This is a genomic window from Solirubrobacter ginsenosidimutans, assembly GCF_027587205.1.
The window spans coordinates 1-111447 of record NZ_JAPDOD010000024.1; the positions used below are offsets into that span (position 1 = coordinate 1).

Here is a 111447-nt window from a genome sequence, read left to right on the forward strand (position 1 = left end):
CCCGCCGGGACGGCCGCCCCGGCAGCCGCCGCTCCCACGCAGCCGTCCGGCTCGCCCACGCAGCCGTCCGGCCCGCCCGCCCAGCCCGCACACGCATCCGCCGCGCCCACGCAGCCGTCCGGCTCGCCCACCCACGCTGCCGGCTCGCCCGCCCACGCCGGCGCCGCGCCCACCCAGCGCGCCACGCCGCCCGCCCTCACATACGACGAGTACGGCGTCCCGCATCACACCGATTCCGACGCCCCGGCCTTCGTCGAGTCCGGCGCACCTTCCAACGGTGGCTCCGCTCGCGCCCACGGGCGCACCGACGTCCACATCCACGCCGAGGTCGACGGGCAGCCGATCGACGTCTCCGCGACCCTTCCCGGCGCCGGGCACGCGACCGCGCAGGAGGCGCAGCGCGCCGCCGAGACGATGGCCGGCGTGGTCTCGCACGAGCTCGCGACCGCGACCGATCCCGCGCCCGCCGTCACCGCGACCGCGACCGTGGACCACGACGCGCCCGCTCCCGCGCCGAGCTTGGCGCTCTCGCTCGACTCGCTCGGCCAGTCGTGGCCGGCGATCCTCGCGGAGCTGCGGGAGGGCACGCCGATGCTGGCCGCCGCGCTCGATGACTGCGCGCCCGCGGCGCTCACCGGCGACGGGCTGACGCTCGCGTGGCCGGAGACCTCGTCGTTCCTCAAGCGCAAGGCGGAGGATCCGGCGAATAAGGAGCTGCTCGTCAAGGCGATCCGGTCGGTTACCGGGTCCTCGCTCCGGCTCGCGTACGAGCTGCGCTCCGAGAGCGACCCGATGCCCACGCTCACCGCCACGGCGCCGAGCGCACCGAAGCTGACCGAGGACGATCTCGTGCAGCGATTCATGGAGGAGTTCGACGCGGAGGAGCTTCCTCCCGACCCCGAGGAGCAGACCTGATGCCCCAGCCGCCCAATCTTCAGAAGATGCTCGCCGAGGCGCAGGCGATGCTCGCGCAGCAGCAGGAGGCGCAGGAGAAACTCAAGGAGCAGAAGGTCGAAGCGTCAGCCGGCGGCGGGATGGTCAAGGTCGCGATGACGGGCGACATGCGCCTCGAGAGCCTCGTGATCGACCCCGACGCGGTCGACCCCGAGGACGTCGAGATGCTGCAGGACATGCTCACCGCGGCGATCAACGAGGCGCTGCGGATGGCCGAGGAGCTCCAGCAGAGCCAGCTCGGCGGCGCCGAGCAGGGCGGCTTCGACCCGATGAGCGCGCTCGAGTCACTGGGCCTCGGCGGCATGGGCGGCCTCGGCGGTGGCGGCGGGCCGGCCGGCCTCCCCGGCGGGATGCCCCCGGGCGGCGGCAATCGCGCCGCACGGCGCGCCAACAAGAAGCGGTAGCGCTTGCTCGCCCCGCCCCTCCAACGGCTCGTCACCGAGCTGTCGAAGCTGCCGGGGATCGGCAACCGCACGGCGCAGCGCCTCGCCTTCCACGTGCTGCGCGCCTCCGACGGCGACGCGCGGGCTCTCGCGCAGGCGATCATCGACGTCAAGGAGAAGATCACGCTCTGCGAGATCTGCTTCAACCTGGCCGAGGGGCCGAAGTGCGCGATCTGCCTCGACGAGCGCCGTGACCTGAGCGTGCTCTGCGTGGTCGAGGAGCCCAACGACGTGATCCCGATCGAGCGCACCCACGAGTTCCGCGGCCGCTACCACGTGCTCGGCGGCGCGCTCTCCCCGATTGACGGCGTCGAGCCCGAGGACCTGCGCCTCGCGCAGCTCTACCGGCGGGTGACCGACGGAGTCGGCGAGGTCGTCCTCGCCACGAACCCGACGACCACGGGCGAGGCGACCGCGCTCCACATCGCGGGCGAATTGCACCGCGTCGCGCCCCAGGTGACCGTCACCCGCCTCGCCAGCGGGCTCCCGGTGGGCGGCGACCTCGAGTACGCCGACGAAGTGACGCTCGGCCGGGCGTTCTCCGGCCGCCGCACGCTGTAGGAGTCTGTTGATGAATGGTCGGACCGACCATTCATCAACAGACTCCTAGGCATCCCGGACCCCCGCGGCCCGCAGGCGGGCAAGCACCCGGCGGGGCTGCTTCATGTCCGCGCTGGAGACACGCAGCACTCGCTCCCCCGCGGCCTCCAGCTCGGCTTGGCGATCGGCGTCGTCGCGACGTGCGAGCGGGTCGTCGTGCCATTCGACGCTGTCGACCTCGACGACCAACCGATGCTGGGGCCAGTACAGGTCGGGGAACACCGTGCGCCCCGGCAGCCGGTAGACCGGGTTGGCCAGCGGTCGCTCCAGGCCGGCCGCGACGACGAAGTCGTGGACCCGGTCCTCCAGCGGGCTGCGGGTCGGCTGCGCGCCCAGGTCGAGGATCGACTTCGGGAGTCGCTCGAGCTCCGCCGCGCTCAACTTCGCCGCTCGCAACGCCCGCTTGACCACCCGCTCCTCCTCCACCCGCGCGAGGTCGATCACGGTCCGCAGCTTCGGCGTCACCGGAATCCCCTTGACCACGATCCGCTCGATGTACTCGCTGCGGTGCGCCTTGATCCGCGGCTGTCGGTGCTTGGACGGCGCGGTGATCTCAAACGGTCGCCCGTCCCACGTCACCAGCGCGTGCAGGGCCGCGGCGGAGTAGTGCGAGAGCACCGCACTCGGCCCGCACGCGAGCACCGCGGCCAGGAAGCGCCCTTCGGTGGCGATGTTGTGGTGCCCCCAGGCGAACACGGCCCGGTAGAGGCGATTGAGAATCCCCCGTCGCGTGCGAACTTCGACCTCTCGGGGAGTCAGCCCGCACTCATAGAGCTGAGACGTCGTCACGACGCCCCATTGGCCAGCGGCGATTCTCGCCACCTGCGCGTCCGGACTGGTCACGAGTCCACCTGTGAGGTGGATTCGTGACCACTCGCTCGACATGGCCGAAGCATCGCGCCCCGGCCTGCGACGGATCTACACGCGAATGTGACTTAAGCGTGCCAAACCGCTACGTCATCGCGACGAGCGTCTTGAGCTGCTTCTCGGCCTTCGTCACCGCCACTCGCGCCCGCTTCCACCCGCGCTTGGACTTGTGCCCGGCCGCGGTATTGAGCTTCCGGTAGGCGCGCGCGGTGTTGCGCAGCGCGACGACGACCTCCTCCGACGCCTCACCCTTCGGCGCGAGCGGCCCGAGCTCGTCGGCCGCGGACGCGTAGGCGAGCCAGAGCGTCTTCGCCGCCCGCGCCTGCCCGACCGGGCCCTTGGCGCGGCGCAGCGCGACGCGCTCGCGCACGCGGACGTCGTCGAGCGACTTGATCGTCTGCGGCGCTCGCATCCGGTAGGCGGTGCCGGCGTTCAATGTGATCGGCCGCGCGCCTTCGACCGTGATCTGGTCCAGGCCCTCCAGACACCAGGTCGGCGCTTCCTCAGCTCCGCTGCGGGCGGTGCACACGAGGGTGAGCACGCCGCGCGTCGTCGGGATCGCGTAGACGTCCAGGACCGAGTCACCGGTGCGCACGCCGCGATAGGCGCGCGCCTGCAGGCCGACGACGCGGGCGGTCTCGGCCTTGGGCAGGCCGCCCTCGGCCTTCGTCTCCAGAGCGGCCGGGACCAGTGACGCAGAGTCCGCGGGGACGAGCGCGACCGAGACGGTGGTCGTCAGGCCGGCGTAGGGCATGTAGGCGGGCGCCTTCTCCAGCCCCGGCAACGCGGGAGCGCGGACGGCGCGATGCCAGCCGGCGGAGACCTTCAAGCGCGCCGGGCCGGCGGAGAGCACCTGGGGCGCGGCCGCGGTCGGGGCCACCGGGTCGCGCGCGATCCGGTCCGCCACCGCCCACCCACCGAGACCGGCGGCGAGCGCTACGGCGAGGCCGGCGGCCATCCACCGCAGGCTCGGCCGCGGACGGCCGTCCTGGAGTCCCCTGATCATCCGGAGGTGTCGAAGGTCTTGCTGGACGACGACTTGCGCTGCGGCGGCGTGTAGGTCCGCGCCGGGGGCGTGTACGACGGGGTCGCCGTGGGGACCGGCGTGAACCGCGGCGCGACGCTGACCTTGGGCGAGGACTTGGCCACCTTGTGCTTGCGCTTGGCCGGCTTGCGATGCACAGGCAGGTGCAGCGCCGGCAGCGCGGCGACGCGCGACAGCGAGGGCGCCGCGATCGTCGCCGGCTTCAGCTCCTGCGTCGCGGCGGCGGGGGACGCGTTGGTGGTGTCGTCCGCCACGGCGGCCGTGTCGGGCCGGAGCACGGCGGCGGCGGAGAACGCGGCGAGGAACACCGCGGCGGCCACGGCGGCGAGGATGGCGGCGATCGGACGGTCGGTCATGTTCCCGCCGGGCACTTCGTGACGCGGCCCTTGGACGACAGGCACCGGTCGATGCGCGACGGGGCGGCGCCGCGGCGGATCACGAACGTGGTGCGTTTCCCGAGATAGCCGCTGCGCGTGACCGAGACCGTGATGACGACGCCGGCGCGCAGTCCGCGCTCGAAGCGGCCCATCCGCGTCAGCGTGCTCTTGCGCTGGGTGTGGGTGCGTGACCAGCGGCTCGCCGGGCAGCTGCGGCCCTTGCAGCGCACCGTGATCTTGGCCGTGCGCGGCGCGCGGACCGTGAAGAGCGTGATCTTGGCGCCGACGCTGGTCAACGTCCCGCGCATGCGGACGACCGGGAACGGCTTGATGATGCGGCGGTGACGGGACGTCTCCTGCAGGACCTCGCCGCTGGTCGGCACGGGCGTGGCCGGGACCTCGAACGCGGGATCAGGCGTCGGCACCGGAGTGGGCGCGACCGTCGGGATCGGGGTCGGCGTCGGCGTCGGGGTCGGGGTCGGCCGCGGTGTCGGGACGGGGGTCGGCGTCGGCGTCGCCACAGGCGCGACGGTGCTGGACGTGATCGTGAACCGCTCGGCGCGGCCGCTCGTTCCAGGATTCTGTGGTTGGCCGCGGTACGCGTAGAGGTTCAAGGCGATGTAGCGACCCACGTCGCCGGATTGGATCGTGTAGTTGTTCTGGTACAGCGACCGGGTGAAGCACTCGGTCCAGGAGCGGGCGTTGGCGGGGCAGGCGAACCACTCCCAGCGCGCCGTCGTGCCACTCGGGCCGCTCCAGGCGCCGCCGGAGGCGGTCAATCGCGTGCCGACCCGGATCGGGCTGCCGTTGATGGTGCCCGCCTGCGTGACCTGGGGCGTGCTCTGCGCGTCCGCCGACCCGCCCAGCGAAAGGGCGAACATCACTGCAACGGCCAGTCCGGCCGCCGCCGCACACCACGCCCTCCTGCTGCTCACTCGCGCCACCTACCGCCTCCTGCGGCTGTACCCGTGCACAGCACATAGTGCTGCGATCCGTCGGCCCAGCAAGTCGTCCAATCGTCCAGGTTGAGGCTTAACCCATGGATGGGTCGAAAGTTTCACGGGTTCCACGCGCAGCGTACTCCTTCGAACTCCTATCCTCACATGCGTGTCCGGCACTGTCGTGATGAAGTTCGGAGGCACGTCCGTGGCCGACGCTGAGCGCATCAAGCGCGCAGCGCGGCGGATCGTGTCCGCCCGCGAGCAAGGGCACCGCGTCGTCGCGGTGCTCTCGGCACGGGGCAAGACCACCGACGAGCTGATCTCGGCGGCGGAGGAGGTGTCCGCCTCGCCCGACCCGCGCGAGATGGACATGCTCCTCTCGACCGGCGAGCGGATCTCGTGCGCCCTGTGCGCGATGGCGATCAATGACCTCGGCCACCGGGCGATCAGCCTCACGGGGTCCCAAGCCGGCATCGTGACGGACACGTCGCATACGAAGGCCCGGATTCTGGACGTACGCGCGGACCGAATCCGCGAGGCGCTCGACCAGGACCTGATCGTGCTCGTGGCGGGCTTCCAGGGGGTGTCGACCGCGCGCGACGTGACGACGCTCGGGCGCGGCGGCTCGGACACCACGGCGGTGGCGCTCGCCGCCGCGATGGAAGCCGAGGTGTGCGAGATCTACACCGACGTGGCCGGCGTCTTCAGCGCCGACCCGCGGATCGTGCCGGACGCGCGCAAGCTCCCCGTCGTCTCCTTCGAGGAGATGCTCGAGATGTCGGCGTCAGGCGCCGGGGTGCTGCAACTGCGGTCTGTGGAATATGCCCGCAACCATGGCGTCCGGATTCATTGCCGGTCCTCGTTCACGGAAGCGCCGGGTACCTTCGTGGTTGGAGAAGATGAGACGATGGAACGCCCCCTGATCACCGCCGTCACGCATTCGCGCGACGAGGCCCGCCTCACGCTGCTCGGCGTGCCCGATCACCCGGGCGTGTCCGGCCGCATCTTCACGGCGCTCGCCGACGCGAACATCAACGTCGACATGATCATCCAGGACGAGCCCGACGACGAGGGCGCCGAGGCGCACATGTCGTTCACGGTGCCGCGCACGGACCTGCGCGACGCCCGCGCGGCGCTCGATCCGATCATCGCCGAGGTCGGCATCCGCTCGATCTCCGAGGACGCCGAGATGGGCAAGGTCTCGGTCGTCGGCGCCGGCATGAAGTCCCACCCCGGCGTCGCCGCGCGCGTCTTCACGACGCTCGGCGAGCAGGGCATCAACATCGAGATGATCTCGACGTCCCCGATCAAGATCTCGTGCGTCGTCACCGCCGACTCGGTGGATCGCGCCGTGCGCGCGCTGCACGAGGCGTTCGAGCTCGGCGCCGACCAGATCGAGGCCGAGCACCCGTTTGGAGCACCAGCGTGAGTCAATATCGAGTCGCAGTCGTGGGCGCCACCGGCGCCGTCGGAACCGTCATGCGGGCGAAGCTGAAGGAACGCGGCTTCCCGGCCGAGACGATCGTCCCGTTCGCTTCTGAGCGCTCGGAAGGGCGTGAGCTGGACGGTGTGCCCTGCCGCGTCCTCAGCGACGAGTCGATCCAGGGCTTCGACATCGCCCTCTTCTCGGCGGGAGCAACGACCTCGCGCGCGTGGGCGCAGAAGTTCGTCGACGCCGGCGCGGTCGTCGTCGACAACTCGAGCGCCTTCCGCAAGGACCCCGAGATCCCGCTCGTCGTCTCCGAGGTCAACCCGGACGCGCTGGAGGGCCACAAGGGCCTGATCGCGAACCCGAACTGCTCGACGATGCAGCTGATGGTCGCGCTGAAGCCGATCTACGAGGCCGCCGGCATCGATCGCCTGATCGTCTCGACCTACCAGTCGGTCTCCGGCACGGGCGTCAAGGCGGTCAAGGAGCTCGAGGACCAGACGCGCGCCGCCCTGGCCGGCGAGCCGCTCCCGGACGCGACGATCTACCCGCACCACATCGCGTTCAACGTGCTCGGCGGCGCCGGCAACTTCGTCGACGGCGACGACCACACCGACGAAGAGCGCAAGATGATGCACGAGACGCGCAAGATCCTCGGAGACCAGTCGATCAAGATCGCGGTCACCTGCGCCCGCGTGCCGGTCCGCAACTCGCACTCGGAGTCGGTCTCGCTCGAGACCCGCGAGGCCCTCAGCGTCGAGGACGCCCGCAAGCTGCTCGAGAACCAGCCCGGGCTGATCATGGTCGACGACCCGCGGACCCACGCGTACCCGACGGCGCTGGCCAGCGCGGGGCACGACGAGGTCTTCGTCGGCCGCCTGCGGCGCGATCCCACCCACGAGCGCGGCCTGCAGATGTGGGTCGTCAGCGACAACCTGCTCAAGGGCGCCGCCACCAACGCGGTGCAGATCGCCGAAGTCCTGCACGAACGTGGGCTGGTAAAGGTTCCAGCTGCCGCATAAGCGGGTACCACACCTGTCAAGCGGGAACTGAACTTCACCACAGGACGGTCGGGGTACGACTGTGAACAGGGCGGGCCTTCGGGCCCGCCCTTTCCTTTGGGGCGCTGTCGGATTCCCGCCAATTTGTTGGCGGAGAACGCGGTGGGAGCGAGATGAGCCGATCGGCAGCCTGATCGGCATGAACTCACGCATCCTCCTCGGCGCCCTCGTCGGCGCCACCGCGCTCGTCGCCATCCCGTCCGCCGCCGACGCGGCCGCGACCTGCAGCTACTCGCCGTCCACTCGGACGATGACCGCCACCTACAGCGCGGGCGACTCCGCGTTGACGGTCCGCAACGGCCAGTTCCTGCAGATCAGCGAGAACGGCGTCAGCTTCCGCAACTGCGGCGCGGCGACGGCCGCCAACACCGACTCGGTCGTCGTGCGCGGCCCGTCGGGCCAGGGCGCAGCGCAGCAGACCACCACGATCGACGAGCGCAGCGGCGGCGACTTCGCCGAGAGCAACCCCAAGCTGCACTTCACCGTGTTCACGGGGACCAATGACCGCCTGGTCATCCGTGAGGGCGGCTTCCTCGACGCGATGCACCTGATGGACCAGAGCGGACTCGCGCTCGGCCCGGCGATCGACCTCGACTACGACGGCGACATCGACATCCGCATGACGACCGGCTCGGACTCGATCGTCCAGGTCAACGGCGGCGGCGGCGCCGACTTCATCGACGCCACCAGCGTCCGCACGTATCACACGGTCCAGGTCGGGGAGGCCGGCAACGACGCGCTGCTCGGTGGGCACCTCTCCGACAGCTTCGACGGTGGCCCGGACCAGGACACGATCCGCGCCAAGGACGGCATCGCCGAGTCCGTCAAGGGCGGCACCCAGGTTGACGACGGCACGTTCGACTTCAACCTCGACCAGCTCAACAGCATCGAGCGCCCCGGCTTCTAGACGGAACCGTTTATTCCTTGAGCTAACCCGCCAATTCAGACGTGGACGCGCCCATCGCGGACCTGCCAGCGCGATGGGCGCGGCCCTAGGCCGCTGAGAGCCTGAATGGCATGAAACGCATCCTCCTCAGCGCCCTGATCGGCGCCTCCGCCATCGCCGCCATCCCCTCGGCCGCGAACGCCTCGACGACGTGCACCTTCGACTCGGCCAAGCGAAAGCTGGAAGTGCGCTACGGCGCCGGCGACACCCGCGTGACCGTGCGCAACGGGTTCGGGCTCGAGTTCCGCGCCGGCACCACCGGCGCGTTCCAGAACTGCTTCTCGGCCACGGGCGTCATGTCCAGCGCCGCCAACACCGACAAGGTCACGATCGCCGCCGCCAATTCGACGGCCGCGGCGCTGCCGCAGACCACGACCATCGACGAGAGCCAGGGCGACTTCTCCTCCAGCAACCCGAAGCTGCAGTTCTTCGTCCTCACCGGTACCGGCGGCGACCGGCTGGTCGTCAACGAGACGTCGTCGCTGGATCAGGTCGGCGTGCAGAACCAGACCGGCGGGCTCGCGATCGGCCCGGCCGTCGACCTCGACATGGACGGCGACATCGACATCCGCATGACCACCGGGTTCGACAGCGTCGTGCAGGTCAACGGCAACGGCTTCTCCGACTTGCTCGACGCCAGCAAGCTCACCGTCGCCCAAGCCGTGCTGATCGGCGGCGACGGCAACGACACGCTGAAGGGCGGCAGCAAGCAGGACAACCTCGACGGCGGCATCGGCAACGACCGGTTCTTCGCCAAGGACGGCGCGATCGACATCGTCACCGGCGGTACCGGCACCGATCACGCCACGATGGACTTCAACCTCGACCGCCCGTCGAGCGTCGAGCAGCAGGACTTCTAGGCCGCGGCCCCGATCACCGACGTCGTCCAGTCGATCACCGACGACGGCTTGACGACGTGCTTGTTCATGCCCAGCTCCTTGGGCGAGAGGCCCAGGGCCAGCCCGAGGAGCTGCGGCAGGTGCAGGACCGGCATGTTGAGCGGACGCCCGACGACGCCGGCGGCCAGCGGCTGCTGCAGGTCCAGGTTCAGGTGGCAGAGCGGGCACGGCGTGACCAGCGTGTCCGCCTCGGCGTCCATCGCGTCGCCGAGGTGGCGACCCGCCTGGCGCAGCGAGTTCTGCTTGTTCATCGTGATGATCGGGAACCCGCAGCACTTGTACTGGCCGGCGTAGTCGACGACGTCGCCGCCCAGCGCCTCGATCAGCAATTGCAGGTAGGTGTCCCGCGGGTGGTCGGCGTCGATGCCCAGCCGGTCGGTCGGGCGCACGATGTAGCACCCGTAGAACGGCCCCACGCGCAGGTTGGTCAGGGGCCGCACGACCTTGGACTTCACGACGTCCAGGCCGATCTCCTCGACCAGCATCCACAGGAAGTGCTTGTTGGTGATGCCCTTCTCGTACGTGAGCCCCTCGGCCGACAGCGTCTCGTTGACGTGGTCGCGGTACGGGGTGTTCGCGTCCAGGCGCTCCTGGCACTCGCCCTGCGCGCCCTGGCAGGTCGAGCAGATGTTCATCATCATCGACGCGCCCTTGGAGATCTCCTCCTGGGCGAGCGCGAAGGTGCGGGCGTTGAGGGTGTCGGCCAGCTCCTGGTTGTGCTCGGCGATCACGCCGGCGCCGCAGCAGGATGCGCGGTCGAGCGTGACGAGCTCGATGTCCAGCAGCGGCGCGACCCGCTCCATCGAGCCGTGCAGCTCAGGCGTGAACCCGCGGCTCACACAGCCGGGCCAGTACGCAACCTTCATTCGCCCTCCTCCTCTTCGCCCACCACGTAGAGGTTGAGCTCAAAACGCTCTTCGCGATCGTGGACGTCGCGGAAGATCCGCTTGACCTCCTTCGACGCCTTGTGCTTGTGCAGCAGCGCCCCCGCGGGCGTGACCTTGCCGCGTTGCACCGCGCGCAGGATCGCCGGGAGCGAACTCAACAGCTCCGGCACCGCCCGCGGGTGGAACTTGCCGCCGTAGGAATCGGGCAGCAGGTCCGCCTCGTGCAACAGGCCGTTGCGCTCGATGTTGTTGACGAACGCCATCTCGTGCCGGTGGCCGTTGTTGCGATCGTCGATCCCGTAATCGCCGCCGGCGATCCGCCGCAAGCGCATGATCTGGCTCATCGGCGCGACGCCCTTCGGGCACGCCTCGATGCAGTTGAAGCAGTGCGTGCAGTCGTAGATGCCGTGCTCGTCCTCGGCGAGGTCGCGCAGGCGCTCCGCGGTCTGGCCATCGCGCGGGTCACCGACGAAGCGGTAGGCCTTGGCCAGCGCGGCCGGGCCGATGAAGAGCGGGTCGACCTCCATCGACAGGCAATCCGAGACGCAGGCGCCGCACTGGATGCAGGCCATCGTCTGGGTGATGTCGATCATCGAGTCCGGCTCCACGATGTACTCGCGCTCCGGCGGGTCGCCCTCGGGGAGCAGCCACGGCGTGACGCGGCGCATCTTCTTCCAGTGGACCGCGTCCATGTCGACGATCAGGTCCTTGAGCACGGGCATGTTGCCCATCGGCTCGACGGTGATGACGCCGTCGGCCGCGTTCTCGAAGGCCTTGTCGAGGTGGGTGTGGCAGGCCAGCGTCGGCTTGCCGTTGACTCGCACGCCGCACGAGCCGCAGATCGCGGCCCGACAGGAACAGCGGATGCCGATCGACCCGTCCTGGCGATCCTTGGCCTGCAGGATGCCGTCGAGCACCGAGCGATGCCCGTCGAGGTCGATGTCGTAGTCCTGCCAGTGGGCGGCCTCGCCGGTCTCTGGCGAATAGCGTCGGATTCGGAGCGTGTACTCGGGCATTAGTCCTCTTTCGAAACCCTAGTAGGTCCGCTCTTGGGGCTGCCACTTGGTGATCGTCACCGGCGAGTACGAGACCTTCGGGACGTCAGAGCCATTCAACGAGAGGTCGATGTGCTTGAGCCACTCGTCGTCGTTGCGCTTCGGGTAGTCGGTGCGGAACTGGGCGCCGCGCGACTCCTTGCGCTCGAGCGCGCCGACCACGATGCACTCGGCGCAGTCGAGCATGTAGGAGAGCTCGATCGCGCCCAGGACGTCCTGGTTGAAGACCGAGCCGCGGTCGTCGATCGTCGCGTTCTTGGCCTCCTCCTTGAGGCGGCGCACGATCTCGTGCGCCTCCAGGAGACCCTTCTCGTCGCGGAAGACGGCGACCTTCTCGTTCATCATCGTGCCGAGCTCGTCGCGGATCTCGGACACCCGGCGACCGCCCTGGCGCTTGAAGATCTCGTCGATCTCGGCCGAGGCGTCGCGCAATGCGGTGCGGCTCGGAGCCGGCATCGACATGTGCTTGGCCCGCTCGGCAGCGTGCTCACCGGAGCGGCGGCCGAAGATCAGCGTGTCCAGCAGCGAGTTCGCGCCCAGGCGGTTGCCGCCGTGGACGGAGACGCAGGCCACCTCGCCCGCCGCGTACAGGCCGGGGATCGACGTCGCGCCGTGGATGTCGGACTTGACGCCACCCATGATGTAGTGGCAGCCGGGGCGGATGTGGATCGGCTGGCGCGTGATGTCGACGCCGGCGAAGTCGCGCCCGATGTTGACGATCTCACGCAGCGCCTCGAGGGTGCGCTTGCGCGGGACCTTCGTGATGTCCAGCGCGACCGTGCCGTCGGGGAAGCCGCGACCCTCGTTGATCTCGGTCTGCTCGGCGCGGGAGACGACGTCGCGCGACGCGAGCTCCATCTTGTTGGGCGCGTACTTCTCCATGAAGCGCTCGCCCTCGGCGTTGTAGAGATGCGCACCCTCGCCGCGGGCGCCCTCGGTGATGAGGATGCCGTTGCCCTGCAGCGTCGTCGGGTGGTACTGGATCATCTCCATGTCCATCAGCGGCGCGCCGATGCGGAAGGCCTGGGCGATCCCGTCGCCCGTGCAGATGATCGCGTTGGTGGTCGGCTTGAAGGCCTGGCCGGCGCCGCCGGAGGCGAGGATCGTCGACTTGGCGGCGAAGAGCTCCATCGAGCCGTCGCGGATGTTGCGCGCGACCGCTCCGACGCAGTTGCCCGCCTCGTCCTGCGCGAGGCCGGTGATGAACCATTCCTCGTAGCGGTCGATCTGCTCGTGGTGCTTCATCAGCTGCTCGTAGAGCACGTGCAGCAGCGCTTGGCCGGTGATGTCGGCGATGTAGTAGGTGCGGGCGGCGGAGGCGCCGCCGAAGGCGCGGGTGCCGAGCTTGCCCTCGGCGTTGCGATGGAAGGTGACGCCCGCGTGCTCGAGCCAGAGCACTTCGTTCGGGGCCTCACGGCACATGATCTCGATCGCGTCCTGGTCACCCAGGTAGTCGGAGCCCTTGACCGTGTCAAAGGCATGAGATTCCCAGGAGTCGTCAGGGTTCAGCGCGGCGTTGATGCCGCCGGCGGCCGCGTTGGAGTGCGACCGGACCGGATGGACCTTGCTCATGATCGCCACCGTCGCCCCAGCGCGCGCCGCCGCCAGGGCGGCCCGCTGACCGGCAAGGCCGGCGCCGATGATCAACACGTCGTGTGCGGGCATGCCCGCACAATAGCTTTAGGCGGGTCCGGAACTACGCGAGGCGTGCCTGGAGCGCCCGCGAGACCTGCTCGACGGTGACGACGCCGCGCAGCCGTCCTTCCGCGTCGACCGCCATCAGGGCGCCGAGCGTGCGCAGCGGTTCGTTGCCGATCAGCGACTCGAGCGGCGTGTCGGTGCGGACCTGCTCGGAGTCCGCGGTGACGATGCGGATCGGCTGCGCCGGGTCCTCGTGCAACGCGGCGTGCTCGACGGCGGCGCGGTGGGCGATGCCGGCGAAGTGCCCGTCGTCCTCGACGACCGCGAACCACGGCCAGCCCTGGTAGCGCAGGAAGAACTCGTCGTAGGCCCGCTCGACCGTCAGGCCGGCGGGGATCGTGACGGGCTCGGAATCCATGATGTCGCCGGCGGTGACGCCGTCCAGGCGGTCCGCGAAGCGACTCTGGGCGACCGCGGCGCGGGCGGCGCCGCCGAGCATCCAGCCCAGGACGATCCACCACAGGCCGCCGCCCTGATCGCTCTCGCCGAGGAAGACGTAGACGCCGTAGCCCATCATCAGGACCGCGAAGCCCTGGCCGAGGTACGCGGCGAAGCGGGTCGCCTTGTGGCGGTCGCCGCTCAGCTGCCAGGCGACCGCGCGGGTGATGCGCCCGCCGTCGAGCGGGAACGCGGGGACCATGTTCAACACGAACAGCCCGGCGTTGGCGAGTGCGGTGAAGGCGACCACGACCTCGACGAGCGTGCCGGAGGCGTAGTCGAACGTCGCGGCGTGGATCAGCTGGTCGCCGAGCAACGCGTAGCCGACGCCGCCGAAGACGAGCGTCAGAATCAGCGTGACGGCCGGGCCCGCCGCGGCGACGCGGAACTCCTCGCCCGGGGTCTCGGAATCGCGCATCGCCCGCATGAAGCCGCCGAAGAAGAAGAGGTCGATGCCACCGACCCCGATCCCCTCACGGCGCGCCGCGAAGGCGTGCCCGAGCTCGTGCAGGACGATCGAGCCGAAGAACAGGAACGCGGCGATGACGGCGGCGTAGAACCCCTGGTTGGGCTCCGCGATCGCGTTGGCGAACGAGTCGTTCGTCCACCAGATGAACAGGAACAGGATCAGGAACCACGTGGGATGGACGCCGACGCGGATCCCACGGACCCGGAAGAGCTGCAGTGAATTGCCGCCGCCGAACACGCTCATGAAGGTTGACATAGCCTTGACGCATGTCCACCAACGTCACAGTCACCGGCGCCGCCGGGCAGATCGGTTACGCCCTTCTCTTCCGAATCGCCTCCGGGCAGCTGCTCGGCCCCGACACCAAGGTCCGCCTCAAGCTCCTCGAGATCCCGCAAGCCGTCAAGGCCGCCGAGGGCACCGCATTGGAGCTGTTCGACTCGGCGTTTGAGCTGCTGGAGGACATCGACATCTACGACGACCCCACCAAGGCGTTCGAGGGCACGAACATCGCGCTGCTCGTCGGCGCCCGCCCGCGCACCAAGGGAATGGAGCGCGCCGATCTGCTCGAGGCCAACGGCGGCATCTTCAAGCCCCAAGGTGAAGCGATCGCCGCCGGCGCCGCCAATGACATCAAGGTCCTCGTCGTCGGCAACCCGGCCAACACCAACGCGCTGATCGCCCAGTCCAACGCCGACGGCGTGCCGGCTGCGCGTTTCACCGCCATGACCCGCCTGGATCACAACCGCGCGATCGCCCAGCTCGCACAGAAGACCGGCGCGGCCGTGTCGGACATCACCAACATGGCCATCTGGGGCAACCACTCACCCTCGATGTACCCCGACCTGTTCAACGCCAAGGTGAAGGGCGAGCGGGCCTGGGACGCCGTCGGCGACGAGAACTGGGTCGCCAACGAGTACATCCCGCGCGTCGGCAAGCGCGGCGCGGAGATCATCGAGGCCCGCGGCGCCTCGAGCGCGGCGTCCGCCGCCTCCGCCGCCGTCGACCACGTGTATGACTGGGTGAACGGGACCGCGGAGGGTGACTGGGTCTCCATGGCGGTCCCGTCCGACGGGTCCTACGACGTTCCCGAGGGGATCATCACCTCGTTCCCCGTCACCACCTCCGGCGGTGAGTGGAAGATCGTCCAGGGCCTCGACGTGCCCGAGTTCTCCCGCGAGCGCATCAACAACACGGTCAACGAGCTCCAGGAGGAGCGCGCGGCCGTGGCCAAGCTCGGCCTCGTCAGTTAACTCAGGCGCCTTCTCGAAGGTGCCAGCCGCGCCCGGACTTCGTCACTTTGCCCTCTTCGGCGAGTCCGGGCATCACGCGGTAGAGGTAGTTCTGCTGGATCCCCATCGCCTCGGCGAGCTCGGGGATGGTGATGCCGGGGCGGTCGGTGACCAGTTGCAGCGCCTCGGCGGCGCGGGTGCCGCCACCCTTGGGGCGGCCGCGCTTGGCGCCGGTGCTGGGCCGGCCCGGACCGCGACGCCCGCGGCGAGCGGGAGCGGCAGCCACGGTGGCAACCGCCGCGGACGCGCCGTTGCCGATCCCGCCGAGCGCCTGGTCGGCGGCCAGGAGCTTGTTGTACTCCTCCACTGCCGGCTTGAGCTCCTTCAGGCGAGCCTGGATCTCCTTGCGCTTCTCGTCGAGAAAATCGGCCATCTGAGTGTGACTCCGTGGAAGAGAGAGTGAACTGTCGGCGCAGACGGTATCTGACTATCGACTGACTCGGCGCATGGGCGGTTGCCGGTCAGTGTTCGAGGAGCGCTTTGAGTTGTTGCAGTGAACGCCGCGCCTCACGTTCGGGCACGCCGCCCACCACCACCTTGCTGGCTGCCATGCCCAGCAGGCCGCCCGGCGCGCGAAACTCGTTCTCGTACTCGAAATGGGTGCCGTCGCCGCTCGGTGTCAGGCGGTAACTGGTGCGCGCGTATGACCCGGCGGGCCCACGGCCCTCCCAGGTTGCACGGTGGGGGCGCTGCGCCTCCGTGAGTGTCCAGTGCACTTTGAAGTTGGCATGGCGCAGGCTCAGTGTCTGATCCATTTTATACCCCTTGCGCGGTTCGCCGGAATCCGTCCGGTTGACCTTGCGATGGATCGTCACCCACTCGTGCAGCCGTTCGGGGTCGAGCATCAGGTCATAGACCGCCTCGGGCGGTGCGGCGATGTCGATCTGCGCGCGAACTTCACTCATGTGGTGCTCTCCATATCACGCAGCGCACGTTCGACCGCCGCTTGCAGGCGGTGCGGACGGACGCCGAACGCCGCCGCCGCGGCATTGTCGCGGGGAAGCAGGTCATGTTCGAGCGATTCCATCAGCGGCTCGATCAGCCCCGGGTCCTCCTGCGCGACCGCGGCCGCGACGACCGAGGCGACCGGGGTGAGGTTGAACGGCAGCGAGATCGCGGGGCGCGGGAGCAGCATGACCCTCGAGATCGCCTCGAGCAGTTCCTGGTAGCTGACGACGTCGGGGCCGCCGATGTCCCACGCGCGGCCGGTGTGGCGCGTCCCGACGGTCGCCGCGGCGGCGAGGTACTCGAGCACGTCGCGGCCGTCGATCGGCTGCGTGCGGTTCGAGCGCCAGGCAGGCAGGGCGAGGACCGGCAGGCGTTCGATCAGCCGGACCAGGAAGCGGAAGGAGCGCGAGCGCCCCGCGACGACGATCGAGGCGCGCAGCGCGACCGAGTGCGGCGCGGCGTCCAGCAGGGCCTGCTCGACGGTCAGCCGCGACGCGAGATGGCGCGAGAGCGCGCCGTCAGACGGCAGCAGGCCGCCGAGATAGACGATCCGCCGCACGCCCGCCTCGGAGGCGGCCCGCGCGAACGCCTCCGCCTGACGGCGCTCGAGGTCCACGAAGCCGCCGCCGACCCCCTCCATCGAGTGGATCAGGTAGTACGCGACGTCGACCCCGTCCAGCGCCCGGTCCAGCCCCGCTCCGGTCGTCGCATCCCCGAGCACGAGGTCGTCGAGCTGCGCCCCGGCGGCCTCCACCCGCTCGCGCGAGCGCGCGAAGCCACGAACGGCATGCCCATCACGAGCCAGGCGCGGGACGAGCGCGGCGCCCACGTACCCGGACACGCCGGTGACGAGGGTCTGCAACGGGGCCTGCAAGCGGGACATGCTCCCCAGGCTGACAGGGATCCAAAACCCCGGAGGATGCGGGAACGCCATGTCGCAAACGGGGAGGATTTCGCCCCAACAGGGGCTATTTGCGGGAAGAACAGAGAAAGCCTGCGTTTTGCGGATCCGGGTGCTCGGCAGCCCTTGCACGCCTCGCCTTCAGGCGCTTTGATCGCCCCGGTCGTTGTGACGGAGTCGTGAACGAAGGGGCTATCGAAGTCGTGTCTGCAGTTGCTGCGCCGCCGCGCGCCAAGCGGTCGAAGAAGGTCACGTGCGAGGAGTGCTTCTTCGCTCGTAACGGCCTGTGTGCGCTCGAACTGGATGAACCCTGCGCGACGTTCCGTCCGGATCATCCGGACGGGCTACGCCCGCCCACCCAGATGCGCTTCGTCTTCCGCCAGGAGCGCCGGCGCCAGTCCGCGTGGGCGTTCCCTACGGCGCAGGAGCAGGCTCGCCTGCACGGTTAGCCACCCAGTTCGATCCTGGCGTGTCGGTGAGACCGTGCGCCAGGATCGACGTGAAGACGCACAGCGCGGCGAGGTTGAAGATCTCCTCCGCCGCGGGGAAACCGTCTCCCAGGACGAGCAGCGAGAACGCCATCGTGGCGACGCCCTTGGGGCCGAACCACGCCATGAACGCCTGCAGGTAGAAGGGCAACCGGGTGCCCAGGAGCGCGACGGCGATCGCCGCCGGCCGGGCGATCAGGAGCGTGACGGCGACGACGCCGACCGCCGCCCAGCCGTCGCCGAAGAGCCCGTCGAGCGTCAGCAGCGAGCCGAAGACGACGAAGACGCCCAGCTTGACGATCTCGACGATGTCGTCCGCGCGCTCCTCGAACGTGTGCCGCAGATCCTGGCGGCGGATGCCGAGCGTGATCGCGAAGACGAACACCGCGATCAGCCCGTTGCCCGCAGGTGGCAGGACGGTCACGCCGTACGTCACGAACGCGCAGCCCAGCGCGTAGAGCGAGCGCTGGTGGGCCGGGATGTCGCTGTCACGCGGGATCGCGGCGGCGGCGAGCAGGCCGAGCGCGATCCCGAACGCGAAGCCGAGCGTCACGTCCTGCAGCACGAAGTGCCACCACACGAAGCCCTCGTCGCCGCTCAGCACCGCGGCGAAGGCGAGCACGGCCGGGAGCGCCAGACCGTCGTTGAGCCCCGACTCGAGGTTCAGCGAGTGGCGCACCACCCGCGGGACGCGCGGGTTGGTGACCACGCTCGAGGACAGGACCGGGTCGGTGGGCGAGAGCAGGGCGCCGACGAGGAAGCTCTCGGTCCAGCCGAGGTCGGTCAGCCAATGCGTCGCCACCGCGACGATCACGCAGGTCAGCGGCATGGCGATGACGAGCTTGCGCACCGGCAGCCGCCACGCCTTCTGGAGCATCTCGGCCTCGACCTCGAGGCCGTCGCGGAACAGGATCACGATCAGCGCCACCAGCGCGAGGTCGTGCACGAAGCCTGAGCGCGGATCGATCTCGAGCACGCCGAACCCGCCATCGCCCAGCAGGAAGCCGGCGAGCACGAAGACCGCGGTCAGCGAGAGGAAGGAACGGTGCGCGAGCCCCGACGCCAGCGCACCGATCACCAGCAACCCGCCGAAGATGAGCGCCGCGACGTCGAAGTCGGCCACGGCGACGACGATCACGAACGGTTAGGGTGCCACACCGAGGAGGCCCTGGAGAGCTTGCGCATCACCGTCCTTGGGAAATCGCCGGCGTGGCAGGACGCCGACGGCGCCTGCTCGGGCTACCTCGTCGAGACCGGGCCCGCCCACCCGGCCGTGCTGCTCGATTGCGGTCCGGGCGTGTTCGCCAAGCTGCGCACCCGCGTCGACTACGCCGCGGTCGGCGCCGTGGTGATCACGCACCTGCACGCGGACCACATCCTCGATCTCGTCCCGTACGCGTCCGCGTTGCGCTATGGCCCGCGGTCGGCGCGGCCCAAGCTCTATGCGCCGCCGGGCGGCCTCGAGGCGTTCGCGGGGATGTCCAGCGCGACCGCGATGTCGGCCGAGCACGTCGCGCTCGCGTTCGACGTGACCGTCTACGACCCGGCCGACACGCTGACGATCGGCGAGGCGACCGTCCGCTTTCAGCCCGTCCCGCACTTCATCCCGGCCAACGCCGTCGAGTTCGCCGCAGGCGGCGCGCGGTTCACGTTCTCGGCGGACTGCGCGCCCAATCAGGAGCTGTGCGACTTCGCCGCCGGAACGGACCTGCTGCTGATCGAGGCGACGATCCCCGAACCCGAGCGCGACGGGGATCGTGGGCACATGACGCCGTTCGAGGCGGGTGAGCACGGCGCGCGGGCTCAAGCGAAACGCGTGGTATTGACCCACTTCTCCGACGAGCTCGACGTCGCGTGGGCACGCGCCGAGGGCGAGCGCGGCTTCGGCGCGGCGGTGGACACCGCCCACGAAGGTGCCACGTACGAACTCGGTCGGTAAAGAAATGTGGCACCCGCGCCGATCTCTAGGGTCGTGACCCTAGCCACCGCCGCAATGGACGGGGTACGACTGCTTTCGCACCGGCCGTCAGTGCTCTACAAGATCGAGCATCTCGCCTCCGAGCCTGCCTCGGGCGATATCTCCGTGCATGGACTCCTGCTGGCCGGCCCCGGCTGGGACGAGCGACTCAAGGCAGTCATCAAGGCGCTGTCGATCTCCGAGCGCGCGTGCCTGTTCGCCGTGCGCCTGGCCGACGAGCAGTCGCTGCCGGTGCCGGCCGAGACGCTGCTGGACCGGACGCTCTCCGACTGGTTTCCCGAGTTCCTCTCGCACGGGCAGATGCGGCCGCACTTCCAGCCGATCGTCGACCTGCATGACGGGCTCGCCTACGGCCGCGAGGCGCTGATGCGCGGGATGCTCGGCGCGGTCGAGCTGCGCGGAGCGGAGCTGATCGCCGCCGCCGAGGCCCACGACGCGCTCTTCTCCTTCGACTACCGCGCCCGCACCGCGGCGCTCGAGATCGGCCTGCCGCTGCTGCCCGAGGGCGAGACGCTGTTCGTCAACCTCGACCCGCGCGCGGTGCTGGACGTCGAGAGCTCGATGCGCACCACGTGGCCGATCGTCGGCCGCCTCGGCGCCGACCCGTCGCGGATCTGCCTCGAGGTCATCAAGCCCGAGCGCTGCCCGGACCGCGAGCTGCTGCGCGACATGGTCGCCGAGCACCGCAAGCGCGGCGCGCGCGTCGCCCTGGACGATCTCTCCGGAGGCCCCGACTCGCTCGCCTGCCTCGAGCTGCTGCGCCCCGACATCGCGAAGATCGACATGGCGCTCACGTCCGGCATCCACCACTCGCCGGCGCGTCGCGCGCTGGTCAAGGCGCTGGTCGACTGCGCCCACGAGCTCGGCGCCAAGGTCGTGGCCGAGGGTGTGGAGCGCGTCGACGAGTTCCGCGCGATGGCCGACCTCGGCGTCGACCTCGGCCAGGGCTTCTACTTCGGGCAGCCGACCGAGCGTCCGATGGCGGTCGACACCCGCCTCGTCCGCCCGCATTCGTACTAGCGGATCAGTTTCACCTTCACCGGCTTCGCTCCCGCCAGCGTCAGCTGCGCCGTGAGCGAGTGCCGCTTCGTCAGCGCCCTGCGTGCGGTCAAGGAGAGCTTGAGCTTGAGCTTCGCCTTCGCGCCCGGCTTCACGGTCCCGCGCGCGCTGGCGATCGTCACCGCCTTCTTCGCTCCCGGGAGGGTCGCCGTCAGCTTCAGGCTGACGCGGCAGCTCGAGCGCGCGAGCGCGGGGCAACTCGCCTCCGCGGCGAGTGAGCCCGCCTTGGAGACCGTGTAGCGCTTGGCCGCCTTCAGCGTCCCGGCGGTTCCGGCGGGGCCGGGGCTCGCCGTCGGGGTTGCGGTCGGCGTGGGGCTAGGGGTGGGGATGCGCGTCGGGACCGGCGTCGGCGTGACGGTCACCGGGGGATGGTTGACCACCTTCAGGTCGTAACTGCGCACCGACGCGTTGCCCGCCCCGTCGGTCACCGTCACCTCGAGCTTGTGGGTGCCGTCGGGCACCAGCGTGCTGTCCAGCGGCAGCGTGATGCGCTTGGCCGTCGGGCAGTCGTCGTTGAGCGGCAGGTCGATCGTCGTGTCGCCCGGCGAGAGCTCGCTGCAGAACGCCTGCCCGAATCCGACCGACGCCATCGGGACGCCGCCCAGCGTCGCGGTCGCGGTCGCGAGGCCGATCCCGCCGTCGCGCGCGTCGATGAGGATGTTGACCACGCCGGCCGCGTAGCTCGGGATCTGCGCGACGTCGAAGACCGGCCGGAGGTCGTCGCGTACCTGCAGCGCGAGGAAGCGGAACTCCACCGCGGAGCCGGTCATGTCGCAGCCGGCGGTCGCGCAGCGCACGCCGAGCTCGACCCACGACCCTCCGACCGTCTTGTTGAAGACGCCGTCGAGCGTGCCGGCACCGTCGAGCGACTCGAGGTCGCTGTTCGACGTACGCGCGAAGTATCCGGGCCCGGTCACGCGGCGCCCGATCCACACGCCCTCGATCGCCGTGCTGCCCACGGGCGGGGTGAAGCGCAGCGACGCGTAGCTCCCCTCAGGCGGGCTGGTGTTCTGGAAACCGAGGCGGATCGTGTCGGCGGCCGTCTGGCACGGCTGGCTCGACGTGAGCGTCACGGACGCGCCCGCCGATTGGGACGCGTCATAGCTCACCGGCAGCGGCCGCCCGTCCGGGCCGTGACAGGCCCACAGCATCACGTCGCTCGCGCGTGCCGAAGCCGGTGCTGCGGCCAGCACGGCGAAAACGGCGAGCGCGAGCAACCGACGCATCAAGCGAAGGTACTCGGGCCGTGACGCCGCTGGAACCCCTTACCCGCGCAAACGGACAGTCGTTGGAGCCGCACCGCTCAGGGTCAGCGTCGCCGTCAGCGTGCCCTTGCGCGCGAGCGTGCGGCGGGCCGCGCTCGAGAGCTTCAGGACGATCGTCGCCCGCTTCCCGGGCTTGGAGCTGCCGCGGCCGGTGGCGATCGTCTTGCCGCCGGCCTTGAGCGTCAGGCGGTGCGCGCACGCCTTCGCGGCGGTCGCCGGGCACAGGACCGAGACGCTGTAGGCGCCCCTGCGCGAGACGCGCTTCGGGAGCCGGACGAGGGCGGCCGTCGTCGGCTTGGGCGGGGCTGCGGCGGGCGTGGGGGACGCCGTCGGGACCGGCGCGGGAAGCGTGATCGGGGTGGCGGTCGGCGACGCGGTCGGCTCGGCGGTTGCCGTCGCCGTGGCGGTGACGGTCGGGTCGGGTGTCGCGGTCGGCGGCGACGAGACGGTGGCCGTCGCGGTGACGGTCGCGGTGGCCGTCGCCGTCGCGGTGGGCGTTGCGGTCGCGGTCGACGTGGGCGTCGCCGTCGGCGTCGCGACGTGGTTGACGACCTCGAACTGCTGCGACTGCGTGACCGCGTTGCCGGCGACGTCGGTCGCGGTCACGCCGAGCGTGTGGACGCCGTCGGCGACCGCGGTCGTGTCGACCACCAGGGCGACCTGCCCGACGTGGACGCACTCGGCGTCCAGCGCGACGTCCCCGGTCGTGTCGGCCGGCGACAGCTCGGCGCAGCCGCCGAAGCTCGCGAGCGCCATGCCGGTGCCATCGATCGACGCGGCGGCGGAACGGAGCCCCACGCCGGCGTCGTTTGCGTGCACGTCGAGGTTCAGGACGCCCGCCGCCGGGCTGTGGGTCCCGCCGACGGCCATCTGTGGGGCGGCCGTATCCAGCACCGTCAACGCGAGCCGGCGCAGCTGGAAGCCGGCGCCGGCGAGGCCTACGCAGCGCGCCACGAGGCTCGCGTCGCAGCGCAGGCTCAGCGCCACCGAGTCGCCGGAGGCGGGGTAGGTGACGACACCGTCGAGCAGTGCGCCGGCCGACTCGCTCTCGAGCGCGCCGGCGGTGTACCCCGGCCCGCGGGCCTGGCGATCCAGGGTGACGGCGGTCAACGTGACGTTGGGCGGAATCCGTGCGATCAGCTTGGCCTCGGACTGGCCGTTCGGGTCAGCGCGCGTGAAGCCCGCGGTCAGCGCCGAGCCGGGCAGCGTGCAGCCACCCCCGAACTCGACGTCGAAGACCTGCGCGCGCAGGAACGCGCCGGAGCCCAGCGGCTCCCCGGCGGGGCCGTGACAGGCCCACAGCCGCACTTCTCCCGCGTGCGCGGGGGTGGCGAGCAGGAGGAACGCGAGGAGCACCAGTCCGGAAATCCGTTTCACCGGCGCAACGTAGCGGAGAGCGTGTTGGTTAGCATCGGGCGGCAATGCCTCAAGAGCGGGACCTCTTCGCCAACTTCGAGCGGATGCGGCGAGAGATGGACGAGCTGTTCGGCGACGTGCTCGATCGCGGACTCGCGCCGCGCCGCCGCGGCGGTTTCTCGCCCGCCGTCGACGTCTTCTACGCCAGCGACCCGCCACGGACGCCGACGCCACCTACGAGGACGGGATCCTGACCGTGGAATTGCCCCTCAGCCGGCCCGCGCGGCCGCGCACCGTCCCGATTCGCGCGACGGACAGATGAGCGCCGTCCTCGATGACGACGTGCCGGTCGCGCTCCCCGAGCACATTCCGGTGCTGCCGCTGCGCGACACCGTCACCTACCCGGACACGCTGACGCCGCTCGCGGTCGGCCAGGACCGCTCGATCCAGCTCGTCAACGACGTCCTCAGCGGCGACCGGATGCTGGTGATGCTGGGCTCCAAGGACCCGGACCTCGACACCCCCGGGCCTGACCAGCTGCACACCGTCGGCGTCGCGGGCGTCGTCGCGCGGATGCTCAAGGTCCCGGACGGCTCGCTGCGGATCCTCGTCCAGGCGGGCCAGCGGGTGCGGATCGACGAGTGGGTGGGCGAGGAGCCCTACCTGATGGCCAAGGTCTCCGAGCTGCCGGACGAGGTCGAGGAAGGCCCGGAGCTGACCGCGCTGATGCGCAACGTTCAGCAGACCTTCACGCACATCATCGAGGAGGTCCCCTACCTCCCCGAAGAGCTGCAGATGGCGGTCGCCAACCTCGAGGATCCGTCCGCGCTCGCGCACCTGATCGCCGGCGCGCTGCGGATCAAGGTCGAGGAGAAGCAGGCGCTGCTGGAGGAGACCGACGTCAGCAAGCGCCTGCGGCGGCTGAGCGAGGTGCTCGCGCGCGAGCTGGACATCGTCGCCATCGGCTCGAAGATCCAGTCGCAGGTCATGTCGGAGATGGAGTCCTCGCAGCGCGAATACGTCCTGCGCCAACAGCTGAAGGCGATCCAGGAGGAGCTCGGCGAGAAGGACCCGGCCGAGGCCGAGATGGACGACCTGCGCTCCCAACTGGCGGAGCTCGCCCTGCCCGAGGACGTGCGCAAGCAGACCGACCGCGAGCTCTCGCGGCTGGAGAAGCTCCCGCAGGCCGCGGCCGAGCACGGCGTCATCCGCACCTACCTGGAGTGGATCGCGTCGCTCCCGTGGGGCAAGCGCACGGAGGACAACCTCGACCTCGCCCACGCCCGCGAGGTGCTCGACGAGGACCACTACGACATCACCAAGGTCAAGGACCGGATCCTCGAGTTCCTGGCCGTGCGCAAGCTCATGGGTGGGCGGGGGCGGGATCCATCGGGCTCGTCGATCATGTGCTTCGTCGGCCCGCCCGGCGTGGGCAAGACGTCGCTCGGCAAGTCGATCGCGCGGGCGATGGGCCGCAAGTTCGAGCGGATCTCCGCCGGCGGCGTGCGCGACGAGGCCGAGATCCGCGGCCACCGGCGGACCTACATCGGGGCGATGCCGGGCACGATCATCCGCGCGCTGCGCGACGCCGGCGCCCAGAACCCGCTGTTCATGATCGACGAGATCGACAAGATGGGCGCCGACTACCGCGGCGATCCCGCCAGCGCGATGCTCGAGGTGCTCGACCCGGAGCAGAACTCGTCGTTCCGCGACCACTACCTCGACGTGCCGTTCGATCTCAGCGGCGTGCTCTTCATCACCACGGCCAACACGCTGGACACGATCCCGCCGCCGCTGCGCGACCGGATGGAGATCATCCAGCTCGCGGGCTACACCGAGGAGGAGAAGCTCCAGATCGCCAAGCGCTATCTGGTGCCGCGCCAGATCGAGCGTTCGGGGCTCAAGCGCTCGCAGGTCGCGTTCACGGACGCGGGGCTGAAGGCGATCATCTCCTCCTACACGCGTGAGGCGGGCGTGCGCAGCCTGGAGCGCGAGATCGCGTCCGCGTGCCGGAAGGTCGCGCTGTCGGTGGCTCTGGGGACGCACGAGCGCAAGGTGTCGGTGACCGCGCCGAAGGTCCGCGAGCTGCTCGGCCGCGCGCGGTTCCACTCCGACATGAAGCGGCGCACCGCCGAGCCGGGCGTGGCCACGGGGCTCGCGTGGACGCCGGTCGGCGGCGACGTGCTCTTCATCGAGGCGACCGCGATGCCCGGCAAGGGCAAGCTGACGATCACGGGTCAGCTCGGAGACGTTATGAAGGAGTCGGCGCAGGCAGCGCTCTCCTACGTCCGCGGGCATGCCGACCTGCCGGACGACTGGTTCGCGACCCATGACCTGCACGTCCACGTGCCGGCGGGTGCGATCCCCAAGGACGGGCCGAGCGCGGGGATCACGATGGCGACCGCGCTGATGTCGCTGGTGACGGGCCAGCCGGTGCGCGACGACGTCGCGATGACCGGCGAGCTCACGCTGACCGGGCAGGTGCTGCCGATCGGCGGCCTGAAGGAGAAGGCGCTGGCGGCGCAACGCGCGGGTGTCCGGCGCATCCTGGCGCCCTCGCGCAACGAGGCGGACCTCGACGACATCCCCGAGGCACTGCGCAAGAACCTCGAGTTCGTATGGGTCGAGGAGATCGGTGACGTGTTCGATGCCGCACTCGTCAACGGCCGACCTGGGTATGCTCGGCCGAGACCACGCATTTGAAAGCGAGTTGAGCGAGGGAGCGATGGCGAACAAGAAGGTGCAGAAGGCCGGGAAGGCGGCTCAATCAGCCCGCTCCAACCCGTACGTCCAGAAGCTGATCGAGGACGAAGAGCTTCGACAGAACATCGTCCAGGCGTACGAGTCGGCTCGCGACGCGTATGGGCGGCTGAACACCGGGAAGAGCCCCGCCAAGCAGATCTTCGATGACAAGAAGCTGCAGAAGCACGTCAAGGACGTTGCCGGCAGCGTTCGCGATGTCAGCGTCGGCCTCTACGAGGCGCCGGCGAAGCAGAAGAAGCGCGGCGGCGGCCTCGGCCGTCTGATCCTGCTCGGCGTCGTCGGCGGCGCTGTCGCCCTCGTTGTCTCCGAGGGTCTGCGCAAGAAGGTGCTCGACGCGCTGTTCGGCGCCGAGGAGGAGTTCGAGTACACCTCGACCACCTCTACGCCGACTCCCGCCGGCACCGCAGCCTGATGAAGCCGGCCTTAATTCTCTAGGTCTTGGAGGGCGCCCACCGGGCGCCCTCTTTCGTTTCGTAGGGTGTCGGGCATGGACCTCGACGTGTACGGCCTCTGCCTCGGCGGCAACGTCTTCGGCTGGACCGCGGACCGCGAAGCGTCGTTCGCCGTCCTCGACGCCTACGTCGAAGCGGGCGGGAACTTCATCGACACCGCCGACACCTACATGCGCCCGAACATGGGCATCTCGGAGACGATCATCGGCGAGTGGATGACGGCGCGGTCCAATCGCGACTCGCTCGTCATCGCCACCAAGGTCGGCTCCGACGGCGGGCTCGGCGCGGCCAACATCGCTTCGCATGCGGTCCAGTCGCTGGAGCGCCTGCAGACCGACCGCATCGACCTCTACTACGCCCACAAGGACGACGGGGACGTGCCGGTCGAGGAGACCGTCCGCGCGTTCGACGCGCTGGTCCGCGAGGGCCGCGTGCTGCACGTCGCGATGTCCAACACGACCGGCGAGCGGCTGGCGGAGTCGCTGGAGTTCGCGCAGCGCGAGGGGCTGGCCGCCTACGAGTGGCTGCAGCCGCACTACAACCTGGTCGAGCGCGCCGGCTACGAGCAGGAGTTCGCGCCGGTCGTCTCGCGGTTCGGGCTCGACGTCGCGCCGTACTACGCGCTCGCTTCGGGGTTCCTCACGGGCAAGTACCGAGCGGGGTCGGCGAACGGCGACTCGCCGCGCGCGTCGAAGGCCGCTTCCTACCTGGATGCGCGGGGCGAGGCCGTCCTGGCGGCGCTGGACGAGGTCGCCGCCGAGCACGAAGTCCCGGTCGCGGCGGTGGCCATCGCCTGGCTGCTGACCAAGCCGGGCGTGACCGCGCCGATCGCCAGCGCCCGGACGGTCGAGCAGCTGCAGGCCGTGCTCCCGGGCGTCACGCTCGCGCTGAGCGAGGATCAGATCACCCGACTCGACGAGGCCTCAGCCTGATGGACGCCACCCGCCAGACCTTCCTGGACGAGCTCTACGCGCACGGCCGCGCACACGACGAGCAGCGCGAGGACCGCCTGCAGCGCCTGCGCAACGTGGAGCCCGAGACCGCCGAGCTGCTCGGCGTGCTCGTGCGGGCCATGAGCGCCACGCGGGTGCTCGAGGTCGGCACCTCCAACGGCTACTCGACGATCTGGCTCGGCGACGCCGCCGAAGCCGTCGGCGGCAGCGTCATCTCGCTCGAGATCGAGGCCGACCGGACCGCCCAGGCCGCGAGCAACCTGACCGAGGCGGGCGTGAAGGAGTTCGTCGACCTCCGCACCCAGGACGCCGCGGAGGCGCTCGCGAGCTTCGCCGACGCCGCCTTCGACCTGATCTTCCTCGACGCCGAGCGCCCGCTGTACGCGGGCTACTGGCCCGACCTGATCCGGATCCTGCGCCCGAACGGCCTGCTCGTCGTCGACAACACGCTCTCGCACGCCAAGGACCTCGTCGAGTTCTCGGAGCTCGTGTACGCCTCAGAGCAGGTCACCTCGACCCTGTTGACGGTGGGCGCCGGGGTGCTGCTGATCGTCAAGTCGACCTAATTTCAGGGCGCCGTTCCGATTGTCGCGGGCGGCGGCGGGGCGTACGGTCGGGGCATGTTCCGACCCCTCATCGTGGGCGCATTGTGCGCTCTGGCCGGTCTCATGCTCACGCCGGCGAGTCACGCCGCGACCCGCGCCTGCGGGCTGACGGCGCGCATCGACGGCGTCCGCTACGACGTCCGCGAGACGCGCGGGAACGTGGCCTGCCGCACCGTCAAGCGGGTCGTCACGACGTTCCTGCGCGACGACGAGGTGGCCTCACCCTGGACGTGCTTCCGCGGCCACGGCGCTTCGCCGTACGCGGCGTCCTGCGCGCGCGGCAAGAGCGTGGTGGTGCGGGTGTACGCGCCGACGTAAGGTCTAGGGCATGGCCCTGAGCAACGAAGCGCTCGAACGCGAGCTCGCCAACGACCTCCAGACGCTGGGCGACCTGATCCACGACGAGTCGTTCTACCCCGAGCTCTACAAGAGCCTCGCAGGCGTGCCGTGGTCCCGCGACGACTCGCACATCGCCCTCAGCTGGAAGAAGACCGAGGAGCTGCTGAACGAGGTCCGGGCGCGGCACGACAAGCCGAAGCTGCGGCTGGCGCAGACCGGCGGCGAGGGCGAGATCTCCCCGCGCGTCGCGGACGCGCTGGAGCCGCTGGGCTGGACGCCGGGGGCGGCCACGCCGCGCCACGACGACGCGCACATCGACAGCTGAGCGTTCGTCAGGCCGCGGTCAGGCGGTACTGCTTGGGGCTGATCCCGCGCAGGCGCTTGAAGGCGGTCGAGAGCGCGAACGGGCTGCCGTAGCCGACCTTCGCCGCGACCGAGCCGACGGTCGCGTCGGGCTCGAGCAGGAGGTCGGCGGCCAGCGCGATCCGCCAGCCGGTGAGGAACGCCATCGGCGGCTCACCCACGAGGTCGTTGAAGCGGCGGGCGAGCGCGGCGCGGGACACGCCGGCGCCCTTGGCGAGCTCCTCCACCGTCCACTGGTGCGCGGGGTCCTGGTGCAGGGCCTTCAGGGCGGGGCCGACGATCGGGTCCGCGGACGCGCGGTACCAGCCGGGCGCCTCGGCCTCCGGGCGGGCGAACCACTCGCGCAGGACGGCGATCAGGAGCAGGTCGAGCAGGCGGTCCAGCACGGCCTCCTGGCCGGGCAGGTCCTTGACGATCTCGTCGGCGAGCAGGCCGATCAGGGGCGTCTCCCACGCGTCGCCTCCGAGCGTGAGCAGCGGCGGGAGCGCGCGCAGCAGGCGCCCGCTGACCTCGCCTTCGAGCTGGTAGGTGCCGGTCAGCATCACGGTCTCGCCGTCGGCGCTGTTGCCCCAGTTGCGGGTGCCGAGGAAGTCCATCAACTTGAGCTCGAGGCCGTCCGGCGTGCGGCACTCGCCGCCGGGGAGGATCACGGCCTGCGGCGGCGTGTCCGGCGCGTCGGCGACGAGGTACGGGTCGGGCCCGCGGGTGATGGCGACGTCGCCGGCGCGCAGCCAGGTCGGCTCACCGCCCACGGGGACGATGCACGCGCCGCCGCGGACGATCGCGACGAGCGTCAGCGGCGCCTCGTCCTCGATCCGCAGCGACCACGGCGGGTCCATCGTCGAGCGCAGCAGGAACGCGCCTCGCGCACGGGGGCCGTCGAGCAATCCGGCGACAGCGTCCATGCCACGAACTGTAGACGATGACGCATGAACTCGCGCAATCCAGCTATGGAACGTCTACGTGATCGCGAGTTCAATGCCGGTCATGAGCACTTACACCTTGGTTCTGGGCGGCACGGGCAAGACGGGTCGCCGCATCGTGGCGCGGCTGCAGGCGCAGGGCGTCGAGGTGCGCGTCGGCTCGCGCTCGCTGCCCTTCGACTGGTACGACGCGACGACCTGGCCGGGCGCGCTCGAGGACGTCGAGACCGCGTACATCTCGTACTTCCCCGACCTCGTGGTCGAGGGCGCGCCCGAGCGCGTCGGCGCGTTCGCGCGGCTCGCCGCCTCCAAGGGCGTGCGCCGGCTGGTGCTCCTCTCCGGCCGCGGCGAGGCCGAGGCGCAGCGCGCCGAGCAGGAGGTGATCGCCGCGGGCACCGAGTGGACGGTCGTGCGCTGCAGCTGGTTCGCGCAGAACTTCAGCGAGGCGTTCCTGCTCGACGGCGTCCTCGCGGGTGAGATCGCGCTGCCGGCGGGCGACGTTCCGGAGCCGTTCGTCGACGCTGAGGACATCGCCGACGTGGCGACCGCCGCGCTCACGCAGGACGGCCACCACGGCGAGATCTATGAGCTCACCGGGCCGCGGGCGCTGCGCTTCGAGGAGGCTGCCGCGGAGATCGCGGCGGCGATCGGGCGCGAGCTGCGCTTCGTCTCCGTGCCGGGTGAGGCGTTCCACGCCGGCATGCTGTCGGCGGGTGTGCCGGAGGACGAAGCCGTGCTGGTCTCGTGGCTGTTCCGCGAGGTGCTCGACGGGCGCAACGTGGAGCCGCAGGACGGCGTGCGTCGCGCGCTGGGGCGGGCGCCGCGGGACTTCGGCGAGTACGCGCGGGTCACCGCCGCTTCGGGGGCGTGGGCATGATCCTCCCGGGCGACAGCATCGAGAACCCGGTCACCGGCGAGCGCTTCGAGTTCATCCACACCGCGGCCAGCACGGGCGGCGAGCTGCTGGCGTTCGACTTCGCGCTGCGACCGGGCGGCAAGGTCCCGATCCCGCACGTGCACCCGATCCAGACCGAGCGCTTCGAGGTCATCTCCGGCTGCGTGCGCTTCCGGCTCGGCCGGCGCACCTTCGTGGCGGGTGCGGGCGAGGTCGTCGAAGCGCCGCCCGGCGTCGCCCACGGGTTCGGCAACGCGGGTCGCGGCGAGGCGCGGATGCGCGTCGAGGTCCGCCCCGCGCTGGCGATGGAGGACATGTTCGCCGAGGTCGTCGCGCTCGCCGAGGCGGGCAAGCTGACGCGCCGCGGCCTGCCGCGGAACCCGCTCACGCTGGCCTCGCTGGCGCGCCGCTACGACCAGGAGGCGCACGCGCCGCTGCTCACCGTCGGCGTCCAGCGGCTCCTGCTCGCGCCCTTGGTCTGGCTCGGCTCACGCGTCGAGCGCAAGCGGCTCGAGCACCGTGCGCCGAATGTGCTCGTACACCACTGACGTGTTGACGTCGGCGACCTCCTCGCGCTCCGTCAGGCGATCGATCACGAAGGCGTAGAGCGCGTCGGTGTCCGGCACCGCGACGTGCAGCAGGAAGTCCGCCGAGCCGGAGACGACGAACACGCCGACGATCTCGGGCAGCGTCGAGACCCAGTTGCGGAAGGCCTCGACGATCTCGCGCCGCGGCGGCCGGAGCGTGATCGCGGTCAGCGCTTGCACATGGCGGCCGAGCGCGCCGTAGTCGACGTCGGCGTGGTAGCCGCGGATGACGCCGTCGGCCTTCAGGTTCCGGACGCGCTCCGACGAGGTCGAGGGGGAGACGTGGACGGCGGTCGCGAGGTCGCGGTTGCTGGTCCGTGCATCGTCCTGCAGGACGTCGAGAATCGCCCAGTCCGTCGCATCAAGTCGTGGCATTCGCGTAAGTCTCCGTTGATCGTGCGGAGTTCGGCGTGTTTGTCCGCAGCTGTGCTCTCATTGTGACGCGATGACGAACGGAACGCGATGCGTGGTGGTGGTCGACGAGGCGCTCGCGCCCGGGCTGGCGGCGAACGCCGCCGCGGTGATGGCGCTGACCCTCGGGACCAAGGTGCCGGCGCTGGTCGGCGAGGAGTTCGTGGACGGCGCGGGCGAGCGCCACCCGGGCCTGATCACGACCGGTCTGCCGGTCCTGCGGGCGGCGGCCGACGCGCTGCCGGACCTCCGCGCCCGCGCGCTGCAGGCCGAGGTCGGCGTGATCGGCTTCCCGCGCTCGGGCCAGACGACGACCGACTACGAGCATTTCCGGGCGCTGGTCGCCGAGACCGACGCGCCCGACTACCTCGGCCTCGCGTTCTACGGCGACGGCAAGACCCTCCGCCGCCTCACCGGCAGCCTCGGCCTCCTCCGCTGAAGATAAACCCCACCTAAGGGGCCAGACCCCTTAGGTTCCCTTTAGGTGGCCGAGCGCGGCGCAGAGCCAATCAACGCCGCGATCCGAACCTAAAGCGCGGATAAGGGGCCAGACCCCTTAGGTGGGGTTTAGGTGTAGGGGACGACCGGGATCTCCCACAGGATCGACGCGACCACTGCGGCGACCACGGCCAGGGCGATCGCCACGCCGACCATGATCCGCTGGAAGCGGGTGGTCTCCTTGGCCGACTGCTTGGCCTGCTCGGCCTTCTCCAGCGCGGTCTCCAGCGCCCGCCCCGCCCAGGCGAACTCGAGCGACAGGATCGCCAGCGCGACAGGGATCACCGCGAGTGCCGGGCCCGGGAGGACGAGCATCGCGACGCCCGCGAAGAGCAGCGTGAAGCCCGCCGCCGCGATCAGCACGCGCAGGTAGAGCGGGCGGCTCGCGTGCACCTCGCGCTGCGCGCGCATGCGCTCCACCAGCGTGGGCTTCGGCGCGTCTTCGGTGCTCATCCTTCTCCTATGAAGTCGCGGACCTCGACGAGCGCGCCGGGGCGTTCGGCGGTATCGGTGAGGGCGGCGCCGGCGCGCTTCTGCCAGGCGACGAGGAACGGGTTGGGATCGACGGCCTTGCCACCGTCCGGGTGGATCTCGAAGTGCAGGTGGGGCGGGGTCGGTTCAGCGTCCCCCGTGTTACCCACATAGCCGAGGATCGTCCCGGCCTCGACGTGGCGCCCATCGACCGCGGCGGGGGAGAACGACGCCAGGTGCGCGTAGAAGAACTGATCGCCGCTGTCGGCGTAGACCCAGAGGCGGTTGCCGGAGATCGGGAGCGACCCGACGTTGGCCAGCTCCCCGTCGGCGACCGCCACCACCGGCGTGCCGAAGTCGGCGAAGAGGTCGTTGCCCTCGTGGAACCCGGTGTCGGCGCGGAAGGCGCCGAACGGCCCGCCGATCGTCGTCTTGCCACCGACCGGGAAGACGAAGCGCGTCGTCATCAGGCGCTTCTTCCACGCGGGCGTGGTGTTCTTCGGCTTCGGCGTGGCGGTCGGCTCGGGCGTGGCGGTCGAGGTGGGTGCAACGGTCGGCGTCGCCGTCGCCGTCGCGGTGGCCGCGGGCGTGCCGGCGGGGCCGGCGCTCGCGGAGACGTCGGCGACCACGACCGTGGTCCCGGCCGGGAACCCGTTGAGGTCGTCGGTCAGCGTGACCGTCAGCCCCGCCCCGTCCTTGTTGACGACGGCCTTGCCGGCGTCGAACGTGTACGTCTTCGTGCTCGACACCGAGCCGATGTCGTCTTCGCCCAGCACCAGGTCGCGCACCGTGCCGCGGTACTTCACGCCCGAGGCCTTGGCGCTCGCCGTGCGCGAGACGAGCGAGGCGGTGACCGCACCGCCGAAGAGCTCGATGTCGTCGGCTTCGGCCTGCGCCAGCGCGGTCCCGTCACTCGACGAGGTCGAGAGGCTGTAGAAGCCGTCGCCGAGCACGATGCCCTTCGGGAGCTTGGTGGGAATGCTCCCGCTCGTGGACCCGCCACCGGAGACGTGCTTGGCCGAGACGCGCCCGAGGTCGCCGGAGACGACGGCCGCCGCGGCCTTCGCGGGCGCCTGCGCGGGAGCGGCCGTCACCAGCGTGGCCGCCGCCACACCCACCGCGACGACCACCCCGAGAAGCCGAATGCGCACCTTGTGAGTGTGCCAGACCCCTATTTGGCGGCGACCTGCCGATATCGCCGGATCGACAGCGGCACGAACACGACGAGCAGCACCGCGACCCACACGAACGCCATCCAGACGTCGCTGTTGGCGGGGGTGCCGAGCCAGAGCGACCGCACCGCGTCGACCACGGTCGTGAACGGATTGGCGTTCGCGAACTGTTGGAGCCCGTCCGGCATCGACTCCGCCGGCACGAACGCCGAGGACGCGAAGGTCAGCGGGAAGATCGCCGTGAAGCCGATCGCGTTGGCGGTCTCCGGCGAGGACGCGAACAGCCCCACCAGCGCGAACACCCACGAGAACGCGTAGCCGAACAGCAGCAGCAGGACGATCCCCAGCACGACCTCGGCCGCCGTCGTGTCCTGGAAGTTGAACCCGCAGATGATCCCGACGACGAGCAGCACGGTCAGCGAGAGGCAGTTCAACACCACGTCGGAGAGCGTCCGCCCGGTGAGCACCGCGGCGCGCGACATCGGCAGCGACCGGAACCGATCGATCAGGCCCTTCTGCACGTCCTCGGACAGTCCGAGCGCGGTGACGAACCCGCCGAACGCGATCGACTGGACGATGATGCCCGGGATCAGGAAGTCGACGTAGTCGAAGCCGGGCGTCACGATCGCGCCGCCGAAGACGTAGATGAACAGCAGCACGAACATCACCGGCTGGATCGTGTAGGCGATCAGCAGGTCGGGCTGGCGCGGGATCCGCTTGAGGTTGCGGCGCGCGAGGACGAACGTGTCCGAGACGGTGTACGCGACGCTCATAGCGCGGCCGCCTCCTCCGCCTCGGCGCGCTCCTCGGCCGCGTGGCCGGTCAGCGTGATGAAGACGTCGTCGAGCGTCGGGCGGCGCAGCGCGATGTCGTCGATGCCGACGTCCGCGCCGTCGAGGCGTCGCACCGCCTCGGCGATCACGCCCGTGCGACTGCGGATCGGGACGTGCACGACGCCGTCCTCGTGGCTCGGGCGGCCGTTCGCGAACTCCGCCAGGGCGGCGATCGCGGCCTCGGGGTCGGCGCCGGGCTCGAGCGTCACGTCGAGCCGCTCGCTGCCGATGCGGTCCTTGAGCTCGTCGGAGGTGCCCTCGGCGATCACGTTGCCGTGGTCGATCACGACGATCTGATCCGCGAGCCGGTCGGCCTCCTCGAGATATTGCGTCGTAAGGAGCACCGTCGTGCCCTCGGCCACGCGCGCCTCGATCGTCTCCCACATGCCGAAGCGGGCGCGCGGATCGAGGCCCGTCGTCGGCTCGTCGAGGAAGATCACCGGCGGGCGGTAGACGAGCGCCGCCGCGAGGTCGAGCCGCCGCCGCATGCCGCCCGAGTACGTCTTGGCGGGGCGCCCGCCGGCCTCGGTCAGCTCGAAGCGCTCGAGCAGCTCGTTCGATCGCTTCCGCGCCTCGGCGCGCGGCAGGTGGTACAGCTGCCCGACCATCTCGAGGTTCTCGAACCCCGTGAGATTGTCGTCGACCGCCGCGTACTGGCCCGCGAGGCCGATCTTGGTGCGCAACGCGTCGGCGTCGCCCACGACATCCAGCCCGACGACGCGGGCGCTGCCCGCGTCGGGCTTCAGCAACGTTGCCAGGATGCGTACCGCAGTGGTCTTTCCGGCGCCGTTTGGACCCAGGAGGCCGAGGATCGAGCCGGTCGGCGCCGCGAAGTCCACTCCGCACAGCGCCTTCACCGGCCCGTATGACTTCTCGAGCCCCTCCACGGCGATCGCGTGATCGCTCATTGAGGCGAAACTAGCGAGCGATCCCCGCCGAATGGTTCGGTTAGTCACACCTTCGCGCTACGTTGACGTCACGTCATCAAGCTCGGTGGCAGGGGTGTCCCGGGTCCTTGGTGAGAAATAGACGTCCCTTTCGGGAGGCAATCTTGCGACGTCTCACACTGGCGCCGGCTCTGCTGGCGACCTTCGTGCTGGCTGGGCCGGCACACGCGCAGGTGATGGAGAGCGGGCCCTCGAGCGACGCGTCGCGCGCGTCGGTCGAGGACTACTGGACCTCCGACCGCATGCAATCCGCCAAGCCGGCCGCGCGCATCATCAACGCGGACGGCACGCAGTCCAAGTCGCAGCCCGCGCCGCTGCCGTGGACCTCGCAGGAGGTGACCACGCCGTATACGAATGCGCCGACGCGCACCCACGGCAAGGTGTTCTTCACGTTGGGAGGCGTGGACTACGTCTGCTCGGGCACGGCGCTGTTGAGCGGCAACAAGAGCGTCGTGTGGACCGCCGGGCACTGCGTCAACGAAGGCCCGGGCGACTTCGCCACCAACTGGGAGTTCGTACCCGCCTACAAGGACGGCACGGCCCCGCTCGGCGTCTACGTCGCCGACAACCTGTTCACGAGCTCCGCCTGGGGCAACAGCGGCGACTTCAGCTACGACTTCGGCGCGGCGGTCGTCGCGCCGGCGGGCGGGACCGCGCTCACCGATCGCGTCGGCGGGCGCGGGATCAGCTTCAACTACAACCGCTCGCAGAACTACGTGTCCTACGGCTATCCGGCCGCGCCGCCGTTCACCGGCGAGCGCCTGTGGACCTGCAACTCGCCGCTGCAGGCGAGTGACAGCGGCGCGAGCCCGGCCACGATGGGCATCGGGTGCGACATGACCGGCGGCTCCAGCGGCGGCGGCTGGATCGTCGGCGGGAACCTGTACTCGGAGAACTCCTACGGGTACGACAACCAGCCGAACGTGATGTACGGCCCCTACCTCGACAGCGTGGCGCAGAGCGTCTACAACGCCGCCGCGGCGGACTGATCCGAGCCTGGTGCGGGCCGCCGCGCGTGGCGGCCCGCACCCGTCGGTCTACTTGACCTTGATCGTCCCGATCATCCAGGGGTGCACGGCGCAGATGAAGTTCAGCGTCGTGCCCTTCTTCGCGGTGACCTTGAAGCTCACCTTGCCCTTGGGCGGCAGGTAGATCGAGTCGCCGGCGGCGGTCTTGTCGCCGCCGGTGTCGAACCCGTCGCCCCCGGCCTCGACGACCGCCTTGCCGACCTCGCCCGTCTCCGGGTTGGCCTCGTGCGCGGCCATCAGCGGCCCGCACGCCTCGCAACCCATGATCTGCGCCGCCGTCTTCGGCAGCTTCTTCACCAGCGACAGCGAGTGCGGCTGGCCGCCGGTCGACTTGTCGCGCAGCGTGACGGTGTCACCGGACTTGACGTCATAGCTGTCGGCGTCCCAGTGCTGGGCGTCCTGCACGTACTGATTGGCCTTCACCTGCATCCCGCCGACGGCGGTGATGGTGTTCTTCTTCGGGGTGGCCGCGGATGCCGGGCCGGCGGCGATCGCGAAGACGCCAAGGGCCGCGACGGCGGCGCTGCGGTAGGTCATGCGCCGCACTCTGCTAGGCCACGGCGCGCCCTAAATCAGGGATCCTCCTAGTCGCGGCGGTGGTCAGCGCTCCGAACGCGGCCAGCGCCGACGCGAGCAGGAAGGCGGGAGCGAGGTCGCCATGCGCGACGAGCACCGCGCCGGCCGGGCCCGCGGCGGCGATGCCGGCGTCCCAGCACGACGTCATCGCGCCCACGGCGGCGCCGCGCTCGCGCTCGGGCGCGGCTTCGACGACCCAGACGGCGAGCGCCGGGAACACCGGCGCGACGGACGCGCCGGCGAGGGCAAGCGCGGCGAGGGCGCCGGTGCCGGACGCCACGCCCGCGAGCGCCGCGGCTTCCAGGACGGTCGAGAGCAGGATCACGGTGCGTGGCCCGAGGTCGTCGACCAAGCGGCTGCCCGCGAGGCGGACGGCGAGGAACGCCGCGGCGAACACGGCGAGGGCGAGCGTGCCGGCCGCCGGCACCGCGAACGCGTTCACGGTCCCGTAGCCGAACGACGCCAGCCCGAGGATCGCACCGGGCCGCCGGGCGGCGCGGGGGAGGAGCGGTGAGGCCCCGCCCCGGAAGCCGCCTCCCGGCGACCTGACTCCGACAGTGAGCACGACCGCGAGCGCTCCGGCCGCCGCCGCCAGCCACAGAGCGCTTCTCGCCCCCGCCGCCGAGGCCACGGCCGCGGCGAGCGGCGGCCCCGCGGCCAGGCCGCCCCACATCGACAGGCCGAAGTGACCGATCAGGCGCCCGCGCCGCTCGACCGGGGCGTCCGCGAGCACGCGCGCCAGCGCACCGGTGAACAGGGCGCCCTCGCCCGCTCCGACGACCAACCGGGCGACCGCCAGTTGCGCCGGGCCGTCCGCCGCGAGATGGCCGAGCATCCCCGTCGCCACGAGGACGGCCCCGGCCAGCGCGACGGTCCCGCCGTCGCCGCGGTCGGCGAGCCGGCCCGCGAACGGGCGCGCGACCGCGGTCGCCGCCGCCGCGAGCGTCACGAGCAGGCCGACCGTTCCCGGCCTCCCGTCCACGATCGCCGGAAGCGCCTGGATCGTCGCGCCGAGGGCGAGGTAGCCGCAAAGCACGGCGCACCACAGGCGCGTTGACATGGAACAGAACGGTACATACCATTCGGTTCCATGTCGAGCGTTCACCGATGGGGACCCGAGCCGGCCCGCGTCCTGCTCATCCACGGCATCACGTCGTCCGGCGCGACCATGTGGCGGCTGGGCGAGGCGCTCGCAGAGCGCGGCGTGGTCGCGCCCGACCTCCGTGGGCACGGCGAAGCCCCGCGCGCGGCGAGCTATCGCGCCGCGGATTTCGCGTCAGGCCTCGGCAGCGGCTGGGAGCTGGTGATCGGCCATTCCCTCGGCGGCCTGATCGCGGCCCACGCCGCCGTCGCCGATCCGGCCTTCGCGCGCCGCCTGATCCTGCTCGACCCGGTCCTGGAGATCGCCGACGAGGACTTCCCCGCGGTGCTGGAGAGCGTGGTCGACGAGGCCCGCGACCCCGCTACGGAGGAGGCGATCCGGGCCGAGAATCCCGGGTGGCATGACGAGTGCGTGCGCGCGAAGGCGCTGGCCGGGCGCCAGGCCGACCCCGGCGCCGTCGAGCGGATCATGCTCGACAACGCGCCCTGGCACCACGGAGCGCTCGCCGACCGCCTGCGCGTCCCGACCCTGATCCTCGGCGGCGACCCGGCGCTCGGGGGCATGGCCGGGTCGCACCTGGGCGCCGGCAATCCGCTGGTCGAGTATCGCATGGTCGCGGGAGCCGGGCACTCCGTGCACCGCGACCGGCCCGACGTCGTGCTCGAGGCCGTGTAACGCCGTGCCCGTCGCCAAGGGCGAGCCGCTGGACCCCGCGGCCACGCGCGCCCGGATCCTCGACACCGCGTCGCGGGTGTTCTACGAGCGTGGGACGCTCGCCGTCGGTGTGAACGAGCTAGCGGCGGAGGCGGGCGTGTCGAAAGTCACGCTCTATCGCCACTTCGACTCCAAGGAGGCGCTCGTCGCGGCGTTCCTGCGCCGGCGCAGCGACCGCGTGTCGGCGTGGCTGCGCGAGGTGTCCGCTCGCCCCGAGTTGAGCCCGACGGAACGGATCCTCGCGCTCTTCGACGCGCTGGGCGCATGGTTCGCCGAGCCGGCCTTCGCGGGCTGCGCGCTCGTCAACGGCGCCGTCGAGGCGCGCGGCGTGCACAGCGAGGCGCGGGCGATCGCGGCCTGGCATCTCGAGCGCCATCTCGCCCTGTTGCGCGAGCTCACCGGCGACGCCGAGGCCCTCGCACGGCAGTTGCTGGTGCTCGTGGAGGGAGCGACGACGGTGGCCTTCGTCCGCGGCGACCCGGGCGCGGCGGCCGACGCTCGCGCGGTCGCGGCGCTTCTGCTGGGCTAGAGGTGCTTGAAAGTCAACTGCGCCGGGTGGGGGAGGGGGAAGTGGCTCGCCCTTCGTTGCTGCCTCCCGCCGTCCGCCGCTCGGCTCGGCTCTGGTGCCTCGAATTGCCGTGCCGGGATACCGACAGTTACGGGCTACGGAGACGGAAAGTGTGTCCCTCGCACGCCTTGTCCCGGTCGCCGTGGTCGACCGTGCGCGTTCGAGGCGCGGATCGCGGGTTTCGATTAGGTTCGCACTGGTCGAGCTGGCGCGCAGGTGGGGGTGCGTAACGAGAAGTTCCTGACAGGACGTTCTCGTTACGCACCCCCTTCGCAATCCGCGCCGGCGGGTGAGCGGCGCGCGTGAGAACGCACTTTTCTGTCCCCGTGGCCCGTAACTGTCGGTATCCCGGCGCGAGAATTCGGGGCGACAGAGCCGAGCCGCGCAGCGGACTCACGGCAGCCCAGGACGGGTGGCTCGCCACTCCCCCCTCCCCACCCGGCGCAGTTGACTTTCGTCCCTTCCGACCCGGGGGCTAGAAGAGGCTCCGCGCCGCCCACAGAGCGCGCGGGGAGCCGTGCGCGCGAAGCTTGCCCGTCGCCAGCGCCCTCCGCGCGTCCAGGCGCTGCGCGACGATGTCGACCCAGTCCTCGTAGCGCACGCGCAACTCGACGTCGATCTCCGGCGCTCGGCCCGGGGCGGCAGCGGTCGAGCCGTTGTCGACGCGGACGTGCCAGGACTCCGCGTCGGCGAACTCCCACTGCACGGTGAACGGACCCGCCGGCGCGCTGCGGTGGTCGACCGCGCGGGCGATCGAGGTGAACAACAGCTCCATCGCCACCGGGTCGCGCGGCGGGGCGCCGTTGGGCGGGCCGATGAACCCGGCGCGTAGCATCGCCAGGCCGTAGTCGGCGCGCTCGGCGGCGCTCATCTCCAGCGGGAAGATCGACGGGCCCGGGAGCGACTCCAGCGGCAGGCCGGCGGAGCGCAGCTTGGCCTCGAAGGAGCGCGCGCCCTCGGTGTAGATCTCCTCCAGCGTGAAGCCGAAGCACTCGGTGTAGGAGCGGTCCCAGTTGGGCGGGATGAAGACCGCCAGCGAGTACGGAGTCACGCGGCGGATCAGGTCGGCGACGGCGTCGCGTACGCCCGGGTCCTCCGTGTGCAGGTCGTGCAGCAGCTTGACGCCGAACCCGATGTGGCGCTGCTCGTCCAGAGCGACCAGGCGCATGCCCTCGCGGAAGCCGGGCAACAGGTCGCGGCGCTCCAGGTAGTCGGAGATGAAGTGCTGGCCGGGCTGCGCGAGCAGCGCCTCGACGACGACGTGGTACATGGTCACCGCGCGCGCGAGCGCGACACGGCTCGTGTCGGTCCGCAGCGCTCCGGTGATCTCGTCCAGCAGCGCGAACGTCTTGCGGAAGCCCCAGGTCAGCTCCGGCTCGGTCGCGCGCAGCCCGCCCGCGACCGACCCGTCGCCGCGCCCGACGACCTCGTGCAGGAAGCGCTTGAAGAAGATCGCGTGGCGCGCCTCGTCGACCTGCTGCGTCGCGAGGAAGTACTTCTGCTCCTCGCGCGGGGCGGCGGCGATGAACGGCGCGAGGTCGTCGGCGACGGCGTCCTCGCCGTGGAAGAACATCGCGTAGCTCCACAGTGCGGCGCGGCGCTCGTGCTCGGTCAGCACCTCGTGCCACTGGCGCCGGTCCTCGGTGAAGTCGATCTCCAGCGCGCGCCAGTTGCCGCGCTCCCAGCGCGCGTAGAGATCCTCGTATGAGACCTGCGAGCCGGCGGCGGACATACCGCCGAACCTACACCCGGCGACCCGGGACTACGTGCGGTTCGTCACACGCCCTTCGAGCTCGTCGGCGATGCCCTCGACCGGGATCCGCTCCTGCGTGAGCGAGTCGCGATCGCGCAGCGTCACGGTCCCGTCCTCGAGCGTCTGGTGGTCGACCGTCACCGCGTACGGCGTGCCGATCTCGTCCTGCCGGCGGTAGCGCTTGCCGATGTTGCCGCCCTCGTCGTACTCGGTCGACATCCGCTTGCGCAGCTCGAGGTAGATCTCGCGCGCCTTCTCCGGGTGCCCGTCCTTGCGCAGGAGCGGGAGGACCGCGACCTTGACGGGGGCGACTGACGGATGCAGCCGCAGCACGGTGCGCTTCTCGCCGCCGATCTCGTCCTCGTCGTAGGCGTCGCAGAGCAGCGCGAGCACCGTCCGGCCGAGGCCGGCGGCCGGCTCGATCACGTGCGGGAGGTAGCCCTCGCCGGTCTGCGGGTCCTTGTACTCCAGGTTCTTGCCGCTGTACTCCGAGTGCTGCGTGAGGTCGAAGTTGCCGCGGTTGGCGACGCCCTCGAGCTCGCGCCACGTGCCCGCGTAGAGGTACTCGACGTCGCTCGTCCCGCTCGAGTAGTGCGAGAGCTCCTCGGGATCGTGCGGGCGCAGGCGCAGGTTCTCGCTGCGGATGCCGAGCCGCGTGTACCAGTTCAGCCGCTCCTGGCACCAGTACTCGTACCATTGCTGCGCCTCGTCGGGCGGGACGAAGAACTCCATCTCCATCTGCTCGAACTCGAGCGTGCGGAAGATGAAGTTCGCGGGCGTGATCTCGTTGCGGAAGGACTTGCCGATCTGCGCGATGCCGAACGGCGGCTTCTTGCGCGCGAAGCTCAGCGTCGTCTTGAAGTCCAAGAAGATGCCCTGCGCGGTCTCGGGGCGCAGGAAGACCGTCGAGCCGTCCTCCTGGACGGGGCCGATCGTCGTCTGGAACATCAGGTTGAACGCGCGCGGCTCGGTCAAGTCGCCGCCGCAGACCGGGCACTTGACGGTCTCCGGATCCTCTCCGCGCGCCTCGGCCTCCTCCTGCAGCGTGTCCAGGCGGAAGCGCCGCTTGCACTTGCCGAGGCACTGCACGAGCGGGTCGCTGAAGCCCGCGAGATGCCCGGAGGCCTCCCACGTGCGCGGGTGCTGGATGATCGCGGAGTCCAGGGCGACGATGTCGTCGCGCTCCTGGATCATCGCCTTCCACCACAGATCCGAGACGTTGCGCTTGAGCAGGACGCCGTAGTGCCCGTAGTCGTAGGTGTTGGCGATTCCGCCGTAGATCTCGGAGGCCGGGAAGATCAGGCCGCGGCGCTTGCAGAGCGCGACGACCTCGTCGAGGGTGGCTGCGGGCATAGGACGCGGAGTTTAGGCGCCTATACTCGACCGTCGCCGATGCCGATTTACGAGTACCGCTGCGATAACGGACATCACTTCGACGTGATGCAGAAGATGACCGATGGTCCCGTGACCGAGTGCGAGGTCTGCGGAGCCCCGGTCCAACGGGTCTTCCACCCGGTCGCCGTGCACTTCAAGGGCTCGGGCTTCTACAACACCGACTACGGCACCGCCAAGCGCAACCGCCAGACGGCGGCCTCCGCTGAGTCGGGCGCGAACAAGAACGACGCCAAGCAGGCCGAGAAGAAGTCCGACAGCTCGTCGAGCTCGGGCTCGAGCTCGACGTCCTCGGACTCTTCTTCTTCTTCCTCCTCGTCGTCGCCCTCGACGCCCAGCAAGTCCGACGCATAAGCGTTCCTGATCCCTCGTAGGAGGGATCATCATTTGCGCTTAGAGACGTCGGAGCCGACACTCCAGCTATGTCCACGCGCCACGCCACGCTCCTCGCCGCGCTGGCCGCGGTCTGGGGCGGGTCCTATCTCCTGATCAAGTACGCGCTCGACGGCTTCTCGGCCGCGATGATCGTGTCCGCCCGCAGCCTGATCGCGTCCGCGGTGCTCTTCGCCGTCCTGAAGTCCCGCGGCCTCGCGCCCGCGACGCTGCGCGACGTGCGGGAGCGGCCGAAGTGGGCGTTGATCCTGGCGCTGACCGCCGTGGCGGCGCCGTTCCTGCTGATCACCTTCGGCGAGCACGTGGTGCCGAGCGGGCTGACCGCGGTGCTGATCTCGCCCGCTTCGCTGTTCGTCGCGCTGCTGGCGCCGTTCATCCTGCCCAGCGAGTCGATCGACCGCCGTCAGGGCGCGGGCATGCTGCTCGGCCTGGCGGGCGTGGCGCTCGTGGTCGGCGTCGAGGCCGTGCACACCCTGAGCGAGTTCCTGGGCGCGCTGGCGATGATCGGCGCGGCGTTCTTCTACGGCCTCTCCGGCTTCGTCGTCAAGGGCCGCTACGGCGCGCTGGCCGCGGTCCAGACCTCGTGGATCAGCGTCACGATCGCGGGCCTGCTGACGCTGCCGATCGGGATCGCGACGACGCCCGGGCACACCCCCGGACTCGGCGCGATCGCGGCGGTCGTCGTGCTCGGCGCGGTGGGCACCGCGATCGCCTTCGTCATCTACTACGAGCTGATCGCGGGCATCGGCCCGGCCCGCGCCGCGCTCGTCTCCTACCTCGCGCCGGGCATCGCCCTGTTCTACGGCGCCATCTTCCTCGACGAGAAGATCACGGCCGCGGCGATCGGCGGGCTCGTGCTGATCCTGGGCGGCGTCGCGATCGCGTCGCGGCCCAAGCGCGCGCCGGTCAAGGTGGCCCAGCCGGCCGCGGCAAGCGCCTGACACGCCCCGTGTTGACGGCGTGTTAGTTTCCGCTCCGTGGACCTGACGCTCTCGCCGGCCGAAGAAGAGTTCCGCGACACGCTGCGGTCGTGGATCGCCGAAAATCACCCGGGCAAGGAGCCGGAGGGCGATGAAGCGTCCTTCGCGTTCCGCCGCGAATGGCAGCGCAAGCTCAATGACCGCGGCTGGGCCGGCCTGACCTGGCCGACCGAGTACGGCGGCGCCGGCGCGACGCAGATCGAGCAGGCGATCCTGTTCGAGGAGTTCGCCCGCTCGCGCGCGCCCCAGATGGCGAACGTGCTCGGGCTGACGATGGGCGGGCCGACCGTCATCGCGCACGGCACCGACGAGCAGAAGGCACGCTTCCTCGCGCCGATCCTCTCGGCCGACGAGATGTGGTGCCAGGGCTTCAGCGAGCCCGAGTCCGGCTCCGATCTCGCGTCGCTCAAGACCCGCGCGGTGCTCGAGGGCGACGAGTACGTCGTCACCGGCCAGAAGGTCTGGACCACGTTCGCGCACCACTCGAAGTGGTGCATGCTGCTCGCGCGCACCAACCAGGACGCGCCCAAGCATCGCGGCCTGACCTACTTCCTGATGGACATGGAGCAGCCGGGCGTCGAGATCCGCCCGCTCGTCCAGATCACCGGCGAGGCGGAGTTCAACGAGCTCTTCATCGAGGAAGCCCGGATTCCCGTCGAGAACGTGGTCGGCGGCGTCGACAACGGCTGGCGGGTGGCGATCACGACGCTGATGCACGAGCGCGCGGGGCTGGCGTTCGCGCTGCAGGCGCGGGTGCAGGTCGCGCTCGGCGAGCTCGCCGACGAGCTGAAGGGCACGACGGACCCGGTGATCCGGCAGCGCTTCGCGCAGATCGCGATCGAGGCGCAGGTGCTTCGCCTGCTCGCCTACCGCGGGCTGACGAGCACGCTGAAGTCCGGCGAGCCCGGTCCTGAGGGCTCGCTCGGCAAGTGGATGTGGGCGGACATCAACCAGGCGCTGACGACGCTGGCGATGGACGTCAAAGGCCCGAGCGCCCAGCTGGTCGACGACAAGTGGACCTACCGCTTCCTGCGCGCCCGCGCGAACTCGATCGAGGGCGGGACCACCGAGATCCTCAAGAACATCGTCGCCGAACGCGTCCTGGGGTTGCCACGCGGATGAACTTCGATCTGACCGAAGACCAGCGCGACATCCGTCGCACGGCGCGCGACTTCCTCGCGGCCCGCTACACCCCCGAGCAGATCCGCGCGATCGCGCTCGACGGCCAGAGCGACCCCTACTGGGACGACATCGTCGAACTGGGCTGGCTCGACGTCGCCGAGCTTGGGATCGTCGAGCTCGCCGTACTGGCCGAGGAGCTCGGCTACGCGCTCGCGCCTTCGCCGCTGGCCGCGCAGTGGGCCGCGCAGCTGCTGTATCCGGGTCTCGAGGGTCGCGGGACGGTCGCGATGTGGGACGCCGACGGTGGCGCCGATCCCGAGACGCCCACGCTCTCCGTCGCCGACGGAAAGCTCACGGGCGTGAAGATCGCGGTCCCGAACGCCGACGTGGCCGACACGATCGTCGTCACCGCCGAGGGCGGCCGGCACTTCGCGGTCGCGGCCGCCGATGCCGTGATCGAGCCCGCCCGCGCGCTGGACACCACCCGCCCGTTGTTCACCGTCCGCTTCGACGGTGCCCCGGGTAGCGAGATCGAGGGTGACCACTTCGGCCGCGCCTGGCACGCGATCGCGGTGATGGCCGCCGCCGAGTCGGTGGGCGTCGCCGCGCGGGTCACGGCCACCACGGTCGAGTACGCCAAGGAGCGCAAGCAGTTCGGCCGGGCGATCGGCTCCTACCAGGCCGTCTCCCACGCCTGCGCGCAGATGTTCCTCGAGACCGAGGGCGCCCGCTCGGTCACGCTCTGGGCCGCCTGGGCGCTCGACCACGACCCGGAGATGGCCTTCATGGCCGCCAACTGCGCCAAGGCCTACGCCTCCGACGCGGCGGTCAACGTCGCCCGCTCCTCACTCCAGGTCCACGGCGGCATCGGCTTCACCTGGGAGCACGACCTCCACCTCTACCTCAAGCGCGCGGAGGCGAACGCCCACGCGTTCGGGGACGCGGGCTGGCACCGCGAGCAGGTCGCCGCCGCTTTGCTTTAGCCATTTGTCGCGGTCCGATTCCGGACGGAGGGCAGTAGGTTGGCGGGGCTATGCGAATTGCTGCGTTGGTCCTGACTACATTCGTCGTGCTGCCCGCATCCGCCGGCGCCGCCTCCGAGTGCGACAAGGAAGGCGAGTTCTACCGCGACCTGTGCCGGAGTGAGCGTCCGCTGGTGTCGATCCAGATGTCCGCCGCCTCACCACGGGCGGGCTCGATCGTCAAGCTCACGGCGAGCAGTGACGGGCGCAGGGTGACCTACGCGTGGGACCTCGACGGCGACGGCACGTTCGACGACGCCGTCGGCGTGAAGGCCGAGCAGATCTACACCAGCGGGACACGCACCGTCGGGGTGCGGGCGACCGATGCCTTCGGCCGCACCAGCGCGGAGACGCGCACGTTCCTCGTCCACGACTTCAACGCACGCCCGACGGTCGAGCTCGACCTCGGCTCCGGTGTTGCGACGGTCGGGCAGTCCCAGACCATTCGCGTCACCGCCGCCGACCCGGACGGTCCCGCTCCGCGGGTCGACGTCGACCGCGACGGCAACGGCAGCTTCGAGACCCTCCTGATCCCCAACAGATCGACGATCGAGACGACGGCCTTGACGGCGGGCGCCGTCGTGATCGCGGCGCGCGCGACCGACGAGGCGGGTGCGACAACGGTGGCCACTGCGCCGCTGCAGGCGTTCGTGCCGACACCGGGTCTCGGTGTGCGCGTGACGGCGAACGACCCGAATCGTCCTGTCGTCGCCGGCGAGCTGGTCGATGTGCAAGCCGTGGTCACCGATCTCGACGCCGTGAAATACGAGTTCGACTACGACGGCGACGGCACGTTCGAGGACGACAGGCGTCTCGGCTGGCGCATCGCGAAGGCCTTTACGGTGGGAGAGCACGAGGTGGGCGTGCGCGTGACCGACCGCTCCGGGGTGAAGCGGACCGCCCGGACGTCGTTCCTCGCGGTCGCGTCCGCGGACTCGGCGACGCCGTCGCTGCGGCTCGAGCAGGTCCCGCGCGCGTACACGGGCGTGCCGATCGACCTGCGAGCGAAGGCCTTCACCGCCGGCGAGGGGTTCAGGGTCGACTGGGACGCGGACGGCGACGGCGCGTTCGACGACACGTTCACCTCGGCGGGCACGATCACCGATGCGCGCGGCACGTTCACGTACACGGCGCCCGGGACCTACGACGTGCGCGCGAAGGTGACGAACGCCAGCGGCGTGTCGCGGGTGGACCACACCGCGATCACGGTCACGGACTCGCCCGCGGCCGGGCCGGGCTTCGGCGCGCTGACGCTCTCGCCGCCGCGGCCGGCGGGCCAGGAATGGATCCTCGACGCGCGGTCGCAGCCGGGCTCGACGCTCACCTTCGATCTCGACGGCGACGGGCAGTTCGACGACGTTCCGGCGCACGACCAGTACGGCTACCGCTGGGCGTTCGCCACGCCGGTGGCGATCGCGGTCAAGGCGACCGACGCCGCCGGCAGGTCCACCGTCCGCACGCAGGAGGTCGAGCCCTTGCCCGGCAACGTCGGGCCGCAGGCGAACCTGATGTTCCTGCCGCAGGTCTTCCCGACGCCGGAGCAGATCGGTGAGCCGCGGCTGCTCGCCGGGCGGCCCACGACCGTGCTCTACGAGTTGCTCCACGTGGGCGAGCCCTGCTGCACGGCCACCTGGGACACCGACGGCGATGGGGACTACGACGACGCGACCGGCGCGTTCGGAGCATTCACGCCGCAGGCGCGCGAGTACACGCTCGGCTTGCGCGTCGAGGACGACCTGGGCGGCGTCGGTACCGTGCGCGACACGTTCTCGGTCGGCACGCTTCCGCCGAAGGTGGCGGTCGACATCGCGCCGAACCTGAAGACCGCGACCGCCACCGCGTCGGATCCGGACGGGGCTCTCTCGGGTCCGCTCGAGTGGGACCTCGACAACGACGGCGTCTTCGACGACGCGACGGGCGACACGGTCCCACTGAGCCCCACTGCCTACCTCGTCGGGGTCCGGGCCGCCGACGCCGGCGGCGACATCGGCATCGACTACGCGCAGGTGCAGCATGCGGTCTGCACGTGCGAACCGCCGGAGGCTACGCCTACGCCCACTCCCACGCCCGACCCGACCTCCGGGCCGATCGAGAATCCCCCGCCTCCGAAGCCGCTGCGGCTGAACGCACGGTTCGCCACCCCGCGCCTCGGCGCGCTCCTCGCCCGTGGGCTCACGGTCAGGCCGGGGTGCGAGATCCGCTGCCGCGCGACGGTCGCGATCGAGGTGGACAAGCGGACGGCGAAGAAGCTCAAGCTGCGCTCGACCGAGCTCGGCCATGCGGGCGGGACCGGCACGACGATCACCGTCAAGCTCAACGCCAAGGCGCGCAAGGCGCTCGCCAAGGTGCGCTCGGTCAGGTTCAGGGTCGCGGTCGTCGCGACCGGCGCGGACGGACGGATCGGCACCGCCAACCGCACGCTGACCGTGAAGCGTTAACCGGCGAGGAAGCGGTCGACGGCCGCGCGCTTGCTCGCGTCGTCGACCGTGAGCCCGGCGCCGCCGTCGGGCAGGGTCAGCGTGCCCGTGGGCTTCAGGACCGTCGGCTTGGCGGTGCCGGCGGAGAGCTCCGCGCCGACCAGGCCGAGCAGTGACGGGCCGGACATGTCGGACCGGATCGCCTTTGGCGCCGCCCACGAGACCCAGGGGAGGCGCACGAAGGTCTCGAAGGAGCTGACCTTGTCCTTGATCGACCCGAGGATCTTCTGCTGGCGGCGCGCGCGGGTGAGGTCGGATTCCTTCGGGTTGCAGTCGTTGTGGCGGGTGCGGGCGAGCGCGAGGGCCTGCTTGCCGTTGATCTCCTGCTCGCCGGATTTCAGGCGCAGCGTGTAGCCGCCGTTCTTGAAGCCGCCGTTGAGCTTGGAGACGACGCAGCCCCCGCGGTAGGTCACGCCGCCGAGCGCGTCGATCAGCTGCGGGAAGTTCTCGAAGTTGACCTCGACCAGGTGGTTGACCTGGATGCCGGTGAACGCCTCGACCGTGCGGATCGCCAGCGCGGGGCCGCCGATCGCGTACGCGGCGTTGATCTTGTTCTGGCCGCTGCCGGGGATGTTGACCACGGTGTCGCGCGGAATGCTCAGCGTCGCGTTGTGGCCGCCGCCGATCCGCAGGAGCAGGATGCTGTCCGAGCGGCTCGGCTGGCCGATCTTCTGCGCGCCGGGCTCCTTGGAGCCCTTGGTGCGCGCGTCGGAGCCGAGGACGAGGATCGTGTTGGGTGACGTGAGCGGGTAGCCCGCGCCGCCGAGCTCGTTGTCCGCGGCGTCGGAGACCTTCGACGACTGCACCTGCGCGGAGACGAGGAACAGCACGAGCGAGATCGCCAGCCATGCGACGAGGGCGACGATCAGCCAGCGCAGGACCCGCCACGGGCTGATCCGCGGGCGCCGGCGGTGCCGACGGCCGGGCTTGGGCGCGCGCCCCGGTTGCGGCGGCGTCTCCTCGTAGCCCTGCGGGGTGTCGCGCTGCATCTCGCGCAGCCCGCCGTCGTCGCGGTTGCGGCTCAGGAACCGGGGCTTCGCGCGGTAGAGCGTGTACTCGGGTTGTTCGTCGTCGCGAGAGTCAGCCATGGCGGATCGGTAAGGTGGCGCGATGGCCGAGGGCTACGTCATCGGCGTCGACCTTGGCGGCACGAAGCTGCTTGCAGGAGCGGTCGGCGCGGATCTGTCAGTGATTCACCGTACCAACCGATTGGTCTACGGCCTCTCGCAGGATGAACTCGTGCAGATGATCGCCGACGCGATGGAGGAGATCCGCGTCGCGATCGGCGCGCCGATCGAGGCGATCGGCTTCGGCATCCCGTGCACGTTCGATTCCCGCACCGGCATGGCGGTCCAGGCGGTCAACGTCCCGCTCAAGGACATCGCGTTCGCGGACGTGATGACCGAGCGGCTGGGCATCCCCGTCGTGGTCGACAACGACGCCAACTGCCACACCGTGTGCGAGTCGCGCCTGGGCATCGCGCAGGGCGCGACCGACGTGACGCTGCTGACGCTCGGCACCGGGATCGGCGGCGGCCTGCTGCTGCGCGGGGAGATCTACCGCGGGTGGATCAACGGCGGCGCCGAGATGGGGCACATGGTCGTCGAGATGAACGGCCGCCCGTGCCAGGGCAATTGCCCGAACTGGGGCTGCCTGGAGTCGGTCGCGTCCGGCTCCGCGCTGGTGCGCGAGGCCTCATTGGCGGTCGCCCGGCGGCCCGACACGGCCTTGGGCCAGGCGCTGGAAGAGGGCCGCGAGCTCACCGGCCCGCTGATCACCGAGCTGGCCACGGGCGGCGATCCGGTGGCGCGGGGCGCGATCGAGACCATCGGCCGCGCGCTCGGCGTCGGCATCACCAACCTCGTCAACATCTTCAACCCGCAGGTCGTCGTGATCGGCGGGGGCGTGATCGCGGCCGGCGAGCTGCTGCTGGCCCCGGCGCGCGAGGTGATGATGGAGCGCGCACTGGCGCCCGGGAAGGACGTCGTGCGCGTCGAGGCCGCGCGCTTCGGGCCCGAGGCGGGGATGATCGGCGCGGGCCTGCTGGCGCGCGACATGCTCGACGGGATCGTCACCGGCGCCATCGAAGCGCGACCGCCGACATGACAGAGCCGATGGGCTCGTCGCCGGAGCCATCGGCCCCGGCACGGCCACGCGGAGCAGATGGTCGTCTGGTCGTCTGCCCGACGCCGATCGGGAACCTCGAGGACGTCACGTTGCGGGTGTTGGCCGCGCTGCGCGAGGCCGACGTGGTGGCGTGCGAGGACACCCGCCACACCCGCGTCCTGCTCGACCGCTACGGCGTCTCGGCCAAGCTCGTCAGCTACCACGAGCACAACGAGCGCGCGCGGGCGGCCGAGCTGGTCGAGCAGATGCTCGCGGGCGCGGTCGTCGCGCTGGTCAGCGACGCGGGCATGCCGCTGGTCTCCGACCCCGGGTTTCCGCTGGTTCAGGGCTGCGTCGCCGCGGGTCTGGCGGTCGAGGTCCTGCCCGGCCCGTCGAGCGCCCTGACGGCGCTGGTCGCCAGCGCGCTGCCGTCCGACGTCTGGCGCTTCGCGGGCTTTCTCCCACGCAAGCGCGGCGCCTTGGAGGCGGTCCTGATGACGCCCGAGACGCTCGTGGCCTTCGAGTCCCCGCGCCGGATCGGCGCCTCGCTCGCGGTGCTGGCAGAACTGGACCCGCAGCGCCCGGTCGCGGTCTGCCGCGAGCTGACGAAGATCCACGAGGAGATCGTGCGCGGCACGGCCTCCGAGCTCGCCGCCAAGTACGCGGCCGAGGACGCGCGCGGCGAGATCGTGGTCGTCATCGGCGGCGCACCCGCACCCACCGGCCTCGACCCGGCAGCCGTGGAGGCCGTGCGCACGCTGGTGGAGGCGGGCGCACGGGCCAAGACCGCGGCGAAGGTGGTCGCGGAGCTCACGGGCGCCCCCGCGAACGCGCTCTACCGCGAAGTCGCCACCTAAACCCCACCTAAGGGGTCTAAACCCCACCTAAGGGGTCTGGCCCCTTATCTCGCCCTTAGGTTGGGCTACGGTCGGGAAACGGCGTTGCGGGGCCAAACGCGACCTAAAGGGAACCTAAGGGGTCTGGCCCCTTAGGTGCGCTTTACCTGGTAGGTACCGACCATCCCCGCCGCCATGTGGGTCTCGACGTGGCAGTGGTAGAGCCAGGTGCCGGGGTCCTGCTCGCGCCAGCGCACGCGCAGCGACTCCGCCGGGCCGACGGTCGCGGTGTCGATCGGGACGCCGTTCGGGTCGCGCCAACGGTGGCCGTGGACGTGGAAGGTGTGGTGCTCGGAGCCCATCGCCATCACGTCCCACTGCACGAGGTCACCCACGCGCGAGTGGAACACCGGCGTGTTGCCCACGAACGCCCGCCCGTCGATCGCCTGGAACTTGCCCATCGGCGAGAACACGACGACGTACTCGCGGTCCGGGGCGCGTTCGTGCTTGCCGAGGATCGAGAGCATCCCGAACATGCCGCCGTCGATCGAGGCCTCCATCTCCGGTCCGTGGTCGTGGTAGGGCCACGCGCCCGCGGAGTCGTCGCCGGCCGTGAGCTTGTAGGTCCAGGTCTGGCCGGGCTTGACGTCGGCGTCCTTGCCCGAGTAGCCCGGGAGGTACGCGCCGTCGGAACTGGGCTTGTACTCGACGCCGTGGAAGTGCATCGAGTGCGGCCGGTTGAAGGCGGTGTCGAGGTTCTTGAAGTGGATGCGCAGCTTGTCGCCGACGCGGGCCTTGATCAGCGGCCCCGGCATCAGGTCCGAGTTGCCCGAGCCCGCCGGCACGTTGGCGATCGGCGTGCGCCACTGCTTCGTGTAACGCCGGTAGACCGTGGTCCCGAAGACCGTCTCGGCCGGCGTGTACTCCATCCCCATGATCGCGTCGTGGCCGTTGGGGACGATGTTGAAGGTCACCGGCACCGCGGCGACCCAGTACTCACGGGTGGCCGCGGACGCCGACGGGGCGGCGAGCACGCTCGCCGCCCCGAGAAGCACAACGGTTGTCAGTCGTCTCACTGGACGACGACGGTACCGCTCATGAACGGGTGGATCAGGCAGTAGAACTTGTAGGAACCGGGGGTATCGAACTTGACGCTCGAGGATTCCGGCAGCGGCGTGGCGCTCGCGACGTCGAGTGCGCCTGAGTTCCAGAACCCGTTGCCGTGCAGTGTCGGGTTGACGGCGACCGGGGTGACATCGGACGGGTAGACGCCCTTCGGGTCGATCGCGGGTGATTCGAACGAGGCCGCGATCCCGCCGAGGTACGACGCCGGATCCTCGATGTTGCCAGGACCGAACGTGGCCGTGTGGGCCTCGTAGCTGCCCTTGGTCATCTGGAACTTCACGGTCGTACCGGCGGCGACGGTCAGGCTCGCAGGCGCCATGCCGAAGTACTCGACGCCGCCCTTGCCGGCCACGCCGAGGTCGATCGTGTTCGCGCCCGGGTTGGTGTCCGCGAGGCCCTTGGCGGCCTTCAGCGCCGCGTCGGCCTGCTTCTTGACCGCGGCGGCGTCCTGTTTGGCGGTCGGGATCGTGGCGCCCTTCTTGGCGACCGTGACGCTCGCCGCCATGCCCGGATGCAGGTCGCAGTAGACCTTGTAGGTGCCGGCCTTGGTGAACTTGACCGTCATCGGCTTGGGCTTGTCGCCGGTGGGGAGGCCGGACTCGACTTGCTTGGAGCCGTTGTAGCTGAACTTCTTGCCGTAGGCGGATTTCGCGAAGGCCGGGTTGAGGCTCAGGTTGTCCTGGCCGTTGAACCAGAACGCCGCGCCCGCGGCGTCGGTCACGCCCGCGGCCTTGGAGCCGGTGGGGAGGATGAACGGCAGCGCGCCGTCACCCTTCTTCGGCAGGTTGATCGTGTGGAACCCGGCCGGGACGAAGGACACGGAGTCGCCGACGTTGACGGTCAGCTTGCTCGGGAAGAACGCGTTGGCGGTCGTCGTCTGACCGAGCTTCTTGGCGGTCGCGACGGGCGGCCCCACGTACATCTCTTTGGTCTTCGCCTGCGCGGCGGCAGGTACGAGGACTGCGACAGCAGCGCTGGCGAGGGCCGCCGTTCGGAACGAAATCATTAGCGCTCCTTTAAGGGGTGTAGCGCAATCCAACCCGCAGCGCGGAGTCGATGTCAAGCGCTCGGGGGAACTGTGTGGGGGATACGAGGGCCCCGGTACGGCTACCTCCCGTGACCGGTTCGGACACCTCTCCCCATTCGTCGCGGAAACTCCCTCGCCACGACGGACCGGTATCGGGATAGTCGCGGTGATGCGCCGAATGCTGCTCCTTTCCCTCGCGCTTGCCGCCCTGTCGGCGGCGCCGGCGTCCGCCGCCGACATGGACCACGGCGGCGCAGGGGCGGCGGTGCCGATCTACAACGCGGCGTTCGCGGTCCCGCACGTGGACGTCCTGGCGGGCGACACGGTGACGTGGCACAACGACTCCGTCCGCACCCACAACGTCAACGCCGACGACGGCAGCTTCGCCTCGCCGCGCCTGTTCATGAGCGGGACGTTCGGGCATCGCTTCGACACGCCGGGGACCTTCGCCTACTACTGCCAGTTGCATCCGTCGATGCGCGGCGACGTGGGCGTGCACCGCGTGCTGCTCGACGGCGCGAAGGAGCCCGCCGCGCCCGGCAAGCCGTACGCGCTCTCCGGCCGGGCGGCGCTGCCCGAGGGCGGCACGGTCTCCATCGAGGCCGGCGGCGTCGTGGCCGCGACCGCGAAGGTGGCGGCCGGCGGGACCTTCACCGCGACCGTCACCCCGCGCGAGACCACGGCCTACACCGCGGTCGTCGAGGGCGAGTCCGCCCCGCCGGTCCAGGTGATCGTGGTCGATCGCAAGGTCGCCGCGAAGCAGTCCGTCCGCGGGAAGCGTCGTGTGATCGACGCAACCGTGACGCCGGCGTCGGTGGGCGCGACGGTCGTGCTGCAGCTGCGGCTGAAGGAGCACTTCGGCTGGTGGCCCGTGCAGGTGGCGAAGCTCGACTCCTCCTCGCGCGTGCGCTTCACGCTCCCGCGCGGCCGCAAGGTCTCCGCGCGGGTGCTGCTCACGACCTCCGACGCGGCCACCGAGCTCGCGCGCAGCACCACGTTCCGCCTACGCTGAGGGGTATGCCAAGGATTCTGGTCGTCGGTGGCGGTGCCATCGGCGGCATCACCGCGGCCCAGGCGGACGCCGACGTGGTCGTGCTCGACGCCAACGAGGCGCACGTCGCCGCGCTGCGCGATCCGGGGCTCGTCTACGAGCAGGAGGGCGCGGAGCGGGTCGCGGTGCTCGATGCGGTCTCCTCGGTGGACGCGCTCGAGGGCTTCTTCGACTTCGCGTTGGTCGCGGTCAAGTCACCGCTGCACCACGTCGCGCTGGAGCCGCTGGTCGCGCGCGGCGGGATCGGCGCGTTCGTCTCGATGGGCAACGGACTGATCCAGGACCGGATGGAGGGCATCGTCGGCGCCGGGAACCTGCTTGCGTGCATCGTCGAGTGGGGCGGGTCCAACGTGGGGCCGGGGCGGCTCGTCCGTGACTCGTTGGGCGGGTACATGGTGGGCGAGCTGGATGGGTCGTTGAGCGAGCGCGCCGGCGTGCTCGCGGCCGCCTTGCAACCGCTCGGCCACACACGGGTCACCGACAACGTGCGCGGCATGATCTGGTCCAAGCTCCTGATCAACACGACGTTCACCGGTCTCTCGGCGGTGTCCGGGCTGCGCTACGGCGGGGTCGCGTCGCAAGGTCCGGACGCGGTCTTCGCGCTCTGGGCCGAAGGGATCGCGGTGGGTGACGCGCAGGGGCTCACGCTCGAGTCCATCCACGCCACCAACCCGCACGAGTTCGACGCGGCGGAGCTGGAGCGCATGATGGAGACGATGGCCAACGTGCGCCCGTCGATGCTCCAGGACCTCGACGCGGGCCGCGAGACCGAGGTCGACGTCGTCAACGGCGGCGTGGCTTCAAAAGGCCGCGAGCTCGGGATCCCGACGCCGTGCAACGACGCGGTGGTCGAGCTGGTGCACTCGATGGAGCGCGGTGAGCGCTCCCCGGACCCCCGCTGGCTGCGCTACGTCAGCGACGCGCAGACGACCAGCGCGACCGACAGCTGAATCCCTGCGCTGACCCACGCGGCGGGGTGCAGCGTCGGGTTGAAGCAGTGATCGGCGAGCTTGCCCGGGATCAGGAGGTCGAGGATCGTGAAGCCGATCGCCTGCACGAGCACGCCGACGAGGCCGAAGATGGCGGCGTCGTCGAGCCCGTCCCAGCCGGCGCCGGTGAAGTGGATGGCGAAGTAGAGGATCAGGCCGAGAGAAGCCAGCCCGGTCGCGGCGAGCAGGCCGGCGCCCGGGTTGCCCTCCATCACCAGCTGGCCGAGCTTGCCGGGGGTCAGCAGGTCCAGCACGATGAAGCCGACGACCAGGACCGCGAGCCCGACACCCGAGTAGGCGAGCACCTGCAGGACGAGTTCGAACACTTGGGACTCCCTCTCAGTCGGCGATGATGTGCGGCACGAACCGCGAAAGATTGTTCGTCACGAGCCCGGTGGACTCGCGGATGCCCAGGCCGGCCGGCTCCATGTCGACGGTCCAGACCCCCATGACCGGGTGGTTGCCGTCATACGTGCCGAGGTCCGTGAACTGCTGCACGACATAGCCCTCCTCGCCGTAGCCCTGGTCCGGGCCGCGGTCGACCTCGTTTCCGTCGATGACGATCAGCGAGTTCGCCCCCTCGCGGGCGAGCAGCGGCTTCTGGACGTAGCTGGTGAGGTTGTGCTCCTCGCCCTCGAAGAACGCGGGCAAGAGGTTCGGGTGGTCCGGGAACAGCCGCCAGAGCACCGGCAGGATGCCCTTGTTGGACCACAGCATCTTCCAGATCGGCTCCATCCAGAGCGTCTCGCCCTGCTCGTCGCCCATCCGCTTGAGCGCCTCGTCCGCGAAGTCCTCGTGGATCATCCACTCCCACGGGTAGAGCTTGAAGATCGTGCGGACGGAGCGGCCGAGGTCGTCGATGAACCCGAGGTGCTCGTGCAGGCCGAGCTTCTCGATCGGCATCAGCTCGCACGTCAGGCCGGCCTCGCGAGCGGTCTCGATCATGTAGCCGACGGTCATGAAGTCCTCGCCGGACTTCTCCTGCGTCGTGTGCAGCATGTAGACGCGGTCGCCGGGCAGGCGCGGCTTGAGCTCCTTCCAGCGCGCGACGAGCAGCTCGTGGACCATGTTCCACTGGTCGCCGCCGGCACCGTAGACGTCCTGCACCCAGTGCCACTGGACCGCCGTCTCGACCAGCGCGGTCGGCGTGTCCGCGTTGTACTCGAGCATCTTGAACGAGCCGTCCGGGCCGTAGGCGAAGTCGAAGCGGCCGTAGAGCATCGGCGGCTCGGACTCCCACGTCTCCTTGATGCGCGGCACCGCCCAGCCGGGGATGCCCATCTGGCTGAAGAGGTTGCTCTCGATGATGTAGTCGCCCGCCTCCACGAGCATCTCCATCATCAGACGGACGCTCGCCTCCATCTCGTAGACCTCGTCACTGGTCAGCGTGTACGCGTTGGACTCGTGCCAGTAGGGCATCGTCGAGCCGTCCGGCAGTTCGGTCTTCCAGTAGATGAGGCCCTGCTGCTCGATGATCGATGGCCAGCCCTCGCGGGGCTCGACCTCGATCCGCTCCATCAACCGCCTCCGCTCGAGTGCGAGGCGGCGGCACGGCCGACGCCGCTGGCCTTGGAGCTGCCGCTCGACCCGAAGCCGCCACGGCGGGCGTTCTCGGCGATGTTGGAGGCCGCGACGCGGTCGCCGCCCTTGAGGCGCGTGCCGGGGACGTAGCGGTTGCCACTGAGGGCGCTGGCGCCATAGAGCCAGAAGAACGAGCTTCCGCCTCTGACCGCGTCGTCGTCGCAGTTGCGGTTCTCGACGATGCGGTCGGACTGGTCCACGCAGTACGCCGTGTCGTTGTCCCCGCCACAGGCGGTGAACGCGAACGCGAGCATGGGGACCGCCACGAGGGCGACGTCGCGGGAACGGCGGCGACGGCGTTGGCTCACAGCGCCTCCTCCTTTTCAGGTGTTTGGTGAACTTTGCGCAGCGCTGCGACGACTTCGGGGTGCGAGACCTTGGCCTGCAGTTTCTGCAGCTCGTTCGCGAGCACGGTCATTACCTGCTCGATGTCGTCGTCCAGTTCCGGGGTCTCGTCGGCATCGGAGATCCGCGCCTCGCGGATCTCGTCGGCGAGGATGCCGGTGAGGATCGCGACCGAGCCGATGCCGCCCGCCATCACGAACGCGGCCAGCCAGCGCCCCAGGAACGTCTCGGGCGAGTAGTCGCCGTAGCCGACGGTCGTGAGCGTCACGACCGTCCACCAGATCCCGTCGAACCAGTCGGCATCGGGCTCGATGACGCTGAACAGCGCGCCGCCGATCAGGACGGTGCCTGACAGCAGATAGACGCACGCCCGGCCGGGAGACCGCGCGACGAGCCGCATGAGTGGGCGGATCAACGGGTCACTTTGCGGCCGAACATGCGCGCACTGTAACCGGACTGTGCCGACTTAGGGGAAGTTCTGTGACGCCCGGACGATTCGGTCCGTTCGTGGCCTAGCGTCGCGCCGATGAGATCCCTGTCCGTCGCGTTTGCGCTCCTGGTTTGGCTGGTCGCGCCGGTTACGGCGCAGGCCTGGCACCGGCCGGTTGCGGGCGGAATCGCGCGCCCGTTCGCCTATGCGCGCGGGACGCCGTTTGCGGCCGGAGCGCATCGCGGAGTGGACCTGCGCGCGCGTGTCGGGGAGCGGGTGGTCGCGGCGTGCGCGGGCTCGGTCGTGACGGCGGGTCCGCACGTGGTCACCTTGCGCTGCGGCCCGTGGCGGGTGACCGCGCTGCCCCTGTCGTCGGTGCTCGTGCGGGTGGGTGCGCGGGTGCGCGCGGGCGCCGCCGTCGGCCACGTCGGGACGCTGGCCGGCCACACGGGCCTGCACTTCGGCGTCCGCCGCGCCGACGACCGCTTCGCCTACATCGACCCGGCCCCGCTGCTGCGCGAGCCGGGCGCTCGCCCACCGGTCACGGCCGTCCCCCGAGAGGGCCCGCGCGAGCCGGTCGCCGACAGGGCGGACCCCGCACGGCCCGTCGCCGCGCCGGCCGACGCCGCGCCGTCCCACTCCGCGCCGCGCCACTCGGCGGCTCCGGGTGGGGTTCGAGTCTCGGTGGCGGGCGGCGGTGGGGCGCTCGCGCCTTGGCCCGCCTGGGCTGGGCTCGTCCTGCTCGTGCTCGGTGCGGTCGGCGGCGGGGTGAAAATCGGGCGTCGAGGGCGGATAGCCCCACTGGCGGAACCCGTCCCCGAGGGGGTACCTTCGGCGCCATGATCGCTGCTCTGCTCATCGGGTTCGGCCTCGGCGCCTCCGTGGCGGCCCAGTTGGGGCCGATGTCGCTGCTGACGATTCGCTCGACGCTGCGCAACGGCATCTGGGTCGGGCTGGCGATCGGGGCGGGCATCGCGGTCGTGGACACGCTCTACGCCGCCGCGGGTGCCGCGGGCGCGGGCGTCGTGCTGCGTTTCGAGCCGATCCGGGTCTTCGCGGGCATCGCCGGCGCGGTGGTGCTCGTGTACCTCGGGGCGAAGACGCTCTACAGCGCGTTCCGGATCCGGCTCGGCGGCGAGACCGGCGAGGAGCTGGCCACGCCCAAGCGGGCGTTCGTCGTCGCGCTGGGCGCGACCGCCTCGAACCCGCTCACGATCGCGTCGTGGGCGGCGGTCTTCGCCGCCGCGAGCACCGCGGGCGCGACCGAGGGCGCGGCGGTCCTGACGCTGCTGGCGGGCGTGGGGCTGGGCAGCATGGCGTGGATGACCGTTCTCACGGGCGGTGTGTCGCTGCTGCGCCGCTGGGTCGGCGACCGAATGCTGCGCACCGTCGACGGCCTCGCGGGCATCGGCCTGCTCGGCTTCGGCGGCCTCCTCGCCTTCAGAACCTTCCGAGACTGACGCGTCGTGATGACTTAGTAAGCCTCTGGCTTACTTTGCGATCGGCGGCCCTGCCGCGGGCGGCGCGTGACCTTGCCCACCGCTAGCCTGCACAGTCGCCGATGGCCTACTACGTCACCACTCCCATCTTCTATGTGAACGCGGCCCCGCACCTCGGGCACGCGTACACCACCATCGGCGCCGACATCCTCGCGCGGCACATGCGCCAGCGCGGGGAGGAGGTGTTCTTCCTCACGGGGACCGATGAGCACGGCGAGCCGGTCGCGCAGGCGGCCGAGCGCGAGGGCGTCACGCCCAAGGAGCTCGCCGACCGCAACGCGGAGCGCTTCAAGGCGCTGATCCCGCGCATCAACGTCACCAACGACTTCTTCATTCGCACCTCGGACCCGCGCCACAAGCGCGCGGTCCAGGAGTTCATGCAGACGGTCTACGACAACGGCTACGTCTACAAGGGCACCTACGAGGGCTGGTACTGCCCCCGCTGCGCGGACTTCAAGACCGAGAACGAGGTCGGGGAGGACAACACCTGCCCGATCCACAAGATCCCGCTCGACCGCGAGAAGGAGGAGAACTGGTTCTTCAAGCTCTCCGCCTTCCAAGAGCGCCTGGAGCAGCTCTACACGGACCAGCCGACGTGGGTGCGCCCACGCCACCGGTACAACGAGGCGCGCGCGTTCATCACCGGCGGCCTGAATGACGTCAGCCTCAGCCGCTCCAAGCTGACCTGGGGCGTCGAGGTTCCGTGGGACCCGGACCACGTCTTCTACGTCTGGTTCGACGCACTCCTGAACTACTACACCGCGCTGTCGTTCGCCGACCCGGACCAGGACCTGACCGAGAAGTTCTGGCCCGCGTTCCACATCATCGGCAAGGACATCCTGAAGTTCCACGCGGTCTTCTGGCCGGCGATGCTGATGGCGGCCGGCGTCGAGCTCCCGCGCGAGATCTACATCCACGGCTACCTGCTGATGAAGGACGCCTCGGGTGCCGAGCACAAGATGAGCAAGTCGCTCGGCAACGTGCTGGACCCGTTCGAGGTGATGGACCGCTTCGGCACCGACGCCCTGCGCTACTACTGCTTCCGCGAGGTCTCCTTCGGCCAGGACGGCGGCGTGTCGACGGTCACGTTCGGCGAGCGCTACGAGACCGAGCTGGCCAACGAGTTCGGCAACCTCGCCAGCCGCACGCTGAACATGCTCGGCCGCTACACCGACGGCGCCGTTCCGGCGGTCGAGGTCGAGCCCGCGCTCGCGGGCGACTTCGAGGCACTCGACACCGAGGTGTGCTCGCTCCTGGACCAGGCGGAGATCACGCAGGCGCTCGAGCGCATCTGGCAGCGCGTCCGGCGCCTGAACCAGTACGTCGAAGAGAACGCGCCGTGGAAGCTGGCCAAGGACCCCGAGCAGGCCGACAAGCTCAACACCGTCCTGCGCTCGCTGGCGGAGGGCCTGCGCGTGCTCGGGGTGCTGTTGACGCCGTACATCCCCGAGTCCACGGAGAAGCTGCTCGACGCGCTGGGCGCGCCCGAGATCGAGTTGGCGGGCGCGCGGTACGGCTCGCATCCCGGCGGGCAGCCCGTGAAGAAGCTCGCGCCCCTCTTCCCGAAGCCGGAGTGATCGACAGCCACACCCACCTCGATCGCGGGCCCGCGCCCGAGGCCGAGCTCGTCGCCCAGGCGCGCGAGGCCGGCCTCACGCGGATCCTCACGATCGGCATGGACGCGGAGTCTCGCCGGGCCGCGTTGAACGCCGCGGAGACGTACCCGGAGGTCTACGCGGCGATCGGCCACCATCCGAACGAGGCGACCGGCTACACGGACGCGATCACCGCCGAACTGCGCGAGCAGGCCCAGCACCCGCGCTGCCTCGCGATCGGCGAGACCGGCCTCGACGACTTCCGCGACTACGCCCCGCGCGCGGACCAGGAGCGGGCCTTCGCGGCGCAGATCGAGCTCGCCCACGAGGTCTCCAAGCCGCTGATCATCCACACGCGAGCGGCCGAGGACGACACGATCGAGTGGCTGACCACGCGGGCGCAGGGCCTGGAAGTCGTCATGCACTGCTTCTCCATGCCCACCCGCCTCGAGGAATGCCTGGCCAACGGCTGGTGGATCTCCTTCGCCGGCAACGTCACCTACCCGAAGGCGCAGGACCTCGCCGAGGCGGCCGAGAAGACGCCGCTGGACCGCCTCCTCGTCGAGACCGACGCGCCCTACCTGACGCCGCAGGTCGTGCGCAAGGAGCGCAACCGGCCGGCCTACGTCGCCCACACCGCGCGCTTCATCGCCGAGCGCCGCGGCATCGCCTACGAGGAGCTTGACGCCGCGGTCGAGGCCAACGCTGCGAAGCTCTTCGGCTGGTGAGTCACCCCTCGCAGCCAACGCAGCCGAGCATCCGCCGCATGCGCGAGTTCGGCATCCGCCCGAACCGCGACCTCGGCCAGAACTTCCTCGTCGACTCGAACATCCTCGACGTGATCGGCCGCGCCGCCGAGCTCACCGAGGACGACGTCGTGCTCGAGGTCGGCGGCGGCCTCGGGGTGCTCTCCGAGTACCTCGCCGAGCGGACCAAGCACGTCCACGTCGTCGAGCTCGACCGCGGCCTCCAGCCCGCGCTCGAAAGCGCGCTGGACCCGCATCCCAACACGACCCTGCACATGGGCGACGCGGTCAAGCTCGACCTGACGACGCTCGACCCGCCGCCCACCAAGGTCGTCGCCAACCTCCCGTACGGCGTGGCCGCGACCGTGATCATCCAGACGATCGAGCTCGAATCCGTGCAGCTGTGGGTCGCGATGGTGCAGAAGGAGGTCGGCCAGCGCTTCGCCGCCGCCGCCAGCACACCCGCCTACGGCGTCCCGTCCGTGCTCGCCCAGCTCGCCTGCGACGTCAAGGTCATCCGCAAGGTCCCGCGCGGCGTCTTCCATCCCGTCCCCAACGTGGACTCCGTCCTGGTCGGCCTCAAGCGCCACAGCCCCGCGCCGCCGCAGAGCCTGAAAACGCTCGTCCAGCACGGCTTCGCCCACCGCCGCAAGGCGCTCGCCCGCTCGCTCGCGCTGGCGCCCAACCCGCCCGAGCACATCCGCGACCGCACCCGCGAAGCCCTCGAGGCGCTCGGCCACCCCGCTGACGCCCGCGCCGAGTCGCTCTCGCCGGCGCAATGGCGCGCGCTCTGGGAGAAGCTGTGCCTCTGACCACCCGCGCGCCCGGCAAGGTCAACCTCTGCCTGCTGGTGGGCGCGCCCCGCGCGGACGGCCTGCACCCGCTCGTCTCGGTGGTCCAGCCGACCGACCTGGCCGACGAGGTCTCGCTCGAACCGGCCGACTTCGACGAGGTGATCTGCCCCGGCGTCGACGGCCCGAACCTCGCGCTCCGCGCGCTCGAAGAGTTCCGCTTCGCGACGGACTGGGAGATCACCGGCCTCAAGCTCACGATCACCAAGCGGATCCCGGTCGCGGCCGGGATGGCCGGAGGGTCCAGCGATGCCGCCGCCGCGCTGCGCCTCGCCGCGCAGGCCTCGGGGTTCGCGATCCCGCCCGACCTCCCGATGCGCCTGGGCGCCGACGTCAAGGTGATGATCGACGCCGAGCGGGCGCTGATGACCGGCGCGGGCGAGCACGTCGAGCCCCTTCCGGCGCCCAAGCCGCGGCTGATCGTCGTCCCGCTCGACGCTGCATTGACCGCGGGCGAGGTCTACAAGGCCTTCGACGAGCACTTCACCCCGCGCACGCCGCAGGAGCTCGAGCAGGCCGCCGCGCGGATCCGCGAGACCGGGGAGTTCGAGCCCGTCAATGACCTCGAAGGCCCGGCGCGCAAGCTCTGCCCAGCGATCGACCCAGCGCTGGAGGCGTTGCGCGCCCACGGGGTACGGCACCCGATGGTGAGCGGCTCCGGCCCGACCGTCTTCGGCTTCAGCGACGATCCCGACGTCGTCGCGCGCCTGCACGCCGCCGGCTACCCGCGGGCCGTCGCGGCATGAAGTTCACCTGGCTCGCGGCCGCGGCGGCGCTCGCGGGCTGGCTGATCGCCCGCCGCCACAAGCAGCAGCGCTGGTTCCAGGTCGCCGAGTTGGTCGTGATCGCGCTCGCGGTGCTGATCGGGGTGGGCGTGATCCATCTCCCCAACTTCGAGAAGCTCTTGGAGGACGCGGGCCAGGCGCTCGGTGCGTGGACCTACCTCGTCGTCGGCCTGCTGGCGTTCCTGGAGACCGGCGCCTTCCTCGGTTTCATCGCCCCCGGGGAGACGGCGGTGATCGTCGGCGGGCTCGTCGCCGGGCAAGGGCAGATCTCGCTGCTGGCGCTGATCGCGATCGTCTGGGCGTGCTGCCTGATGGGCGACGCGGTCTCCTACGAGATCGGCCGCCACAAGGGCCGCGCATGGCTGTTGAAGTACGGCGCGCGCCTGAAGATCACCGAGGGGAGGCTCGACCAGGTCGAGAAGCTGCTGCTCAGCCACGGCCCGGTGATGATCATCGTCGGGCGCTTCCTGGGCTTCGTGCGCCCGCTGATGCCGTTCATCGCCGGCGCCTCGCGGATGCCGTTCAAGCGCTTCTTCCCGTATGACGTGCTGGCCGCCGGCGCCTGGTCGATCCTGTTCTGCACGCTCGGGTTCCTGTTCTGGCGCTCGATCGACAAGCTCACCACCTACGTCTCGCGCGGGCTGTTCGCGTTCGGCACGCTGGTCGTGGTCATCGCGGCGATCGTCGCGCTGATCCACCTCCGCCGCAGCGACGAGGCGCGCGCGAAGGTCCGCGACTGGATCGACGAGCGCGACGACCAGCGGGGCTGGAAGATCGTCGCGAAGCTCGCGCGACCGGTCTGGCACATGGTCCTGCGGCCCGCCGCGGCGGTCGCCGACTTCAGCGCCCGCTTCACCCAGGCGCGGATCACGCCCGGCAACCTCGGCCTCGAGCTCACGACGCTGCTCGCGCTGGCGGCGGTCGGCACCTTCTCGTTCTTGCTGATCGGCGACATCGTGCTCAACGAGGGCGAGCCGCGGATCGACCGCTGGGCGTTCGATCTCGCCGATCGCCTGAACATGGACCAGCTCGTGAGCATCGCGAAGGTCGTGACCGATCTCGGCGCCACCTGGGTCACCGCCCCGCTCGCGCTGGCGACGGCGATCTTCGCCGCCGTCCGGCGGCGCCCGATCGACGCGATCACGCTCGTCGCCGGCTGGCTGCTGGTGTGGGCCGCCGTGCACTTCACGAAGACCGCGTACGACCGCGCCCGCCCGCCGGGAAGCCTGGTCGAGACGTTCAATCAGGCCTATCCGTCCGGGCACGCGGCCTATTCCGTGACCTGGATCGCGGTCGCCGTGGTGCTGGTGCGCGCGGGCGTCGGCTGGGCGACCCGCATCGCCGCCGTCACCGTCGCCGTGATCATCGTCGCGGTCGTCGGCGTGACCCGCGTCTACCTCCGCGCGCACTACCTCACCGACGTTCTAGGAGGAATCTCGCTGTCGGTGGCGATCTGGTCTCTTATGGGCATTTTCGCCTTGTTCGCCGGACGCGTTCGCCACAATACGTCCGAGTGACCGACGACCAGAAGACCTACGTCATCGCCGGAGCGGCGGCGGCGATCTCGCTGATCGCGTGGCTGGCGCTGGTCGTCGTGCCCGCCTGGAAGTCCTATTGGCGGGTGCGCGACCGGCTCGTCGCGACGCTCCTCAGCGTCTACGTGCTCGCGGCCTTCGTGCTCGCGGGGGCGGGCGTCGGCGCCGCTGTACTTTGGTACTTCAGCGACCGCTTGTAACGAGCCCGCCGATGAACCCCGGTGCGTCCGGTGCGGCCCCATCCGCGGCGCCTGGCGCCACCGTCGTCCTCAACGGGCTGACGCCCGCCTCCGGACGCCGGCGCCGCCAGGCATCCACGGCTGGACCACCCCGGCCGGACCGGATCTTCACCGACGGACTCTTGCCGTCTAACCTTTTAAGGGTGTCCTCGCCCGCCCGCAAGGAGGCGGCGCTGCCGGACCTCGGCGCGCTGAGTGCGATGTCCGACGCGGTGGAGTCCGGTCTCGGGCTCCCTGAAGTCGTCCGGGCTGCCGCACGAGCGCTCGATGCGTCCCTGGTGCTGATCGACCGCTCGAGCTCCGTGCTCGCGGTCGCCGCGCGCTCGACCGCGGACGAGCGCTCGCTGATGCGCGACGCCGAGGGGGTCGAGACACACGAGCTGCGCGTCGGCGACGCGGTCGTGGGCCGGCTGCGGTTGCGGCCCCGGTCGGGCCAGCCGTCTGTGGCGATCCTGCGGATCGCGACGACGATGATCGCCAGCGAGGTCGAGCGGCTGCGCGCGCCCGACCGCGCCTCCGAAGCCGCCCAGGCGGCATTTCTGACCGCGCTCTTCCAGCGCAAGGTCACCGACCGCGGGGACATCATCGCCCGCGCCTCCGAGCTCGGCGCCGACCTCTCCGAAGGTGGCGCCGTGGTCGTCGTCCGCGCCCACCACTTCGCCCCGGCCGACGACGACTGGCGCGCTCGCGTGCTGGCCGCCGCCGAACGCGCCGCCCGCGCCGGCGCTCCCGGCTCGCTCGCGGCCGTGCTCGAGAGCGCCACCGACCCGCAGGGCCGGGTCGTCGTGCTACTCCCGACCCCCGGGGATGCCGCGCTGCGGCGCGTCGCCGAGGGGATCGCGCGCGAGCTGCACGCGTCGGTCCACGGCTTCACGTTCGCGCTCGGCCACTCGCGTATCGCGCAGGATCCCGTGGATCTCTACCGGGCGGGCAACGAGGCCCTGCTCGCCGCCAACGTCGCGACCGCCAACACCCTCGGCGACGACATCGCGATGCTCGCCTTCGAGGACACCGGCGCCTACCGGCTGCTGCTGCCGGCGATGAGCGAGGACCCGGCGGAGCTCCAGCGCTTCTACGAGGAGACGGTCGCGCCGCTGGTGGCCTACGACGACCAGTACGAGACCGACCTCGTGCAGACGCTCGAGACCTTCCTGGACGCCGACGGCAACGTCGCCGGCACCGCCGCGCGGCTCTACACCCACCGCCACACCGTGCGCTACCGGCTCGAGCGCGTGAAGGACCTCACCTCACTCGACGTCGCGTCGACCGACGGCCGCGAGAAGCTCGGCCTCGGCCTGAAGGCGATGCGCGTGCTCGGCATCGCCTCCCCCCGCGGACCCGCCACCGAGGCCGGAGCCGGCGGTGGACGGGTCAAACGCGAGTTGAAGGACCGCTAGCCGCGCCGACCGTCGACTTTCTCGCGCTGTACTCGAGAAAGTCGACGCTCGCGTTCGTCAGGCGGCGCTGACGGTCACGGTGTGGCGGCCGGACGGAGGCGCGGACACGGTGACCTCGACGCCGCGGTTGGTCACCCGGACGGTCGGCTTGCGCACCCGCCCGCCGTCGAGCGTCACCGAGCGCACCTTCGACCCTGCGGGCAGCGTCGTGCCGATCGCCAGCGAGCGCAGCCGGGTCCGGACCGTCACGGTGGTCGTGCCGCGTGCCGCCGAGACGTCGACCGTGCCGTCGCCGAGGCGGATGTTGCGCCCCGCGACGCTCGGCTGGCCGTCCGGCACCTGTGGCACGACCTCCAGCCGCCCAGTCCCCAGCGACGGGCGGACGCCGAGCTGCTGGTGGATCACCGGCCACGCGATGCCGTACTGCCCCCACGCCTGCATGACCATCGAGCGGCAGGTCCAGCAGCGGCCGACGTTCGCGCCCTGGTCGGGCGACGGCAGGATCTCCGGGAGCGCGCCCGGCTGCTCGTCCGGCTCGAACATCGGCGCCGCGTTGGCCGTCGTGTAGCGCTGCTGCTGGTCGGCTCCCAGCCGGCCGTAGTTGCCTTCGCCGACGGCTTGAATCGACGTATTGAGCGAGAAGATGACCCGCTCGCCGAGGCCGTTCGCCCCGCCGCCGCAGCCGGTGTGGAAGAGACCGTGGTTGAACGCACCGTCGCCGCTGAAGCACGAGGTCTCGCGGTCGGCCAGCGCCGCGGTGCCGTGGTCGAGGGGCGCCAGGCCGGGCACGGTCTCGCCGTCGTCGCCGGTCAGCTCGACCTCCATCGGCGTCACGCCGATCCAGTGCTTCTGCTGGATCTGGTCGTTCGTCTCCGAGAGCGAGTCGGCGTACTGCTTCGCCTCCGCATCCCACCACTGCGGGTCAAAGCGCGCCCGCAGCTGGTCCGCCATCCCGCCCGCCCACTTCTCGGTGGCGCGGTCGTGCTTGGACGCGGCCATGTCGGCGAGGTCGTAGAGCCCGCGGATGAAGTAGACGGTGTTGTCGAGCTTCTCCGGACCCATGCCGGGGCGCTCGACGTTGCCCAGGCCTTCAGGCCAGCCGTCGTGATCGGTGTCCAACGTGCTCGCGATGTACTTCAGGTTGCGCACCGAGAAGTCGTAGAGCGAGTCGCGGAACCGGTCATCGCCGGTCCAGCGCCACACCAGTGCCACGGTGCTCGGGAACTTGGCCGTCTCGTCGGTGTTTCCCGCGCTGGAGTTCGCGCCGTAGTAGACCGAGCCGTCGGTGACGATCTCGTGCGCGACCTTGCCCGAGCGCGCATTGAGCGCATCCGAGACGTCGCGCAGGGCGATCAGGTGCTGCTCGATCGTCTCGAACTGGCCGACCGCGACGGCGGCGAACGCCGTGTACTCGCCGTCGGTGGCGAACAGCCACGGGTAGTCCGGGTAGCCGGCGCCGAAGAACGTGATCCGCGGGAGCTTCGCCAGCGGCGCCGGGTAGGCCTTGCCCTCGTCGACGAAGCGCAGGTTCAGGTCGGTCGCCGTCTGCGTGAGGTCGGCGAGGTTCTGCTTGCCCCAGTCGACCGCGTTCTGCAGCTGCCGATCACCGGGGAGGTCGACCTTCGAGTACTCGCCCAGCTGCGTGCGTGAGCCGGCCTTGGCCGCCAGCTGGCGGTCCGGGTCGCGCAGGGCGCCGTCGAGGTCGCCCCGTCCCGCCGCGACCGCGATCCAGACCGTCTCGCGTGAGCGTGGCCCGACCGTGACCTTGTAGCGCAGCTCGCCGCCGGCGCCCTTGCCGAACGGGCCGTCGTCGCAGGCGCTGGGCGGTGACGTCGAGTCGGCCGCGGTGCAGATCGTCCCCGGCTGCGGCCCGCGGAACCCGGGGCCGGTGTCGGCGGAGAGCAACGCCCGATCGGAGGCGGCGTACGCGCTCCCCGCCGTCGCGTCGCTGAACACCAGCGCGCCGTGATCGACCGCCGCCGTGTCGGCGAGGTTGGCGTCGTCGGCGTTCGGCGTCGTCCACCCCCAGGGATATGCCGTCATCAGCTCCGAGTGCACGTCGGCCTTGACCGTGACGGTCTTCGCCGCCCCGCCCGGGTTGCTCAGCTCGAGCCCGTAGAGCGCGGCGCGCTTGCCGTCAGGGACGAAGTCCGTCCGCCGCAACGCCAAGCCGGACAGCGGAGGCAGGTCGTAGCGGACGTAGCCGCGGCCGGACGTGAACTTCGTCGCCGCGCCCACCCACGCGTCGTCGACGCCGAACCACACCCCGTCGGCGAGCTTGAGCGGCGGTGCCCAGATCCCGCCCATCTCGCCCGTGATGTGCCAGCCGTTGGCGTAGAAGCCGCCGTCCTGGAACCCGACGGAGTAGGCCCGCGTCCCCGCCGCGACCTCCCGCCGGTCCTTGAGTCTGTCCTGAACCGACAGCTCCGATTGCGCCTGGGCCGCCACCGCCGGCACCAGTGCCAGGGCAGCTCCCAGAGTGAGCGTTCTCCTCCATCGCATAGCGTCCTCCCGAGATCGCGCGACAGCGGTCGACGTACCCCGGGAGGACCAGTGGAAACCCTCAGCCCGCCGTCACGACCACCACGTGCTTGCCGCTGACCGGCGTCTTGACGCTCACCTCGACGCCGCGGTTGGTCTCGCGGACGGTCGGCTTCTTCACCTTGGCGCCGTCCAAAGTGACCGTCTTGGCCTCCTCGCCCGAGGCGAGCGTCGCACCCACCCGCAGGTCGGTCAGGCCCTTGATCGCGTCCACCGTCGTGGTCGTCGTGTAGCGGCTGCCCTTGTGCTGCGCCTCGACCGCGGCCTTGCCGTCGCCGAGCCGGATTTCCTTGCCCGCGACCCGGGTCTGGCCGTCGGGGACCTGCGGCAGCAGTTCGAGCTTGCCGGTCCCGAGTGACGGGCGCACACCGAGCTGCTGATGGATCACCGGCCAGGCGATCCCGTACTGCCCCCAGGCCTGCATGAACATCGAGCGGCAGGTCCAGCAGCGGTCGATGTTGGCGTCCTGGCCGGGTGACGGGAGGATCTCCGGCAGCGCGCCGGGCATCTCGTCGGGCTCGAGCATCGGCAGCGCGTTCGCGTCCGTGTAGCGCCGCTGCTCCTCGTCGCCCAGACGGCCGTAGTTGCCGTTGCCGACCGCCGCGATCGACGACGTGAGCGAGTAGACGATCTGCTCACCCTTGCCGTCCGGGCCGCCCTCGCAGCCGGTGTGGAAGAGGCCGAGGTTCAGCGGGTCGGTGCCGCTGAAGCAGTCCTCCGCGCGCTGGTCGAGCGCGGTGGCGGCGTTCTCGGCGTCCGCGAGGCCGGGGGCCGCGCCGCTCTTGAGCGTCAGCTCGGCCTCCATCGGGGTGACCCCGATCCAGTGCTGCTGTTCGACCTGCTGGTCGCCCTTGAGCGAGTCGGCGTACTGCGTGGCCTCCTCGTCCCACCAGGTGTCCTCGAACTTCGCGCGCAGCTTGTTCGCGAGGTCGGTCGCCCACTTCTCGTTGGTCTTGTCCTTCTTGTCGCGGGCCATGTCGGCGAAGTCGTAGAGGCCGCGGATCAGGTAGACCGCGTTGTCGAGCTTCTCCTCACCCATGCCGGTGCGCTCGACGTTGCCCAGGCCCTCGGGCCAGCCGTCCTTGTCGGCGTCGAGCTTGCCGGTGACGTAGCGCAACGTGCGCCGCGAGAAGTCATACAGCCGGTCGCGGAAGCGGTCGTCGCCCGTCCAGCGCCACACCAGGGCGACCGCGGACGGGAACTTGACCGACTCGTCCGTGTTGCCCGGGTCGGTGTTGGCGCCGAAGTAGACCGAGCCGTCGGTGACGATCTCGTGCGCGACCTTGCCGGAGTTGGCGTTGAGGTCGTCGGAGACCTCGCGCAGGGCGGACAGGTGGTTCTTGATCGCCTCGAACTGCCCGAGTGCGACGGCGGGGAACGCCGTGTACTCGCCGTCGGTGGCGAAGAGCCACGGGTAGTCCGGGAAGCCTGCGCCGATGAACGTCGCGCGTTTGACGTTGTGCACCGGGGCGGGGAACGCCTTGCCCTGGTCGACGAAGCGGATCTTCAGGTTCGTCGCGGTCTGCGTGAGGTCGGCGAGGTTCTGCTTGCCCCAGTCCAGCGCCTCCTGGAGCTTGCGGTTGCCGGGGAGGTCGACCACCGAGCGCGCGGCGAGCGTGTCGCGCTCAGCGATCTTGGCCGCCAGCTGCGCGTCGGGATCGACGAGCGCCGCGGCCAGCTCCTTGCGCGCGGCGGCGACGCCCTGATCGGAGCCGGCGACCGCGACCCAGACCGTCTGGGCGGTGCGCGAGCCGAGCGTCAGCTTGTAGCGCAGCTGGCCGCCCGCGCCCTTGCCGAACGGGCCGTCGTCACAGACGCTCGGGACGGACTCGTCGCCGTCCTTGCAGATCGCGCCGGGCTGCGGGCCGCGGTGGTCGGGCCCGGTCTCCCCGGCATCGGGCACGCGGGTGGAGGCGACGAGCGCCGTGTAGTCGTGTGCCTCGCCGCCGGCCGGCGTGCCGCGATCCGTGAACGTCAGCCCGCCGTTCTCGTACGCGGCGACGTCGGCGAGGTTGCCCGCCGCGCCCGGCGTGGTCGAGGACCAGGGGTAGGCGCCGAGCAGCTCGGAGTGCACGTCGACCTTGACCGTGACCGTCTTGGCCGCGCTGGTCGGGTTGGCGAGCTCGAAGCCGTAGAGCACGGCGCGGCGGCCGTCCGGGACGAAGTCGGTGCGCTGCATCAGCAGGCCGTCCATCGCCGGATACGAGTACCGGACGTAGCCGCGGCCCGACGTGAACTTCGTGGCCGGCCCGACCCAGTCGTCGTCGAGCCCGAACCAGATGCCGTCGGCAAGCTTGAGTGGCGGCGCCCAGATCCCGCCCATCTCGCCCGTGATGTGCCAGCCGTTGGCGTAGAAGCGGCCGTCCTCGAAGCCGACCGAGTACGCCCGCGTGCCGGCCGCGACCTCCCGCCGGTCCTTGAGACGCTTGTTGACCGTGACCTGCTCCGCGGCGTGGGCGGTGGCCGGCATGAACGCCAGCGCCACGCCCAGCGCGACCAGTTGCTTGCCCCGCATGCTTCCTCCCCGAATCCCTCGCTGAAGCGAGATTTCGCCGCTCAGGGTACGCAGAAGCTCGTATGGGTAACCGGTCGGACAAGTCACCCGAATGTCGTCCCCCCCGCCAGATACCCCGCGACGCCGTCCCACGATCGCCGATGTCGCCCGACGCGCCGGTGTTTCGGCGGCCGCGGTGTCGTTCGCCGTCAACGACCGGCCGGGCGTCTCATCGGTGACCCGTGCACGGATTCTTGCGGCGGCGCGCGACCTGGGCTGGCAGCCGTCGGCGTCGGCGCGAGCGCTGACGGAGGCCCGCACACGGGCGATCGGGCTCGTCCTGGCGCGCTCGGCGGCACAACTCGAGGGCGACACGTTCTTCCTGCGCTTCCTGGCGGGGATCGAGGAGGTGCTGACCGCCGCCGACTACGCCCTGCTGCTGCAGATCGTGCCGGGCGAGGCGTCCGCGGCGCTGCCGGCCTACGAGCGGCTCGCGGCGGCCGGACGGGTGGACGGATTCCTGCTGACCGACGTCGAGGCGGGCGATCCGCGCTTCGCGCTGCTCTCGGGCGCCGGGATCCCGGTGGTCCTGGCCGGGCGCCCGGTCGGGCGCGCGCCGTTCCCGTGGCTGGAGACGCGGCATGACGAGGGCATCGCGCCCGCCGTCGCGCACCTCGCCGAGCTCGGGCACGAACGGATCGGGTTCCTCTGCGGCCGGCCGGAGTTCGAGCACCAGCGGGTGCGCGAGGTCGCGTGGCGCTCGGCGCTGCTGGAGGCCGGCCTCGCGCCCGGGCCGCTGGGACACGTCGTCTTCGACGCGCCCGCCGCGGCGCTGACCGTCCTGCAGGAGGAGCCGACCGCCGTGATCTGCTCGAGCGACGCGCTGGCGGTCGAGCTCTACCTCGCCGCGCGCTCGCTCGGCGTGGCGATTCCCGGCGACCTCTCGGTGATCGGCTTCGACGACTCCACGCTGGCGCGCTACGCGTCACCGGCGCTGACCTCCGTGCGCGTCGACTACGCCGAGTTCGGCGCGGCGGCCGCGACCGCGCTGCTGGCTGCGATCGCGGGCGAACCGGCTCCGGACTACTCGCCGTCGGTGCCGGAGTTGGTCGTCCGCGCCTCGACCGCCTTGCGGCGGCGCCGGTAGACCCAGAACGCGACCAGCGCGGCGACGACGATCCCCGCGCTGATCGGGCCTACGACCTCGATCGCGTGCTCGGCGAGATCGCCGAGGAAGTAGATCGAGAGCGCGATGCTCGCCGCCCAGGTGATGCCGCCGAGCGCGTTCCAGAACAGGAACGTCGGCCACGGCATCTTGTTCATCCCCGCCAGCCACGCCGAGGCGATCCGCAGCCCCGCGACCCAGCGGCCGAGGAAGACCGCCTTCGGCCCGTGTCGTTCGAAGAAGGGCTCGCCGAGCTCGAGCACCCTGAGGCGGTGCTTGAGCAGCGGGCCAGGGTGCACGAACACCCGGCGCCCGAAGTGGCGGCCGATCGCGAAGCCGACGTTGTCGCCGAGGATCGCCGCGGTGGCGGCGAGGATCGTCAGCGTGCCGATGTCCATCTGCCCGCGGTGGGCGAGCAGCGCAGCGCCGATCAGCGCCGTCTCCGCCGGGACCGGGATCCCCATCGTCTCGATCGCGATCAGGACGAAGACCAGCGTGTAGCCCACGTTCGCCGGGATGTCGATCAGGGCGGCGAACACAGGGTCAACCTATATCGTGCCGCGCCAATGGCGATCGGAATCTTGACCGGGTCGGGCACCTACGCCCTGCCCGGATTGGAGAGCACAGGGCCGCTGCCGGTGTACACGCCGTGGGGCGAGGCGCTCGTCTCGCGGGGGACGTGGGCGGGCGCCGACGTGCTCCACATCTCGCGGCACAACCCGGGCCACCCGCGGCTCTCCAACCACGTCACCCACCGCGCGAACATTGCGGCGCTGAAGTCCGAGGGCGCCACCGCGGTGCTCGCCGTGACGGTGTGCGGCGCCGTCGATCCGTCGCTCGAGCTCGGCTCGCTGGTCTGCTTCGACGACCTGCACTTCCTCTCGAACCGGCTGCCCGACGGCTCGCTCTGCACGTTCTTCACGGAGCCTGGTGCGCGCGAGCGGGGCCACTGGATCTATGAGCGCCCGTTCTCGGCAACGCTTCGCGCGGCGCTGCTGGCGGGCGGGGCGGAGGCGGGCGTCCCGGTCGTCGACGGCGGCTGCTACGGCCACGTCGACGGCCCGCGCTTCAACACCGCGGCCGAGATCCGTTCGCTGGCGGCGGCCGGCGTCACCGCCGTGTCCCAGACCGCCGGTCCGGAGACGGTGCTGTGCGGTGAGGCCGAACTCCCGTACGCGCTCTTGGGTTTCCTCACCGACTACGCCAACGGTGTCCAGGACGAGGCGACCCCGGTCTCCACGCTGGTCGACATGATGGCCGCGTCGGCCGACGCCTTCGGCTCCGTCCTGCGTGCCGCCGTGCCGGCCGCGGCGGCGTCCGAGCAGACGCCGCCGGGCATCGTCTACCGGTTCACGGCCTCCGACTGACTAGCGCGTGATGCGGATACTCGCGTCGCCCTGGCCCGAGATCCGGTAGTCGGCGTCGCGGAAGGCTTCGCCGCGGACGCGGCCGATGCGGACCGTGACGCCGTCGAAGCGGTGGGTCGCCTTGACCTCGTCGGCGAGGGCGTCGAGCGAGGACGGGCCCGGATCGCCGCCTTCGTTCTGGTCGCTGCTGTCGTCGCCGAGGATGATCGTCGTGAAGGCGTCGGCGCCCTGGTCGGCGTCCTGACCCACGAGGCGCAGGGTCTGGCGGCCGGTCTTGGCGTCACGCGGGATCCGCATCGTGTAGGTGCGGGTGAGCTTGGCGCCGCGCACGACCTGCAGGGCGACCTTGACCTTCACCTTCGCGCCGCGGCGGGCGCGGGCGGGCAGCGTGATGTCGTCGATGAACGCCTGATCGGCCCCGCGGTGGAGCTTGAGCAGGACGTTGACGCCCGTCACGCGCGGCGGCTTGCCCGTGAAGGCGTCGATCGACCCGAGCGCCGAGCCGAGGTCGTTCGCGGCGCCGGTGAGGACCGCGTTCGACGAGCCGCCATCGTCGCTCTGACCGCCGCTGGAGGAGACGTAGCGGTTGCAGAAGCGCAGCGGCTTGGAGATCTCCGCGACCGTGATCCGCGCGCACATGTCGCCGGTCATGCGCCCTGGGACGCTGCCGATCACGCTGCTGGCGGCCTGCGCGACGGCGAGCGGCGCGATCGCCGACGTCCACGACCCGCCGCTGGGCAGATCGACCGCCGCTTCATCGGCGGCGTTGGTGTTGACGACGTTGGTCGTGTTGGCGTCCTCGTCGCGGGCGATCACGTTGATCGGCACGGTGTGCGGGAGCACGCCGAGGCGCCCCGCGACCGCGCTGAAGCCGTCGTTGGTGACGGTGCCGAGGTCGTGCCCGGAGGCGGCCAGCTTGTAGGTCGAGGCGATCGCCCCGATCTGCAGCGGGTTGTTGATGATCTTGTAGACGTAGGCGTCCTGGAGCAGCAGCGCGCGCCTGCCGTTGCCCTCGAGCTCGTGGCCGAAGAGCCAGATCCGGTCGCCGTCGACATAGGCGACGGTGCCGGTGGCGCTCGTGCGGACGTCGCCGTTGGAGTATCCGACCGCGACGGCGGAGCCCGGTTGCAGCGTCTGCACCGGGAACGTCCCGAGCGGGCCTGCGGGCACCGCCAGGACCGGCCGCCCGGCCTTGGCCGCCGCCGTCGTCAGCGCATTCGCCAGCCCCGCGTCGAGCCCGCTCACCGAGAGCGGCGACGCGATCGGCTTGGCCCGCGAAATCGCGGCCTTCATCCGCGCCGACGCCGGCCGGCTCGGCACGTCCACAGGGGTGCCGAGGATCGCGTCGATCGAGGTCGCCAGCGCGATCTTCCCGCCGTACTCGTTGACCGACTGCGAGATCGCGCCGATCACCCGCTGCACGCCGTCCGCGTCCGGGCAGTAGATCGGCGAGCCTGAGAAGCCCGGCCCGATCCCGGTGTCGTCGACCGCCGGCCCGGAGACCTGGATCAGGATGTTCCCGATCCCCGCCGCCTCACCCGACGCGACGTCCAGCACCGTGACGTCGAACGTGGAGATCGTCGTGCCCTGGATCACCGACCGGCCGGTGCACTGCATTCCGGCCTGAACCTGCGACAGCGGCATGGTGGGATCGCCCGCGAACGCCGGGCTTACGGGCACGAGACAAGCCGCGACCGCGGCGGCGGCGAACGAGCGAATGCGCATGGATTCGCCAGCCTAGGCGGTATCTGGGCGAATCGACGAAAACTGTCAGCTCCGCACTCACGTGCGCCCAACTGGGGAGCCTGGATTCGAACCAGAACTAACGGAGTCAAAGTCCGTTGTGCTGCCTTTACACCACTCCCCACCAGATCGGACGAGTGTCCAGCCGGGACGGCCGCCCGTGGTCCGATACTACGATGCGAGCGGTGTCCGCGCCCACGGTCGTCATCATCGCCGCCGGCGAGGGAACGCGCATGCGTTCCGCTCTGCCGAAGGTCCTGCACCCGCTCTGCGGTCGCCCGCTGATCCTCTGGCCCGTCGAAGCCGCGCGGGAGGCGGGCGCCGGGAAGGTCGTCGTGGTCGACAACCCGAAGCGCCGGCTCGAGGACCGGCTGCCCGACGGCGTCGAGCTGGCCGTCCAGCCCGTACCGAACGGGACCGGGGGAGCGGTCGCGGCGGCGAGCGAGCACATCGACTCAGACGTCACCGTGGTCGTCATCAACGGCGACGTCCCGCTGATCACGGCCGACGCGATCAACGCGCTCGTCGAGGCCCATGAGGACAGCGGCGCCGCCGCGACGATGGCGACGATGGAGCTCGACGATCCCGCCGAGTACGGCCGTGTCCTGCGCGACACGCAGGGCAACGTCGAGGCGGTCGTGGAGGCCAAGGCGGGCGGGGACGCGACCCCCGAGCAGCTCGCGATCCGCGAGGTCAACACCGGCGTCTATGCCTTCAAGGGCGCCGACCTGCTCGCGGCGCTGGAGGAGATCGACTCCGACAACGCGCAGGGCGAGCTCTACCTGCCGGACACGCTCCCGAAGCTGCGCGAGGCGGGCAAGACGATCGCCGCCCACGTCGTCGCCGATGCGACCATCACGCTCGGCGTCAACGACCGGGTCGAGCTCGCGACCGTCCGCCGGCTGGCGCAGCAGCGCATCAACGACGCCCACGCCCGCAACGGCGTGACGATCGTCGATCCCGGCTCCGCCCACATCGACGCCGGTGTGGAGATCGGCCGGGACACCGTGATCGAACCGGGCACGTCGATCCGCGGCAACACGACGATCGGCGAGGACTGCGTGATCGGCCCGCAGACGACGTTGACCGACGTCACGCTCGGCGACGGCGTCAGCGTCCCGCACTCCTACCTGGTCTCGGCCCGGGTGGACGACTTCGGGACGATCGGCCCGTTCGCCTACCTGCGGCCTGACGCGCACCTGCACTCCGGCGCCAAGGCCGGCGCGTTCGTGGAGATCAAGAACTCGACGATCGGCCGCGGGACGAAGGTCCCGCACCTCTCCTACATCGGCGACGCGGACGTCGGCGAGAACACGAACATCGGCGCGGGCAACATCACCGCGAACTACGACGGGCGCAAAAAACACCGCACTAAGATCGGGTCCAATGTCAAGACCAGCGTGGACACCGCGTTCGTCGCTCCGGTCGAAGTCGGCGATGGCGCATACACCGGAGCGGGTAGTGTGATCACCGAGGACGTCCCCGCCAACGCGCTCGGCATGGCCCGCGCTCGCCAGACGAACATCGCGGACTATGCGGAACGGCGAAAGCCTTGACGACCGCAACCCGCCGTACACTCCCTCACGCCGTGAGTGCCCTGTCGCCTCGAACCTCATCGGCCACGTCACTGCCGCTCAGCGGCTATGACAAGCGCCTGATGCTCTTCGCGGGTCGCTCGAATCCCGAGCTGGCCGCGAAGATCGCCAACAAGCTGGGCCTCGAGCTCGGCGGAGTCACCCTCAAGACGTTCTCCAACGGCGAGGTCTATTGCCGTTACGAGGAGTCGATCCGAGGCGCTGACGTCTTCATCGTCCAGCCCACGTGCGGCAACCCGGCCACCGGCATCACGGCCAACGACGCGCTGATGGAGCTGCTGATCATGATCGACGCGGCAGTTGGCGCGTCGGCGCACCGGGTGATCGCGGTGACCCCGTGGTTCGGCTACTCGCGCCAGGACAAGAAGTCCGCCCCGCGTGAGCCGATCTCCTCGCGTCTCGTGGCGCACATGCTCGAGGCGGCGGGCGCGGATCGCGTGCTCACGATGGACCTCCACGCCGGCCAGGTGCAGGGCTTCTTCTCCAAGCCCGTGGACCACATGACCGCGATGTTCATCCTCACGCAGTTCTTCAACGACCAGCAGCTCGAGGACCTGGTCGTCGTCTCGCCGGACGCGGGCCGCGTGAAGCTGGCCAAGAAGTTCGCCGAGAAGGTCGGGGCCGAGCTGGCGATCCTCAACAAGGAGCGCCCCGCTCAGCAGGTCGCCGAGATCGCCTACGTCATCGGCGACGTCAAGGACAAGACCGCCGTGATCGTCGACGACATCGTCGACACCGCCGGCACCCTGCGCGCCGCGGGCGAGACGGTCAAGGACGAGGGCGCCAAGCGCGTCTACGCCGCCGCCACCCACGCGGTGCTCTCCGGCAACGCTTTCGAGAACCTCGCGGCGAGCCCCTTCGAGCGCATCGTGACCACGGACACGATCCCGCTTCGCGAGGGCGCACCGGACAACATCACGGTGTTGTCCGTCGCCGACCTGCTGACGGACTCGATCCGCCGCATCTTCACCGACGACTCCGTCGCCGAGGTCTTCGGCGGCGAGAACCAGCTGTTCTGAGCGCCGCACGCCTCCAATCCCTGCTGGGCCTGGAGGACGACGAGCTGCTGCAGATCCTCGGCTCGGACCCGATCGCGGTGATCACGGGCGAGGAGGACCTGCGCCCGGAGATCCTGATCCTGCTGCAACTGCTCGAGGACAACCCGCCGCCGCGGGCGTGGATGCGCGCCGGCTCACCCAGTCCGCTGCAACGGCTCTTGCAACAGGACTTCGGGGGCTTCGAGGACGCGCTGGGCGTCTATCGCGAAGAGGGCTTTGTTATCCGGAGGCGCGGGGGAACGAGCCGCTAGGCGAGTTCCCCCTGCGACCCGAGCCCGCAGGGCGAGGGTCGCAAATCATTCGTCGTCGGGCTTAGGACGTTTCTCGCCGGGCCACGTACCGGTGAGATAGCGCCAGCCGATCGCGCCGTAGCGGTCGATCGCCACCCGCGTGACCTTGAAGATCACGCCCTGGAGCGCCGCCGCGCCGAGGACCTTGCCCCAGGGGGCCACCTCGGTCGTGCCCTTCGGCGGTTCCGCATTGTCGAGCTTGGTCCAGGCGAAGTCGAAGGCTCGCTTGCCGACGAGGCCGGCGAGGATGCCGAGGATGAGCCCGAACGGCTTGTAGAGGAGCTTCACGGACGCCGAAGATACCCGTTTGGGCGGACTGTCCAATCGGCGGTGGCGTATTCGGACCGTCAGGCGGTAATGATGTTGGTTACAAGAGCCGACAATGCAGTCAGGAAGCACGCCATGACTGGAGACCACGCAGACGACCTGCTCAAGCGAGCGCTCATCGACGCCGAGGCCGCGGCCTCGGTTGCCCTGCGCGTCACGCCCTTGAGCCTCTCGGAGGCACTGACCGTGGTCTTCCACGGCCGCAAGGATCTCGGGACGATCCAGACCTACGTCGCCCACGGCGGGCGCGGCGCCGGCGACGCCGTCGGCAAGGACGAGCTGATGCGGGTCCCCCTCGATCTCGACCTCGCCGCCGCCGAGGACCGCGAAGAGGCCGAGCACCTCTTCGCCGAGCAGGCCGGCGCGCTGCGCGACGCGCTGATCGGCGCCGACACCGTGCTCGACCTCTGGCGCGAGCCGTTCGAGGACCTCGTCGGAGACCACATCCGCGTCGACCGCCGGCTCAGGCTCGACGTCCGCCTGCCCGCCCACCGGCTCCTGCCCACCGCGCTCATCTCACCCGAGAAGCAGATCGTCGTCACCGCCGTATGCAGCGCCCGGCCGCTCGCCGCGGGCCGGCCGCCGATGGGGATCGCCGTCGGTCAGCAGGACGTGGCGCGCGTCTATCCGCTCCCGGATGACCCGGAGCGCTGCCTGGAGGACTTCTTCCAGTTCGCGTCCGAGCGGGCGCACGAGCTCGCCGAGCAGCTCGGCCGCCAGGAGGCCTCGGTGCAGCGGTTCCTCGAACTCTCAGGGGACGATTTTCATCAGACGGGATAACTTGGGCGCCGCATGCGGCGGACCCAAGTCCTGATCGTCGTCGGGTTCGGCGTCTTCGTCTTCCTCGGCATCTCGCTGATGCTCGCTCGCGCGTTGTCGGCGACCGGGACGGAGCGCAGCAAGGTGCAGGAGATCGCGGAGGCGCAAGCACGCGGCGACGCCAAGGCGGTGCTGCAACGCACCCCGGCGTGCGCGAAGGAGCCCGCCTGCGTGGCCGCGACCGACGCGTTCGTGGCCAAGCTCAAGCGGCCCGGCGACGTCGAGATCCTCCAGTACCAGCCGAGCGTGCAGCTGCCGCTCACCGACGCGGTCGGTACGGGCCGGGTCGCCTGGCGGGCGGGAGCCAACGGCTACCCGGTCGTCCAATGCGTGCGGGTGCGGCGCGACGGTCCGCTCTCCGGCGCCAATGTCGAGCTGCTCTCGATCTCCGCGCCCATCGGCCGCGAAGCGAGTTGTCCGACCTGAGCGGAACTATCCGCCGGGGCCCGTGTTGAGATTGGCCGTGATGAGGCCCCGCCTGCGTTTCCTCCTGCCTGTATTCGCGCTGCTGCTTTTCGCCCCGCAAGCCGCGCACGCCGCCGACAAGCCCACCGAGAAGGCGCTGTACCAGGACGGTCCTGAGGGCCGCTACCTGCTCGACGGCGAGTGGCTGTTCCGCCTCGACAACGAGGACCAGGGCGTCAAGCAGCGCTTCATGCGCCAGACGTCCTCAAGCGGCTGGAACAAGGTCACCGTGCCCAACGTCTGGAACCTCGGCGACCCGTCCAATGAGTCGATGGCGGGCGGGATCGGCTGGTACCGCAAGGACTTCGAGCTCCCGAGTGCCGACGCCTCGCTGGCTTGGGCGTTCCGCTTCGAATCGGTCAACTACCGCGCCGAGGTCTGGCTCAACGGCACGCCGCTGGGGAAGAACACCGGCGCCTACATCCCGTTCGAGATGGTCGCCAAGGCGCTCAAGCGCAAGGGCACGAACCGCCTCGTGGTCCGCGTGGACTCGCGCCGCAAGATCACCGACTTCCCGCCCGCGGGCCTGAACACCGACGGCGTGCCGACCGGCGGCTGGTGGAACTACTCGGGCATCCAGCGCGAGGTCTACCTGCGCAAGCTCGACACGATGGACTTCCAGAAGGTGCTGGTCAGGCCGGTGATCGACTGCGCGACCTGCCCGGCGAGCGTGCAGGCGAAGATCAATCTCAAGAACGTCACCAAGAGCGGCGAGCGGGCGACGATCACGGGCAAGTACGGCAACGACAAGCTCGACCTCGGCACCAAGACGGTCCCGGCGAACGGGATCGTGGAGTTCTCCGACACGCTACACATCGACAAGCCGCGCCTGTGGTCGCCGAGCGACCCGCAGCTCTATGACGTCAGCTTCACCGTCCGCGTGGGCGGCAAGAAGGTCGCCGGCTACTCGCTGCACAGCGGGATCCGCTCGATCAAGGTCGTCAACGGCCGCTTGGTCCTCAACGGGCAGTTCCTCAACGTCCGCGGCGTCGGCCTGCACGAGGACTCCAAGGCCCAGGGCTTCGCGATCGACAACGCCCGCCGCGACCAGCTGGTGCACGACGCCAAGGAGCTCGGCGCGACCGTCCTGCGCACGCACTACCCGCTGCACCCGTACACGCACGAGCTGGCGGACAAGCTCGGGCTGCTGATCTGGTCCGAGATCCCGGTCTACAGCGTCAAGACCGAGGTCCTCAAGGAACCCGCGGTCCGGAGGCTGGCCGTCGAGGAGCTCTCAAAGAACATCAACGCCAACGAGAACCACCCGTCGGTGATGCTCTGGTCGATCGGCAACGAGCTCTCATCGCAGCCTGGCCCGATCCAGGTCGCCTACATCAACGCGGCGGTCAAGTTCGCCAAGCAGATGGACCCGACGCGCCCGGTCGGCCTCGCCGTCGCGGCGTACCCGAGCTCGCTCTGCCAGGCGGCGGAGTACACGTCGCTGGACGTGCTGGGGCTCAACGACTACTTCGGCTGGTATCCGGGCCCGAGCGGGCAGATCTTCGATCGCACCAAGCTTTCCGGCTACCTCGACGCCGCCCGTGCCTGCTACCAGAAACAGGCGCTGATGATCACCGAGTTCGGCGCGGAGGCAAACCGCGACGGCCCGGTCGAGGAGAAGGGCACGTGGGCCTTCCAGTCGGACTGGATCAACTACCAGCTCGGCGTCATCGGCTCCAAGCCCTGGCTCAGCGGCGCGATCTACTGGGCGCTGAACGAGTTCTGGGTCCGGCCCGGGTGGGACGGCGGCAACCCGCGCCCCACGCAGCCGATCCATCAGAAGGGCCTGATCACGTACGACGGCGTGCGCAAGCCCGCCTGGACCGACGTGCAGCGCGCCTACACGACGACCCAGCAGTTCATCCCGGCTACGAAGAAGTAATCCGGCGGCGCGACGGGCGCGCGGGCTCGAGTGGCTTGCGCGTCCGCACCCGGCGCCGGCCGGGATCGGCGAGCTTGTCGTGGCCGGAGCGCAGCCGGCGGTCGGACTGGACCGCGAACGGCAGCGGGATGCCTCCGGAGGGCGAGGTCTTCGGCTTGTCGCCCACGCGATCGTTGCCGCCTCCGCTGGAGTCGTCCTCGTCGTCCGGGGACCGCGACGACGCGCCGTCGGAGCGAAGGAACATCAGGAAGAGTGCGCCGCCAAGAACGAGGGCCACGAGGTGGAGGACACCGAAGATCACGAGCAGCTCCGCGTCGGAGGACATTGGAGAGTGAATACCCATCCCGGCCGCTGTCCATAACCCAGGTTCGCTACCATGCTCGGCCGCTGTCGCGTCGAGAACCCCTGCCCGCGACGGCCTCCTAGATCATGGCTGAATCCACGAAGCTCTCCCTCAACGCCCGCGATCCTGAAGGTTCGCGTACCGCCCGTCGGCTCCGCCGCACGGGCGAGGTGCCCGGCGTCATCTACGGCGGCGACGCTGAACCGTCGCACTTCTCCGTCGACGCGCGGATCCTGCGCAACACCCTTGCGCGTTCGGGCGCGATCCTCGACATCAGCATCGACGGGGGCAAGCCCTCGCCGGTGATCGTCAAGGATCTCCAGCGCCACCCGGTGCGAGGCGAGATCATGCACCTGGACCTCGTCCGGGTGAACATGAACGAGACGATCCACACCACGGTCGTGCTCGAGCTCGTCGGCGCGGATGAGACCCCCGGTGTCTCCGAGGGCGGCGTGCTCTCCCAGGAGACGCGCGAGGTCAACATCGAGGCGCTGCCCGGCGACATCCCGGACACGATCACGCACGACGTGTCGGCGATGCAGATCAACGACACGCTCACGCTGTCCGCGGTCACGGTGCCGGCCGGCATCACGCTGCTCGACGACCTCGAGACCGTGATCGCCACGATCACCCCGCCGACGCTCGAGCCCGTCGAGGACGAGATCGAGACCGAGACGGCGCTCGTGGGTGAGGCCGGCGCGGCGGCCGAGGGCGACGCGGCCGAGGGCGACGCCGACGGTGGCGAGTCCACCGAGGCCTCCTCCGACGAGTCCTGAAGGTCTTCTCCTCCACACCGGTCGACTGGCTGATCGTCGGGCTCGGTAACCCCGGGCCCGGCTACGTCGAGACGCCGCACAACGTCGGCTTCAAGGTCGCGGAGGAGCTGTCCCGGCGCTGGGATCTGCCCAAGCCGAAGAAGAAGTTCGCGGGTGAGCTGAGCGAAGGACGGACTCGTCCTGGCGGCCCCCGCGTTGCGGTCCTGAAGCCGCAGACCTACATGAACGAGGCCGGCCGCTCCGCCGGCCCCGCGCGTGGGTCGTTCAAGCTCGAGCTCGACCACGTGCTCGTGCTGCATGACGAGATCGACCTGCCGTTCGGGGACATCCGGGCACGGCTGGGCGGCGGTCTGGCCGGCCACAACGGGCTGAAGTCCCTCAAGCGCGAGCTCGGCTCGGCCGAGTTCCACCGCGTGCGGATCGGCGTCGGGCGGCCGGACTCGACCGACCCGGACATCGTCGCCGCCTACGTGCTCGGCCGCTGGCGCCAGTCCTCCGCCGAGGTCGCCGACCTGATCTCGCGCGCGGCCGACGAGGCCGAGCGCGTCATCGGCTGAACGCCGCCAGCAGCGCGTCGAGGTCGAGCGGGAAGTTCACGAGGGCGAGCGCGCCGTCGGGGGTGCGTGGCCACTCGTCCACCGGTCGATCCCAGTAGAGCTCGAGCCCGTTCCCGTCGGGGTCGGCGAGATAGACGGATTCCGAAGCACCGTGATCCGACCCGTGGCTGACGGGATAGCCGCTGTCTCGAACCTGCCTGAGCGCCTTGGCGAGCGCCTCACGGGTCGGGTAGCGGATCGCGGCGTGGTAGAGGCCGGTGGTGCCGGGCGAGGGCGCTTGGCCGCCGGCGCTCTCCAGCGTGTTCAGCCCGATGTGATGGTGATACCCACCCGCGGCCAGAAACGCCAGCTGATCACCGATGCGGCCGGTGACGCCGAAGCCGAGCACGTCGCGATAGAAGGCAAGGGCGCGGTCCAGGTCAGCCACCTTCAGGTGGACATGCCCGATCTGCGCGCCGGGATCGATCGAATTCATGCCGCACACCCTCCCGCACCCCCCACCCGCCCACATTGGGGCCACCCCCAAACCGACCCCCGAACCTAAAGGGACTGTCCCTTTATTTTCCGGACCTCGTCGGGGACCGCGCGGTGCGGCGAAGGCGAACCTAAAGGGACTGTCCCTTTATGTTTCGGGGCGTGGAAGCCCTCGAGGAGCGGGATGGCGAGATCGCGGCCGTGGAGCGGGTGCTCGGCGGCGGGGGTGGGCTGCTGATCGAAGGGCCGCCGGGGATCGGGAAGACGCGGTTGCTCGGCGTGGCGCGGTCGGTGGCCGGCGGGCGGCTCGTGTTGAGCGCGCGGGGGTCGGAGCTGGAGCGCGACTTCCCGTTCGCGGTGGTGCGGCAGTTGCTCGAGCCGGTGGTGCGGGATGAGCAGTTCGCGGGTGCGGCGGCGCTCGCGCAGCCGGTGCTGCGGGGCGTGGGCGGCGAGCAGGACGCCGGCTCGGCGCTGCATGGGCTCTATTGGCTGACGGCGAACCTCGCGGCGGAGCAGCCGTTGCTGGTGCTGGTCGACGACATCCACTGGGCCGACCTCGCGTCGTTGCGCTGGCTCGCGTACCTCGCGCAGCGGCTCGACGGGCTCGCGGTGAGCCTCGTCGCCGCCGCGCGTCCGGCAGAGGCGGGCGAGGGGCAGCCGGTGCTCGACAACCTCGCCCACAACCCCTCCGTCGAGGTCCTCGAGCCGCGCGGGCTGAGCGCGGAGGCGGTCCGGCGGGCGATCGCGAGCGCGCTCGGCGACCCCGACCCGGCGTTCACCACCGCCTGCGCGCGCGTCACGGGCGGCAACCCGTTCCTGCTCGGCGAGCTTTTGCGGGAGCTCACGACGGTCGCGCCCTCCGCGGCCAACGCGCCGCTCGTCGAGCGCCAGACCTCGCGCACCGTGAGCCGCTCGGCGCTCGCTCGCCTGCGCCGCCTGCCCGCGTCGGCGACCGCCCTCGCCCGCGCCGTCGTGATCCTCGGCGACGGCGCCGAGCCCGCGCTCGCCGCCGCGCTGGCGGAGATCGACGCGGAGACCGCGAGTCACGCCGCCGATGCGCTGGAGGAGGCGGCGATCGTGACCTCGCGCGGAGAGGGAGGGCGGCGGCTGTCGTTCGTGCATCCACTCGTCCGCGAGTCCGTCTACGCGGAGCTCTCGGCCGGGGAGCGGGCGCGCGGGCACGCGCGTGCGGCTGAGCTGCTCACAGCGGCCGGGGCGGACGCCGAGCGCGTGGCCATCCATCGCCACGAGGGTGACCCCGCGGGCGATCCCGAGGCCGTGCGGGTCCTGCGCGAAGCGGCGGCCAGCGCGCGGCGGCGCGGCGCGACCGAGGTCGCCCTGAGCCACCTGCGCCGGGCGCTGCTCGAGCCGCCCACGCCCACCGACGAGGTGCAGGTCCTGCGTGAGCTCGGGGCGGTCGAGCTGCAGTCGGCGCAATACGACGCGGCCGCGGAGCACCTCGCCCCCGCGGCCGCGACCGACCCGCTGGTCGCCGCCGAGCTGGGTGCCGCGCTCCAGCTCGCCGACCGTCCGGAAGAGGCGGTGACCGCGCTCTCCCACGCCATCGACGGCCTCACCGACGAGCAGGAGGAGCTCGGGCTGCTGCTCCAGGCCACCCGCGGCGCCGCCTCGCAGGGCAACCGCGCCGCCGCGGCGCTCGCCCGCCGGCACGGCTTTCGTTTCGGGGCGCCCGTCGACGCGCCCCAGACCCCGGGGCAGCGGCTGTTCGTGGCCGGGCTCGCCTACCGCGAAGCGATGAGCGGCAGTGCCGAGAAGGGGCGCGAGCTCGCACTGCGCACGCTCGACCTGCTCGACGATCCCGGCCCGAGCGTCCCTGCCGTCTACGTCACGCCGCTCGCGCTCATGTTCAGCGGCGCGCTCGTCGAGGCCACCCGCGAGTTCACCCGCCTCCTCGACTGGGCGAGACAACACGGCTCGTTCCTGTCGTTCGTCCAGGGCTCGCATCTGCGGGCGGGCGCGTGGTGGCGGCGCGGGAACCTCGCCGAGGCCGAGGCCGACGCCGAGAACTCGTCGGGGCACGCGAGCTTCATGCTGCGCCCCGGCGCGCTCGTGCAGGTCGAGATCCGCCTCATCCAGGAGGACGTCGAGGCGGCCGAACGCCTCTGGCACGACCTCGGACTCGAGCAGGATCCGATGGCCGGGCGAGCGTCCGTCGGCACCCGTCTGGTCCGCGCGCGACTGCGAGCCGCGACTGGTCGCCACGAGGAAGCGCTGCGCGAGCTCGAGGCGAGCCGCGAGATGGAGGACGTGTGGGGCATCCGCACGCCCGCCCACTCGACCTGGCGCTCCGACGCCGTCCGCCTGCTCACGACCCTGGACCGGCTCGAGGAGGCGCAGGCGCTGGCGCACGAGGACGTCGAGCGCGCCCGCCGGTTCGGCGACCCGCGCCCGCTGGGCATCGCGCTGCGGGCCGCGGGGTTGGCCGCCGTGAAAGCGGGACGCGCGAGTGGGAGCGGGGCGAGCGCAGGCGCCGGTCCTGGCGCGCGCGGTGGTGCCGGGGCCGCGAGCGCGGGCGCCGGTCCTGGCGCGCGTGGTCGCGCCGACGGCGCCGCGAGCGCGGGCGGCGGCCCGGGCATCGACCTGCTCGCCGAGTCCGTCGCGACGCTTCGCCCCTCACCCGCCCGCCTCGAGCTGGCGCTCTCGCTGCTGGAGCTCGGCGCCGCCCACCGCCGCGCCGGCCGCCGCACCGAAGCGCGTGACCCGCTGAAGGAGGCGGTCGACGTCGCCGCCGAATGCGGCGCCACCGCGGTCGCCGCCAAGGCTCACGACGAGCTCGTCGCCGCCGGGGCGCGCCCGCGTCGCGATCCGATCGAGAGTCGCAGCCGGCTGACCGCGAGCGAGGCGCGCGTGGCCAAGATGGCGGCCGAGGGGATGACCAACCGCGAGATCGCGCAGGCGCTGTTCCTGACCGAGAAGACGATCGAGGTCCACCTCACGAACACGTACCGCAAGCTCGACATCCGCTCGCGGTCGCAGCTTCCCCGGGTGCTCGCTCAGGGGTAAAGCCTCGGGGGTGTCCCCGAGGTCGGCGCGCGGGCGAACCGGGAGCCTGCAGCGCCATGAAGATCACGCGATTCCTCCCCATCCCGCTCGTCGCCCTCGGCCTCGTCGCCGCCAACGCGTCCGCCCACGACCATGGCCACGGCTTCCAGCTCACCGGCAAGGTCATCGCGCCGCCGGCGCAGATCGACCTCGGCGCGCCCGGCCTGAGCGCCGGCGACCAGCAGATCATCTCGATGGACGTCTTCGCCGGCCCCAAGAAGGTCGGCGAGAGCCACGTCGTCTGCACGATCGTGCGCGCCGATCCCGCGACGAAGGCGTCGATCACGCAGTGCGACAACGTCACGTCCCTGCCGGGCGGGCAGATCGTCGCCAGCGGCCTCGTCACCTCCGCACAGGAGGAGACCTCGCCGTTCATCCAGGCGATCACCGGCGGGACCGGCGCGTACCGCAACGCCCACGGCCAGCTGACCGTCTCCGAGGCCGGGCCGCAGCCCGCGACGCTGACGTTCGAGATCTCCTAGCGCGAAGCGACGAGCCGGAGCGTCGCAGTGCTCGTCACGGATCGGCCGTCATGACGCGTCGTCATGACGGCCTTCGCCACCAGTGAGCGCTTGCGCGACAGCAGGCCTTCGGCGTTGCGGGACAGGGTGAGCTTGATAGCGCTCACCGAGCCGGGCGAGACGGTCAGCGTCCTCGACGCGGCCTGACGCCCGCTCACCTGCAGGCGCAACTGGACGCGCAGCGGCGTAGTGCAGTGCGAGCAGGTCATGCGCAGCACGACGGCTCCCCTGCGGGTGGCCCGGACCTTCGCCGGGCCCACCGCAAGCGTCACCGGCCGGGACACGGGCGTTGCCGTCGGTTGCGGCGTGGGCTCGGCGGACGCCAACGGCGTCGCGGTTGGGGCCGGAGCTTCCGTCGGTGACGGTGTGGCCGTCGGCGCCGCTGTTGCCGATGCAGTCGGTGTCGGCGATGCGGTCGGTGTCGATGTCGGCGATTCGGTGGGCGTCGCCGTGGGGGACTCGGTCGGCGTCGGCGTCGGGGACTCGGTCGGCGTCGGCGTCGGCGTCGGCGACTCGTACGTCGCGGTGTACTCGCCGCTCTCGGCGCTGAAGACGGCGTACTCGACGCCCTTCACGGTGCGTGTCGTCGTCGGAACCGCCACGCCCCCGCGCGCCAGCGCGAGCAACGGCCCGCGCGGCCCGGCCGTCGGCAGCATCGCTTCAAGACCGTCCGCGCCGGCGGCGCGCGAGAGGCTGAAGTGCAGCTGGCCCGCCGCATAGGTGATTGACCCGAAGGTGGAGCCGTTGCGGCCGTCGAGCCACTTGAGCATCTGCTTGGCGGCAATCACCGGCACGCCGTGCGCCGTCGCCGAAGCCACGATCGCGTTCGCACCCGCGTGGTTGGGCTGATCGGTGTGCATGTTCGCCGTGAACACGCCGTAGTAGCCCTTGGGTCCGAGGGCATTGTCGAGCAGCGTGTCGATGTGCGTCGGGATCGTCATGTTCGATTCGTCCGTGATCTGCGTCGCCGCCTGATAGACGTCGATCAGCGTGCCGTCCGTATCCGCGAAGCGCATCGGAAAGCCCGAGCCGGTGAACATCCCCGGTCGATCGCGGACCCAGGTGCCGGGCCAGTAGTAGTAGTTCGTGTCGAGGCGGATGCCCTGCGCACGCTCGACCTTCGGCTGCGACGCCCAGTCGCTCCACGCGATGCAATGCGTGCGGTTCGTCGTCGGCGCCGCAAGGCTCGGCCACGCCGCCTTCAAGAGCGGGAGCTGTGTCGTCCAATTCGCGGCGAGCGTTGCCGCGGTGAAGTCGGCGCAGCCCGTGTTGACGTGGAGTCCGATCTCGAAGCCCTGATCCTGGAACGCCGCCACTTGGGCGTCGGTCAGCGGCGTCCCGGGGAAGACATACGACGTCATCCGCAGACAGGTCCAGGCGTCGACGGAGCACCCCGCCGGACTGTCGGTTGCCAGCCGCTGAAAGCGCGCGACGGTCCCGCCGACCCCGTGGTCGTCGCCGGTCATGATCACCGCGGCCTTCAGGCCTCTCGGCAGATACCAGAAGCGCGGCATCGGAACGCGGTCGGCGCTCATCTGCGTGATCAGGTTCGCCAGCAGCCGCTGCTGCTCGTCTGCCTGCGGGATCTGGACCTTGTTCAGGTCGACCCAGTCCGGCTGCACGTCGCCGGGCTTGGCGCCGAAGAACAGATCGTCCGAACGTCTGAGAGAGTCCTGACCGAAGTCGCGTTCCTGCCCCGCCCAGGCGGGATTGCCCTGCCGCGTGTATACGACCGAGCGGGCGAGGTCGAACGCGAACGCTGCGGCCTGCCCGCCCGCGGTACCGATGGCGCGTTGCGTCACCGCTGGGGCGTCCGGATCTGCCGTCGCGGAATCTGACCAGCGCGCGATCGGCGTCGCGCTCGTGAGCGACCAGCGGTCGGCGGGCCCGTGGAACTGCATCGAGGCGCCGGTCAGCCCGGACCCGGCGGGTGAACCGGTGTCGATCGTCAGATAACCGTTCGGCAGCTGCCCTGAGATCGTCCCCAAGCCGAGAAGATCGGCGAGGCGAGCGTCGGGTCGCATCGCGATCAGGTTGCCGCCGGCGTCGACCCAGCTCGTGAGTGTGGCGACCAGCGCATCGGTCGATGTCGTTCGTGCCAACAACACCACCGATCGGCCCGCCAGGCTCTCCGTGGTAAGTGCGTTGACATCCTCGACGTCGAACGCGTTGAGGCCCTCCGCCCGCAGGATCTCCGTGTAGTAGCGACCGAACGGATCGGCGGGGTCGACGACCACGAGCACCGGCTGCGGATTCACGGACGCCGCACGGGCGGCACCGTGCGCGCCGGCCAACGCCGTCGCGGCCAGGACGACGGCGACCAGCGTCCCGGCGAGCAGGCGGAGGCTCCGGCGGTCATATCTGGGGCGGTGCAGCTGCAAACGCGGGCTCGTGCCAACCCTACGTCCTCGGTGGAGCGGGGTGGGCTGTCTAAACCGCCTGTATGCGATAACGTACACGCGTATGCCGCCTCGTGATTGGGATGCCAGCTCCTACGACCGGATGTCCGACCCGCAGCTCGCCATGGCGCGCGACGTCATCGACCGCCTCGACCTCCGCGGCGACGAGCGCGTGCTCGACGCGGGCTGCGGCACCGGTCGCGTGACCGAGGTGCTGGCGCAGCGGGTGCCGGACGGCAAGGTGATCGCGGTCGACGGAAGCCAGAAGATGGTCGACGAGACACGCAAGCGCGGGATCACCGCGTTCACCGCCGACCTCGCCGAGCTGACCCTCGACGAGCCGGTCGACGCGATCCTCTCGACCGCGACGTTTCATTGGATCCCCTATCACGAGCGGCTCTTCGCCCGCCTGCACGCCGCCCTGGAGCCCGGCGGTCGCCTCGCCGCCCAGTGCGGCGGGGCCGGCAACGTCGGCAACGTCCAAGCGGCGATCGACGCCGTCGATCATCCAGCGCTGCGGGGGTGGGACGGGCCGTGGAACTTCGCCACGCCCGCCCAGACCACCGAGCGCCTACAACGGGCCGGCTTCAGCGACGTCTGGGCGTGGCTGCAGCCCTGGCTGGTCGAGCCGGAGGACCCGAAGCAGTACTTCACGACGGTGATCCTCGGCTCACACCTCGAGCGACTGCCCGAGGAGGACCGCGAGCCGTTCGTCGATGCGGTGCTCGCGCACGGGACGCACGCGAACTATGTGCGCTTGAACATCCTCGCGCGCCGCCGCTAGCTCCACCCATGCTGCTCAGGAGCCTTCGCCCGAGCGACTGCGCGACGCGATGTCAGATCGGCACTGACCAACCGGATCTTCACTCGCGCGCCGGCCCGGCCTGGATTGATGCCGGGCATGAAGATGAGAATTCTCGGAGCGTTGCTCGCGATCAGCGCGCTGCAGGCCGCTCCGGCGAACGCCCAACAGACCCCGCCCGACGACCCGCGAGTGATCGCCGTCCGCCAGGCGATCGACCAGCTCGACGATCTCGCGCAACGCCCGCCGTGCAACCAGACGCCTGAGACGACCCGCTGGCTGAACGCCGGCACGCCGGATCAGGGCCTCGCCAACCCGCTGATCAGCGCTCACCGCGGCGCGATCACGCTCGCCCCCGAGAACACGCTGCAGTCCTACGAGTACGCGTTCGCGTTCGGCGTCGACTTCGTCGAGGTCGACGTCCAGCAGACCAAGGACGGCAAGTTCGTCGCGCTGCACGACGACACGGTCGACCGCACGACCAACGGCACCGGCAGCATCACGAGCTTCACGTACGACGAGGTGCGCAAGCTCAACGCCGCCGACTACGAGCCCTGGAAGGGCGGCCAGTACGACCCCGCGCAGGTCGCCTCGATCGAGGAGATCCTGCAGCTCGCCAAGCGCGGGGGCGGCGCGCTCGAGCTGGACATCAAGGGCTCGGTGACCGAGGAGGGCAAGCTCGCTGAGCTCGTGCAGAGCTACGGCCTGGCCGAGGCGTCGATCTGGAACTCGTCGGACCCGCGGATCCTGATCGCCGCTCCCGGCGCGCGCATCATCTACAACCGCGACACCTGGGAACCGCCGTACCTGATGTACGAGATCGCCAAGGTCGCGCCGGTGTTCGGCTCGCGTCGTGACGAGTACACGCCCGAGTCGATCGTCGCGATCCACGACGGCTGCGGCGTCGCGATGCCGCACGCGTACGACTCGGGTCCCGAGCAGGAGGTCGCCGAGTTCCAGAAGGCGCGTGAGATGGGCGCCGACGGCGTCCAGACCAACCAGCCGGAGCTGATCGTCGCCGCCGCGGGCATCCCGGCGCCGTCCAAGCTCGTCGTCGACGTCGGCAACGTCTGCCTCGTCAACCGCGACAACGGCCTCGGGTTCGCGACCCGGCCGATCGCGATCGACGGGGCCGCGGTGCGCGTCGGCCGCGGCGGCTGCACCGCGCTGCCCGCCGGCGCCAAGCGCATCGTCTTCGCCGGTGACGGCGCGGTCCAGGCCTCGAACCTCACGCTCAGCGCGGTCGGCGGCACCGTGCCGGCCACGCTCGCGCTCAGCCTCGGCGCGCCGGCGAGCTTCGGCGCGTTCTCCCCCGGCGTCACCAAGGACTACTCCGCCTCCACCATCGCGAACGTGGTCAGCACCGCCGGCGACGCGGCGCTGACGTTCTCCGACCCAGGGCATCTGACGAACGGCACGTTCGCGCTCGCGCAGCCGCTCGTCGTCGAGCTGTCGAAGGCGACGTGGTCGGCGCCGGTCTCCAACGACCCGGTGACGATCGCCTTCAAGCAGCACGTCGACGCCACCGACGCCCTGCGCACCGGGACCTACACGAAGACGTTGACGTTCACGCTGTCGACGACAGCGCCGTGAGCACCTGCCCGACGGTCCAGCGCACTTCGATCCACGGCTGGCGCAACCGCTGGCGGGAGCGGTCGTAGCATCAAAGAGGTTGCTCCGCGCATTTCTCAGTCACCTTGACCACGATCCGGCCGCAGTGCAGCTCGCCGACGTTGGTGGTTCCGCCTTCGTCAGCCAGTCGCTGCGGCCGTTCGTCGTCGCCGCGCTCGCCGATCGCGACCCCAAGCGACCCGCGCTGATCGTGGTCGGCGATGACCGCGCCGCTCGCGATCTCGCCGCCGACCTGCGCGCGTGGCTTGCACCCCGGCCCGTCCGCTACTACCCGAGCCGCGGCGTCGCCTACGAGTCCCACCTGACGCCGCCGCCGCACCTCGTCGGCCTCCGCGTCGCGGCGCTGGACGCGCTGACGGACACGCCTGAGGGGTCCGAGCAGCCGGTCGTGGTCATCAGCGCGACCGCGCTCTCCGAGAAGATCCCGGACCCGAAGCTCCGTCCGCACGGCTTCGTCCTGAAGGTCGGCGACCTGCTCGATCTCGACGAGACGGCGCAGCAGCTGGTCGCCGCCGGCTACCAGCGGGTCGACCAGGTCGAGGATCGCGGGCAGTTCGCGATCCGCGGCGGCCTGCTCGACGTCTACCCGGCGACCGAGGACCGCGCCGTGCGCGTCGACCTCTTCGACATCGAGATCGAGGCGCTGCGGTGGTTCTCGACCTTCACCCAGCGCAGCCTGGGGGAGACCGAGTGCGTCGAGATCTCGCCCGCGGCCGAGCTCGCGCCCGAGCACCGCGAGCTGGCCGAGATCGCCGCGCTGGACGAGAACCGGCCCGACATCGCCGAGCTGCTGCCCGTCGAGCATTTCCGCGCCCTGCTGGAGCTGATCCCCGAGCACACGCAGATCATCGTCGCGGGCGATGAGGACGTGGGCCCGACCCTGCGCGACCACTGGGAGGACGTCTGCACGGCGTTCGACGACCAGGACGCGCGCGACCTCTACGTCAACCCCGCGAAGATCAACGCGGCGCTCGACGAGCGCGCGAGCGCCCGGCTGTCGAGCATCTCGGCCGACCAGCCGATCGAGATCCGCGGCCAGGCCGCCGACTTCGCCGCCCGCAACCTGCGCGAGGCCGAGTCCGAGCTCGAGAAGCTCGTCCGCAGCGACTACACGACGGTCGTCGCCTGGCCGCAGCTCGGTGCCGCCGAGCGCGCGGCGTACAACCTCGATCGCATCAAGGCGTCGCTCAACGGCGCCACGCGCGGCCTGGTCTTCACCGAGGCGAGCCTGCGCGACGGGTTCATCGCCCCCGGGCTCAAGCTCGCCGCCTTCCCCGAGCACCGGCTGATCCACCGCAAGAAGGCGTCCACGCGCCCGACGCGCAAGGGCCGCGGCCTCCTCAGGAGCTTCACCGACCTCCGCACGGGCGATCACATCGTCCACGAGGACCACGGCATCGCGCGCTTCGCCGGCTTTGACACCAAGACCGTCGCCGGCGTGACCCGCGACTACCTGAACCTCGAGTTCCAGGGCGACGACAAGGTCTTCATGCCGGTCGACCAGCTGGCGAAGATCTCGCGCTACCTCGGCGCCGACGGCGGCGCGCCGACGCTCTCCAAGCTCGGCGGCACCCGCTGGGACAAGGTCAAGGCGCGGGCGAGACGCGCCGCGCAGGAGCTCGCGGGCGAGCTGCTGAACCTCTACGCGGAGCGCAAGCGCCGCCGCGGGCACGCGTTCCCGGAGTTCTCGGAGGAGCTGCGCGACCTCGAGAACAACTTCCCCTACCGCGAGACGCCGGACCAGCGCGACGCGATCGAGTCCGTGATCGCCGACATGGAGTCCGAGCGCCCGATGGACCGCCTGATCTGCGGCGACGTCGGCTACGGCAAGACCGAGGTCGCGCTGCGCGCGGCGGTCAAGGCGGCCTCCGACGGCAAGCAGGTCCTGATGCTGGTGCCGACGACGATCCTCGCCCAGCAGCACTACGGCACGTTCGTCGAGCGGCTGCGCGACGCGCCGTTCGAGATCGAGCACGTCTCGCGCTTCCGCTCCGCCGCGGATCAGCGCGAGGCCGTCAAGCGCTTCTCCGAAGGCAAGGTCGACATCCTCATCGGCACCCACCGGCTGCTCTCGCGCGACGTGCGGGCGAAGGAGCTCGGGCTGCTGGTGGTCGACGAGGAGCAGCGCTTCGGCGTCAAGCAGAAAGAGCTCATGCGTCAGATGAAGCTCAAGGTCGACGTGATCTCGATGAGCGCCACGCCGATCCCGCGGACGCTGCAGATGTCGCTCGCCGGCCTGCGCGACATCAGCGTGATCGAGACGCCGCCCGAGGGCCGGCGCCCGGTCAAGACCTACGTGGGCGAGTACGACGAGCAGCTCGTCAAGCAGGCGCTGCTGCGCGAGGTGGCCCGCGAGGGGCAGGCGTTCTTCCTGCACAACCGCGTCGACGACATCGAGGAGACCGCCGAGCGGCTGCGCAGCCTCTGCCCGAAGCTGACCTTCACCGTCGCCCACGGGCAGATGGACGAGAAGCAGCTCGAGGAGCGCATGATGGCCTTCCTGCGCGGCGAGGCCGACGTCCTCGTCAGCACGAGCATCATCGAGTCCGGGATCGACATCCCGCAGGCCAACACGCTGATCGTCGACCGTGCGGACCTCTTCGGCCTCAGCCAGCTCTACCAGATCCGCGGGCGCGTCGGCCGCTCACGCGAGCGCGCTTACGCGTACCTGCTCTACCCGAGCGCGGCCGCGCTGACCGCCGAGGCGGCGGACCGGCTGAGCGCCCTCTCGGACTACACGGAGCTGGGCGCGGGCTTCAAGGTCGCCATGCGCGACCTCGAGCTGCGCGGCGCCGGCAACCTGCTCGGCGACGAGCAGTCCGGCCACGTCGCGGCCCTCGGCTTCGAGCTGTACATGCAGATGCTCGACGAGGCCGTGCGCGAGATGGATCCGGACGAGGAAGGTTCGGAGCATCCTGAGCCGGTGCGCCTGGACATCAACGTCGACGCCTACGTGCCCGCGGACTACATCCCGTACGAGCAGGCGAAGGTCGACGTGCATCGCCGGATCGCGGGCGCGCGCGAGAACTCCGAGCTGATCGAGCTGCGGATCGAGCTCGAGGACCGCTTCGGTGAGATCCCCGACCCGCTCGAGAATCTGATCACGCTCCAGCAGGCGCGCATCAAGCTCGGTCGGGCGGGCGCCACCGCGGTGTCGTTCAAGGGCGGCCGGCTGGCGGTCACGCCGATCGAGCTCAACGCCGCGACAGCGCGCCGTTTGCGGGAGATTCTCCCCGGCGCGAACTACGAGGCGGGGCGCTCACAGCTGTCGCTGCGGGTGCCCGACGACCCCGCCCAGCGCTTCCCGGCGGTGGTCAAGGCGGCGGATGCGTTGCTATCCGTCCAGACCGCTGCCTAAAAGTCGAGTCAAAAGATCGCGGCTACCCGAGGCACGCCGCTACCATGCGCAACCGGGAAGAAGGGTCAATTTCCGTTTGTTCCGGGCCATTAGCCCCGGCCCTGTACGTCCACGTCCCCCTTCTGCGCTCTTAATGATCAAGGCTGCTCGTATCGCTCTCAGCCTCGTCGCCGTCACTGGCGTCGGGGCAACTTTCGCCGCTTGTGGCGGCGTGCCCGGCAATTCTGTCGCGACAGTCGATGGGGAGGCCGTCTCCAAGACGGACTTCAGCCATTGGCTGGCCGTCGCGGCCAAGTCCTCGGGCCAGCCCAACGCTGCCGTGCCGGATCCTGAATCCGACTACGTCAAGTGCGTTGCGGCCAAGCGCAAGGCCACCCCGGCGCCCGCCAAGGGCCAGCCGAAGGTGACCGACGCGCAGCTCAAGACGCAGTGCAAGCAGGAGTACGACCAGCTCCGCAACCAGGTGCTCCAGCTCCTGATCTCCTTCAAGTGGATCCAGGGCGAAGCGGACACGATGAAGGTCGCGGTCACCGACGCCGAGGTCAAGAAGTCCTTCGACACGCAGAAGAAGCAGAGCTTCCCGAAGGACGCGGACTACAAGAAGTTCCTGTCGACCTCCGGCCAGACCGAGGCCGACATCCTGCAGCGCGTCAAGCTCGACCTCCTGTCGAACAAGATCCGCGACAAGGTCGTCAAGGGCAAGGACACCGTTTCCGACGCCGCGATCGCGGACTTCTACAACAAGAACAAGGCCCGTTTCGCGCAGCCCGAGAAGCGTGACCTGCGGGTCGTGCTGACCAAGGACAAGGCGACGGCCGACAAGGCCCGCGCCGCGCTCGACAGTGGCGACTCGTGGGCGACGGTCGCGAAGAAGTACTCGATCGATGACACCTCCAAGGCGGCGGGCGGCAAGCTGCCCGCGCAGGCCAAGGGCACGCTGGACAAGGAGCTGGACACCGCGGTGTTCTCGGCGTCCAAGAACGAGCTCGAGGGTCCGATCAAGACGCAGTACGGCTATTACGTCTTCACGGTGACGGCGATCACCGCGGCCAGCCAGCAGACGCTGGCCGAGGCCAAGGAGACGATCAAGCAGACGCTGCAGTCCCAGAACCAGCAGAAGGCGCTGGACACCTTCGTGAAGGACTTCACGAAGCGCTGGAAGGACAAGACGGAGTGCTCGAAGGGCTACACGACGTCTGACTGCAAGAACGGCCCGAAGGCCACGCCGACCCCCACGGCCCCGGCCACGGACCCGACCCAGCAGGTCCCGACCGACCCGAGCCAGCAGGCGCCGACCCAGGAAGCGCCGGCCGCCACGGCCACCCCCAGCAAGTAACCCGCTCGACCTGACTTCCTCGAAGCGCCGCCTCCGGGCGGCGCTTCGTCGTTAAGTAGCCTTCGGTTGATGGAATCCTCCGCCTCTGCCGACGCGGTCGCGCGTCTCGACGACCTGACCCGGAAGCTGCGGCGCGAGTGCCCGTGGGACCGCGAGCAGGATGAGCGCTCGATCGTCCCGCACACGGTTGGCGAGGCGTACGAGCTGGCGGCCGCCGCGGAGTCGGGGGATGACGCGAAGCTGCTCGACGAGCTCGGCGACGTGCTCTTCCAGGTGCACTTCCTCTCGCTGCTGCTCGAGGAGCGGGGGCACGGGTCGCTCGCCGAGGTCGCCGATCACGTGCACGCCAAGCTCGTGCACCGGCACCCGCACATCTTCGGCGAGGTCGAGGTCAACAGTTCGGGCGAGGTCCTGAAGAACTGGGACCAGATCAAGAAGGGCGAGGCGGGGCGTGAGCCGGGGATCTTCGGTGACGTGCCGGAGAACCTGCCCGGGCCGCTGTACGCGCTCAAGACGCAGCGGCGGGCGGCCTCGACGGGCTTCGACTTCGAGCACGTGCCCTACGAGCACGTCAGCGACGAGTTGCAGGAGCTCGAGGAGGCCAAGACCCGCGAGGAGCGCTTCCACGAGGTCGGCGACGTGCTGTTCGCCGCGGTCAACGTCGCGCGCAAGCTCAAGGTCGATCCGGAGCTCGCGTTGCGGGCATCCGCTGAGCGCTTCCGCACGCGCGTGGAAGGGGCGGAGGAGCTCGCGCACGCCCAGGGCGTCAAGTGGGACGAGCTGGACCCGGACACCCAAGTGGCGTACTACGCCAAGGCGAGGCTCAGCCTGGGGTAGGAGTTCGCGTATCGTGGCCCGCGACTATGAGCCAGATCGAATCGGTCCACGCACGCCAGATCCTTGACTCCCGCGGCAACCCCACCGTCGAGGTGGAGGTCTCCCTGCGCTCGGGCGCGCACGGGCGCGCCGCGGTGCCCTCCGGCGCCTCCACGGGCGAGTTCGAAGCCACCGAGCTGCGCGACGGGGGCGACGCCTACGGCGGCAAGGGCGTCACCAAGGCCGTCGGGAACGTCAACGGCGAGATCGCTGAGACCGTCGCCGGCCGCGACGCCGCCGACCAGAAAGGCCTCGACGAGGCGCTGATCGCCCTCGACGGCACCGACAACAAGTCCCGCCTGGGCGCGAACGCCATCCTCGGCGTCTCGCTGGCCACCGCCCGCGCGGCGGCGGCCGAGGAGAACCTGCCGCTGTGGCGCTACCTCGGCGGCGCGGACGCGCACATCCTGCCGGTGCCGATGATGAACATCCTCAACGGCGGCTCGCACGCGGACAACTCGGTCGACTTCCAGGAGTTCATGGTCGTCCCGGTCGGCGCGCCGACCTTCGCCGAAGGGCTGCGCATGGGCGCAGAGATCTTCCACGCGCTGAAGTCGACGCTGAAGAAGCGCGGCCTGAACACCGCGGTCGGCGACGAGGGCGGCTTCGCCCCCGACCTGGAGTCCAACGAGGCGGCGCTGCAGGCGGTCATCGCCGGCATCGAGGCCGCCGGCTACACGCCCGGCGAGGACGTCGGCATCGCGCTGGACCCGGCGGTGTCGGAGATCTTCAAGAACGGCGCCTACGACCTCGAGCACGAGAAGCGCATCCTCTCGGCGACCGAGCTGGCCGCCTACTGGACCGACCTCGCCGCCCGCTACCCGATCCTCTCGATCGAGGACGGCATGGACGAGGAGGACTGGGACGGCTGGAAGGCGCTGACGGAGTCGATCGGCGACAAGGTCCAGCTCGTCGGCGACGACCTCTTCGTGACCAACGTGACCCGCCTCAAGCGCGGGATCGACGCCGGCACGGCTAACTCGATCCTGATCAAGGTCAACCAGATCGGCACGCTGACCGAGACGCTGGCCGCGATCGACATGGCCCGCGCCGCCGGCTACACCGCGGTCATGAGTCACCGCTCAGGCGAGACCGAGGACACGACGATCGCCGATCTCGCCGTCGCCACCGGCTGCGGCCAGATCAAGACCGGCGCGCCGTCGCGCTCCGATCGCGTGGCCAAGTACAACCAGCTCCTGCGCATCGAAGAGGCCCTCGGCAGCGCCGCGACCTACCCGGGACGCTCCGTCTTCCGTTCATAACGCTGGGACTGCGGTTGCAGAGGAAGGTGGGCGGGCGCGTCGAACGAACGCGTCAGGTATGGAAGGCCGTACCAGGATCCGGTGGGATCGCTTGGGCCGATGGGCGCTGATCGGCGTCTTCGCGCTCGTCCTCTACCTCTACATCGGGCCGGCTGTGAGCTGGGTCAAGACCTACCGCGAAGCGGGCCGGCAGCGCTCGCAGGTCGCCGAGCTGCGCGCCGAGAACCAGCGCTTGAAGGACCGCAAGGCCGAGTTGTCGGCCCCGGGCGCGCTGGAGCGCGAAGCCCGCCGCCTCGGCATGGTCAAGGCCGGCGAGCGCGCGTACATCATCACCGGCCTGAAGTAGCCGTTTCTATCCTCCTCGTGTGTCCTACGAGACTGCACGCGAGCAGTGGGCCGCGGGCCTGCAGCGCCTCGACGAGGCGTTCCCCGAGCAGCAGCCGACGCTCGAGCGCGTGACCCGCGAGATCCAGAGCGAGCTGCGCCGCCGCCTCGGCGGCGTCTTCACGCTCGACGAGCTCGCCGACCTCTACGACGAGGGCACGGGTTGGTGCACCGACCTCGCCGTGGAGACCGCGCCGGAAGAGCCGTTCGCCTGGGACGCGCGCGTCGTCGCCGACGCCGCCTTCGGCCGCTACCAGCGCGCCGCGACGGACTTCGCGGGCGGGCGCCGAGTCTCGTAGCTGCACCCTCGGACGCGACGCTTTAGGGCGGCTAGGGCTGGCGCACGAAGGCGTGCTGCAGCCAGACGGTCTCGAAGCCCAGGCGCTCGTAGAGCGAGCGGGCACGGCCGTCGTCGTCGGCGATCACCCACGCGGTCGAGCACCCGCCCGCCGCGAGCGCGGTTTCCACGAGGCGGGTGGCGATCCCGGCCCCGCGGGCCGCGGGGGTCACGTAGAGCTGGTCGATCTCGACCGCCTCGTCACCCACGGCGAGCGTCGTGAACCCGACGGGGCGGCGCTCGGCGTCGCGGACGACGAAGGCGCGCATCCCACGGCGGACCGAGATGCGGTCCTGGGCGTCCGCCAGCGACTCCTGGGCGGCTTCGTCGTTCTCGAACGACAGATACCACTCGACGCGCAACGGCCGGGTCTCGAGGAGCGAGACCTCCTCGACGTCCGCATGCGCACGTCCTAGGCCCTCGCGGACCATCACGGCGTTGCGGTCGGTGACCCAGCCGGCGGCGTCGAAGAACGGCCGCAGCCGGGCTCCGGCGCGCTCGTCGTGGATCTCGAGCTTGCGGTGCTGGGAGTCGTGCAGGAGCTCGTTCGCCGCGCGCACGAGGACCTGGGGTTCCAGATCGGACCCGTCGCCCTCGACGCGAACGAAATTCGCGTCCCAGAAGTTCGGGGCCGAAGGGGTGAGAAGGACCGTGCCGTGAGACCACGGCTCGGTCAACTCACACTGCAAGAAATCCTGCGAGCGCCGCCACTCGATGGCGGCGGCGCGTCGCGGATCAGTCTTCGGCGTCGTCCTCGCCTCCGCCGGCACGGCGGATCACGATCATGTCTTCCTCGATCGTGATCTCGACGGGGCGGTGACCCGCCCAGTGCTCGGCGTACACGGGATCGTCCTGCACGGCGGGATCCAGCCACAGGCCGTATCCCTCTTCGCCGTGGTCGAAAGTGCCCTCGAGCGGGCCCGCAGGCCCGGAACGACGGCGAGAACGCCCACCGCGGCGGCGCGCCGCACGCTTGGGTTTCTCTGCTTCTTCGGCCTCCGCGACGACTGCAGCAGCAGCGGCTGCGGCCTCCTCTTCGGCGGCCTTGCGTGCTGCCTCTTCGGCCGCACGTGCTTCTTCTTCTGCCCTTCGGGTGGCTTCCGCTTCGAGTTCGGCGGCGATCTGCGCGTCATCTTCCGCGCGCAGGTCAACCTCTTCAGGAGCCCCGCCGTTCTCTTCGAAGTCGGGCTCAAGGCCTTGCTCGCGCTTGAAGGCCTGGATCTGCTGGACAGTGACTTCCAGCTGGTGCGCTATCCACGCGTCGGTGCGACCCTGTCGCACCCACCCGCGGATCTGGTTAAGCTGAGGACGCAGGGACCGGCGGCTCATAGGAGGGCCGGAGCCTAGCGCATAGGGTCCGACCTATCTCGGGGCACTCGGGTGCACGCCCCATACTCATCCACCCCAACACCAAGTAGCCTCACCCGTACTCACCCATCGGACGGAAGCGGGTCCGTCCACGGGATCGAGTTCGAAATCGCCAGGGAGGCGGCGTCATGCTGGTACTGACACGCAAGTCCAACCAATCGATCATGATCGGCGACGACATCGAGGTCTCGGTGTTGTCGATCATGGGCGAAAAGGTTCGTATCGGCATCCAGGCCCCACGGGACATCCCGGTGTTCCGCAAAGAGGTCTACCTCGAGATCCAGCAGGAGAACGTCGCCGCGGGCGCGTCAGCGCGAGCAGAGGTCGACGACGCACTCAAGCGGCTCAGCACGAGCACGCCCGACAAGTAGGGCGGGTCTAGCCGAGCAGGTAGTACAGGGTCTGGAACATCGCGATCGTCACGACGACCGCGGTGCCGAGCAGCACGAGCACGAGCAGGAAGAAGCGCATCGAGCCGTGGCGATGGCGGCGATCGGCCTGACGCTTGAGCTCGCGACGCTCCGCGCGCCGGCGCAGCAGCTCGCGGCGCTCGCGGTCCTCTTCGATCTCCTCGAAGAACGCGTCCTCGATCTCGGCGATGCTCTGGCGCATGCGCATGGGCAGAGAAATCTAACAGCGGCTCCATAACCCACGGTGGTCGCGCTTGGCCGCGGCCGCCAGTTGCCGCAGCTCGGCGGCGTGCGCGAGGTTCGGCGCGATCTCGAGCGGCTTTCCATAACCCAGGCGGACCAGCTCGGCGTTGACCAGCAGATCGCCGCGCCAGACGTAGGCCAGCAGCCGCCCGTAGCGGTCACGCGCCTCGGCGTCGTATTCGAGCCGCACGTCGCGCCCGAGCACGAGCTTGGCGTTCTCCTTCGCCGCGCTCTTGGCGAAGCACTGCACCCGCACGCCGGGCTTGACGGACTCGGGCGTGTCGACGCCGATGTAGCGCACGCGCTCGCTGCGCCCGTCCACCCGCACGACGATCGTGTCGCCGTCGACGACGCGCTCCACGCGCGCGGCGTTGCGCACACCGCCGCCACAGCCGGTCAGCAGGAGGGTCAGGACGAGCAGTCGCTTCATACCCGCAGAGAGGCCAGGGGCGCGAAACCTCGCCCCCGTGCCACGATGGAACCCATGTCCAGCCTGCAGGCGCCGGCGGGGCTTCAGCCCTCGGCCTCTTACTCCTTCACCATGCGCATCGAGCTGCGCCAGGTCCCGGGCGCGTTCGCCGCGGTGGCCAACGCGATCGGTCAAGCGGGCGCGATGCTCGGCGCGATCGATCTCGTGCGCGTCGACCAGCGCGGCGCCACGCGCGACGTGACCGTGGCGTGCGTGGATGCGGAGCACGGCCAGCGGGTGGTCAACGCGGTGAAGGCGCTGGAAGGCGTCACCGTCTCCAGCGTTTCGGATCGCACCTTCCTGATGCACAAGGGCGGCAAGATCGAGATCGTCGGCAAGGTCGCGATCAAGACCCGCGATGACCTCTCGATGGCGTACACGCCCGGCGTCGCCCGCGTCTCCTCCGCGATCCACGACGACCCCGATTCGGCCTGGACGCTGACGATCAAGGGCAACACGATCGCCGTCGTGTCCGACGGCACCGCCGTCCTCGGGCTCGGCAACATCGGCCCGGAGGCCGCGATGCCGGTCATGGAGGGCAAGGCGATGCTCTTCAAGGAGCTCGCCGGCGTCGACGCCTTCCCGCTGTGCCTGAACACCACCGACGTCGACGAGATCGTGCGGATCGTCGAGGGCGTCGCGCCCACGTTCGGCGGCATCAACCTCGAGGACATCGCCGCACCGCGCTGCTTCGAGATCGAGCGGCGCCTGAAGGAGTCGCTGGACATCCCGGTCTTCCACGACGATCAGCACGGCACCGCGGTGGTGGTGCTGGCGGCGCTGTTGAACGCCCTGAAGGTCGTCGGCAAGCACGCGGAGGACGTCCACGTCGTGATGGTCGGCGCGGGCGCGGCCGGGCTCGCCTGCGCGAAGATCATCCTCGAGAACGGCGTCCGCGACCTGATCGTCTGCGACATCGGCGGCACCCTGCACCCGGGTCGCACGGACCTCACCCCGGAGCTGGCCGCGATGGCCGCGCGCACCAACCAGCGCGGGCTCGTCGGGAGCCCCGACGACGCGCTCAAGGGCGCCGACGTCGTGATCGGTGTCTCCGGCCCCGGCGCGTTCACCGCCGCGGGCGTGCGCACGATGGCCAGCGACGCGATCGTCTTCGCGATGGCCAACCCGACGCCCGAGGTCCAGCCGGAGGAGATCTGGGACGACGTCGCGATCATGGCCACCGGCCGCAGCGACTACCCGAACCAGATCAACAACGTGCTGGCGTTCCCGGGGATCTTCCGAGGCGCGCTCGACGTGCGCTCGCGAGGGATCGACGAGGCGATGAAGCTCGCCGCCGCCCACGCCATCTCCAGCGTGATCCCGGAGTCCGACCTCGGGCCGGAGTACATCATCCCGAGCGTCTTCAACCGCGCTGTCGCGCCCGCCGTGGCGGAGGCGGTGGCGAAGGCCGCGATCGAGTCGGGCATCGCCCGCCGCGACCGTGCGCCGCGGCAGGCGGATGTCCCGGAAGCCTTCGCGCCTTAGGCGGAAACGGAGCTCGCGGCTTCCTCGTAGACCTTCACGAAGCGCAGGTACTTCTCGGCGATCAGGTCGGAAGCCTGGTCGCGGGTCAGCGACTCGTCGAGGAAGCCCTTCAGGGCGTCCCACCAGATCGAGCGGCCGATGGCGAAGCCGATGAACCCGTCGACGGGCGCGGCCTCACCGAGCCAGTGGTCGACCTTGTCGTCGGAGGCGCCGCGGCCCAGGAGCACGCTCTTGACGTTCTCGCGGCCCTCGCCCTTACGGGCCTGGTCGGAGAGCATCTGCGCGTCGGCTCGCGTGTCGACGCCCTCGATCTTCCAGATGTCGACCTCGACGCCGGCGTCCTGGTAGTGCTCGATGACGCGGCGCATCAGCTCGGGGCGAAGCTCGGCGTCGTAGCGGTCGGCGTCGCCGCCGACGGCCTCCAGCTGCGCGTCCTCGGCCGGCACCAGCAGCTCGAAGAGGAACTTGCGGTCGTTGGCGTGCAGCCAGTCCGCGAGCTGCTTGAGCCGCGCGGTCTGGCGCTCGTTCATGCCGGGGTCGCCGTCCGGGTTGTGCCGGACGAGGACCTTGGTCGCCAGCAGGTCGTACTTGGCGATGTGCGCGGGGAAGTCGTCGCCGTACTGGAAGTCGAACTCGTTCTGGCCCGACTTCTCGGCGGGCATCGTCAGCGAGAGGCCTTCCTTGGGCGCGAGCTCCGGGATGTCTGAGCCGAACTGCTCGTCGACCAGCACACCCGCCGAAGAGGCGTCAAGGCCCTGCTTGACGGCCTTCTCCATGCCTTCGTAGATCAGCTTCTTCGCGTCGGAGATCGTCGCGGTCTGTTCGGGCGTCGGATCGCCCTCGATCCCGAACATCTTCTTCTGGAACGACCCCCGGTGATCGAAGGCCAGGATGTAGAGCTTGCCGTCGTAACCGAGGGCCATCGTCAATTACCTCGCGCAGTCGTACTGAACCGTGAAGCCCCTACTCTACGCGGCCTCATGGAGCCGAAGTTCAGCGGCCCCGCGTACACGGTCGGCATCGAGGAAGAGCTGATGATCCTCGACCCGACCACGTACGCGCTGGCCAACGCGATCGACGACCTGGTGCAGGACTCGCCCCACGGCGAGATCAAGCCCGAGCTGATGGAGTCGGTGCTCGAGATCTCGACCAACCCGTGCGCGGACATGCCCGAGGCCTCCACGGCGCTGCGGGCGCTGCGGCGTCAGGTTCGCGACATCGCCGACAAGCAGGGCCTGCGCATCGGCTCCTCCGGGACGCACCCGCTCGCGCACTGGGAGGACCAGCGGATCACCGCCGCCACGCGCTACCGAGATCTGGTGGACGCGCTGCGCTTCGTCGCCCGCCAGGAGCTGATCTTCGGCCTGCACGTCCACATCGGCCTCGACGACCGCGACAAGGCGATCCACGTCGCCAACGGGATGCGGGTGCACGTGCCGATCCTGCTCGCGCTGAGCGCGAACTCGCCGTTCTGGCGCGGCGACGACTCCGGCCTGGCCTCGACCCGGATGCCGATCTTCCGTCAGTTCCCGCGCGTCGGCATCCCGCCCTACTACAAGGACTGGGACGACTACGAGCGCCGGATCGGCTTCATGGTCGAGGCGGGCGTGATGGAGGACTACACCTGGCTCTGGTACGACGTCCGCCCGCACCCGAACTTCGGCACCGTCGAGATCCGGGCGATGGACGCCCAGACCCACGTCGAGCACACGCTCGGGCTGGCGGCGCTGATCCAGGCGATGGTCAAGGAGCTCTGCGAGCACTTCGACGCCGGCAAGCAGCTGCGCGACTACCCGTACGAGATGCTCGACGAGAACAAGTGGCTCGCGTCGCGACACGGACTCGAAGGCGAGCTCGTCGACCTGCCGGACCGCGAGCGGGTGAGTGCCAAGGCGCTCGCGCAGCGGCTGTATGACCGGTTGCTCGGGCACGCGCAGGACCTCGGCGCCGAGCACGAGCTGGAGGGCGTAACGGACCTGCTGGAGCGCGGCAACGGGGCCTACCGGCAGCGCAAGGTCTACGAAGCCAACCGCGACTTCAGCGAGCTCCTGCGCGACATCGTCGCCGCCTCCGCGCCCGAGTTTGCATAAACGTCGGGCCTGGGGCCTCCGGCGGCGTATCCTTGGACCTGTCTCATGTCGAGCGGCCCGGATCTGTACCTCGTCTGCAAGAGCTGCGGCGCGGAAGTCTCTCCGTACATCACGGAGTGTCCTTACTGCGGAACGCGGATCCAGAAGCGCGCGCCCAAGCTCGACCGCGGTGGTGTGCCCAAGGCGCCGCGCCGCGCCCGCTCGCGGCCCCAGCTGCCGCGGCTGCGCCCGGGTGAGATCCCCGGCATCCGCGCCGACACCCGCCCGTGGGCCGTGTGGGTGCTCGTCGTCGCGTCGCTGCTGGTCACCGTCGGGCTGAAGTCCAACCTCCTGCACTACGACGACCTCGCGCTCGCCACCGGGCTCGAGGACCCGTGGCGCGCGGTCACGACGCTCTTCGCGTACCAGTCGACCGGCTACGAGGCGGTCACCGTCGGGACCATCGCCCTCTTCGGCTTCCTGCTCGAGCGCCGGCACGGGTGGTGGGCGCCGCTGCTCGTCTTCCTGCTCGCGGGCGCCGGCGGCGCGTACGTGGCGGTCGTGGTCGCGGGCGAAGGCCTCGCGTTGGGCGCCAACGGCGCCGCGCTCGGCCTGCTGGCGGCGTGGGCGATGCGCGACATCCTCGGGCGCCGCAAGGGCTTCGAGGACGAGAGCGACCTCCTGGGCGTCCTGGCCATCGCCGCGGTGCTCGTCCTGATGCCGCTCGCCACGACGGACGCCAGCGGCGTCGCGGGCGTGGTCGGCGGCGTGATCGGCATCATCCTCGGGCTCGGTTTCGCCCGCCTGCGCGAACGCTGAGCGTCACTCGGCCCTGAGCACCTGCGCGGCGCTCGCCCGCGCGGCGTTGCGGGCGGGGAGCGAGCTGGCCAGCGCGGTGACGGCGAGCACGCACGGCACGATCAGCGCGAGGGCGAGCGGACCGGGGGTGCCGACGATGTCCGCGCCCTCGCTCGGGCTCATCGCGCTCATCAGCGCCCGGAAGAGCACGATGCCGACCGGAATGCCGAGCACGATCGCGATCGCGCCGAGCGCCGCCCCACCGGAGTTCACGACGGCCAGGATGCCGCGGGGCGTCAGTCCCAGCGCCTTCAGGAGCCCGAAGTCGCGGGCCCGCTCGCGGGTCACCAGCAGCAGTGTCGTCAGGAGATTCACGAGGCCGACGGCCACCAGCAGGGCGCTGGAGCCGTAGACGATCGGCCGTACGTCGGCGCGCTCCTGCCGGACCTCGGCGCTGACGAGCTCGGCCTGGACGCCGCGGCGCTTGAGGTCGCCCGCGATCTTCGTCCCGTCCGCGCCGGGCGTGAAGTCCGCGATCACATCTCCCTGGGGCGCGTTCGGGACCGTGGCGCGGCTGAAGATCACGATCTCGCCGTCGTTGTCGGGCTCGACGTGGCGGCCGACGAGCTTCACCGTGAACGGCTTGCCGTCGGCGCGCAGCGTGACCGTGTCGCCGAGCTTCGCCTCGAGCCGGTCGAAGAAGCCGCGGCCGGCGATCGCCTCGCCGGGCCCGGCGAACATCCGGCCGTCGGGAACGGCGTAGGGGAACGCCTGGAAGCCGTCGCCGACCGCGCGGGCCTGCAGCTCGCCGCGGGCCGTCGTGACCGGGAAGCTCGCGAGCGTGGTGGCGCGGGCGATGCCGGGCTCGGCCTGGACGCGCTGCAGGGCGTCCTGCGTCGAGCCGTCGCCGGGCGAGACGCGCACGTCCCACGGCTTCGCGCGCAGCGCGGGGTCCTCGATCACGCGGCTGTAGGTCGCCTCCATCGAGAGTGCGGCGACCAGGGTGATCACCATCATCGTCAGCGCCCCGATGGTCAGCGCGGCGCGTGCGCGGCTCGTGAACGCGTCCTTGACGCCGAGGCGGCCGGTGGCGGGCAGGTGCAATGCCGCGGCGACCCGGGCGGCGCGCGAGGCGCCCCCGGTCAGCGAGGCGCGACCCAGCGCGAGCGCGTCGACGGTGTTCAGCCGCCCCGCACGGAGCGCCGGCAGGGCCGCGAACAGCGCGACCGCGGCGACGATCAGTGCCAGCGAGGCGAGCAGCGTGAGCGGCTGGAACGCGCTCGGCGTGGGCGTCGCCAGCAGGTTGGACATCGGCTTCAGCAGCAGTGGGGCGATCGCCGTGCCCGCCGCGAGGCCGAGGATGCCCGCCGCGACGGCGAGCGCCGCGTACTCGGCGACCAGCAGGCCGACGACGCCGCGCGGGGTGACCCCGATCGCCTTCAGCAGCCCGATCTCGCGCCGCTGCGCGAGCACCCGCCCGCTTATCACCGTCGCGACCGTGAACCCGACCGCGATCAGCGCGAGCAGCGTGTTGACGCCGATGATGATCGTGTTGGTGCGCGCCTGGTCGGTGATCGTGTCGCGGACGTCGTGCCAGTCGGTGAAGCGCAGGCCGGGGTGGGCATGCAGGGCGGCCTGCTTGAAGGCGTCGGTGGCCTCGGGGTCGTCGAGGCGGATCGCCGCGCGGGTGGTGGGGCCCGTGAGGCCGGGGGTCCAGACGATGCCGGGCCGCCAGCGCGGGTAGGTCGCCTGCTCGGTGCTCACGGCGAAGCCGGTGATGCGCATGGTGCGGCCGTCGGTGCGCAGCGTGTCGCCGACGCGCAGGTTGGATTCCTTGGCGAAGCTGCGCTCCGCGAGCGCCTCACCGGGCGCGGACGGCCGGCGGCCGTCGGTCACCTCCGGGACGTCGACCGGGGCGCTCGTGGCGGGCAGCGCCTCGAGGCCGAGCGAGACCGGGGTGCCACCGAGCGTGGTGACCGCCCGTTTGACGGGGCGGTCGTCGCTCGCAGCGACGCCGGGCAGGTGGGCGAGGTCGCTGAGGTCACCGTCGCCGTAGGCACTGACGTGGGCGCCGCGTGTCGCGGTCTGGGCGGCGTCGAACGGGTCGTCGAGGCCCTGGCGAAGCGCCAGCGTGACGACGAGCGCGGTGGCGGCGGCGAAGATCGCGAGCGCGGTCAGCCCGGTCTGGACGGGGCGGCCGGCGAGGTCGGCGCGGGCGATCCTGAGCGCGGCGGCGTACGTCATCTCCGCTCACACCCCCAGCTGCATCAGGCGGTTGACGGTCGAGGCGACGTCGCCGCGGCCCGCGTCCAAGCGCGTCTCGTTGGCGATCGTGCCGTCGCGCATGGTCAGGACGCGGTCGGCGCGCGCCGCGACGCGGGCGTCGTGGGTGACGAGGACGATCGTCTGGCCGCGCTCGTCGTGCATCGTCCGCAGCAGGGCCATCACGTCGCGGGCGGAGGCGCTGTCGAGGTTACCGGTGGGCTCGTCGGCCAGCAGGACCTGCGGGCGGTTGATCAGCGCGCGGGCGATCGCGACCCGCTGCTGCTGGCCGCCGGAGAGGCGGGTGGGGGACTGGCTGGCATGCTCGGCGATCCCGAGATGCTCCAGCAGCTCGGTCCGGCGCTGCTTGGCCTCGCGCGTGGTCAGGCCGGCGAGCAGCCCGGGCAGCTCCACGTTGTCGGCGACGGAGAGGTTGCCGATCAGGTTGAAGAACTGGAACACGAACCCGATCTCGTTGCGGCGCACGTGCGCCCACCGGGCCTCGGAGAACCCGTCGACCCGGCGACCGGCGAGCTCGAGCTCGCCGCCCGTCGGGCGATCGAGGCCGCCGAACAGGTTCAGCAGCGTCGACTTCCCGCAGCCGGAGGGTCCGGTCACGGCGACGAACTCGCCCTCCGGGATCTCCACGTCCACGCCTCGCAGGGCCCGGATGCCGCCTTCGTATTCGCGGGTGAGGCCGCGCGCGACGATCACCATGTCTCGCTCCCGTTCGTCATGCGTTGTTCGCAGAGGTCGAGCCACTTGAGGTCGGCCTCGAGGTGCAGCGCCGCGCCCTCGACGAGGAGCGCGGTCGTGTCGTCTTGCGTGTGGACGTCGTCGAGCTCCCGCAGCGCCTGCAGGTAGGCGCTGCGCTGGCGGTCGATCAGCTCGCGCGGGTCGGCGATCCCCGCGGCGCGGGCCAGGACGAGCTTGATGAAGAAGTCGTCCTTGAGGCGGGTCGCCGGCGTCGAGTCCGCCGCCCACCTCTTGAGCTCGATCTGCCCCTGCTCGGTCAGCCGGTAGACCCGCTTGTTCGGCCGCCCGTTCTGCGCGACCGCGTCGTCGTCCACGAGCCCGTCGCGCTCCAGGCGCGAGAGCGTCGTGTAGATCTGCCCGGCGTTCAACGGCGGCAGCACCGCCCCGAACCGCTGCTCCATCGCGAGCTTGAGCTCATACCCGTGCGCCGGGCCATTCGCGAGCAGTGCCAGGAGCGGATACCGCATCTAGATACTCGTTATACATACCGAGTATCTAGCTGTCAACGCACGGCGATCGCCCCCGGTCGGCCGGCGGTGAGGCGGCCGACGGGCCAGCCGTCGATCCCGTCGGCGCTCGGCACGGCGGCGAGGAGGCCGCCCGAGGTCATCGCGTCGCAGCAGAGGCGCCGGAGCGGGTCTCCGACCGTGTCCGCCCACGTGGTGAAGGTGTCGGCGTCGGCGCGGTTGCGTTTGGAGCCGCCGGCCAACGCGCGCTCGTCGCTCAGCAGATCCAGGACGCCCTCGATGGCCGGGACGGCGGCGGCGTCGATCTCCGCCGCGCAGCCTGAGGCGAAGCTCAGCTCGTGGGTGTGGCCGAGGAGGCCGAAGCCGGTGACGTCCGTCAGCG

The 111447-nt window shown here is 70.6% G+C and carries 112 protein-coding genes, 1 tRNA gene and 1 pseudogene (1 of these 114 only partly in view); 65 read left to right on the forward strand and 49 right to left on the reverse strand.

Features of this window, described 5'->3' with window-relative positions:
• The 3 genes and pseudogenes from OM076_RS23485 to recR all read left to right on the forward strand — a co-directional run.
• A pseudogene (locus OM076_RS23485) lies at positions 1–915 on the forward strand (hypothetical protein); the annotation flags it as partial.
• Positions 915–1358, forward strand: a complete 444-nt coding sequence (locus tag OM076_RS23490) for a YbaB/EbfC family nucleoid-associated protein (protein WP_270042519.1) — start codon at positions 915–917, stop codon at positions 1356–1358. The pseudogene OM076_RS23485 and the gene OM076_RS23490, both read left to right, overlap by 1 nt.
• A gap of 3 nt (positions 1359–1361) precedes the next feature.
• On the forward strand, positions 1362–1958 hold the full coding sequence (recR, locus tag OM076_RS23495; RefSeq protein ID WP_270042520.1) for a recombination mediator RecR: 597 nt from the start codon (positions 1362–1364) through the stop codon (positions 1956–1958).
• Positions 1959–2003: 45 nt separating this feature from the next.
• Here the strand turns inward: recR and OM076_RS23500 are convergent, their stop codons facing one another.
• The 4 genes from OM076_RS23500 to OM076_RS23515 all read right to left on the reverse strand — a co-directional run bounded on the left by OM076_RS23500 (position 2004) and on the right by OM076_RS23515 (position 5167).
• Positions 2004–2693 carry a DUF559 domain-containing protein gene (locus tag OM076_RS23500; protein ID WP_270042521.1) on the reverse strand — a complete coding sequence of 230 codons (690 nt, stop codon included), beginning with the start codon at positions 2691–2693 and terminating at the stop codon, positions 2004–2006.
• A gap of 256 nt (positions 2694–2949) precedes the next feature.
• On the reverse strand, positions 2950–3822 hold the full coding sequence (locus OM076_RS23505; RefSeq protein WP_270042522.1) for a hypothetical protein: 873 nt from the start codon (positions 3820–3822) through the stop codon (positions 2950–2952).
• A 44-nt stretch (positions 3823–3866) separates the two neighbouring features.
• On the reverse strand, positions 3867–4265 hold the full coding sequence (locus tag OM076_RS23510; protein ID WP_270042523.1) for a hypothetical protein: 399 nt from the start codon (positions 4263–4265) through the stop codon (positions 3867–3869).
• Positions 4262–5167, reverse strand: coding sequence for a hypothetical protein (locus OM076_RS23515; RefSeq protein WP_270042524.1), 906 nt, complete (start codon positions 5165–5167; stop codon positions 4262–4264). Before OM076_RS23515 ends, OM076_RS23510 begins: the two co-directional genes overlap by 4 nt.
• A gap of 244 nt (positions 5168–5411) precedes the next feature.
• Here OM076_RS23515 and OM076_RS23520 point away from each other — a divergent pair, with 244 nt between their 5' ends.
• The 4 genes from OM076_RS23520 to OM076_RS23535 all read left to right on the forward strand — a co-directional run bounded on the left by OM076_RS23520 (position 5412) and on the right by OM076_RS23535 (position 9523).
• Positions 5412–6656: an aspartate kinase gene (locus tag OM076_RS23520; protein WP_272598354.1), complete on the forward strand. Its 1245-nt coding sequence runs from the start codon at positions 5412–5414 to the stop codon at positions 6654–6656.
• Complete coding sequence (locus OM076_RS23525) at positions 6653–7678, forward strand: aspartate-semialdehyde dehydrogenase (RefSeq protein ID WP_270042526.1); 1026 nt, start codon at positions 6653–6655, stop codon at positions 7676–7678. The genes OM076_RS23520 and OM076_RS23525 overlap by 4 nt, the downstream gene beginning before the upstream one ends.
• Positions 7679–7856: 178 nt before the next feature.
• Positions 7857–8624, forward strand: coding sequence for a hypothetical protein (locus OM076_RS23530; RefSeq protein ID WP_270042527.1), 768 nt, complete (start codon positions 7857–7859; stop codon positions 8622–8624).
• Between the two features lie 110 nt (positions 8625–8734).
• The gene (locus OM076_RS23535; RefSeq protein WP_270042528.1) at positions 8735–9523 is read left to right on the forward strand and encodes a hypothetical protein; all 789 of its coding nucleotides are present in this window, start codon (positions 8735–8737) and stop codon (positions 9521–9523) included.
• On the opposite strand, the gene OM076_RS23540 is transcribed toward OM076_RS23535, so the two are convergent.
• Genes OM076_RS23540 through OM076_RS23555 form a run of 4 tightly spaced genes read right to left on the reverse strand, consistent with a single transcriptional unit; the run spans position 9520 to position 14355 of the window.
• Positions 9520–10428, reverse strand: coding sequence for a CoB--CoM heterodisulfide reductase iron-sulfur subunit B family protein (locus tag OM076_RS23540; RefSeq protein ID WP_270042529.1), 909 nt, complete (start codon positions 10426–10428; stop codon positions 9520–9522). The two genes, OM076_RS23535 and OM076_RS23540, sit on opposite strands and share 4 nt — an antisense overlap.
• A complete protein-coding gene (locus OM076_RS23545) occupies positions 10425–11465 on the reverse strand; it encodes a succinate dehydrogenase/fumarate reductase iron-sulfur subunit (protein ID WP_270042530.1) in 1041 nt (346 codons plus the stop codon). The genes OM076_RS23540 and OM076_RS23545 overlap by 4 nt, the downstream gene beginning before the upstream one ends.
• Positions 11466–11483: 18 nt before the next feature.
• Complete coding sequence (locus OM076_RS23550) at positions 11484–13169, reverse strand: FAD-binding protein (RefSeq protein WP_270042531.1); 1686 nt, start codon at positions 13167–13169, stop codon at positions 11484–11486.
• A gap of 31 nt (positions 13170–13200) precedes the next feature.
• Entirely contained in the window at positions 13201–14355 is a 1155-nt protein-coding gene (locus OM076_RS23555) for a site-2 protease family protein (protein ID WP_270042532.1), read from the reverse strand.
• Between the two features lie 23 nt (positions 14356–14378).
• Here OM076_RS23555 and OM076_RS23560 point away from each other — a divergent pair, with 23 nt between their 5' ends.
• On the forward strand, positions 14379–15362 hold the full coding sequence (locus tag OM076_RS23560; protein ID WP_270042534.1) for a malate dehydrogenase: 984 nt from the start codon (positions 14379–14381) through the stop codon (positions 15360–15362).
• A 1-nt stretch (position 15363) separates the two neighbouring features.
• On the opposite strand, the gene OM076_RS23565 is transcribed toward OM076_RS23560, so the two are convergent.
• The 4 genes from OM076_RS23565 to OM076_RS23580 all read right to left on the reverse strand — a co-directional run bounded on the left by OM076_RS23565 (position 15364) and on the right by OM076_RS23580 (position 18876).
• Positions 15364–15774, reverse strand: coding sequence for a hypothetical protein (locus OM076_RS23565; protein ID WP_270042535.1), 411 nt, complete (start codon positions 15772–15774; stop codon positions 15364–15366).
• Positions 15775–15862: 88 nt separating this feature from the next.
• Positions 15863–16306, reverse strand: coding sequence for an SRPBCC family protein (locus OM076_RS23570; RefSeq protein WP_270042536.1), 444 nt, complete (start codon positions 16304–16306; stop codon positions 15863–15865).
• Positions 16303–17232, reverse strand: coding sequence for an NAD(P)H-binding protein (locus OM076_RS23575; protein ID WP_270042537.1), 930 nt, complete (start codon positions 17230–17232; stop codon positions 16303–16305). The genes OM076_RS23570 and OM076_RS23575 overlap by 4 nt, the downstream gene beginning before the upstream one ends.
• Positions 17233–17664: 432 nt before the next feature.
• Complete coding sequence (locus OM076_RS23580) at positions 17665–18876, reverse strand: cation:proton antiporter (protein ID WP_270042538.1); 1212 nt, start codon at positions 18874–18876, stop codon at positions 17665–17667.
• 39 nt (positions 18877–18915) lie between these two features.
• Between OM076_RS23580 and OM076_RS23585 the strand changes: the two genes are divergently transcribed.
• The gene (locus OM076_RS23585; protein WP_270042539.1) at positions 18916–19677 is read left to right on the forward strand and encodes an MBL fold metallo-hydrolase; all 762 of its coding nucleotides are present in this window, start codon (positions 18916–18918) and stop codon (positions 19675–19677) included.
• 54 nt (positions 19678–19731) lie between these two features.
• Positions 19732–20736 (forward strand): EAL domain-containing protein, encoded by a 1005-nt coding sequence (locus tag OM076_RS23590; RefSeq protein ID WP_270042540.1) that lies wholly within the window; start codon positions 19732–19734, stop codon positions 20734–20736.
• On the opposite strand, the gene OM076_RS23595 is transcribed toward OM076_RS23590, so the two are convergent.
• On the reverse strand, positions 20733–22001 hold the full coding sequence (locus OM076_RS23595) for a hypothetical protein (RefSeq protein WP_270042541.1): 1269 nt from the start codon (positions 21999–22001) through the stop codon (positions 20733–20735). The genes OM076_RS23590 and OM076_RS23595 overlap by 4 nt on opposite strands.
• Before the next feature lie 39 nt (positions 22002–22040).
• Positions 22041–23417 carry an Ig-like domain-containing protein gene (locus OM076_RS23600; protein WP_270042542.1) on the reverse strand — a complete coding sequence of 459 codons (1377 nt, stop codon included), beginning with the start codon at positions 23415–23417 and terminating at the stop codon, positions 22041–22043.
• A gap of 44 nt (positions 23418–23461) precedes the next feature.
• Between OM076_RS23600 and OM076_RS23605 the strand changes: the two genes are divergently transcribed.
• The 7 genes from OM076_RS23605 (at position 23462) to OM076_RS23635 (ending at position 28833) form a co-directional block, all read left to right on the forward strand.
• On the forward strand, positions 23462–23650 hold the full coding sequence (locus tag OM076_RS23605; protein WP_270042543.1) for a hypothetical protein: 189 nt from the start codon (positions 23462–23464) through the stop codon (positions 23648–23650).
• A 64-nt stretch (positions 23651–23714) separates the two neighbouring features.
• Positions 23715–26099, forward strand: a complete 2385-nt coding sequence (gene lon, locus OM076_RS23610) for an endopeptidase La (RefSeq protein ID WP_270042544.1) — start codon at positions 23715–23717, stop codon at positions 26097–26099.
• Between the two features lie 22 nt (positions 26100–26121).
• Positions 26122–26571, forward strand: a complete 450-nt coding sequence (locus OM076_RS23615) for a hypothetical protein (protein ID WP_270042545.1) — start codon at positions 26122–26124, stop codon at positions 26569–26571.
• A gap of 75 nt (positions 26572–26646) precedes the next feature.
• Positions 26647–27543 carry an aldo/keto reductase gene (locus OM076_RS23620; RefSeq protein WP_270042546.1) on the forward strand — a complete coding sequence of 299 codons (897 nt, stop codon included), beginning with the start codon at positions 26647–26649 and terminating at the stop codon, positions 27541–27543.
• Complete coding sequence (locus tag OM076_RS23625) at positions 27543–28130, forward strand: O-methyltransferase (protein WP_270042547.1); 588 nt, start codon at positions 27543–27545, stop codon at positions 28128–28130. Before OM076_RS23620 ends, OM076_RS23625 begins: the two co-directional genes overlap by 1 nt.
• Positions 28131–28184: 54 nt before the next feature.
• Positions 28185–28487: a hypothetical protein gene (locus OM076_RS23630; protein ID WP_270042548.1), complete on the forward strand. Its 303-nt coding sequence runs from the start codon at positions 28185–28187 to the stop codon at positions 28485–28487.
• A 10-nt stretch (positions 28488–28497) separates the two neighbouring features.
• A complete protein-coding gene (locus tag OM076_RS23635) occupies positions 28498–28833 on the forward strand; it encodes a hypothetical protein (protein ID WP_270042549.1) in 336 nt (111 codons plus the stop codon).
• Positions 28834–28840: 7 nt separating this feature from the next.
• On the opposite strand, the gene OM076_RS23640 is transcribed toward OM076_RS23635, so the two are convergent.
• Positions 28841–29776, reverse strand: coding sequence for an AraC family transcriptional regulator (locus OM076_RS23640; protein ID WP_270042550.1), 936 nt, complete (start codon positions 29774–29776; stop codon positions 28841–28843).
• A 73-nt stretch (positions 29777–29849) separates the two neighbouring features.
• Here OM076_RS23640 and OM076_RS23645 point away from each other — a divergent pair, with 73 nt between their 5' ends.
• Both OM076_RS23645 and OM076_RS23650 read left to right on the forward strand, forming a co-directional pair.
• A complete protein-coding gene (locus OM076_RS23645; protein ID WP_372518074.1) occupies positions 29850–30671 on the forward strand; it encodes a Rossmann-fold NAD(P)-binding domain-containing protein in 822 nt (273 codons plus the stop codon).
• The gene (locus tag OM076_RS23650) at positions 30668–31237 is read left to right on the forward strand and encodes a cupin domain-containing protein (RefSeq protein WP_270042552.1); all 570 of its coding nucleotides are present in this window, start codon (positions 30668–30670) and stop codon (positions 31235–31237) included. The genes OM076_RS23645 and OM076_RS23650 overlap by 4 nt, the downstream gene beginning before the upstream one ends.
• Here OM076_RS23650 and OM076_RS23655 read toward each other — a convergent pair.
• Complete coding sequence (locus OM076_RS23655) at positions 31178–31651, reverse strand: Lrp/AsnC family transcriptional regulator (protein ID WP_270042553.1); 474 nt, start codon at positions 31649–31651, stop codon at positions 31178–31180. The two genes, OM076_RS23650 and OM076_RS23655, sit on opposite strands and share 60 nt — an antisense overlap.
• 70 nt (positions 31652–31721) lie before the next feature.
• Here OM076_RS23655 and OM076_RS23660 point away from each other — a divergent pair, with 70 nt between their 5' ends.
• Complete coding sequence (locus tag OM076_RS23660; RefSeq protein ID WP_270042554.1) at positions 31722–32126, forward strand: DUF2000 domain-containing protein; 405 nt, start codon at positions 31722–31724, stop codon at positions 32124–32126.
• Between the two features lie 128 nt (positions 32127–32254).
• On the opposite strand, the gene OM076_RS23665 is transcribed toward OM076_RS23660, so the two are convergent.
• From OM076_RS23665 to OM076_RS23680, 4 genes are read right to left on the reverse strand one after another with little or no spacing between them, the layout of a single operon-like run.
• Positions 32255–32638 (reverse strand): PGPGW domain-containing protein, encoded by a 384-nt coding sequence (locus OM076_RS23665; protein WP_270042555.1) that lies wholly within the window; start codon positions 32636–32638, stop codon positions 32255–32257.
• Entirely contained in the window at positions 32635–33807 is a 1173-nt protein-coding gene (locus OM076_RS46285; protein ID WP_270042557.1) for a M23 family metallopeptidase, read from the reverse strand. The genes OM076_RS23665 and OM076_RS46285 overlap by 4 nt, the downstream gene beginning before the upstream one ends.
• Before the next feature lie 20 nt (positions 33808–33827).
• The gene (locus tag OM076_RS23675) at positions 33828–34601 is read right to left on the reverse strand and encodes an ABC transporter permease (protein ID WP_270042558.1); all 774 of its coding nucleotides are present in this window, start codon (positions 34599–34601) and stop codon (positions 33828–33830) included.
• Positions 34598–35569: an ATP-binding cassette domain-containing protein gene (locus tag OM076_RS23680; RefSeq protein ID WP_270042559.1), complete on the reverse strand. Its 972-nt coding sequence runs from the start codon at positions 35567–35569 to the stop codon at positions 34598–34600. Before OM076_RS23680 ends, OM076_RS23675 begins: the two co-directional genes overlap by 4 nt.
• A 143-nt stretch (positions 35570–35712) precedes the next feature.
• On the opposite strand from OM076_RS23680, the gene OM076_RS23685 reads away from it, so the two are divergent.
• Positions 35713–36597 (forward strand): hypothetical protein, encoded by an 885-nt coding sequence (locus OM076_RS23685; protein ID WP_270042560.1) that lies wholly within the window; start codon positions 35713–35715, stop codon positions 36595–36597.
• Positions 36598–36645: 48 nt separating this feature from the next.
• On the opposite strand, the gene OM076_RS23690 is transcribed toward OM076_RS23685, so the two are convergent.
• Both OM076_RS23690 and OM076_RS23695 read right to left on the reverse strand, forming a co-directional pair.
• Positions 36646–37173 (reverse strand): cupredoxin domain-containing protein, encoded by a 528-nt coding sequence (locus tag OM076_RS23690; RefSeq protein ID WP_270042561.1) that lies wholly within the window; start codon positions 37171–37173, stop codon positions 36646–36648.
• 13 nt (positions 37174–37186) lie between these two features.
• Entirely contained in the window at positions 37187–38272 is a 1086-nt protein-coding gene (locus tag OM076_RS23695) for an MFS transporter (RefSeq protein ID WP_270042562.1), read from the reverse strand.
• A 30-nt stretch (positions 38273–38302) separates the two neighbouring features.
• Here OM076_RS23695 and OM076_RS23700 point away from each other — a divergent pair, with 30 nt between their 5' ends.
• Both OM076_RS23700 and OM076_RS23705 read left to right on the forward strand, forming a co-directional pair.
• Positions 38303–38989 (forward strand): alpha/beta fold hydrolase, encoded by a 687-nt coding sequence (locus OM076_RS23700; protein WP_270042563.1) that lies wholly within the window; start codon positions 38303–38305, stop codon positions 38987–38989.
• 4 nt (positions 38990–38993) lie between these two features.
• Positions 38994–39557 carry a TetR/AcrR family transcriptional regulator gene (locus OM076_RS23705; RefSeq protein WP_270042564.1) on the forward strand — a complete coding sequence of 188 codons (564 nt, stop codon included), beginning with the start codon at positions 38994–38996 and terminating at the stop codon, positions 39555–39557.
• Between the two features lie 514 nt (positions 39558–40071).
• On the opposite strand, the gene OM076_RS23710 is transcribed toward OM076_RS23705, so the two are convergent.
• Together OM076_RS23710 and OM076_RS23715 are read right to left on the reverse strand one after the other, a co-directional pair.
• Complete coding sequence (locus tag OM076_RS23710; RefSeq protein WP_270042565.1) at positions 40072–41328, reverse strand: ribonucleotide-diphosphate reductase subunit beta; 1257 nt, start codon at positions 41326–41328, stop codon at positions 40072–40074.
• Positions 41329–41358: 30 nt separating this feature from the next.
• Complete coding sequence (locus OM076_RS23715; protein ID WP_270042566.1) at positions 41359–42702, reverse strand: glycine--tRNA ligase; 1344 nt, start codon at positions 42700–42702, stop codon at positions 41359–41361.
• A gap of 39 nt (positions 42703–42741) precedes the next feature.
• Between OM076_RS23715 and OM076_RS23720 the strand changes: the two genes are divergently transcribed.
• From OM076_RS23720 to OM076_RS23740, 5 genes are all read left to right on the forward strand, one after another.
• Complete coding sequence (locus tag OM076_RS23720; RefSeq protein ID WP_270042567.1) at positions 42742–43095, forward strand: FmdB family zinc ribbon protein; 354 nt, start codon at positions 42742–42744, stop codon at positions 43093–43095.
• A gap of 68 nt (positions 43096–43163) precedes the next feature.
• Positions 43164–44075: a DMT family transporter gene (locus OM076_RS23725; protein ID WP_270042568.1), complete on the forward strand. Its 912-nt coding sequence runs from the start codon at positions 43164–43166 to the stop codon at positions 44073–44075.
• Between the two features lie 36 nt (positions 44076–44111).
• Positions 44112–45236, forward strand: coding sequence for an acyl-CoA dehydrogenase family protein (locus tag OM076_RS23730; protein WP_270042569.1), 1125 nt, complete (start codon positions 44112–44114; stop codon positions 45234–45236).
• Positions 45233–46219: an acyl-CoA dehydrogenase family protein gene (locus OM076_RS23735; protein ID WP_270042570.1), complete on the forward strand. Its 987-nt coding sequence runs from the start codon at positions 45233–45235 to the stop codon at positions 46217–46219. Before OM076_RS23730 ends, OM076_RS23735 begins: the two co-directional genes overlap by 4 nt.
• 86 nt (positions 46220–46305) lie before the next feature.
• Positions 46306–48696: a hypothetical protein gene (locus OM076_RS23740; protein WP_270042571.1), complete on the forward strand. Its 2391-nt coding sequence runs from the start codon at positions 46306–46308 to the stop codon at positions 48694–48696.
• Here OM076_RS23740 and OM076_RS23745 read toward each other — a convergent pair.
• Positions 48693–49823 (reverse strand): LCP family protein, encoded by a 1131-nt coding sequence (locus tag OM076_RS23745; RefSeq protein WP_270042572.1) that lies wholly within the window; start codon positions 49821–49823, stop codon positions 48693–48695. The genes OM076_RS23740 and OM076_RS23745 overlap by 4 nt on opposite strands.
• A 22-nt stretch (positions 49824–49845) precedes the next feature.
• Between OM076_RS23745 and OM076_RS23750 the strand changes: the two genes are divergently transcribed.
• Together OM076_RS23750 and rsmI are read left to right on the forward strand one after the other, a co-directional pair.
• On the forward strand, positions 49846–50841 hold the full coding sequence (locus tag OM076_RS23750) for an ROK family protein (RefSeq protein WP_270042573.1): 996 nt from the start codon (positions 49846–49848) through the stop codon (positions 50839–50841).
• On the forward strand, positions 50838–51698 hold the full coding sequence (gene rsmI / locus OM076_RS23755; RefSeq protein WP_270042574.1) for a 16S rRNA (cytidine(1402)-2'-O)-methyltransferase: 861 nt from the start codon (positions 50838–50840) through the stop codon (positions 51696–51698). Before OM076_RS23750 ends, rsmI begins: the two co-directional genes overlap by 4 nt.
• A 131-nt stretch (positions 51699–51829) precedes the next feature.
• Here the strand turns inward: rsmI and OM076_RS23760 are convergent, their stop codons facing one another.
• Together OM076_RS23760 and OM076_RS23765 are read right to left on the reverse strand one after the other, a co-directional pair.
• Positions 51830–52753 carry a multicopper oxidase domain-containing protein gene (locus OM076_RS23760; protein WP_270042575.1) on the reverse strand — a complete coding sequence of 308 codons (924 nt, stop codon included), beginning with the start codon at positions 52751–52753 and terminating at the stop codon, positions 51830–51832.
• The gene (locus tag OM076_RS23765; RefSeq protein WP_270042576.1) at positions 52750–53808 is read right to left on the reverse strand and encodes a cupredoxin domain-containing protein; all 1059 of its coding nucleotides are present in this window, start codon (positions 53806–53808) and stop codon (positions 52750–52752) included. Before OM076_RS23765 ends, OM076_RS23760 begins: the two co-directional genes overlap by 4 nt.
• Positions 53809–54007: 199 nt before the next feature.
• On the opposite strand from OM076_RS23765, the gene OM076_RS23770 reads away from it, so the two are divergent.
• Positions 54008–54841: a cupredoxin domain-containing protein gene (locus tag OM076_RS23770; RefSeq protein WP_270042577.1), complete on the forward strand. Its 834-nt coding sequence runs from the start codon at positions 54008–54010 to the stop codon at positions 54839–54841.
• A 5-nt stretch (positions 54842–54846) separates the two neighbouring features.
• Complete coding sequence (locus tag OM076_RS23775; RefSeq protein WP_270042578.1) at positions 54847–55830, forward strand: ketopantoate reductase family protein; 984 nt, start codon at positions 54847–54849, stop codon at positions 55828–55830.
• Here the strand turns inward: OM076_RS23775 and OM076_RS23780 are convergent.
• Genes OM076_RS23780 through OM076_RS23795 form a run of 4 tightly spaced genes read right to left on the reverse strand, consistent with a single transcriptional unit; the run spans position 55788 to position 58210 of the window.
• Positions 55788–56195: a DUF350 domain-containing protein gene (locus OM076_RS23780; protein ID WP_270042579.1), complete on the reverse strand. Its 408-nt coding sequence runs from the start codon at positions 56193–56195 to the stop codon at positions 55788–55790. The two genes, OM076_RS23775 and OM076_RS23780, sit on opposite strands and share 43 nt — an antisense overlap.
• Positions 56196–56208: 13 nt before the next feature.
• Positions 56209–57387 carry a glutathionylspermidine synthase family protein gene (locus OM076_RS23785; RefSeq protein WP_270042580.1) on the reverse strand — a complete coding sequence of 393 codons (1179 nt, stop codon included), beginning with the start codon at positions 57385–57387 and terminating at the stop codon, positions 56209–56211.
• On the reverse strand, positions 57387–57758 hold the full coding sequence (locus tag OM076_RS23790; protein ID WP_270042581.1) for a hypothetical protein: 372 nt from the start codon (positions 57756–57758) through the stop codon (positions 57387–57389). The genes OM076_RS23785 and OM076_RS23790 overlap by 1 nt, the downstream gene beginning before the upstream one ends.
• Positions 57755–58210: a potassium channel family protein gene (locus tag OM076_RS23795; protein WP_270042582.1), complete on the reverse strand. Its 456-nt coding sequence runs from the start codon at positions 58208–58210 to the stop codon at positions 57755–57757. The genes OM076_RS23790 and OM076_RS23795 overlap by 4 nt, the downstream gene beginning before the upstream one ends.
• Positions 58211–58321: 111 nt before the next feature.
• Here OM076_RS23795 and OM076_RS23800 point away from each other — a divergent pair, with 111 nt between their 5' ends.
• The 9 genes from OM076_RS23800 to OM076_RS23840 all read left to right on the forward strand — a co-directional run bounded on the left by OM076_RS23800 (position 58322) and on the right by OM076_RS23840 (position 66872).
• Positions 58322–59068, forward strand: a complete 747-nt coding sequence (locus tag OM076_RS23800; RefSeq protein ID WP_270042583.1) for a murein hydrolase activator EnvC family protein — start codon at positions 58322–58324, stop codon at positions 59066–59068.
• The gene (locus tag OM076_RS23805; RefSeq protein ID WP_270042584.1) at positions 59065–59685 is read left to right on the forward strand and encodes a LysE family translocator; all 621 of its coding nucleotides are present in this window, start codon (positions 59065–59067) and stop codon (positions 59683–59685) included. Before OM076_RS23800 ends, OM076_RS23805 begins: the two co-directional genes overlap by 4 nt.
• Before the next feature lie 101 nt (positions 59686–59786).
• Positions 59787–61301 carry a methionine--tRNA ligase gene (gene metG, locus OM076_RS23810; RefSeq protein ID WP_270042585.1) on the forward strand — a complete coding sequence of 505 codons (1515 nt, stop codon included), beginning with the start codon at positions 59787–59789 and terminating at the stop codon, positions 61299–61301.
• On the forward strand, positions 61298–62047 hold the full coding sequence (locus tag OM076_RS23815; RefSeq protein ID WP_270042586.1) for a TatD family hydrolase: 750 nt from the start codon (positions 61298–61300) through the stop codon (positions 62045–62047). The genes metG and OM076_RS23815 overlap by 4 nt, the downstream gene beginning before the upstream one ends.
• A gap of 38 nt (positions 62048–62085) precedes the next feature.
• Positions 62086–62877, forward strand: a complete 792-nt coding sequence (rsmA, locus tag OM076_RS23820; RefSeq protein WP_270042587.1) for a 16S rRNA (adenine(1518)-N(6)/adenine(1519)-N(6))-dimethyltransferase RsmA — start codon at positions 62086–62088, stop codon at positions 62875–62877.
• A complete protein-coding gene (locus tag OM076_RS23825; protein ID WP_270042588.1) occupies positions 62868–63662 on the forward strand; it encodes a 4-(cytidine 5'-diphospho)-2-C-methyl-D-erythritol kinase in 795 nt (264 codons plus the stop codon). Before rsmA ends, OM076_RS23825 begins: the two co-directional genes overlap by 10 nt.
• Positions 63659–65218: a VTT domain-containing protein gene (locus OM076_RS23830; protein WP_270042589.1), complete on the forward strand. Its 1560-nt coding sequence runs from the start codon at positions 63659–63661 to the stop codon at positions 65216–65218. Before OM076_RS23825 ends, OM076_RS23830 begins: the two co-directional genes overlap by 4 nt.
• Positions 65215–65436 carry a hypothetical protein gene (locus OM076_RS23835; RefSeq protein ID WP_270042590.1) on the forward strand — a complete coding sequence of 74 codons (222 nt, stop codon included), beginning with the start codon at positions 65215–65217 and terminating at the stop codon, positions 65434–65436. The genes OM076_RS23830 and OM076_RS23835 overlap by 4 nt, the downstream gene beginning before the upstream one ends.
• Positions 65437–65618: 182 nt before the next feature.
• On the forward strand, positions 65619–66872 hold the full coding sequence (locus tag OM076_RS23840) for a PucR family transcriptional regulator (RefSeq protein ID WP_270042591.1): 1254 nt from the start codon (positions 65619–65621) through the stop codon (positions 66870–66872).
• A 57-nt stretch (positions 66873–66929) separates the two neighbouring features.
• On the opposite strand, the gene OM076_RS23845 is transcribed toward OM076_RS23840, so the two are convergent.
• Positions 66930–69329, reverse strand: coding sequence for a glucosidase family protein (locus tag OM076_RS23845; RefSeq protein ID WP_270042592.1), 2400 nt, complete (start codon positions 69327–69329; stop codon positions 66930–66932).
• A 106-nt stretch (positions 69330–69435) separates the two neighbouring features.
• Positions 69436–71928 (reverse strand): glucosidase family protein, encoded by a 2493-nt coding sequence (locus OM076_RS23850; RefSeq protein ID WP_270042593.1) that lies wholly within the window; start codon positions 71926–71928, stop codon positions 69436–69438.
• A 175-nt stretch (positions 71929–72103) separates the two neighbouring features.
• Between OM076_RS23850 and OM076_RS23855 the strand changes: the two genes are divergently transcribed.
• Positions 72104–73054, forward strand: a complete 951-nt coding sequence (locus tag OM076_RS23855; protein WP_372518073.1) for a LacI family DNA-binding transcriptional regulator — start codon at positions 72104–72106, stop codon at positions 73052–73054.
• Here the strand turns inward: OM076_RS23855 and OM076_RS23860 are convergent.
• The gene (locus tag OM076_RS23860; RefSeq protein WP_270042595.1) at positions 72991–73611 is read right to left on the reverse strand and encodes a DedA family protein; all 621 of its coding nucleotides are present in this window, start codon (positions 73609–73611) and stop codon (positions 72991–72993) included. The two genes, OM076_RS23855 and OM076_RS23860, sit on opposite strands and share 64 nt — an antisense overlap.
• A 27-nt stretch (positions 73612–73638) precedes the next feature.
• On the opposite strand from OM076_RS23860, the gene OM076_RS23865 reads away from it, so the two are divergent.
• Complete coding sequence (locus OM076_RS23865; protein WP_270042596.1) at positions 73639–74439, forward strand: MTAP family purine nucleoside phosphorylase; 801 nt, start codon at positions 73639–73641, stop codon at positions 74437–74439.
• Here OM076_RS23865 and OM076_RS23870 read toward each other — a convergent pair whose 3' ends face one another.
• Complete coding sequence (locus OM076_RS23870) at positions 74440–76164, reverse strand: hypothetical protein (protein ID WP_270042597.1); 1725 nt, start codon at positions 76162–76164, stop codon at positions 74440–74442. It lies immediately after the preceding gene.
• A gap of 71 nt (positions 76165–76235) precedes the next feature.
• Positions 76236–76306: transfer RNA gene (locus tag OM076_RS23875), tRNA-Gln, on the reverse strand.
• A 52-nt stretch (positions 76307–76358) separates the two neighbouring features.
• Between OM076_RS23875 and glmU the strand changes: the two genes are divergently transcribed.
• From glmU to OM076_RS23890, 3 genes are all read left to right on the forward strand, one after another.
• A complete protein-coding gene (gene glmU / locus OM076_RS23880) occupies positions 76359–77738 on the forward strand; it encodes a bifunctional UDP-N-acetylglucosamine diphosphorylase/glucosamine-1-phosphate N-acetyltransferase GlmU (protein WP_272598349.1) in 1380 nt (459 codons plus the stop codon).
• A 101-nt stretch (positions 77739–77839) separates the two neighbouring features.
• A complete protein-coding gene (locus OM076_RS23885) occupies positions 77840–78796 on the forward strand; it encodes a ribose-phosphate diphosphokinase (protein ID WP_272598364.1) in 957 nt (318 codons plus the stop codon).
• Between the two features lie 77 nt (positions 78797–78873).
• Positions 78874–79086 carry a hypothetical protein gene (locus tag OM076_RS23890; RefSeq protein ID WP_270042600.1) on the forward strand — a complete coding sequence of 71 codons (213 nt, stop codon included), beginning with the start codon at positions 78874–78876 and terminating at the stop codon, positions 79084–79086.
• 45 nt (positions 79087–79131) lie between these two features.
• Here OM076_RS23890 and OM076_RS23895 read toward each other — a convergent pair whose 3' ends face one another.
• Positions 79132–79413, reverse strand: coding sequence for a DUF4235 domain-containing protein (locus OM076_RS23895; RefSeq protein ID WP_270042601.1), 282 nt, complete (start codon positions 79411–79413; stop codon positions 79132–79134).
• A gap of 114 nt (positions 79414–79527) precedes the next feature.
• On the opposite strand from OM076_RS23895, the gene OM076_RS23900 reads away from it, so the two are divergent.
• The 3 genes from OM076_RS23900 to OM076_RS23910 are packed head-to-tail and all read left to right on the forward strand — an operon-like array spanning position 79528 to position 82618.
• A complete protein-coding gene (locus OM076_RS23900) occupies positions 79528–80232 on the forward strand; it encodes a hypothetical protein (protein ID WP_270042602.1) in 705 nt (234 codons plus the stop codon).
• A 12-nt stretch (positions 80233–80244) separates the two neighbouring features.
• A complete protein-coding gene (locus OM076_RS23905; RefSeq protein WP_270042603.1) occupies positions 80245–80697 on the forward strand; it encodes a hypothetical protein in 453 nt (150 codons plus the stop codon).
• Between the two features lie 40 nt (positions 80698–80737).
• On the forward strand, positions 80738–82618 hold the full coding sequence (locus OM076_RS23910; RefSeq protein ID WP_270042604.1) for a glycoside hydrolase family 2 protein: 1881 nt from the start codon (positions 80738–80740) through the stop codon (positions 82616–82618).
• Here the strand turns inward: OM076_RS23910 and OM076_RS23915 are convergent.
• Complete coding sequence (locus OM076_RS23915) at positions 82605–82943, reverse strand: hypothetical protein (protein WP_270042605.1); 339 nt, start codon at positions 82941–82943, stop codon at positions 82605–82607. The two genes, OM076_RS23910 and OM076_RS23915, sit on opposite strands and share 14 nt — an antisense overlap.
• A gap of 104 nt (positions 82944–83047) precedes the next feature.
• Between OM076_RS23915 and OM076_RS23920 the strand changes: the two genes are divergently transcribed.
• Together OM076_RS23920 and pth are read left to right on the forward strand one after the other, a co-directional pair.
• Positions 83048–83737 (forward strand): 50S ribosomal protein L25, encoded by a 690-nt coding sequence (locus OM076_RS23920; RefSeq protein WP_270042606.1) that lies wholly within the window; start codon positions 83048–83050, stop codon positions 83735–83737.
• 32 nt (positions 83738–83769) lie between these two features.
• Entirely contained in the window at positions 83770–84294 is a 525-nt protein-coding gene (gene pth, locus OM076_RS23925) for an aminoacyl-tRNA hydrolase (RefSeq protein WP_270042678.1), read from the forward strand.
• Here pth and OM076_RS23930 read toward each other — a convergent pair.
• Positions 84284–84769, reverse strand: a complete 486-nt coding sequence (locus OM076_RS23930) for a VOC family protein (RefSeq protein WP_270042607.1) — start codon at positions 84767–84769, stop codon at positions 84284–84286. The two genes, pth and OM076_RS23930, sit on opposite strands and share 11 nt — an antisense overlap.
• A gap of 161 nt (positions 84770–84930) precedes the next feature.
• Between OM076_RS23930 and OM076_RS23935 the strand changes: the two genes are divergently transcribed.
• Together OM076_RS23935 and OM076_RS23940 are read left to right on the forward strand one after the other, a co-directional pair.
• The gene (locus tag OM076_RS23935; RefSeq protein WP_270042608.1) at positions 84931–87792 is read left to right on the forward strand and encodes a helix-turn-helix transcriptional regulator; all 2862 of its coding nucleotides are present in this window, start codon (positions 84931–84933) and stop codon (positions 87790–87792) included.
• Between the two features lie 56 nt (positions 87793–87848).
• Positions 87849–88313: an allene oxide cyclase barrel-like domain-containing protein gene (locus OM076_RS23940; RefSeq protein ID WP_270042609.1), complete on the forward strand. Its 465-nt coding sequence runs from the start codon at positions 87849–87851 to the stop codon at positions 88311–88313.
• Here OM076_RS23940 and OM076_RS23945 read toward each other — a convergent pair.
• Positions 88310–90733 (reverse strand): hypothetical protein, encoded by a 2424-nt coding sequence (locus OM076_RS23945; RefSeq protein WP_270042610.1) that lies wholly within the window; start codon positions 90731–90733, stop codon positions 88310–88312. The two genes, OM076_RS23940 and OM076_RS23945, sit on opposite strands and share 4 nt — an antisense overlap.
• 82 nt (positions 90734–90815) lie before the next feature.
• On the opposite strand from OM076_RS23945, the gene OM076_RS23950 reads away from it, so the two are divergent.
• The 8 genes from OM076_RS23950 (at position 90816) to OM076_RS23985 (ending at position 100700) form a co-directional block, all read left to right on the forward strand.
• Entirely contained in the window at positions 90816–91535 is a 720-nt protein-coding gene (locus tag OM076_RS23950; RefSeq protein WP_270042611.1) for a class I SAM-dependent methyltransferase, read from the forward strand.
• 117 nt (positions 91536–91652) lie between these two features.
• Complete coding sequence (locus OM076_RS23955; RefSeq protein WP_270042612.1) at positions 91653–93146, forward strand: glycerophosphodiester phosphodiesterase; 1494 nt, start codon at positions 91653–91655, stop codon at positions 93144–93146.
• 124 nt (positions 93147–93270) lie between these two features.
• Complete coding sequence (mfd, locus tag OM076_RS23960) at positions 93271–96543, forward strand: transcription-repair coupling factor (protein ID WP_270042613.1); 3273 nt, start codon at positions 93271–93273, stop codon at positions 96541–96543.
• 211 nt (positions 96544–96754) lie between these two features.
• Complete coding sequence (locus OM076_RS23965; RefSeq protein WP_270042614.1) at positions 96755–97879, forward strand: peptidyl-prolyl cis-trans isomerase; 1125 nt, start codon at positions 96755–96757, stop codon at positions 97877–97879.
• Positions 97880–97948: 69 nt separating this feature from the next.
• Positions 97949–98716 carry a nucleoside triphosphate pyrophosphohydrolase gene (gene mazG, locus OM076_RS23970; RefSeq protein WP_270042615.1) on the forward strand — a complete coding sequence of 256 codons (768 nt, stop codon included), beginning with the start codon at positions 97949–97951 and terminating at the stop codon, positions 98714–98716.
• A gap of 26 nt (positions 98717–98742) precedes the next feature.
• Positions 98743–100017, forward strand: coding sequence for a phosphopyruvate hydratase (gene eno / locus OM076_RS23975; protein ID WP_270042616.1), 1275 nt, complete (start codon positions 98743–98745; stop codon positions 100015–100017).
• Between the two features lie 91 nt (positions 100018–100108).
• The gene (locus OM076_RS23980) at positions 100109–100363 is read left to right on the forward strand and encodes an FtsB family cell division protein (protein ID WP_270042617.1); all 255 of its coding nucleotides are present in this window, start codon (positions 100109–100111) and stop codon (positions 100361–100363) included.
• Between the two features lie 19 nt (positions 100364–100382).
• Entirely contained in the window at positions 100383–100700 is a 318-nt protein-coding gene (locus tag OM076_RS23985) for a hypothetical protein (RefSeq protein ID WP_270042618.1), read from the forward strand.
• A gap of 31 nt (positions 100701–100731) precedes the next feature.
• Here OM076_RS23985 and OM076_RS23990 read toward each other — a convergent pair whose 3' ends face one another.
• Positions 100732–101415, reverse strand: coding sequence for a GNAT family N-acetyltransferase (locus OM076_RS23990; RefSeq protein ID WP_270042619.1), 684 nt, complete (start codon positions 101413–101415; stop codon positions 100732–100734).
• Positions 101416–101473: 58 nt separating this feature from the next.
• Positions 101474–102067 carry a hypothetical protein gene (locus OM076_RS23995; RefSeq protein ID WP_270042620.1) on the reverse strand — a complete coding sequence of 198 codons (594 nt, stop codon included), beginning with the start codon at positions 102065–102067 and terminating at the stop codon, positions 101474–101476.
• Between the two features lie 167 nt (positions 102068–102234).
• On the opposite strand from OM076_RS23995, the gene csrA reads away from it, so the two are divergent.
• Positions 102235–102477 carry a carbon storage regulator CsrA gene (gene csrA / locus OM076_RS24000; protein ID WP_270042621.1) on the forward strand — a complete coding sequence of 81 codons (243 nt, stop codon included), beginning with the start codon at positions 102235–102237 and terminating at the stop codon, positions 102475–102477.
• A gap of 7 nt (positions 102478–102484) precedes the next feature.
• Here csrA and OM076_RS24005 read toward each other — a convergent pair whose 3' ends face one another.
• Positions 102485–102724, reverse strand: a complete 240-nt coding sequence (locus tag OM076_RS24005; RefSeq protein ID WP_270042622.1) for a hypothetical protein — start codon at positions 102722–102724, stop codon at positions 102485–102487.
• Positions 102725–102736: 12 nt separating this feature from the next.
• Entirely contained in the window at positions 102737–103189 is a 453-nt protein-coding gene (locus OM076_RS24010; RefSeq protein ID WP_270042623.1) for a thermonuclease family protein, read from the reverse strand.
• A 54-nt stretch (positions 103190–103243) separates the two neighbouring features.
• Between OM076_RS24010 and OM076_RS24015 the strand changes: the two genes are divergently transcribed.
• Complete coding sequence (locus tag OM076_RS24015) at positions 103244–104713, forward strand: NAD-dependent malic enzyme (RefSeq protein WP_270042624.1); 1470 nt, start codon at positions 103244–103246, stop codon at positions 104711–104713.
• On the opposite strand, the gene OM076_RS24020 is transcribed toward OM076_RS24015, so the two are convergent.
• Positions 104710–105636, reverse strand: coding sequence for a 2-deoxy-5-keto-D-gluconate 6-phosphate aldolase domain-containing protein (locus tag OM076_RS24020; RefSeq protein ID WP_270042625.1), 927 nt, complete (start codon positions 105634–105636; stop codon positions 104710–104712). The genes OM076_RS24015 and OM076_RS24020 overlap by 4 nt on opposite strands.
• 57 nt (positions 105637–105693) lie before the next feature.
• Here OM076_RS24020 and OM076_RS24025 point away from each other — a divergent pair, with 57 nt between their 5' ends.
• Positions 105694–106803 (forward strand): carboxylate-amine ligase, encoded by a 1110-nt coding sequence (locus OM076_RS24025; RefSeq protein ID WP_270042626.1) that lies wholly within the window; start codon positions 105694–105696, stop codon positions 106801–106803.
• Between the two features lie 45 nt (positions 106804–106848).
• The gene (locus tag OM076_RS24030; protein WP_270042627.1) at positions 106849–107601 is read left to right on the forward strand and encodes a rhomboid family intramembrane serine protease; all 753 of its coding nucleotides are present in this window, start codon (positions 106849–106851) and stop codon (positions 107599–107601) included.
• A gap of 3 nt (positions 107602–107604) precedes the next feature.
• On the opposite strand, the gene OM076_RS24035 is transcribed toward OM076_RS24030, so the two are convergent.
• The 4 genes in view from OM076_RS24035 to selD are tightly spaced (at most 35 nt apart) and all read right to left on the reverse strand, a layout consistent with a single transcriptional unit that may run on beyond the window.
• On the reverse strand, positions 107605–109824 hold the full coding sequence (locus OM076_RS24035) for an ABC transporter permease (RefSeq protein WP_270042628.1): 2220 nt from the start codon (positions 109822–109824) through the stop codon (positions 107605–107607).
• Positions 109825–109830: 6 nt separating this feature from the next.
• Complete coding sequence (locus OM076_RS24040) at positions 109831–110559, reverse strand: ABC transporter ATP-binding protein (protein WP_270042629.1); 729 nt, start codon at positions 110557–110559, stop codon at positions 109831–109833.
• The gene (locus OM076_RS24045) at positions 110553–111065 is read right to left on the reverse strand and encodes a PadR family transcriptional regulator (RefSeq protein WP_270042630.1); all 513 of its coding nucleotides are present in this window, start codon (positions 111063–111065) and stop codon (positions 110553–110555) included. The genes OM076_RS24040 and OM076_RS24045 overlap by 7 nt, the downstream gene beginning before the upstream one ends.
• 35 nt (positions 111066–111100) lie before the next feature.
• Positions 111101–111447 carry the 3' end of a selenide, water dikinase SelD gene (gene selD / locus OM076_RS24050; protein ID WP_270042631.1) on the reverse strand. 658 nt of this gene lie beyond the right edge of the window, so only the last 347 of its 1005 coding nucleotides appear in the window; its start codon lies off the right edge, out of view; the stop codon is at positions 111101–111103.

Bases quoted from the DNA above. Each gene is read 5' to 3' on its own strand.
- OM076_RS23490 (WP_270042519.1), top strand. From the start codon at position 915: ATGCCCCAGCCGCCCAATCTTCAGAAGATGCTCGCCGAGGCGCAGGCG.
- OM076_RS23505 (WP_270042522.1), bottom strand. From the start codon at position 3,822: ATGGCCGCCGGCCTCGCCGTAGCGCTCGCCGCCGGTCTCGGTGGGTGG.
- OM076_RS23510 (WP_270042523.1), bottom strand. From the start codon at position 4,265: ATGACCGACCGTCCGATCGCCGCCATCCTCGCCGCCGTGGCCGCCGCG.
- OM076_RS23515 (WP_270042524.1), bottom strand. From the start codon at position 5,167: ATGTTCGCCCTTTCGCTGGGCGGGTCGGCGGACGCGCAGAGCACGCCC.
- OM076_RS23520 (WP_272598354.1), top strand. From the start codon at position 5,412: ATGAAGTTCGGAGGCACGTCCGTGGCCGACGCTGAGCGCATCAAGCGC.
- OM076_RS23530 (WP_270042527.1), top strand. From the start codon at position 7,857: ATGAACTCACGCATCCTCCTCGGCGCCCTCGTCGGCGCCACCGCGCTC.
- OM076_RS23535 (WP_270042528.1), top strand. From the start codon at position 8,735: ATGAAACGCATCCTCCTCAGCGCCCTGATCGGCGCCTCCGCCATCGCC.
- OM076_RS23540 (WP_270042529.1), bottom strand. From the start codon at position 10,428: ATGAAGGTTGCGTACTGGCCCGGCTGTGTGAGCCGCGGGTTCACGCCT.
- OM076_RS23545 (WP_270042530.1), bottom strand. From the start codon at position 11,465: ATGCCCGAGTACACGCTCCGAATCCGACGCTATTCGCCAGAGACCGGC.
- OM076_RS23550 (WP_270042531.1), bottom strand. From the start codon at position 13,169: ATGCCCGCACACGACGTGTTGATCATCGGCGCCGGCCTTGCCGGTCAG.
- OM076_RS23555 (WP_270042532.1), bottom strand. From the start codon at position 14,355: ATGAGCGTGTTCGGCGGCGGCAATTCACTGCAGCTCTTCCGGGTCCGT.
- OM076_RS23560 (WP_270042534.1), top strand. From the start codon at position 14,379: ATGTCCACCAACGTCACAGTCACCGGCGCCGCCGGGCAGATCGGTTAC.
- OM076_RS23565 (WP_270042535.1), bottom strand. From the start codon at position 15,774: ATGGCCGATTTTCTCGACGAGAAGCGCAAGGAGATCCAGGCTCGCCTG.
- OM076_RS23570 (WP_270042536.1), bottom strand. From the start codon at position 16,306: ATGAGTGAAGTTCGCGCGCAGATCGACATCGCCGCACCGCCCGAGGCG.
- OM076_RS23575 (WP_270042537.1), bottom strand. From the start codon at position 17,232: ATGTCCCGCTTGCAGGCCCCGTTGCAGACCCTCGTCACCGGCGTGTCC.
- OM076_RS23590 (WP_270042540.1), top strand. From the start codon at position 19,732: ATGGACGGGGTACGACTGCTTTCGCACCGGCCGTCAGTGCTCTACAAG.
- OM076_RS23595 (WP_270042541.1), bottom strand. From the start codon at position 22,001: ATGCGTCGGTTGCTCGCGCTCGCCGTTTTCGCCGTGCTGGCCGCAGCA.
- OM076_RS23605 (WP_270042543.1), top strand. From the start codon at position 23,462: ATGCCTCAAGAGCGGGACCTCTTCGCCAACTTCGAGCGGATGCGGCGA.
- lon (WP_270042544.1), top strand. From the start codon at position 23,715: ATGAGCGCCGTCCTCGATGACGACGTGCCGGTCGCGCTCCCCGAGCAC.
- OM076_RS23615 (WP_270042545.1), top strand. From the start codon at position 26,122: ATGGCGAACAAGAAGGTGCAGAAGGCCGGGAAGGCGGCTCAATCAGCC.
- OM076_RS23620 (WP_270042546.1), top strand. From the start codon at position 26,647: ATGGACCTCGACGTGTACGGCCTCTGCCTCGGCGGCAACGTCTTCGGC.
- OM076_RS23625 (WP_270042547.1), top strand. From the start codon at position 27,543: ATGGACGCCACCCGCCAGACCTTCCTGGACGAGCTCTACGCGCACGGC.
- OM076_RS23630 (WP_270042548.1), top strand. From the start codon at position 28,185: ATGTTCCGACCCCTCATCGTGGGCGCATTGTGCGCTCTGGCCGGTCTC.
- OM076_RS23635 (WP_270042549.1), top strand. From the start codon at position 28,498: ATGGCCCTGAGCAACGAAGCGCTCGAACGCGAGCTCGCCAACGACCTC.
- OM076_RS23640 (WP_270042550.1), bottom strand. From the start codon at position 29,776: ATGGACGCTGTCGCCGGATTGCTCGACGGCCCCCGTGCGCGAGGCGCG.
- OM076_RS23645 (WP_372518074.1), top strand. From the start codon at position 29,850: ATGCCGGTCATGAGCACTTACACCTTGGTTCTGGGCGGCACGGGCAAG.
- OM076_RS23650 (WP_270042552.1), top strand. From the start codon at position 30,668: ATGATCCTCCCGGGCGACAGCATCGAGAACCCGGTCACCGGCGAGCGC.
- OM076_RS23655 (WP_270042553.1), bottom strand. From the start codon at position 31,651: ATGCCACGACTTGATGCGACGGACTGGGCGATTCTCGACGTCCTGCAG.
- OM076_RS23660 (WP_270042554.1), top strand. From the start codon at position 31,722: ATGACGAACGGAACGCGATGCGTGGTGGTGGTCGACGAGGCGCTCGCG.
- OM076_RS23665 (WP_270042555.1), bottom strand. From the start codon at position 32,638: ATGAGCACCGAAGACGCGCCGAAGCCCACGCTGGTGGAGCGCATGCGC.
- OM076_RS23675 (WP_270042558.1), bottom strand. From the start codon at position 34,601: ATGAGCGTCGCGTACACCGTCTCGGACACGTTCGTCCTCGCGCGCCGC.
- OM076_RS23680 (WP_270042559.1), bottom strand. From the start codon at position 35,569: ATGAGCGATCACGCGATCGCCGTGGAGGGGCTCGAGAAGTCATACGGG.
- OM076_RS23690 (WP_270042561.1), bottom strand. From the start codon at position 37,173: ATGACCTACCGCAGCGCCGCCGTCGCGGCCCTTGGCGTCTTCGCGATC.
- OM076_RS23695 (WP_270042562.1), bottom strand. From the start codon at position 38,272: ATGTCAACGCGCCTGTGGTGCGCCGTGCTTTGCGGCTACCTCGCCCTC.
- OM076_RS23700 (WP_270042563.1), top strand. From the start codon at position 38,303: ATGTCGAGCGTTCACCGATGGGGACCCGAGCCGGCCCGCGTCCTGCTC.
- OM076_RS23710 (WP_270042565.1), bottom strand. From the start codon at position 41,328: ATGTCCGCCGCCGGCTCGCAGGTCTCATACGAGGATCTCTACGCGCGC.
- OM076_RS23715 (WP_270042566.1), bottom strand. From the start codon at position 42,702: ATGCCCGCAGCCACCCTCGACGAGGTCGTCGCGCTCTGCAAGCGCCGC.
- OM076_RS23720 (WP_270042567.1), top strand. From the start codon at position 42,742: ATGCCGATTTACGAGTACCGCTGCGATAACGGACATCACTTCGACGTG.
- OM076_RS23725 (WP_270042568.1), top strand. From the start codon at position 43,164: ATGTCCACGCGCCACGCCACGCTCCTCGCCGCGCTGGCCGCGGTCTGG.
- OM076_RS23735 (WP_270042570.1), top strand. From the start codon at position 45,233: ATGAACTTCGATCTGACCGAAGACCAGCGCGACATCCGTCGCACGGCG.
- OM076_RS23745 (WP_270042572.1), bottom strand. From the start codon at position 49,823: ATGGCTGACTCTCGCGACGACGAACAACCCGAGTACACGCTCTACCGC.
- OM076_RS23750 (WP_270042573.1), top strand. From the start codon at position 49,846: ATGGCCGAGGGCTACGTCATCGGCGTCGACCTTGGCGGCACGAAGCTG.
- rsmI (WP_270042574.1), top strand. From the start codon at position 50,838: ATGACAGAGCCGATGGGCTCGTCGCCGGAGCCATCGGCCCCGGCACGG.
- OM076_RS23765 (WP_270042576.1), bottom strand. From the start codon at position 53,808: ATGATTTCGTTCCGAACGGCGGCCCTCGCCAGCGCTGCTGTCGCAGTC.
- OM076_RS23770 (WP_270042577.1), top strand. From the start codon at position 54,008: ATGCTGCTCCTTTCCCTCGCGCTTGCCGCCCTGTCGGCGGCGCCGGCG.
- OM076_RS23775 (WP_270042578.1), top strand. From the start codon at position 54,847: ATGCCAAGGATTCTGGTCGTCGGTGGCGGTGCCATCGGCGGCATCACC.
- OM076_RS23785 (WP_270042580.1), bottom strand. From the start codon at position 57,387: ATGGAGCGGATCGAGGTCGAGCCCCGCGAGGGCTGGCCATCGATCATC.
- OM076_RS23800 (WP_270042583.1), top strand. From the start codon at position 58,322: ATGAGATCCCTGTCCGTCGCGTTTGCGCTCCTGGTTTGGCTGGTCGCG.
- OM076_RS23805 (WP_270042584.1), top strand. From the start codon at position 59,065: ATGATCGCTGCTCTGCTCATCGGGTTCGGCCTCGGCGCCTCCGTGGCG.
- metG (WP_270042585.1), top strand. From the start codon at position 59,787: ATGGCCTACTACGTCACCACTCCCATCTTCTATGTGAACGCGGCCCCG.
- rsmA (WP_270042587.1), top strand. From the start codon at position 62,086: ATGCGCGAGTTCGGCATCCGCCCGAACCGCGACCTCGGCCAGAACTTC.
- OM076_RS23830 (WP_270042589.1), top strand. From the start codon at position 63,659: ATGAAGTTCACCTGGCTCGCGGCCGCGGCGGCGCTCGCGGGCTGGCTG.
- OM076_RS23850 (WP_270042593.1), bottom strand. From the start codon at position 71,928: ATGCGGGGCAAGCAACTGGTCGCGCTGGGCGTGGCGCTGGCGTTCATG.
- OM076_RS23865 (WP_270042596.1), top strand. From the start codon at position 73,639: ATGGCGATCGGAATCTTGACCGGGTCGGGCACCTACGCCCTGCCCGGA.
- OM076_RS23870 (WP_270042597.1), bottom strand. From the start codon at position 76,164: ATGCGCATTCGCTCGTTCGCCGCCGCCGCGGTCGCGGCTTGTCTCGTG.
- glmU (WP_272598349.1), top strand. From the start codon at position 76,359: ATGCGAGCGGTGTCCGCGCCCACGGTCGTCATCATCGCCGCCGGCGAG.
- OM076_RS23885 (WP_272598364.1), top strand. From the start codon at position 77,840: ATGCTCTTCGCGGGTCGCTCGAATCCCGAGCTGGCCGCGAAGATCGCC.
- OM076_RS23900 (WP_270042602.1), top strand. From the start codon at position 79,528: ATGACTGGAGACCACGCAGACGACCTGCTCAAGCGAGCGCTCATCGAC.
- OM076_RS23905 (WP_270042603.1), top strand. From the start codon at position 80,245: ATGCGGCGGACCCAAGTCCTGATCGTCGTCGGGTTCGGCGTCTTCGTC.
- OM076_RS23910 (WP_270042604.1), top strand. From the start codon at position 80,738: ATGAGGCCCCGCCTGCGTTTCCTCCTGCCTGTATTCGCGCTGCTGCTT.
- OM076_RS23915 (WP_270042605.1), bottom strand. From the start codon at position 82,943: ATGTCCTCCGACGCGGAGCTGCTCGTGATCTTCGGTGTCCTCCACCTC.
- OM076_RS23920 (WP_270042606.1), top strand. From the start codon at position 83,048: ATGGCTGAATCCACGAAGCTCTCCCTCAACGCCCGCGATCCTGAAGGT.
- OM076_RS23930 (WP_270042607.1), bottom strand. From the start codon at position 84,769: ATGAATTCGATCGATCCCGGCGCGCAGATCGGGCATGTCCACCTGAAG.
- OM076_RS23940 (WP_270042609.1), top strand. From the start codon at position 87,849: ATGAAGATCACGCGATTCCTCCCCATCCCGCTCGTCGCCCTCGGCCTC.
- OM076_RS23950 (WP_270042611.1), top strand. From the start codon at position 90,816: ATGCCGCCTCGTGATTGGGATGCCAGCTCCTACGACCGGATGTCCGAC.
- OM076_RS23955 (WP_270042612.1), top strand. From the start codon at position 91,653: ATGAAGATGAGAATTCTCGGAGCGTTGCTCGCGATCAGCGCGCTGCAG.
- mazG (WP_270042615.1), top strand. From the start codon at position 97,949: ATGGAATCCTCCGCCTCTGCCGACGCGGTCGCGCGTCTCGACGACCTG.
- eno (WP_270042616.1), top strand. From the start codon at position 98,743: ATGAGCCAGATCGAATCGGTCCACGCACGCCAGATCCTTGACTCCCGC.
- OM076_RS23995 (WP_270042620.1), bottom strand. From the start codon at position 102,067: ATGAGCCGCCGGTCCCTGCGTCCTCAGCTTAACCAGATCCGCGGGTGG.
- csrA (WP_270042621.1), top strand. From the start codon at position 102,235: ATGCTGGTACTGACACGCAAGTCCAACCAATCGATCATGATCGGCGAC.
- OM076_RS24005 (WP_270042622.1), bottom strand. From the start codon at position 102,724: ATGCGCATGCGCCAGAGCATCGCCGAGATCGAGGACGCGTTCTTCGAG.
- OM076_RS24010 (WP_270042623.1), bottom strand. From the start codon at position 103,189: ATGAAGCGACTGCTCGTCCTGACCCTCCTGCTGACCGGCTGTGGCGGC.
- OM076_RS24015 (WP_270042624.1), top strand. From the start codon at position 103,244: ATGTCCAGCCTGCAGGCGCCGGCGGGGCTTCAGCCCTCGGCCTCTTAC.
- OM076_RS24020 (WP_270042625.1), bottom strand. From the start codon at position 105,636: ATGGCCCTCGGTTACGACGGCAAGCTCTACATCCTGGCCTTCGATCAC.
- OM076_RS24025 (WP_270042626.1), top strand. From the start codon at position 105,694: ATGGAGCCGAAGTTCAGCGGCCCCGCGTACACGGTCGGCATCGAGGAA.
- OM076_RS24030 (WP_270042627.1), top strand. From the start codon at position 106,849: ATGTCGAGCGGCCCGGATCTGTACCTCGTCTGCAAGAGCTGCGGCGCG.
- OM076_RS24035 (WP_270042628.1), bottom strand. From the start codon at position 109,824: ATGACGTACGCCGCCGCGCTCAGGATCGCCCGCGCCGACCTCGCCGGC.
- OM076_RS24040 (WP_270042629.1), bottom strand. From the start codon at position 110,559: ATGGTGATCGTCGCGCGCGGCCTCACCCGCGAATACGAAGGCGGCATC.
- OM076_RS24045 (WP_270042630.1), bottom strand. From the start codon at position 111,065: ATGCGGTATCCGCTCCTGGCACTGCTCGCGAATGGCCCGGCGCACGGG.